The organism is Streptomyces sp. NPDC107517, from assembly GCF_055582645.1.
The window spans coordinates 226,952-338,111 of record NZ_JBVJPM010000006.1 but is presented as its reverse complement, the minus strand read 5'-3'; the positions used below and the strand labels follow the sequence as shown (position 1 = coordinate 338,111).

Genomic DNA, 111,160 nt, shown 5'->3' with positions numbered 1-111,160 from the left:
GGCGGCACGGCCGGGCGAATAGCCGAGGCCCGAGAGCGTCACCCTCAGGACGCGGTCGGGGTCGGCGAGGCGCCTGTCCCGGACTTCGAGCGGGCGCCGTCGCACACGAGGTTGACGATGACCGTGACCGGCGTCGTGGCGGACGCCGCCGTCGCGGGCAGGAGGGTGGCCGCCGCCGTCCAGTTGCCCTTGCGCAGGGTGAGGGTGGCGCCGCCGATGTCAGGGCCGGTCCTCCAGCCGTGGTCGGAACGGGCACGGGCGAAACCGGACTTCAGGGCCGTGCCGGCCTTGGCCTGTTCACTACGGCCCGTCAGCCGCTCGGTGCACTCGATCACGATCTGATCCTGGGGTGCCCGATCGAGCCTGACGCCCTCCGCCGCAAGCGCGGACGTCAGCTCGCGCACCGCCGTGTCCGCCGACAGCCGCGGTTCCGCGGACCGTGACGGCAGCGGGCCCTTGTCGTCGAGAAGGCGGGTGCAGCCCGTCGCGGCCGCTGTCGCGGTCACCGCCATGACCAGTGTCACGATGTGCGTCGTCACCTGACGGCGTCGCATGATCCCGTCCATCCCCTCGAAACCACATGGCAGACCAGTCTCCCATCCGTGAGCCGCGGGACTGCGGGACCCCGGCCCTGCGATGCGATGAGCGTGTGTCCAGGGGGAATAGCGGCGTCAGATCGGGACTTGACCCGTATATGACCGACACGTCGTTCAGCCCGCGCACGCTGCTCGCCCAGAGCCGACTCGGTGTCCTCGCCACGATCAAGTCGGACGGCCTGCCTCAGCTCTCCCCTGTCATGCCCTTCTACGACGAAGAGGCCGGCCTCCTCTACGTCTCTATGACCGAGGGACGCGCCAAGACGGCGAATCTGCGCCGTGACCCGCGCGCCGCCCTGGAAGTCACCAGCGCCGACGGCTGGTCGTGGGCCACGGCCGAGGGCCCGGTGACGCTCGTCGGACCGGGAACGGACCCGCACGGCCCCGAGGTGGAGGCCCTCGTGAGCTATTACCGCTCGGCATCCGGCGAGCACCCCGACTGGGACGAGTACCGGTCGGTGATGGTGAGGGACCGCAGGGTGCTCATGACGATGACAGTCGAGCGCGTCTACGGGTCACAGGCAGGCTGACGCGTTCGCCGGGTCACTCCTCGTGAGGGAACTCGCCGCCGGCGCTGCCCGCGGCGGTCCTCCGGCCGGCGCTTCGCCCCTGATTACGCACAGTGTTACAAAGGGGATATGACGCAGTCCCTCGGGCGGCCTGCCGCCCGCCAGGAGGGAACCGTCTTCGGGGAGCCGCGGCCCTCCTGGGGACAGGGCCTCCGCTCCCTTGTCAGCGTGCACAGCGTCGCAGGCCAGGTGTTTCTGCTGCAGCTGATACTGACCGTGCTGCTCGTTGTCGCGGCCGGGACGGCGCTCGTGCTCCAGGCCAGGGACTCGTCCATGCGGGAGGCCGCGCAGCGCTCGGTCGCGACCGCCGAGGCGTTCGCCCGCGCCCCGGGGACGCTGAGCGCCATGAAGTCCGCCGACCCGAGCGCCGCACTCCAGCCCAGCGCGGAAGCGGTCCGCAAGACGACCGGTGTCGACTACGTCGTGACGTTCAGCCCGACGGGCATCCGCTGGTCCCACCCCGACCCGAGCCTGATCGGCAAGCACGTGATCGGCTCGTTCGCGCCCGCGCTCGCCGGCCGTACGACCACCAGCACCTTCAACACATCCGTCGGCCGCGCCGTGAACACGACCGCCCCGGTCACCGACACCGACGGCTCCGTCGTCGGCCTCGTCAGCGTCGGGATCACCGTGGAGAACGTGAACGCCGGGGTGTCGGGCAGACTGCCCCTGCTGCTGGGGTCCGCCGCGGGCGCGCTACTCGTCGTGACGGCCGGGTCGGTTCTCGTGAGCAAGAGGGTGCGGCGCCAGACCCACGGCCTGGACCCCGCCGAGCTGTCGCGGATGTACGAGCACCACGACGCGGTTCTGCACGCGGTGAAGGAAGGCGTGCTCATCACCAGCGGGGACGGCTGCCTGCTGCTCGCCAACGACGAGGCGAAACGGCTCCTCGGGCTGCCTCCGGGTGCGGAAGGACGCAACGTCGCGGACCTCGGCCTCGCCCCGCACATGGCCGAACTCCTCGTCGCCGAAAAGGTCGTGACCGACGAGGTGCACCGCGCGGGCGACCGCCTGCTCGCGGTGAACGTACGGCCGACGGCCCTGTACGGCGGTCCCGCCGGCAACGCGGTGACGCTGCGGGACTCCACCGAACTGCGGGCACTCGCGGGCAAGGCGCAGTCGGCCAGGGAACGCCTGCAACTCCTCTACGACGCGGGCATACGCATCGGCACGACGCTGGACGTCATTCGCACCGCGGAGGAACTGGCCGATGTCGCCGTCCCCCGCTTCGCGGACGTCGTCACCGTAGAGCTCCTGGACGGCGTCATAGGGGGCGGCGAGCCCAGCGGCGACACCACCGAAATGCGGCGCGCGGCCGTCACGGGCATCTCGCGCAAGGACGTGTTCTATCCCGTGGGCGAGCTGATCCGGTACGCACCCGCGACGCCGATGGCCGTGTCCATGAGCCATGGCTGTGCGGTACTCGAGAGTGATCTGAGCGCGGTCGGCGACTGGCGGACTCAGGACCCCGAGCGCGCCAGGCGGATTCTGGAACACGGCGTCCGCTCCCTGATCAGCGTGCCCCTGCGCGCACGCGGCGTCGTGCTCGGCCTGGCGGACTTCTGGCGCATGGAGAGCACCGGGCCCTTCGAGCCCGACGACCTGTCGACCGCCGAGGAGCTGGCGGCCCGCGCCGCCGTGGCGATCGACAACGCCCGCCGCTTCACCCGCGAACACGCCATGGCCGTCACCCTGCAACGCAGCCTCCTGCCGGGCGCGCTCCCCGAGCAGTCCGCGCTCCAGGTCGCCTATCGGTACCTGCCTGCCGAAGCGGGGGTCGGCGGCGACTGGTTCGACCTCATCCCGCTGCCCGGCGCCCGGGTCGCCCTCGTCGTCGGCGACGTCGTCGGGCACGGCGTGCGCGCGGCGGCCACCATGGGGCAACTGCGCACCGCAGTCCACAACTTCTCCTCCCTCGACCTGGCCCCCGACGAACTCCTGAGCCACCTCGACGAACAGGTCGCCCGCATCGACGCCGACGTGGCGCGTGAGGGCGACAGCGTGGGCATCGTCGGGGCGACCTGCCTGTACGCGATCTACGACGCGGTCACCGGACATGTGACGGTGGCCTCGTCCGGCCACCCCGGGCCGGCGGTGGTCCGTCCCGACGGCACCGTCACCTTCCTCGACGTACCCGTGTCCCCGCCCCTCGGACTCGGTGACGGCATGCCGATGGAGACTCTCGAACTGCTCCTGCCCGAAGGCTCCCAACTCGTGCTGTACACCGACGGCCTGATCGAGGGCCGGCACCGCGACTTCGACACCGGCATCGAGCTGTTGCGCGCCGCGCTGGCCGACGGAGCGAACCGCACACCGCAGGAGACCTGCACGGACGTCCTCGACGCCGTGATGCCGGAACGGCCCGACGACGACGTCGCCCTGATGGTGGCCAGCACCCGGCTGCTCGACCCCAGCCGGGTCGCCGAATGGGACGTGCCCTCCGATCCGGCGGCCGTCGCCCCCGTACGCTCCGCGTGTCTGCGCCGGCTCGACGACTGGGGTCTCGACGGGATCGCGTTCACAGCCGAGCTCATCCTCAGCGAACTGATCACCAACGCCGTCCGCTACGGCACGCAGCCCATCAAGGTCCGCATGCTGTACGACCGCACCCTGATCTGCGAGATCTCCGACGGCAGCAGCACGGCACCCCATCTGCGCCGGGCCGCCACCACCGACGAGGGCGGACGAGGGCTGTTCCTCGTCGCCCACTACGCCGAACGCTGGGGCACGCGCTATCCGCCGCGCGGCAAGGTGATCTGGGCCGAGCTGTCTCCGCACGCCGGAGAGCCGGAACCCGCACCGGACCTCGGCGACGACTTCTTGGATCAGTGGGTCGAACCGGAGATCTGACGGGGCGCCGCGTCCGGCGTCATGCCCTGGTGGTGCTCGATCGGTCGGTGCCCGTGGGGGCGAGAACGCCGAGCCGGCGACGGCAGCGAGAGCGCGGCCGCGCCAAACAGGCCGTTCACCGACTACACAGGATCGGCCGACAGGAACACGGGGGTCACGGACACGGGAAAGCGGACGAGCGGCCCGTCACGCGTCACCGGTACGGCGAACCCGAACGCGTCCACGGCGTGAACCTCCGCATGAGGCCACGGACGTTCGATCGGCGTGGGCGGTTCGTCCTCGCCGGTGAGCACGTCCCCCGCTGTCCACACGACCTCCAGGGGGCCGCGCCCGGGCCGCGACACCTCGAAGACGTACAGGTCCGGACTTGCCCCGACCGCGAGGCGGCGCACGCCGTCGGCGCCGTCCAGATGACCGGCCAGGCGGCCGAACGCGTCGGCCGAAGGGTGACGTGAGGTCAGCTCCGGTCCGTCGTAGTCGAGCAGTGCGAGCTTGCCGAACAGGAACCCCATCATGTTCAGCCGGTCGTGGTAGCCGGGGATCTCGGGCGCGAGGTTCCAGCAGACGGTGCGGGACACGTCGGCGGCCAGGGCGAGAATGTTGCGTGTCACGACCTGGCGGCAGTTGATCCGGTCCCTGCGCGCGGCGAGTTCCGCAGGGCAGTCCTCCAGGAACATCCGCAGCGAGTCGGGGAGTTCGGCCTCCCGGGCGTACAGCGCCCGCATGGTGCCGCGGTCCGGCGGCTCCGCCTCCGCGCCGGTGACGGGGGACGCGAACGCCGCCATCATCTCCTGCTGGAACGCGGCCTGGGCCTCGGGGAACTCGAACAGGGTCGGTCCGTTGTACTCACCGGCCACCACAGGCCGTTCGTAGCCGTGCCGGCGCATCATCGCGCGCACGGACTCCACATGATCCGGGATGTCGTGCGGGTCGCCGTAGAGGTGCACGGAGAAGAGGTCGAACGCGTCGCGGCCGTGCTCCACCACATGGTCGAAGAAGGCGCGCTCCGCGCTGCCGGGCGGGCTCGACAGGACGTCGTAGCCGCAGCCGCCGAGGACGATCCGCGCGCAGGGGTCGGCATCACGCACCGCACGGGTGAAGGCCGTCAGCTGCTCGACGTACTCGGGCGCGGTGCCGTCCCAGAGGAGACCCGTGTTGCTCGGTTCGTTGTTGCACTGCCAGTAGTCGATACGGCCCCTGCAGCGGGTCACCAGGTGGCTCACGAAGCGCGCGTACCGCGCGTTGTCATGTGCCGGGGACGACGGCAGGAAGACCGAAGGGTTCCGCGTGGCCCAGGGCGAGCTCGAACACACCGTGATCCATGCCTCGTCGGCCGGGTCCAGCTGGTCGAGGATCGCGTCCACCACGGTCCAGTCGTAGCTGCCGGGTTCCGGCTCGACCTGTCCCCAGTAGACGTAGACACGCACCAGCGAACCGCCCAGTGCCCGGATCTGCGGGACGAAGGGATCCGGCTTGCCGAACATGCCGTAGCTGATCCCCCGGACGATGCCGAGCCGGATCCCGGCGGGCGCGGTGGTCGGGTCCATGGTGTACTCCTCACGCTTACGTTTACGTCATAAACTCTAGCTGATGTCATAAACTACAACCATGGAGGACGAGCAGACGGCGGCCGGAGGCTTCGGCGCGCCCTTGATCTGGACCCGTGCGGAGCCGCCGAAGCGCAGGCAGAGTCCGCTGGAGCGGGACGACATCGTGCGGGCCGCGACGGCGGTCGCCGACGAAGGCGGAGCGGAGGCCCTGACCATGGCCGCGGTTGCCCGACGCCTCGGGCCGTACACGCCGATGGCGCTGTACCGCCACGTGATGAGCAAGGACGGACTCGTCGACCTGATGCTCGACGCCGCCACCGCGGAGATCCCCGTGCCGGCGGATCCGGGCCCCGACTGGCGCGCGGACCTGCGAGGGATCGCGACGGAGAGCTGGGCCATGGCGAAGAGGCACCTGTGGTTCGCACAGCTCGTTCCGACCCGCCCGCCGCTGGGTCCCCATATGCTGCGCCGCACCGAGTTCCAGCTGCGTGTGCTTGTGGGGCGCGGCGCAGCATTGGGGGAGGCCGTCGCGTACGCCGCCCTGCTCGACCGCCATGTCTTCGGCGGAGCACAGCAGGAGGCCGAGGAGCACGCCATGCGCCGCCGCATGGGAATCGACACCCCCGAACAGCTGGCCGCGGCGGTCAACGGGGTCAGGGGAGTGGCGCAGCAGGGCGGGCACGAACTGCTGGCGCGCTGGATGAAGGAACCGTCCGGGCCCGATATGGACGAGCAGTTCGCACTCAGCCTGACGTTCCTGCTCGACGGTATCGAGGCGCGTCTGCCGGACCCGCAGGAGTGAGAGGTCCGGTGAGGTCGGGTGCTCCGGTGGACGGGTGCGGCGGCGCACGACGTGATGGCCAAGGATGTCTGCCGCAGAGGCGGGCCGGGAAGAGGAGTTGTGCTTGTCGCCGCCCTCGTGGGCTCACGCGTCGACGGACGCCCGCAGTCGCGCCCTCGCCCGCGACAGGCGCGAGCGGACCGTGCCCGGTGCTACGCCCAGAATCTCGGCGGCGGCCTCGGAGTTGAGCTCCGACCAGCCGCACAGGAGGACGACATCGCGCTCGGCGCGGTTCAGCGCGTCCAGTGCCGTGCGGGCGGCGGCGACCTGCTCGGCGTCCGCGATGCGGTCGACCACCTCGTCCGCGAAGTCCGGCAGGTGCTCGCAGGCGGGCAGCCGGGCCAGGGCCGCGCGGTGACGGCGGGCCGAGCGGGACTGGTTGCGCAGGACGTTCTGGCCGACGCCCAGGACGAACGGCCGGAGCGGGGCGTCCTCGCGGCGCACCGTCCGCCGGAGCCGCCATATCTCCAGAAAGGTGAGCGAGACGACGTCCTCGGCCTGCGCCCAGTCGCCCGTCGCGCGCAACGCCATGCGGTGCACCTCGGGAGAGGTGTCGTCGAAGAGCTCCGCGAAGGCATCGGCGTCACCCGCCCTGATCCGGGCGCGCAGTGAGTCCTCCATGACCGCATGCCTCCGTTTCGCGGCAGCCGTTGCGTGAGCCACGCCATGGTGCCGGGCGCCGGCGCAACACCGGACGACTCGCAGGCGCCCTATCGGTGAACACCTGGTTGAGTGCTCAAAAAGAAGGGTGCGGGGCCGCAACACACGGGTCTGACCGGACAGTCCCAGACGTGACCAGGACTCCATACGCCGCAATTCGCGCAAGAACGCACGCCGGACGGACAGCAACCGAACGCGCCCCACAGTCGACGGGGACCGTGGAAGAGAAGCCGGCGTCCGACGCCGGGCGCACCTCACCGCCGCCGGGCACGGCACACACAGCGCCTGGGCAGCGCCCTGACATCCAGGGGCTCCGGGCCCTCGCTGTCACTCTCGTCGTCCTGGGCCACGCCGGGGTCACACGGTTCGGCGGCGGCTACGTCGGGGTCGACGTCTTCTTCGTGATCTCGGGTTTCCTCATCACGTCCTCGCTCCTGCGCGAGCTGTCCGCCTCCGACCGCATATCGATCCGTGCGTTCTACGCCCGCAGGGCGCTGCGCCTGCTCCCCGCCTCGGCCCTCGTCGTCCTGGTGACCCTCGCCGGATCATGGCTGTTCCTGTCGAAGATCCGCTTCGCCGAGTACATGAGCGACGCGTTCGCGAGCGCCCTGTACGCGGTGAACTTCCGGCTCGCGGCCACCGGCACCGACTACCTCGCGGAGGGCAGCCCTCCGTCCCCGTTCCAGCACTTCTGGTCGCTGGCCGTCGAGGAGCAGTTCTATCTGGTGTGGCCGCTGCTCCTGCTGCTCGGCCGGCGGCTGTCGAGGCGTCGCCGCGCGCTCCTGGCGATACCCCTGGCGGCGCTGTGCGCGGTGTCGTTCGGGCTGAGCGTCCACGTGACCGGGCAGTCGGCGCCCTGGGCCTACTTCGGTTCGCACACGCGCGCCTGGGAGCTGGGCGCCGGAGCGCTGGTCGCGCTCGCCCTGCTCCGGCCTCCGCGTCTGCCGGCCGGCGTCGCCGTGGCGATGACGTGGGCCGGTCTCGCCTGCATCATCGCCGCCGCGCTGCGCTTCGACGCCGACACTCCCTTCCCGGGAACGGCCGCGGCGGCCCCCGTCATCGGTGCCGCCCTCGTCATCGTCGGCGGCACCTCGCCCGCGTGGCCGCGAGCGCGCCGGATGCTCACCGCACGGCCGGTGACCTGGCTCGGCGGCCTGTCGTACAGCTGGTACCTGTGGCACTGGCCGTTCCTGGTCATCGGGCCGAAGGCGCTCGACAGGCCTGCCGGCACCCACCTGGCGCTGGCCCTCGGTGCGGCCGCTCTGCTCCCGGCCTGGCTGACCCTGCGCCTGGTCGAGAACCCGGTGCGCTTCCACCGGGCGCTGCGCGGCCGTCCGGGCCGTGGCCTGCGGCTCGGCCTCGCCCTGACCGCCGTCACCGCGTCCACCGCGCTGATCGCGGCGGCGTTCCCGCCGTCGATCAGCTCCGGCGAGCCCGCTCCCGTACTCAAGGACGCCCTCGCCGCCGCCCCGGACCCCGGCGCGCGCCTCACGCAGGCCCTCGGCACGACCGGCACCCGCCTGCCGGACAACCTCACTCCGCCGCTCACCGGGATCACGGACGTACGGTCCGCCGTGTACCGGGACGGGTGCCACCAGAACTACGCCAGCACGAGCGCACCCATGTGCGTGTACGGAGACCGGTCCTCGAAGGACGTCGTCGTACTCTTCGGCGACTCCCACGCGGCCCAGTGGTTCCCCGCGCTCAACGTCCTTGCCCTGCAGCACCATTGGAAGCTGATCTCGATGACCAAGGCCTCCTGCAAGGCGGCTGCGGTCACCACCGTCAACGCACACCGTCCCTATACGACATGTGACCGCTGGCGCGCCGACGCGCTCTCGCGGATCGAGAAGCTCCGCCCGTCACTCGTCCTCGTGTCCTCCTCCGACGCGGGCACCCCGGCGCGGACGATGCGCGACCCGCTCGCGGGATGGACAGACGGCTACCTCCGGACGTTCCGGAAGCTCGCGCGATCAGGCGCCCGGGTCGTCGCGCTCCTCGACACCCCCTGGCCTCGCGAGGACGTGCTCGACTGCGCGGCCACCCACCCCCTGCACCTGCGGGACTGCTCGATCCGTGTCCCCAAGGCCCTGCACGACGTGACCCGCAGGAACGCCACGAAGGCAGCGGCACGCTCGACCGGCGTCCTGGTGATCGACCCGCAGCCCTGGCTGTGCACGACGCACGGAGACTGTCCCGTCGCGGTGTACGACACCTTCGTCTACCGAGACGAAAGCCACATGGCAGAGGGCTACGCCGAGGCCCTGGCACCCGTCCTGGGAAGGGCGTTGGAGGCCAGGAGCGGAAGCTGAGCACCTGTCCGCCCAGGACGGTCACGTCCAGGGTCTCTCGCCCGGATCACCCCGGGCTCGCGGGGCCCGGCACCGCTCCCTGGTCCGGCCCGATCCAGACGACGGCCCTTAGTGCGGCGACGTGACCGGGAACTCCGTACCGCAGGGGCCGCCCCCCTCCGACTCGGCCAGGAAGACCTCCTGACCCTCCAGCGTGAACGTGCGGTAGTGGCGGGCGATGCGGCGGGCCGAACGCGGGGCGTAGTGGCACACGAAGCTGCGGCGGAACCGGTCCGTGGTCGTGTTCGGCTCGGAGCCGTGGACCAGGCTGCCGTTGAAGAAGAGGACGTCGCCCGGCTCCATGTCGACCGGCACGCGCGCGAGGCCCGCCGGCGGTGGCACGTACTCCCTCGTGAAGTACGTGTCGGGGTCGGCCTCCTCGGGGCAGAAGAGGTCCATGAGGTGCGTGCCGGGGACGACTTCGAGCCCTCCGTTGTCGCGGTCCACGTGGTCGAGCGCCACCCACGCCGCGACACAGGTGCCCGGCTCTACCCTCAGATAGAAGTTGTCCTGGTGCAGCGCCTGCCCGCGTGCGCCGGGAGGCTTGAAGTACAGCATGCTCTGCGCTGCTATCGGCTCCTCGTCGATGAGCTCGGCGACGATCGCGGTGATCCTCGGGTCGAGCAGGTAGCGCATGGCGCTGTCGTCGATCAGGTGGGGGTGCATGATGCGTGGGTACTCGCGCAGCGGATCGTGCGGGCCGTCAGGATTCTGTGCCGACGGCTGAAAGTGGCCTGGTACGGCGCCTCGTTGGGGATATTCCATGAAACCGTCAGTGAGCGCGGCCACCTCTTCCCGTGACAGGAGCCGGCGGGCGATCGTGTAGCCCGAGGTCGCGAAGGTCGAGATATCGACTGTGTTCATACAACGACCGTAGAACCGCGCCGGTGTGCCAGGCTATGCGTGTGTCCGCCACAGACCTTCGTGAAACTGCTGCACCGCCCCCCGGCGTCCTGATCGTCGGCCGCCACGACGGGCAGCCCGACTACGCGGTCCGCAGGACGGCCGGCGCCCCGAGCTGGCTCCTGTTGTGGACGGAGTCCGGCGTCGGTCACGTCCGCCAGGGCGGCGCCGGGACGGTCGCGGGACCCGGGAGTCTGGTGCTGCTCGCTCCGGGTGTGCATCACACCTACCGGACCGCGCCGGACGCCGAGCACTGGGGGCTGTGGTGGGCCCACTTCCTGCTGCGCCCCGGCTGGGAGCAGCGCCTGCGCCCGTACGACCTCGGCAGCGGCTGTCACGTGATGCCCCGTGTCCACCCCGAAACGCGTACCGGCGTCGCCGCGGCGCTGCGGCAGGCGCACGCCGACAGCCGTTGGACCGGCGCCGGCGCTCCACCCCGACCGATGAGCGCCACGCGACGCACCGTCCCGGCCTCGGTGGCGACGGGCCCGGACGCCGCCGCGCTGGCCCTGGGCTCCGTGGAGCGCGCCCTGGTGCTGGCCACCTCCCCGTCCGGCGTCACCGGCCCCGGCGACGCGCGCGTGCGCCGCGCCCAGGCCCTGATCGACGCCGACCCGGCAGCCGCGCACACCGTCGACTCCCTTGCCACGGCGGTGGCCCTGTCACCCTCACGGTTCGCCCACCTGTTCGCCGAGGAGACCGGCTCCACGCCGATGCGGGCCCTGCGGGAGGCGCGGCTGCAGCATGCGGCGTGCCTGCTGACGGGTACCGAACTCACCGTGGCCCAGGTGGCCGCGGCCTCGGGCTTCGCGGGGCCGTTCCACTTCAGCCACGCTTTCCGTGCCAGGTACGGATCGCCTCCGAAGGAATACCGGTCCGCCGCCGGACGAGGACCGGCCCACGGGACGGACGCGGTGTCACGCAGGCGCGGACAACATGGCCCGGCGGCCCCCACAGCCGGCCCGGCGATGGCAGAGTCTCGCCCATGCTGACCTCGACGACGCCGCGGCGCGGACGGTGCGCCGCGCTCGCACTCCTGCTGGGCGCTGCTGCCGTGACGCTGACCGGCTGCGGCGAGGAGCACGTCGCGGACACGGCGGCCGGGCTGCCGACCTCATCCCCGAGTTCCAGCCCGCCTCCCGCGCCTTCGTCCGCCACGACGCCTCCTTCCGCTTCCCCTTACGTGGAGCCCGGAGTGGTCGATGGCGCGCCGCACATCGGCGACAACAACGCCTACCGCCGCGCGGGCGACATGTCGCCCGCCAGTGAAAGGGACGCGCGGCGGGAAGCCGCTCGCATCGAGCCCGTGCTCAAACGCCTCTGGGGGCAGAAGGAGTGGGACCCCGAGAGCGTCCGCGTGGCACTCCTCAAGCTCGGTTACGCGCAGGAGCGGAGCGGCGACGGAGGCGAGCGGGCCGGCGGGACGCTGAGCGTACGGGGGATGGACGCGCGCTACGAGACCGACCATTACGTCACGCCCGAAGGCGCACAGGTCGGCCTGCGCGTGCATGCCGACGCATGTGTGACGGCGTTCGTGCAGGAGACGAACTACGGGGTCAAGGTCAATGGCCCGTACATGGAGACCGGCTGCTTCGAGCCGCCCTACGGCCACTGAGCGCGGGACTGCTGGCCGGCGAGTGTCTGGGTGCCGATGACGCCGAGGAGCGCGAGGCGCTCGGCGTCCTGGGTGCCGGGCTCGGCGGTGTAGATGATGATGCGCAGGCCGGTGCCCGCGACGCTGAGGATGTCGCAGTCCAGCGTCAGGGCTCCCACCTCGGGATGATCGATGGTCTTGCGCGACGCCGCTGCCTGCCCGACGGCGCCGGAATCCCACAGCTCGGCGAACCGGTCACTGCGCGCACGCAGTTCCGCGATCAGCCGCCTCAGTCGCTGGTCCTGCGGATAGCGGCTCGCCGCCGCACGCAAGTCGGAGACCTGCGCCGTCTCGAGCGCGCGCAGGGACTCCGGAGTGTGACGGACGCGGCCGGGCGCGCCGAGGAAGTTGCGCCACACCGCGTTGCGCTCGTCCCCGTGCCGCTCTCCCATCAACGCCGTGTACAGAGGGTTGGCCAGCAGCAGCGTCCAGGTGGCGTCGGAGACCGCGACAGGCGTCCCGGTCAGCCGGTCCAGCATCCGCTGGACGCTCGGCGTGATGAAGGCGGGCACCGTGCCCTGCCCCGGCGGTACGAGCCCGGCCAGGTGGAACAGGTGCTCGCGCTCGCTCGCGGACACGCGCAGCGCCCGGCCCAGCGCCTCCACGACCTGTTCCGAGGGATTGGTCGCGCGGCCCTGTTCGAGGCGGGTGACGTAGTCGACCGAGATACCGGCCAGCATGGCGAGCTCCTCGCGGCGCAGCCCGGGCGCGCGCCGGCCCCCTCCGACGGGCAGCCCGGCCGCCGCCGGCGAGACGCGGTCGCGCCAGCGCCGCACCGTGTGCCCGAACTCCGTGGTCGCCATGACTCCACTGTGCACCGCCCGGCGCGGATCTACCTGGTACTGGGAGTCCCACCCGGTGAGCGCGAACCCGTGCCGATCAGGCGATGACCACAACCTGTTGATGCCTTCGAAGGTCTACCCCCGGGCAAGGCGGCGAGCCGCGCTCCATGAACTCGCCCGCGTCGAACGCCTGTGAAGGGTGCCTGGCCCGTGTTCGTCTTTCTGGCGCTGCCCGCTCTGCTCGCGATCCCCGTCTGGGTCATCGCGGTGGTCGTCAAGTTCATCTCCGTCGCCCTTCCCGGCCGCCGGGCGGACTGGTCCCTGGATCTGCTGCGATGGTGTGCCGCGATGGCGGCGGCAGCGGCAGTCGGTCTGTACGTGCTGGGGCTCGGCGCGGTGCAGCTGTCCGAACACGAGTCGCAGAGCGGCGCCTCGTCGTCACCGGCGCCCTCGTGCCGCGACGCCGTCGACGACAGAACCCTCCAGCACCTGGTCGGGCACCGGGCTTCCTATGTGCCGCTGCGCTTCGACTGCGTGCTGGACGACGGAACCACGTACCCCAGCAGCAGTGGCTACGCGTGGCTGAACGGCCTCACGGCCGCGTTCGGTGTCTCCGCCGGCCTACTGGTGGTGACGGCCGGGTCGGTCACGGAGGCCAGGGCCCGGGCACACACGAACGGAGCTAGCGTATGAGCGTGGGGGGAGAGACGTACGGGGCGTGGAGACGCGGCGATCGACGCCCGCGCCGCGCGTCGAGAGGACGGTGAGCCGGCCATGACGGACGACGAGCGGGAGATTCGGACCCTGGTCGAGCGATGGGCGGCGGCGGTGCACGCGGGCGACATGAAGGGCGTTCTGGCCGACCACGCCGACGACATCGTGATGTTCGACGTACCGCCGCCCCACGACGGCGTCCGCGGCCTCGACGCCTACCGCGAGACATGGCCGCCGTTCTTCGAGTGGCAGGCACAAGGGGCCGTGTTCGACCTCGTGTCGCTCGACGTCACCGCCGGCGACGAGGTCGCCTACGCCCTTGCCCTGCTGCACTGCGGAACGCCGGACGACCTGGCCGCGCAGCCGGAGAACCGCCTGCGCCTGACGCTCGGGCTGCGCAAGGAAGAGGGACGCTGGACCGTGGCGCACGAGCACCACTCGTTCCCCGACACCTCGGGCAGCGACGCGTAGGTCATGAGCCATGGAGCGGGAGTTGGTTCATACGGACTCCTGCCCCTGATCAGGGAGGCGGGAAGTTTGCTCAGGGCGGCCGTCCCCCGTGCCGCCCCGTCGCTCGGCCGAGGTGCCGGTTGCACGTAGGCGCTGCTACCACCTGCTGTCGCAGTTCACGAACCCCGCATTCCCGTCCGAGCCCGCACGCTCAACCGGCAGCGGTCCCGAACCACTTGGACAGGTGGCTGAGCAGATCCGGCTGATCCTCGCCGACCCACGCCACGTGACCGTCCGGCCGCAGCAGTACCGCGGGCACGTCCAGTTCCTCGCTGACGTCGACGACGTGGTCGACCCGGTCCGCCCAGCCCGCCACCGAGAGGTTGCCTGTCCGGTCGAGAAGCAGCCCGCGGCCGCCGTGCATCAGCTCGTACAGGCGGCCCCGCTTCAGCTCCACGTCCCGCATCCGACGGCCGAGCAGGTCGTGTCCCTCGCCGAAGTCGTAGCTGACCCCGACCGCGGTGATGATGCCGGTCACGTACCGGTTCACCTCCTCGAAGTCCATCAGCTTCGAGAACAGCTCCCGCAGTGCGGTCGCACCTGGATCGGTCCCCAGCAGGGTGATCTGCGCACGGGTGTTGTCCAGCACGCGGGCGCCCACCGGGTGCCGTTCGGTGTGGTAACTGTCCAACAGCCCGTCCGGCGCCCAGCCGTTGACAGCGGCCGCCAGCTTCCAGCCGAGGTTGAAGGCGTCCTGGACGCCGAGGTTGAGCCCCTGCCCGCCGGTCGGGGGGTGGATGTGTGCCGCGTCACCGGCCAGGAACACCCGTCCGACACGGTAGCGCTCGGCCTGGCGGGTGGCGTCGCCGAACCGGGACAGCCAGCGCGGCGAGTGTGCGCCGAAGTCGGTGCCGGCGATCGCTCGCAGTCGCTCCTTGAAATCATCGAGGGTCGGCGCTGTCGCACGGTCCTCGGCCACGTCCGCGGCGGGCACGACGATGCGGTACATTCCGTCGCCCTGGGGGATGACGCCGAACCGCAGTTGGGTCTTGCGGACTTCCTCGACGACGGCGCCGATCGTCTCCGGATCCTCGGTCGCGCCCATCTCGCCCAGCAGCGTCTCGATCGTGGCGGGCTCGCCGGGGAAGCCGATGCCGAGCTGCTTGCGCACCACGCTGCGGCCGCCGTCGCACCCGACGAGGTAGCGCGAGCGCAGCTGCGTGCCGTCGGTCAGCTCGACGGTCACTCCGTCTTCGTCCTGGCTCACCCCGGCCACCTCGCACCCGCGCCGGATGTCGGCCCCGAGTTCGAGCGCTCGCTCGTTGAGCAGCCGCTCGGTGACGGGCTGCGAGGCGGTGACGCCGAACGGGTGGGCGGTGTCCAACTGGTCCGGCCACGGCTTGACGATGCCGCCGTAGAGACCGCCGGCGCTGAACTTCTCGCTGACCGCGAGGAAGCGCTCCAGCAGGCCGCGCTGATCCATCACCTCCACGCTGCGCGCGTGCAGGCCCTGTCCACGGGACTCCCTGGTCGGCTCGGTCAGCTTCTCCAGCACGACCACGTTCACGCCGTGCAGCCGCAGCTCACAGGCCAGCATCAAGCCGGTCGGTCCGCTGCCCACAACGATGACGTCGATCATGAAATCCCCTACGTGACGAGTTGAATATCGGCCGGGCGGCCCGCGAAGTCCGGCCGGGTCCTGGCTCAGGCCGGCCATTCTGCGGCAAGACCGGGGCCTTGCCGCAAGGCCCCCTGTGCGCTATACGTTGAAGAGGGCAAGGGAGTGGACACTCTCCTTGCCCTTTGTCGTCTGCTGGGAAGTCGGGGTCGGTCAGGCTTCCGTGACGACCACGGCAGCCGTCCCGGCGTCCACGACGTCAGTGCAGCGCAAGACGGTTGACTTCGCCGAAGCGCCCCGGACCGCCCACCTGCGGCCGAGCCGTCATGAATTCCTTGCATCTGCTGAGCCGTCAGAGCGGACTGCATTTCGATGCCACGAATGCTGTCGACGCTGAATAGCACGTACTGCAAGGCCACGTACTGCAAGGCGGATAATTCTGCGACAAAGCGCGGCCCGCGAGACGGTGATCGACGGCCGTGCTTTTGAATCCCCCAGTGAAAGGGAGACGCGTGTGGCCCGTACCGGACGTCTCCGGTACGGGCCACCGCCAGGCGCGTGCGGGCTAGTTGACGGCCGCCAGGTCGGTGATCTTGCGGGTCTGGAGGTCCGACTGGACCTTGATCTTGGTGACCTCGGGGTTGGCGCCGTCGCTCCAGGTGAGCGTGACGAGCGAGGTCGCGTGGCCCGCGCCGGAGCCCGTGTAGTCGACCTTCCACTTCACGGGCACGTTCTGCGCGAACAGGATCCCGTCGGCGTGCTCCTTCGCCTCGAACGCGGCGACCTTCTTCTGTGCCGCTGCCGACAGGTAGAAGGAGCGCAGCGCCTTGGCGTTGGCGCCGGCGGCCGGGTCCTCGTTGTCCCAGATCGAGTCGATGTACGCACCGTAGAAATCGGCGACGCGGTTGATGGTGCTCCGCGGGTCGCCCTGGGACGCTGCGGGGGCGGCGGCCGTGGTGTGGGCGGACGACGTACCGGCCAGGGCCGGGGTGATCGCGGTGAGGGAGAGCGTGGCCGCGATGGCGGCGGAGGCGAAGAGAGCGGTGCGGGCGCGAGCGTGCATGGTCGGTGAAACCTTCCCCGTCATTCGGTGCCGCAGTGAATACTGCGGGCTTGTGGTCACGGGATAAGACTGCAGCCACGGCCCGTCAGTTCCGCCTTTCTTCGCATTCTTTTCGCGCGTGGCCGCGCTCGGGGCATTCATGAAATGGTTGTGCGGTCTGATGCAAAAATGACGGCAAAATCGCGCCTGCGTTCAGGGGCATGAGTATCCGTACTCAGGCCAGGATCCGGTCGGCGCGGAAGCATGGGCACATGTGGGGTCGGGTGGTCGATCTTGTCCTGGCGGTGTCGGTCACCGGCCTCGGATCGGTGGCTGTGGCGTTGTTCTGGTTCTGGGAGAGCCTGAAAGCCTGGGCGGCGCAGGGGAGTTCCGTTCCCGGCGCGACACGCCGGATCGTCGTGGCGCTGGGCGTCGGCTCGGTGCTGCCGGGTCTGGCCGCCGGCTTCTTCGCGGTGGGCTTGCCGGCGGCCGCCGTCTCGCACGCTCTGGTGGCATCGGTGCTGGGCTCGATCCTCGTGCTGGGCCTCGCGACGGAGGCCGGCCGGTGGATCTCCGGGGCCGGCGACAACGAAGCGAGGAACGCTGGTCGGTCTGCGCGAGGGGCGGGCGCAGGCCGACGGCGCGCTTGTCCGTACAGCCGGTGTCTCCGTAGGTTGACCCGATGGGTCTCTTCGACAAACTGACCGGCACCAGGCATCCCGACGCCGGTGTCACCCCGCGCCCGGCCGGAGAAGTCCGGGCCGCGCTGCTCGCGATCAACGGGCCCGACGTGCCGTACGTCGTGCGCAACGGCACCCCGGCCGAGGGTGCCGACCTCGTCGCCGAGTGGCGGGTCATGGAACCGGCCTGGCGCACCTTCTTCTCGCGGAGTCAGCTGAGCCGGACGCTGAAGACGAGGATGCGCCTGGTCCCGGAGAGCAATGAGGTTCGCGCGCTCGACGAGCAGTGGGAGGTCACGTGGGTCGGGGACACGCCCAGGTTCGCCCGGTCACGTGAGTACTCCCGAGGGCAGGTGACCGCGGTGAGCCGGCGCTGGGAGGTCAAGCGGGGGTCCGACGGCCGCCTGCACAAGACGGAGGTGTTCCGCTTCGACCCCGTCGAGATGAAGGCCCCGTTGCAGAAAGCGATCCTCGGCGCGGGGTGGACGTGGCGCGGAGTGGTGTTCAAGCTGTGACCGGCCGCCCGCCACATCGGTGGCGGGCATTCCGGCGGAGCGTCAGGCCGTGGGCAGGCCGTTGATCAGCGCGGTGAGCTCGGCCAGTTCGTCCGGGGTCAGGTCGGTCAGTGGCGGTCGGACCGGGCCCGCGCTGTGGCCTACCGCGTTCATGCCCGCCTTCACGATGCTCACCGCGTAGCCGGGCCGCCGGTTGCGGATCTCGGTGTACGGCAGCACGAAGTCGCCCAGGAGCTTGGTGACGGTGTCGTGCTTGCGCTCGCGGACGGCGCCGTAGAACTCGAGGGCGAACTCGGGCAGGAAGTTGAAGATGGCCGACGAGTAGGTGGTGACGCCGAGTTCGAGGTAGGGGAGAGCGAACGTCTCCGCCGTGGGCAGGCCGCCGATGTAGGTGAGGCGCTCGCCGAGACGGGCGTGGATCCGCGTCATGGCGTCGATGTCACCGACGCCGTCCTTGTAGCCGATGAGGTTGGGGCAGCGGTCGGCGATGCGGGCGAGGGTGGGTGCGGTGTAGACGGCGTTGGCGCGGCTGTAGACGATGACGCCGAGCGAGGTGGAGCGGCACACGGCCTCGACGTGGCCGGCCAGGCCCTCCTGCCCGGCCTCGGTGAGGTACGGCGGGAAGAGCAGGACGCCGTCGGAGCCCGCGCGTTCCGCGGCCTGCGCGTACTCGACGGCCGTACGTGTGCCGTATCCGGCCGGGGCCAGGACGGGCGTCGACTCGGGGGCGCTCCGCACGGCTGCGGCGACGACGCGTTCGACCTCGGCGCCCGTCAGAGAGAAGAACTCGCCGGTGCCGCCGGCGGCGAACAGGCCGCCCACCTCGTACCCGGCCAGGCGCGTGATGCTGTCACGGTAGGCGCTCTCGTCGAAGGAGTGGTCGTCAGCCTTGAAGTGGGTGACGGGGAAGGACAGCAGGCCGGATCCGATGCGCCTGCCGAGCTCTGACGGGGTGTAGGACGACGTCATCTGCGTTCTGCTCCTGGAGTCGGGTAGGGCGTGATGGGTGCCCTCGGTGACGACGCTACGAGCAACGACTCATGCCGGTCCAACACTGATTTCGCATCCGGTGATACAGGATCGGTATGACGTGAGCGGGGGAACGTGCGGATACGCGTCCGGCGCCCCTTTGAGGAGGCGCCGGACGTGTGAGCGTTGTGCCACGAGGTGTCAGTGGCGCTTGCCGGCCTCATGGGTGGCCTGGGTCCAGGCGCGGGCCTGGTCGGTGAGGGTGATGCCGAGGCCGGGGCGGGACGGGACGTGCATGCGGCCGTCGCTGATGGTGAGGCGCTCGTTGAACAGCGGCTCCAGCCAGTCGAAGTGCTCCACCCACGGCTCGATCGGATAGGCGGCCGCGAGGTGGAGGTGGATCTCCATCGCGAAGTGCGGTGCCAGCTGGAGGTTGTGGTGCTCCGCGAGCGCCGCGAGCTTGAGGAACTGCGTGATGCCGCCGATTCGCGGGGCGTCGGGCTGGATGATGTCCGCCGCGTTGTTGCGGATCAGCTCCCAGTGCTCGGCCACGCTGGCGAGCATCTCGCCGGTGGCGATGGGGGTGTCGAGCGAAGCGGCGAGCGCGGCGTGGCCCTGGGCGTCGTAGGCGTCGAGCGGCTCCTCGATCCAGACGAGGTCGAACTCCTCCATGGCCCGGCCCATCCGCTGGGCGGTCGGACGGTCCCACTGCTGGTTCGCGTCGACCATCAGCGGGGCGTCGTCGCCGATGTGTTCGCGGACGGCGGTCAGGCGGCGCAGGTCCTGCTTGCGGTCGGGGTTGCCGACCTTGATCTTGATGCCGCCGATGCCACTCGCCAGGGAGGCGGACGCGTTGTCGAGCACCTGCTCGGTCGGGGTGTGCAGGAAGCCGCCGGAGGTGTTGTAGCAGCGTACGGAGTCGCGGTGGGCGCCCAGGAGTTTGGCCAGCGGCAGGCCCGCACGCTTGGCCTTGAGGTCCCACAGGGCCACGTCGTACGCGGCGATGGCCTGCGTGGCCAGACCGCTGCGCCCCACCGAGGCGCCGGACCACGCCAGCTTCGTCCAGATCTTGCCGATGTCGCTGGGGTCCTCGCCGAGCAGATTGTCGGCGATCTCCCTGGCGTGGGCGAACTGGCCGGGGCCGCCGGCCCGCTTGGAGTAGCTGAAGCCGATGCCCTCGTGCCCCTGCTCGGTCTCCAGCTCCACGAAGAGGAACGCCACTTCGGTCATGGGCTTCTGACGCCCGGTGAGGACCTTGGCGTCGCTGATCGGCGTGGCCAGCGGCAGCGTGACGGAGGAGAGCCTGATCCAGGAGATCCTGTCGAGCGTCGCCTCGCCTGCGACGTGCGCGGCGTTGGTGGTCGTGTGGGTCTTGGTCACCACTGCGTGTCCCTGGGGTGTGAGGCGGATGCGGCCGTCCGGCGGGCCGCGCCCGGCCGTGTCGGCGGGCCCTGTCGGTCTGCGGCCGACGGAGGCGTTGACTCCCCTTGAAGCTAGAGTCGGCGATTGATCCACGTCCAAGACCAATTTTGCATGCGCTGATACCCGGAGAGAATCATTGTTCACGCTGGCACAGCTCGTGAGCTTCGTGGCGGTGGCCGAGGAACTGCACTTCACCCGCGCCGCGGAGCGCCTCCGGATGACGCAGCCCCCGCTGAGCCGGCAGATCCAACTCCTCGAACACGACCTCGGAGTGCAGCTCCTCGACCGCACCAACCGGTCCGTGCGGCTCACCCCGGCAGGCCGCACCTTCCTCAACGAGGCGCGCCACATCCTGCGCCAGTCCGAGCACGCGGCCCTCGCCGTACGGCAGGTGTCGGCCGGTGAGGCCGGAGCCATCGCCATCGGATTCACGGCGGCCAGCGCGAACTCGGCCCTGGGCACCCTGCTCGAAGTGGCCCGCTCTGCCATGCCCCGAGTGGAGGTGGTGCTGCGCGAGCTGGTCACCCGCGACCAGCTGGAGGCCATCACCGAAGGCTCACTCGACCTGGGCATGATCCGCCCCGCGAACACCGGCCCCGACCTGGAGACCCGGCCCGCTGTCAGGGAGGGTCTGCTCGCCGCCCTGCCCACCGGCCATCCGCTGGCCGCGCGCGAGGGCGACCTGCGCGTGGAGGACTTCGACGGGGAGCAGGTGCTGATGTACTCGCCGGTGGAGGCCCGCTACTTCCACGAGCTGCTCGTCAGCATCTTCCGCGCGGCCCGGGTCGCACCCGTCTTCACCCAGTACCTCAGTCAGGTGCACAGCATTCTGGCGATGGTGAACGCCGGCTGGGGCATCGCCCTGGTCCCGGAGGCCGCGGCTCAGATGAGGTTCAATGGGATCACGTACAAGCCGCTGTACCTGAGGGAGCCCAAGCCGGTCGAGCTGAATCTGGTGTGGCGCAGGAGCAACGACAATCCGGCGTTGGAGGCCCTGCTCCGGCACCTGTGACGAAGCCCGGGGCTCACCCCCGCCGCACCGGCTCACCGCCAGTCGGGCGCCCCCGAGCGAGGCGACAACACCGCCTCGATCTGCGTCCGTACGTCCCGCATCACGGCGACCACGCGTTCCTGACGCTCCCCGGTGAGGCGGGCGACCGGGACCGAGCAGCTGATGGCGTCGACCGCCGGTGTGTCGTACCGCAGGGCGAAGCCGAAGCCCGCGATACCGGTCACCGTCTCCTCGTGGTCGAGGGAGTAGCCCCGCTCGCGGACGCCCGCGAGGTCGGCGAGAAGCGCGGCTCGGCCGGTGTGCGTGTTCACCGTGAGGGCGGCCAACGGGCCGTCGCCGAGCGGTAGTTCACCGTCCGCACGCTCGGCGAGCAGCGCCTTTCCGAGAGCGCCGGCGTGCGCGGGGACCCGGCGGCCGACGCGGCTGATCGTGCGCGGGTACTCGTGGGACTCGCGGGTCGCGAGATAGACCACGTGCGGACCGTCGAGCCGCGCCAGGTGGATCGTCTCGCCGAGCGCGTCCGACGCCTCGTCGAGGTACGGGCGCGCGGCGCGCACGCGTGGGTCGCTGTCCAGGTAGCTCGTACCGGTGAGGAGGGTGCGGATCCCGATCCCGTACAGCGAGCCGGTGCTGTCCGTGCGCACCCAGCCGCAGTCGACGAGGGTCCGCAGGAGTTGGTACATGCTGCTGCGCGGCACGTCCAGTTCCTCGGCGAGTTCGTCCAGGCGCGCGGGCCGGTCGTCCCTCGCCGCGAGCAGCTCCAGCAGCGCGACCGTGCGCAGTGCCGACTTCACCCCGCGAACCCCTGATGTCACGTGTGTCCCCCTGCTTCCCGGTGCCGGTCATCGTAAATCGGCGGGGCTTCACCCATTGACCCGACCAGTTCACGGACTTAGCCTCCATTCTCATACATGGACGCCATCTGCATATGGGGATCAGATCTATGAATGAGGTCGGCACGCAACCCGAGGACGTCACGCAGAAGCTGCGTGAGGGGATGGCGAAGGGGGTGCTGTCCTTCCCGCTCACGAGCCTTCGCGACGACGGCAGTCTCGACGTGGACGCCTACCGGACGTATCTGACCGCCCAGTTGGCCAGCGCTCCCGGCGTGGTCTTCCCCGCCTGCGGAACGGGGGAGTTCTTCTCGCTGGACGAGGAGGAGTACCGGGCCGTCGTCAGGGTCACGGTCGAGGTCGCCGACGGGCGGATGCCGGTCGTCGCGGGTATTGGCTATGGCTGGTCGCAGGCGCTGCGGTTCGCCCGGATCGCGCAGGACGAAGGCGCGGACGCCCTCCTCGTGCTGCCGCACTACCTGGTCGGCGCCCCGCAGGACGGGCTGGTGGAGCAGTTGCGCCGGATCGCCGCGGGCACCTGGCTGCCGCTGATCGCGTACCAGCGCGACCAGGTCACTTTCAGCGCCGATGCCCTGCGCCGGATCGCCGAGATCCCTACCGTCATCGGTCTGAAGGACGGGCACTCCGATCTCGACCGGCTCCAGCGCCTGACACTCGCCGCACCCGACGGCTTTCTCTTCTTCAACGGCGCCGCCACGGCCGAGATGCAGGCCCGCGCCTACGCAACCGTCGGTGTGCCCGCCTACTCCTCCGCGGTCCACGCCTTCGCGCCCGAGATCGCGAACGCCTTCTTCGCCGCTCTGCGTGGGGGCGACGACGAGGCGGTGAACAAGCTGCTGCGCGACTTCTACGTTCCCCTGGTGGACCTGCGCGACCGCGTCCCGGGCTACGCCGTCTCCCTGGTCAAGGCCGCGGCACGGCTGCGGGGCCTCCCGGTCGGCCCCGTACGTGCCCCGCTCACCGACCCGTCCCCGGCCGACCTCGCGGATCTCGAGAAGGTACTGGACGCCGGGCTGCACCTCGTCGGAGCGGTACGGCGCGTCGACTGACCTTCAGGCACAGGCAGTTGAAGCCATGCCGCTTCGACGCGCACACCCCCGTAACCGCCCGACCCGCGCTCCACAGTTCAAAGGGGAACTGACTTGCCTCTCGTTGTAGTGGGAATCAGCGTTCTGATTCTGCTCTTCCTCATGACCAGGCTCAGAATGAACGGGTTCGCCGCCCTCCTCCTCGTGGCCATCGGCGTCGCGCTGGTGCAGGGGATTCCGGCGGCGACGATCCCGGACGTCCTCTCGGAGGGCATCGGCGGCCAGATCGGCGACACGATGCTGACCATCGGCCTCGGCGCCATGGTCGGCCGTGTCATGGGGGACTCCGGAGCGGCGCAGCGCATAGCCAACCGGCTCCTCGACGCCTTCGGACCGCGCTGGGTCCAGGTGGCCATGGTGGTCACGTCCATGCTCATCGGCGTCACCATGTTCTACGAGGTCGCCTTCATCATCATCGTGCCCATCGCGTTCACCCTCGTGCGGGTCACCGGCGCGAAGCTGCTGTGGGTCGGGCTGCCGATGTCGATCGCCCTGTCCACCATGCACAGCTTCCTCCCGCCGCACCCCGGCCCCACCGCCGTCGCCGCGACCTTCCACGCCTCCGTCGGACACACCCTGTTCTACGGCCTCTTCATCGCCGTACCTGCCGGAGCGCTCATCGCCCTCGCGTGGCCGCGTCTGCCGTTCGTCAAGGCGATGAACCCGTCCATCCCCAAGGGTCTGGTCAGTGACCGCGAGTTCACCGACGAAGAGATGCCCGGCATGGGCTGGTCGCTGCTCGTGGCCCTCTTCCCCGTGGTCCTGATCGCGGGCGCCGCGGTGATCGACATGGTCACGTCCGGCGAGAGCCCGCTCCTGAACGCGGTCGCGTTCATCGGCTCGGCACCGATCGCGCTCATGCTGACGCTGCTCCTGGCGATATGGGCCTTCGGACCGCGCATCGGCCGCAGTCTTGCGGAGGTCAGCGCCTCCTGCGCCTCGGCGGCCCAGGCGATGGCGATGATCCTCCTGGTCATCGGCGCCGGCGGCGCCTTCAAGAACGTCCTCGTGGAGGGCGGAATCTCCGACTACATCAAGGACGTCACGGACAGCTGGGCCATCTCGCCCCTCATCCTGGCGTGGCTCATCGCGGTCATCCTCCGCGTGGCCCTCGGCTCGGCGACGGTCGCCGTCGTCACGGCGTCCGGCGTGGTGCTTCCGCTGCTCGCGGGCAGCGGGATCCACCCCGAAATCATGGTGCTCGCCGTCTCCTGCGGTTCGATCGCGTTCTCCCATGTGAACGACCCCGGATTCTGGCTCTTCAAGGAGTACTTCAACCTCTCGGTCATCGACGCGATCAAGGTCAGGACCACGTACACGACAGTGCTCGCGGTGCTGGGCCTGGGCGGCGTACTTGCCATGGAATGGGCCTTGGACCTCCTGAGCCTGTGACACACATCAACCCACACACCTTCTGACCACAGGAACCGCAATGACCTTGAGCAAGCAGCCGACCGTCACCGCGTTCGCCGTGTATCCGGTCGCCGGCCGGGACTGCATGGAACTCAATCTCTCCGGCGCGCACAGCCCCTACTTCACCCGCAACATCGTCGTCCTGCGTGACTCGGAAGGCCGCACCGGCCTGGGCGAGGTGCCGGGCGGCGAGAAGATCACCCAGACCCTGCGCGACGCCGAGTCCCTCGTGGTCGGCGCGAAGGTGGGCGACTACAAGCGTGTCCTGCGCGAGATCGGAGCCAGGTTCGCCGACCGCGACGCGGGCGGACGAGGCGCCCAGACCTTCGACCTGCGCACCACCGTCCACGCCGTCACCGCCGTCGAGTCGGCGATGCTCGACCTCCTGGGACAGCACCTCGACGTCCCCGTCGCGGCACTCCTCGGCGACGGCCAACAGCGCGAATCCGTAAGGGTGTTGGGATACCTCTTCTACGTCGGTGACCCCGGCCGCACCGACCTGGAATACGTCCGCGAACCCGACGCGGCCGTCGACTGGCACCGCATCCGGCACGAAGAGGCCCTGACACCCGAAGCGATCGTCCGCCAGGCCGAAGCCGCTTACGACCGGTACGGATTCCGTGACTTCAAGCTCAAGGGCGGCGTTCTCGAAGGGGCCGAGGAGGTCAAGGCCGTACAGGCGCTGAAGAACCGCTTCCCCGAGGCCAGGATCACCCTCGACCCCAACGGCGCGTGGTCGCTGCGCGAGGCGATCGAGCTGTGCACGCCCCTGTCCGGCACCCTCGCCTACGCCGAGGACCCCTGCGGAGCCGAAGGCGGCTACTCCGGCCGGGAGATCCTCGCCGAGTTCCGCCGTGCCACGGGCCTGCCCACCGCGACCAACATGATCGCCACGGACTGGCGCCAGCTCACCCACGCCCTGGCCCTCCAGTCGGTCTCCATCCCGCTGGCCGACCCGCACTTCTGGACCATGCAGGGCTCGGTCCGCGTGGCCCAGCTCTGCAACGCGATGGGCCTGACCTGGGGCTGCCACTCCAACAACCACTTCGACATCTCCCTCGCCATGGTGACCCACTGCGGAGCCGCCGCTCCCGGCGAGTACAACGCCCTGGACACCCACTGGATCTGGCAGGAAGGCCTGGAGCGCCTCACCACCGCTCCGCCTCGGATCGTCGACGGTGAGATCGCCGTGCCTGACGCCCCGGGCCTGGGCGTCCAGCTCGACATGGACCGGCTCCTCGCGGCCCACGACCTCTACAGGACGAAGGCCCTCGGCGCGCGCGACGACGCCATCGGCATGCGGTATCTCGTCCCGGACTGGCAGTTCGACAGCAAGCGCCCGTGCCTCGTCCGCTAGCGCTCGGCGGGCACATGGTCATGGGGACCGGCTGCGATGGCGTACGGTGGTGTCTGCCGACGCGGGGTGGAGCAGCTCGGTAGCTCGCTGGGCTCATAACCCAGAGGTCGCAGGTTCAAATCCTGTCCCCGCTACTGACGGTCAAGGCCCGGATCCTTCTGGATCCGGGCCTTGCTGTAATCGGAGCCGATACGGGATGCGGGCCCGGTCGCGCGCCGGAGTGGCCACACGGGCCGGACTGCCGGTTCAGGCGCCTGGAACACCCTCGGTCGTACGTGCTCGGCCGGGTCGGTCGTCGCGGACGGCAGGCCCGGCACTTACGCGGCCTTCACAACCTCGCCACGTATCGCCGCGGACCACTCGACGACGAGGACTTCGTACTCCCGGCGCTGCTCCGCGCTCAACCGGCCACCGCTGCACAGCATCAGACAGCGAATCTCTTCGTTCAGATCGTCGGCGGACCGCACGGAACCAGGGATCGGAGTGGTGGACATGTGAAGAAGCCTAGAGGGTCGGTGTGACAATCGGCGTCCCCGCACCGCGGGGCGGAGGTCGGGAGTTGCCGTGCGGTCGGCCCTGACCTGGGAATTTGGGCGTGGAGTCGGCCGCTCCGCGCGAAACTGTGACCTTGGCCTCACGTAGTGTCGCGGCACTCTGAGACGCTCAGGAGGGCGAGTTGGTGTCCGCGTCGGTGTCGTCGTTGCCGGGCTCACGGTCGGGTGCCCGGGGCGTACGGCGGGCCACGAGCACCGCCAGGGTGATGACGGCCGTCACGGACACGGCGAGCCCGCCCAGGCTCGTGATCGCGCCGGAAATCCACCGCCACGCCTGTTTCATCCATGCGAAGCGGTCGCCGGGCCGGGCTGCCACCTCGACGTGGGCCGTCGCGGGCGACTTTTCAACGAGCACGGTGTCGGTGTCCTTGTAGTAGGCCGTCACCGTCATGGACAGGGTGACGGTCCCCGCATTCTCGGCGCTCACGTCCCACAGCCATGTCGCCGCGTCCTTCCCGGAGATGACGTTCTGACGCTCCGACGACAGTGGCGTGCACCGCACTTGGGCACCCGAACAGTGCAACTTCACGCCGATCTGAGCACCCGCCTCGGTCTCGGAGTGCGTCTCACCGGCTCCGTCCGAGCGCCAACTGCCCAGGACCTGGGCCCGGTAGAGGAGCGGATCGCCGCCTGCCACAAGATGCAGCGACTCCGTACTGGTGCGAATGAGTTCACCTTTGAAGAGCTGATGCCGCGCCTTGTCGATCTCGTCGATATAGGCCTGCTGTTCACCCCCGCCGGGGTGGCCGTTCCCGGGTCCGGGGCGGTTGGGCAACAGGAACAGCCCGGAGGCCAGGGCGATCAGAACCGCGAGCACCATCCACGGGAAGCAGCCCGAGCCCAGGGCGGATGCGGTCGCCCCCGTACGGTGCGACGGCCGCGGCCCCTCTCGTTCGGCCATGCTGCCCCCGCCCCCCGTACGTGTCGATCGCTCCCCGGCCCGCCTTTGAAGGTGCCTCCATGGTCACTCAACTCCCTTGTATGACGCATGCGTTCAGCCGGATCCTTGGCCGTATCGTCATGGTCGGCCGACGTCGCCGAAGACGTGGACCTGCGGAGCGAAGGCCCGTACAGCCCGTTCGAGGCGTCCGGCGTCCACCTCGCACAGCGCCATGGAACGGGTGGACCCCTTGGTTCCGCGGAAGGCCTCGACGAAGGCGGGATCCACCTGCGTCGACAGATACGCGTCCAGATCGCGCAGTGCGGGGGACGTGGCCGGTTGCGGTGGCGGGGCGGGGCCCCTGCGGTGACGCACTTCGAGTTCCGAGTGCCGAAACCGTCCCGGCCCCCGCACGGCGTCCGAGAAGGTGACGGACACGATCTCCGGCCAGGGAAGGAACTCCGGTCTGCGGAAGATCAGCAGGCTGCCCAGAGTGATGCCTCGGGGGCCGATGTGTACAGCGGTCCGACGGAGGGCGGCGGCCGACAGGACCAGGACCACGTAGGGCGTGAAGATCAGCTCGATGTGGTCGTTCCCCGGAGGTTCGGCGCCGGGGACGAATCCCACACCGATGAGCACGGCGAACGCCAGAGCCAGCCAGGCCGGAGCGGTCCACTTGTAGCGGATCTCGTAGCAAGCGCCGGGTTCGTCCATGGGTCGAATGCTCCCGCGCGCCCTGAGACCGTTCAACAAGCTTTCGGTCAGGGTCTGTTCAGGGTGGGGCAGGGCTGCCGTGGCTCGCGTGCGGTGTGCTCTGCGCGCGGTGGCGCCGACGCTTCGGCCGGACGTGCCGGGTGATCGGCCGCCCCCACACCCGGCGCCCCCGGCTAAGCAGGTAAAATCGCTTCCGGACTGCGCCCGCCCCACCCGGACAGGCGCAAGGTCAGAACCACTGTTGATCACAGAGGTGTGCTCCGCGCAGCTACGACCGTTCCTTCTCCCGTCGTCCTGCCGGCCGCGAGCCGCCTGCCCCAGAAAACGTCACCGTGAGCACCGATTCCGTGCTGCGCCAGCAGCCCACTCCCGCCCCCGATTCGCCCCGCACGCCGCGCCGAGTCGGCCGGGCACCGGCCCGGCCCACCGCGGCGGCGGCCCTCCACAGCATCAGCGCGGTCACCGCTGTCCTGCTCGGGCTGGTGGCGATCGGCGCGATGATTCACGAGCCGGTCCTGATACCGCCGCTGGCCGCGAGCGCAGCCCTCGTGCACAGCGCTCCCACTCTGCCCCTGGCCCAACCCCGGAGCATCGTGCTCGGCCACCTGCTCGGCGCCGGGGCCGGTTACGCGGTCCTCGCGCTCACGAGCAGCAGCCCGTGGGCGGCGGCACTGGCGGGAGGCATCACACTCGCCGCGACGATGCTCGCCCGTACCCCGCACTCGGCGGCCTGCGCCACCGCCGTCATCGTCGTACTCCAGACGCCGGCCCCCGGCCCCTTCGTGCCGCTGCTGTTCGGCTCCACCGTGCTGCTCGTGCTGACCGGCTTCGCGGCCTCTCGGGTGCGGCGCGGCGCGCCGAAGTACCCGGCGTACTGGTGGTGACCTCCGGGACGGCGCGTCGCGCGCCGGCGCAGCCGGAGTCATGATGCGCAAACGCCGAAGTCCGGGCCGGCCCACTGCAGGCCGGCCCGGACTTCGTGTGATCAGGAGAGGTCGAACCGGTCCAGGTTCATGACCTTGTCCCACGCGGCGACGAAGTCCGTCACGAACTTCTCCTTCGCGTCATCACTCGCGTAGACCTCCGAGACCGCGCGCAGCTCGGAGTTCGACCCGAAGACGAGGTCGGCACGCGTGCCCGTCCAGATGACCTTGCCCGAGGCGTCGCGGCCCTCGAAGGTGCTGGCGTCGCCGCCCGTCGAGCTCCACGTCGTGTCCAGGTCGAGCAGGTTGACGAAGAAGTCGTTGGTCAGCGACCCGGGGGTCTTGGTGAGGACGCCGTGCGCCGACTGCCCGTAGTTCGCGCCGAGGACGCGCAGGCCGCCGACGAGGACCGTCAGCTCGGGGGCGCTCAGGTCGAGCAGGTTCGCCTTGTCGATGAGCAGGTACTCGGCCGGCAGGCGGTTGCCCTTGCCGAGGTAGTTGCGGAACCCGTCGGCGGACGGCTCGAGCGCGGAGAACGACTCCACGTCGGTCTGCTCCTGAGTGGCGTCCGCACGCCCCGGCGTGAAGGGCACCTGGATGTCGGAGCCCGCGTCCTTGGCGGCCTTCTCGACGCCCGCCGCGCCGGCGAGCACGATCAGGTCGGCGAGAGAGATCTGCTTGCCACCGGACTGGGCGCTGTTGAAGGTCTGCCGGACCCCCTCCAGCGTGCGCAGCACGGCCGCCAGCTCGTCGGGCTGGTTGACCTCCCAGCCGCTCTGCGGCTGGAGGCGGATGCGCGCACCGTTCGCGCCGCCGCGCTTGTCGCTGGCGCGGAAGGACGAGGCCGACGCCCAGGCCGTGGAGACGAGCTGAGGGACCGTCAGGCCCGAGGCCAGGACCTGGTCCTTGAGGGCGGCGACGTCAGAGGCGTCGACGAGCGGGTGCGTCACCGCAGGGAGCGGGTCCTGCCACAGCAGCTCCTCGCTCGGGACCTCCGGGCCGAGGTAGCGCACGATCGGGCCCATGTCGCGGTGGGTCAGCTTGAACCACGCACGGGCGAAGGCGTCCGCGAACTCGGCCGGGTTCTCGTGGAAGCGGCGCGAGATCGGCTCGTAGGTCGGGTCGAACCGGAGCGAGAGGTCCGTCGTGAGCATCGTGGGAGCGTGGCTCTTCGACGCGTCGTGGGCGTCGGGTACGGAGCCCGCACCCGCGCCCTCCTTCGGCCGCCACTGGTTCGCGCCTGCGGGGCTCTGGAAGAGCTCCCACTCGTAGCCGAAGAGGATGTCGAAGAAGGTGTTGTCCCAGGTGGTCGGGGTGTTCGTCCAGATCCCCTCCAGACCACTGGTGATCGCGTCGTCGCCCTTGCCGGTACCGAACGCGTTCTTCCAGCCGAGGCCCATCTCCTCGATCGGGGCGGCCTCGGGGGCCTCACCGACCTCCTCCGCGGGGCCCGCACCATGGGTCTTGCCGAAGGTGTGGCCGCCGGCGATCAGGGCGACCGTCTCCTCGTCGTTCATCGCCATCCGGCGGAACGTCTCGCGGATGTCGCGGGCCGCGGCGAGCGGGTCCGGGTTGCCGTTGGGGCCCTCCGGGTTGACGTAGATGAGACCCATCTGGACCGCGGCGAGCGGGTTCTCCAGCTCACGGTCGCCCGTGTAGCGCTCGTCGCCGAGCCAGGTCTTCTCGGGACCCCAGTAGACGTCGTCGTCGGGCTCCCAGGCGTCGACACGTCCGCCGCCGAAGCCGAAGGTGTCGAAGCCCATCGTCTCCAGGGCGACATTGCCCGTGAGGATCATGAGGTCGGCCCACGACAGGTTCTTGCCGTACTTCTTCTTGACGGGCCACAGCAGACGGCGGGCCTTGTCCAGGTTCCCGTTGTCCGGCCAGCTGTTGAGCGGGGCGAAGCGCTGCTGCCCGGTGTCGGCGCCACCACGGCCGTCGCTGATCCGGTAGGTGCCGGCGCTGTGCCACGCCATGCGGATCATGAACGGTCCGTAGTGGCCGAAGTCGGCGGGCCACCAGTCCTTCGAGGTGGTCAGCACCTCCGCGATGTCCTGCTTGACCTCGGCGAGGTCGAGGGTCTTGAACGCCGCGGCGTAGTCGAACTCCTCGCCGAGCGGGTTGGCCACGGCGGGGTTCTTGGCAAGGATCTTCAGGTTGAGCCTCTGCGGCCACCACTGGCTGTTCGCGCCGTTGCCCTGCGTCGGGTACGGGGCGCTCCCGTGCACGACCGGGCAGCCTCCTCCGTCCTGTGTTTTCGCGTCTGTGACGATCGCATCTTGGTTCTCAGACATTGGGAATCCTTCCGGACGGGGCGGATCACACTGCTCAGGAACTACGGCGGTGGAACGGGTGGGGCGCGGGCCCCGTGGACGGCCTCAGCCTCGTCGATCCAGACGATCGAGACACGAGCGCTGGTCGAGCGGATCGTGTCGATCGCGAGGCCGCGGTCTTCCGGGACAGTTCGACACTACGGCTCAAAGTGAGGCGAAGCGGTACGAATTCGGCCGCGTCGAGTGCGCGTGGGGCCTCAGGCGGCGTGGGGAGAGCGACGACCGACGCACGGTCGCGCGCCCCTCGGAGCTGATCAACTTCTGTCTCCCGCCGCACTGGAGTCTTCCTGTCCCTTGGCTATCGCCATAACCGATCCTACGATGGACAGAATCCAAGTCAAGAAGTGCACCAACCACATTTCCGATGGGACCGGGAGTGCGCCGGTCAACCTCGGGTATCCCACCCAACCTGAAAAGGTGAACCGATATGAGTGGCCTGCTTGAGCGACTGCGGGGGCGTGGCTGGCGGATGACCTCTCAGCGGCGCGTCGTGGCGGAGGTTCTCGACGGTGATCATGTGCATCTCACGGCCGACGAGGTGCACGCCCGCGCGGTGCAGCGGCTGCCCGAGATCTCCAGGGCCACCGTGTACAACGCGCTGGGCGAGCTGGTCGCGCTGGGCGAGGTCATAGAGGTCTCCACCGACGGCCGGGCGAAGCGCTACGACCCGAACGCGCACCGGCCGCACCAGCACTTGGTGTGCTCCGGCTGCGGAATCATCCGCGACGTCCATCCGACCGGCGACCCGCTCTCCGGCCTCCCGGACCAGGAGCGGTTCGGCTTCAGAGTGTCCAAGGTCGAGGTGACCTACCGGGGGCTGTGCCCGTCCTGCGCCTGAAGCCGGCTGAGCAGCGCGGCGGCACTTTCGGAACCGGATCCGGTGCCGACGGCCCGGGGGTCGGCCGGCGCCGGGCCCACCTCGAAGGGGGCGCTGTAGCCGCGTACCCCCGTGTCCCGGGTCGTGACCTCGACGGTGTAGTCGGCGCCGTCCGGCACCGGGGGCACCGCCGCGACCAGCTCGGTCTCCGGTTTGCTGCTCGCTTTCGAGGCCAGCTTGAACACGCGCTGCGCCCCGCCCTCACCGTCGCCCTGCGTCAGCCAGACGTCGACCTCCTGTCCCGTGTCGTTGCGCCACCGCACGAAGAGACTGCTGTCCACGGGGTGCACGGAGTCGGCGGCCGGCGACGTGACGGTGATCGTGGCATCGGGCGGTTCGCAGACCGCCGGCGCCGCCGGGCCGAGCCAGACGAACAGCGATGCGGCGGCGACGGACAGGAACCTGGTGCGGAGCATGTGACGACCTCGTTCCGGTGGCGGGAGGTACGGCCATACCCCTCCCACATGTCCTCGGCGGGGAACGGGTGGCCCGCAAGCTTCACCCCATGGGGTGCCGCTCCTGTGAACGATCTGCCGGTGCGGCGATGAGTTTCGGCGGACGATGAGTCCTATGAAGCAGTGGACGCACGCGGCGTCCGGCCGAGAAGAGGAGGGCCCCATGCTCACGGACGCGCTGAAGGGCAAGGTCGCGGTCATCTACGGCGGAGCCGGCTCGCTGGGAGCGGGTGTGGCGCGGGCGTACACGGACGCGGGCGCACGGGTCTTCCTTGCGGGACGCACGGAGGACACCCTGCGGAAGGCTTCGGCCGAGGTGGGAGCGGAGTACGACGTCGTCGACGCCCTGGACGAAGAGGCCGTGGAGGCTCAGGCGGACGCGGTGGTCGAGCGGGCCGGCCGGATCGACATCTCCTTCAACCTCGTGCCACGAGGCGACCTCCAGGGCATCCCGCTCACGGACATGTCCGTCGACGACTACACACGGCCGGTCGTGCAGGGCATCTCCTGCCAGTTCATCACCGCGCGAGCCGCCGCCCGGCGCATGGTCGACCAGGGCGGGGGAGTGATCCTCTCCCTCGACAGCGGCTCCAGGAACGGCACCCCGATGCTGGGCGGCACCGGCGCCGCCGACGGCGCGACGGACGCGCTGATCCGCCAGCTCGCGCAGGAACTGGGCCCGTCCGGCGTGCGTGCCCTGGGCATCTGGACCGCAGGTGTCGCGGACACGCTGACGCCGGAGAAGCTGGCGGGGGCCGGCGCCCCGGACATGGACGAAGCGGCCCTCCAGGGGGTGCTCGCCCACCTGGACAGCCTGCGCATGACCAGGCGTTCACCGAGGATCGCGGACATCGCCGCACTCGCGACCTTCCTCGCGTCGGACGCGGCCTCCTCGATCACGGGTACGTGGATCAACGCGACGGCGGGGATGTTCCCGAGCTGATCGTCTGGCTGCGCCCTGTCACCCGCCACGCCCCTGATGGGTGCAATGAATCGCGTGTGGCGGGTGACAGGGGTGTTATTGGTCCGGAAGTACCGTCGTCTCACTTGAGGAGAAGAATGCGTATCCGGACCTTTATCGTCACTGCCGCCCTCGGCGCCGTCACGGTCCTCGCGGGGGCCGGTGTGGCCAGCGCCGACACCGACGCGGACGGCTTCGCCGCCAACTCGCCCGGTTTCCTCTCCGGCAACGTCGTCCAGGTACCGATCGACGTGCCGATCAACGTCTGCGGCAACACCGTCAGCATCATCGGTCTGCTCAACCCCGCGATCGGCAACCACTGCTCCAACCGCTGATCTGGCGCCGGAGCACCATGGCTGGGCCCGCCCGGGAGACTCCGGGCGGGCCCCACCTGTTCCGGGGCGGCGGTACCAGCGTGACCCGGCTGCCTCCGCGTAAAATGGACCAGCAGGTCCACAGCGGGAGCGAGGGAATCCATGGTCGCCAGCGGGACGACAGCGGCACGCCTGACCCCGAAAGGCGCCGCGACACGGCTGCGCATCGTCGAAGGTGCGGCCACCGAGATCAAAGCGCGTGGCGCTGCCACGACCACGCTCGACGACATCCGCGCCCGCACCGCGACGAGCAAGAGCCAGATCTTCCACTACTTCCCCGGCGGCAAGGAGGAGCTGCTCCTCGCCGTCGCCGCCCTGGAGGCGGAACGGATCCTGGAGGACCAGCAGCCCCACCTGGACGACCTCGGCCGGCTGGACACCTGGCAGGCGTGGCGCGACTGGCGCGACGCGGTCGTCCGGCGTTACGAACGGCAGGGCGTCAACTGCCCGTTGGGTGTTCTCATGACCGAGCTGGGCCGCAGAACGCCCGCCGCCCAGCAGCTGACGGGGCAACTGCTCGCCCAGTGGCAGTCCGCGCTGAGGGACGGCGTGCGGTGCATGCAGGCAAGCGGGCGGATGGACCCCGCGCTGGACGCCGACCGTACGGCCGCCGCTCTGGTCGCCTCCGTGCAGGGCGGAGTGGCCGTCCTCATGGCCACCGGCAGCATCGCCCATCTGGAGGCGGCGCTGGACACGACGCTGGGGCTGCTCGGCAGATTCAGCGCGGAATGACGTGATCCGGCTGACGTGGTCCGGCCCTCCTACGACTGCGACTTCGGGCGCACGGCGTCGACGACCAGGTCGAGCAGCCGGCCCGTCTGCTCCGGAGTGTCACTGTTGGCGGCCGTCGACAAAAACGCGCCGAAGACGATCGCGGTGACGTCATCCGGGTCGACGTCTCCACGCAGCGAGCCCGCTCGCGCTCCCGCCGTCAGGATCGTGCCGATCGCAGCCGTGATCCGTTCGCGCGTGGTCGGCGTCGTGATCCGCCCCGAGGCCCATCCGGCCCGCAGCGTGTCGAGCATCCCCCGCTTCGTCGCCGTGAACTTCGCGTAGTTGTCCAGCCAGGCGCGGAGTGCGACATCGGGCGGGAACTCCTCGAGCAGGGCGGGAGCGCTCGTGGTGACGGCGTCGAGCTCGGCGGCGTAGACGGCCTCGACGAGCGCCTCGCGCGTGGGGAAGTGGCGATAGAGCGTGCCGATCCCGACGCCTGCCTCGCGGGCGATGCCCTCCAAGGCGACGGCGCCCTCGGCGGCGGCGAAGACTGCCCGTGCGACCGCGACGAGGTTCTCGCGGTTGCGCTGGGCATCGGCGCGCAGGGGGCGTTCGGCGCGCCCTGCGTGGTCGGCGGCCGGGGACGTGTCTGGGGGCATGCCGACGGGCTTCGGTTCCGGCGGAGTCAAAGCGGAGGTCCCTCCGTTAGTGGTACGGTCGATAGAGCGGAGGTTCCTCCGCTTAAGCCAATCGTTGCACAGGAGCGACTTCCTATGACGACCACCGGCACTCCCTCTTCCGACACCACGGCCACGGGCGCGGCACGCCCCGGCGGCCCCGGACGGCTCGCGGGCCGCACGGTCTCGCGCGTCGGCTTCGGAGCGATGCAGCTCGAGCGCCTGCGCGACGACCGCCGCGCCGGACTCGCCCTCCTGCGCCGAGCCGTCGAGCTCGGCATCGACCACGTCGACACCGCCCACTTCTACGGCAATGCCTTCGTCAACGGGCTGCTGCGCGAAGCGCTCCGCCCCGAGGACGGCGTACTCGTCGTGAGCAAGGTCGGCGCCGACCCCGATCCGGGCGCTCGCATCCCCCTGCGCCCCGCGCAGCGGCCCGAGGAGCTCCGGGCGAGCGTCGAGGACAACCTCAAGTCCCTGGGTGTCGACCAGGTCCCTGTGGTCAATCTGCGGCGGCTCGACTCCGGACCCGGGCTCCGCGCCGAGGGCGACCAGGTGGTCGACATCGACGACCAGCTCGCGGCCATGACCACGATGCGCGACGAGGGCATGATCGGCGCGATCGGACTGAGCAGCGTGACGGCCGAGGGCCTGCGCCGGGCGATCCCGGCGGGCATCGTGTGCGTGCAGAACGCGTACAGCCTCGTGGCGCGCGACGACGAGACCATGGTGGAGATCTGCGCCGCAGAGGGAATCGCCTGGGTGCCGTACTTCCCGCTCGGCAGCGCGTTCCCCGGCATTCCGAAGGTGACGGAGGAGCCTGCGGTCCTGGCCGCCGCGCGGTCCCTCGGCAGTACACCGTCGCAGGTCGGTCTGGCCTGGCTGCTCCAGCACTCCCCGAACACGCTGCTCATCCCGGGGACCGCGGACCCCGATCATCTCGAGGCCAACATCGCGGCGGGCGCAATCGCACTCGACGAGGCGATGGTCGCCTCCCTCGACGCCGTTCCGTCGCGCTCGGCGGACGTGCCCCTCGGCTGATCGACCGCGGCAGGGACTGCGTTGTCAGACACCTCCGCCATGGTGTTCGTACGGGGGCGGTGCGACCAACCGCCCGTGCAAGCCACTGGAGGGGGCCGGCGATGGCAGAGGTCGACAGCGGCCCGACACGTGGGTCGAACTGCCGCAGCGCGACTACTGGAAGACATGACGGAGGGACCGCTCCTCGCCCATCTCCCACCTGTGACCGACCGGGTCTCGGCCGGCGTCGGCGGATCTGCTCCGTCGTCACCGTCAGCCACTGCCTGTCCGCCGTGAGCTTCTGGCCAAGCTCCTGCTGCCGATACCCGTTGTCACTGGACGCCGTCGGGGTCTGCGGCGGTGGGACCGTCCAGGTGGTGTCCGTCGTCCAGCGCTCGCCCGCGGCCATCAGGATCTCGGTGGCGGTCGCTTTGATCTGCCCGTAGTCGAACAGGTCGGGCACACTCGCCGCCAGCCTCTGCTTGAACGCTCCCCAGGCTCGCCGTGCCGGCTCGCAGATAGTCGCGGAACAGGAGCGCGTAGCGGGCGTCGGGCCCGGTGCTCTCCCGGAGATGGACGTGGCAGGGCCTGGCGCCGACGGGCGGTGCGAAGACGAGCTTGCGGCACGGGATCCCGCCGGAGAATTCTGTACGGTTCCATGGCTCCGGCCGACACCGGAACCCGATGGCCGAGGGCAGGGCGACATCGCGCGTCTCGTCGAGCGAAGGCTCCCGAATCTGGACGTCGATACAGTGCTTGGCTGCCAGCCCCGGCACGGAGGTGGACCCCACGTGATCGATGTCCACCGGCACCCCGCCCATGGCCGTGCGTAACTGCCGGGCCAACTGTTCGAAGTCCAGCGGCTACTGCGGCCGGTGGTCGACGACTGCCAAAGGGCTGACGAGCTCATCAGGAAACGGCATGCGACGAGACGCTGCCGTCCGGCTCTGGAAGCATCGGCCCGCCGGACATGTGCGTGAACTCTATGACGGGCGGTGGGCTGGAATGGGTGGTCGATGGGAGTGGGACGACACCCTGTTCGCGGGCACCGCTCGCCACTACCGGGTCGGGCGACTGCCGTACGCCCCCGGACTGGCGGACACGCTCACCGAGGTTCTGAGGCCTGACGGGCGCGGGAGGCTCGTTGATGTCGGATGCGGACCGGGCGTCATCGCCCTGAGCCTGGCGCATCTGTTCAGCGAGATCGTCGGCGTGGACCCGGACCGCGGGATGATCGCCGAAGCCATGCGAGAAGCCGACGAACAGGGCGTGGCCGGGAAGACGCGATGGGTCCAGGCCAGGGCCGAGGATCTGCCGGCAGGCCTCGGCACGTTCGACGTGGCGACCTTCGCCCAGTCCTTCCACTGGATGGAGCGCGATCGGGTCGCGGTCACCATCAGGGGCATGCTCCGGCCCGACGGGGTCCTCGCGCACATCTCCGACCTGAAGACGGAGAAGGGGACGGAGACACACGCAGGCGAGCGGCTTCCGTACCCGGCGGTTCCCGGTTCGGCCATCGACGAACTGGTGAAGCGGTATCTCGGACCGGTCCGCCGGGCCGGTCGGGGCGTGCTGCCGCACGGGACGCCGGGCGACGAGGCCGCAGTGCTCAGCCGGGCTGGATTCTCCGGACCGCAGCGCCACGTCGTGCCCGGCGGACAGCCATTGGAACGCACCGCTGACAACGTGGTCGCAGGCGTGTTCTCGATGTCGTTCTCGACGCCGCACCTGTTCGGTGCGCGTCTCGACGCCTTCGAGACGGACCTGCGCCGACTGCTGCGGGATGTCTCCCCGTCGGGCCGGTTCTCGGCGCGTCAGCCGAGCACAGAGATCTTCGTCTGGCGCATTCGCCCCCTCTCGGCCACGGTCGGCAGGTGATCGGCCTCACGCCGGATTCAGTGCGGTGCCCAGGCTCCGCCTGACCTGTCGGGTGACTTCGTCGGCGAGGATCTCGGGGAGGCCGTCCTCCACGCCGTCGAGGGCCTGAGCCGCCACATCCGCGGGGTCGACCTTCTGGCCGGTGGGGACGCGGGCGGCCATGTCGGTGTCCATGTACGCCACGTGCAGAGCAGTGACCGCGATGCCGCGGGGAGCCAGTTCCTCGCGTACCGCGTTCGTCTGTGCCCATGTGGCGGCCTTGGTCGCCGCGTAGGAACCGAGACCGGCGGGGTGCAGCCAGGACAGCGCGGAGAGCACGTTCAGCACCGCGCCTCCGCCGTTGCCCTCCATGACCGGGGTGAACGCCCGCGTCAGGGCGAGGGGCCCGAAGAAGTTCGTCTCCAACTCAAGCCGTACGGCGTCCAGTTCGCCGGTGATGAGGGTGGTCCCGGTGGAGATCCCGGCGTTGTTCACCAGCAGAGTCGTGTCGGTTGCGATGCGAGCCGCCTCCCGGATCGAATCCGCGTCGGTCACGTCCAGGCGGAGCGGGGTGACGCCCGCCAGGTCCACGTTCTCGGGGTGCCGCGCAGCGGCGTACACCTTCGCTCCGCGCTGGACGAGCTGGTCGGCCAGATGGCGGCCCAGCCCTCGGTTGGCTCCGGTGACGACTGCGACCGCGCCCTTGAGTTCCATGTCCGCTCCCGGTGATTCGGGGGCCCGGGGTCCGGGCCCCAAGTAGATTATGTACATAATCTAAACTGGGTCTACGATAGATGGCAAACGACATCCAATGGGGAGAACGGGGAGGTGGCTCATGGGTCGCGTTTCGCAGGCGCAGGCTCTGGAGAACCGCAGGCGCGTAGTGGAGAACGCCTCCCGGCTGTTCCGGGAGCAAGGGGCGCACGTCAGTGTTGCCGAGCTCATGAAGGCGTCCGGCCTGACCCATGGCGGTTTCTACAAGCAGTTCGCCTCCAAGGAGGCGCTCGTGGACGAAGCCACCGCTCACGCGTTCGACGAACTCGCTCGGCGTCGCGCGGACGGCCTCGAGCAGAGTGACGGGCAGCGCGATGCCGCGCAGCAGAGGTTGATCGACGCCTACCTCTCCGTCGCGCACCGCGACAACTCGGCGGATGGCTGTCCCGCCGCCGCACTCGCCACGGACATGGCGCGCGGGTCGGGTGACCGTGAGGCCCGCCGCGTGTACAGCGAGGGAGTCGGCGACTTCGCCGACTGGCTGGCCACCGAGGACCAGGACGGCATGGCCCGGCTCTGCACGATGGTCGGCGCGCTCGTCCTGGCCCGCGCCACCAGGGAGTTCCCGATCTCGGAGGAGATCCTCACCGCCGCGCGCGAAGCGCTGACGGCAACCGATTGACGGGAGCGCCGGGGGCGATCAGCCCACGTGGACATGGGGCCGGCGGGCGGGGTCGGGTTCGGCTTCGCGCAGGACCTCGCGGGTGACGGGGGCCACCTCGCCCTGGCCGAAGAGGAAGAAGCGCAGGAAGTTGGCGAGCGGATTGCCCTCGGTCCACTCGAAGTAGATGTGGGGAACCCGGCCGGTGGTGTCGCGGATGTGCAGGAGCAGGGCGGCCAGGGCGTTGGGGATCGAGGAGCCCTCCAGGGCCAGCACCCGGTAGCGGCCGTGCAGCACCTCGCCGCGCACGTTCAGGTCCCCCTCGAACTCCGACGGGTCGAGGACCGTGACCTCGACGAAGACGAAGTCCTCGTGGGCCGGGACGTCGTTGTCGTGACGGATCTGGTCGATCTTCGCGCGGTACTCGCCGATGTCGCGGTTGTCGGGCTCGTTCGCGATGAACCTGACCTTGCGGCTGGCGATGTCCCGTACGAAACGCTCGGCCATGGAGTCGAGCGTGACGTGGGTGACGCGCAGTTCGAAGGCGCGGGCCAGCCGGGAGAGGAGCGACACGAGGATGATGCCGGCGATGAAACAGGCACCGATCTTCACGCCGTCCGGGCGCTCGATGACGTTGACGACCGTCGTGTAGAGGAACACCGCCGAGATGACGGCGAAGCCGATGGTCCAGGTGCGCTGGCGGGCCTTGCGCGCGGCGATGGTGACGGCGATCGCGGCGGAGCAGATCAGGACGAGGACACCGGTGGCGTAGGCGCCGCCCTGGGCGTCGACGTCGGCGTCGAAGATCCACGTCACCAGGAACGCGACCAGGGTGAAGACGATCACCATCGGACGTACGGCGCGGGCCCAGTGCGGCGCCATGCCGTAGCGCGGCAGGTAGCGGGGCATCAGGTTGAGGAGCCCGGCCATCGCGGAGGCGCCCGCGAACCACAGGATCGCGATGGTGGAGATGTCGTAGACCGTGCCGAAGGCACTGCCCAGGTACTCGTGAGCGAGATACGCGAGCGCCCGGCCGTTGGCCTGGCCACCGGACTCGAACTCCTTCTCCGGGATGAGCAGTGTGGTGATGAAGCTCGTGCAGACGAGGAACACACTCATGATCGCGGCGGCCGTGGTCAGCAGCTTCTTGGCGCCCCGGATACGGCCCGTCGGCCGCTCCTCGGTGTCGGTGGGGTCGCCCTTCACGTGGGGCATCACCGCCACGCCGGTCTCGAAGCCGGAGAGGCCGAGCGCGAGCTTGGGGAAGACCAGCAGGGCTACCCCGATCATGGCGAACGCGTTGCCGTGTTCGGCGGTGAGTGCCGTGGTCCAGTCGACGATCACATGTTCCTTCGTGATCACGTGCCAGAGGCCGGTCACCACCACCACGACATTGAGCGAGAGATAGATGCCGACCAGGACGACGGCGACGCCGATCGCCTCCAGGAACCCTTTGAGGAACACCGCGCCGAGCAGGGCCACCAGGACGAGCGTGATGACCATCTGTTTGTTGTGCAGGGTGCCGGTCAGGTGGGGGTTCTCGACGAGGTGGGTGGCGGCGTCCGCCGCCGACAGGGTGATGGTGATGAGGAAGTCGGTCGCGGCGAAGCCGAGCAGGGTGAGGACGAACAGCTTGCCCTTCCAGAAGGACAGCAGCCGCTCCAGCATCGCGATCGAGCCCTCGCCGTGCGGGCTCTCCTCCGCGACCCGGCGGTACACCGGCAGCGCACCCACAAGCGTGACGATCACCAGCACGATGGTCGCCACCGGCGACAGCAGACCGGCCGCGAGAGCCGCGATGCCGGGCTGGTAGCCGAGGGTGGAGAAGTAGTCGACGCCGGTCAGACACATCACGCGCCACCAGGGCTGCCCCTTGTGGGACGGCTCCGTGGCGGCGTCCGCCCCGTGCGGAGCGGTCTTCGCCATGTCGGACAGGCCCTCGAGCATCCACGCGCGCAGGCGACTCGTACGGGGCCCGTGGGTGGTGGCCATCGGTGTACTCCTGACGTGCTGCCCAGCCCGGGGTCCCGGCCATCGCACGGACACCCGGGCCGACGTCCACTGCTCGCGATACCCGGGCCCACGCCCGGCTCAGCGCTGAGAGGAACGGTGCCACTCGTCCGTGCCGCCCATTGTCACCAGCGGCCGGAGGATCGGCACGGCGACGAAGCGCATTCGGCGGGGGCCACGACCGGGGCGATGGACGGTGCCCACGCCGCGCAGCACACTTGTGAGGAAGGCAGGTCACGCAGCTGCCCCCGGGCTTCGCGGGGCGGGCGGAGCACCCCCGTGATACGTAGATCTGGGGGCGGTGCCCGAGAGCTGGAGGCGACACGTATGACCGGCAATCCGCTGACCGGCTACCCCGTGCGGGACCGGATCGCACTGGCCGCCGGCCTGCTCTGCCCCTTCCTCGTCGCGCTCGTGCTGGTGCCCTTCCGTACGGACCTCTCGTCCACCAACGCGGCCCTGATCCTGGTCGTGGTGGTCGTCGCCGTGGCGGCCGTCGGCAGCCGACTGGCGGGCGCCGTCGCGGCGCTCTCGGCGGCGGCCTGGTTCGACTTCTTCCTCACCCGCCCGTACCAACGGTTCGGCATCACCGACTCCGGCGACGTCGAGACGGCGGTGCTGCTCCTGGTCGTCGGGCTGATCGTGTCGCAGCTCGCGGCCCGCGCGCGCCGGCTGAAGGTGGTCACGGTCACCGACTCGGAGTACCTCGCGCGGATCCACGGGACCGCCGACCTCGCCCAGTCCTCCACCTCCGCGGACGCGGTCGTCGGCCATGTGCGCGAACAGCTGACCGAGCTGCTCGGACTGCGCGGCTGCCGATTCGAGTACGGCACGCTCCTGGGCCGGCCGCCGCGTCTGGAACAGGACGGCACCGTGGTGGTCGGCCGCAGGCGCTGGGACGTCGACAGCGGGGGCTGGCCGGACGGCGAGATCGAACTGCGTGCGTACGGCAACGGCCGCTACCTCGGCCGCTACATGCTCACGCCTGGGCCCGGCCCCGTCCCGCCGCTCCAGGCGCGCCTCGTCGCTGTGACGCTCGCCGATCAGACGGGTGCGGCGCTGGACATCACGCGCCCGGCGAAGGGCGCCTGAACGGCGGGGGAGAGGCTCGCCCGGTGCCGTGGAGCCCCGGCGGTCGGGGTGAGCGTCGTAGCGGCGGCCGGTGAGCATGGCCACGTGCCGCGACGTATGCAGCGCGTGAAGAGTGCTCCGGTGCGCGTATGGATCACGGCAAGACGGCTGGGCCCCTTCCCGAACGGCACTCACGCTGGTCCTCGAACTGCTCTATCGGAGGACCGGCAACATGGCCATACCCGCAGGCAACGCGAACACGGCGACGGACGGCGACGGCGTCCAGGAGCCTCCTGACACCCGGCCCGATGCCAGGAACGCCGGAGCCGCCCGGGCCGGTGACCGGCACAAGCTCACCGCGGTCCAGGGGCTCGCCGCACTGTCCCTGGACGCGATGGCCTCGGTGGCGTACGGACCGGAGTCGATCGTTCTGGTGTTGGCCGTGGCCGGTGCCTACGGGATGGGGTTCACGCTTCCCGTCACGCTGGCGATCGCCGCGCTTCTGGCGGTGCTGGTGGCCTCCTACCGTCAGGTCATCGCCGCGTTCCCGGACGGCGGCGGCTCGTACGCCGTGGCGAAGCGGCACTTGGGGCGGCGTACCAGCCTGGTGGCCGCCGGTTCCCTGATCCTCGACTACGTGCTGAACGTCGCGGTCTCCGTCACTGCGGGGGTCGCCGCGCTCACCTCCGCCTTCCCGCAGCTCTACGACGAACGGACCTGGATCTGCCTGGGAGTTCTCGTCCTGGTCACGGCGATCAACCTGCGGGGCGTGGTCGACTCGGCCAAGGCGTTCCTGCTGCCGACCGCCCTGTTCGTCGGTTCGATCCTCGCGATGATCGTGGTCGGGCTCTTCCGCGACGGCCCGGTCAGCACAGCGTCGGCCGACGGCCACACCTCCGCGCTGGGCACTAGCGCCACCACCGTAGGGGCCCTGCTCCTGCTCAAGGCGTTCGCGGCCGGCTGCTCCGCCCTCACCGGTGTCGAGGCCGTGGCCAACGCGGTTCCGTCCTTCCGCGCCCCGGCCGCCCGTCGCGCGCAGCGCACCGAGGTGGCGCTCGGCGCCCTGCTCGGCGTGATGCTGATCGGCCTGTCCGTCCTCATCGGCCGCTTTCATCTCCAGCCGGTCGAGGGCGTAACGGTCCTCGCGCAGCTCGCGGATGCCTCCTTCGGGCACAACGTGGCCTTCTACGTGGTGCAGTTCGCGACGATGGTGCTCCTCGCCCTCGCCGCCAACACGTCCTTCGGGGGGCTGCCCGTACTGATGAGCCTGCTGGCCCGCGACAACCACCTCCCGCATGTGTTCGCCCTCAAGGCCGACCGGCAGGTCCACCGGCACGGAGTGCTCGCGCTGGCCCTGGTCTCCGCGCTGCTGCTGATCGTCTCCGGCGGCGACACCAACACCCTCGTACCGCTCTTCGCGATCGGCGTGTTCATCGGCTTCACCATCTGCCAGATCGGCATGGTCCGGCACTGGTCCGGCGACCGGGTCAAGGGCTGGCGTGCGAAGGCTCTGCTGAACGGCTTCGGCGCCCTGCTCACCGGCGTGGCGGGAGTGGTCGTCACCGCCACCAAGTTCACCGAGGGCGCGTGGCTGATCGTTCTCGCCGTGCCCCTGCTGGTCATCGGCTTCGAGAGGGTGCATCGTGCGTACGGCCGCATCGGCGAGCGCCTCGAACTCGGCCGCATTCCCGAACCGCCGAAGCGCGCCCACTCGCTGGTCGTCGTACCCGTCTCCGGTCTGTCCAAGCTGACGTGCAAGGCGCTCACCGCGGCCCGTTCGCTGGGCGACGAAGTGCTGGCGATCACCGTCACCCACACCGCTCCCGAGGACCGTCGTGAGGCCGAAGCCCTGCACCGCGACTGGGAGTTGTGGAACCCGGGCATCGATCTCGTCGAGCTCAGTTCGCCCACCCGCTCCCTCGGCCGTCCCGTTTCGGCCTATGTACGCGAGCTGTCCGCCACCCACGCCGGCTCCCAGATCACCGTGCTGATCCCGGAAACGGAGTCCGCCCACATCTGGCAGCGACTGCTCCAGAACCAGCGCGGCTCCGTCGTCGCGCACGCGGTACGCCGCGACACCGACGCGGTGATCTGCAGGCTCCGCTTCCGCATCGACGACACCGACGGTCGCTGAAAGGCCCCGTCGGTCCGTCATTCGTAGGGCATTCAACCGTGCGCCGGATCCGTCACACCGCCTGACGGGGAGCAAGCGGTTCTCCAGGCGGGAGGGCTCCGGGCCGACGGGCCTGGGCCCTCCCGCCGACGGCGTCAGGCCAGTGTCTGTGTGAGTTCGCTTCGGGTCGGTGTGTGGACGATGCGGCCGAGCGCGCCGTTGACGATGGGCATGTAGGGCGGGACGTGGCCGCATTCCAGGTCGGCGACGATCGGCACGCCGAGGGAGCCGAGCGCGTCGAGCACGGCCTCGTGCTGGGTGAGGGTGCGGCGGTCCGGCGCGTTGGTCCGGCCGACGAGGATCGCGTTCGCGTGGTCGAAGAGACCGGCGAGCTTCATGCCGTGCAGGTTGCGGCAGATGGTGAAGGCGTTGTCCTCGCCCGCCTCGACGTAGACGAGGAGTCCGTCGGGAGCCTCGTCCCGGGCGAAGGCCGAGGTGTCGAGGTAGGGGGTTCCCGCGAGATCGGACAGCGTCTCGATGCAGCCCCCGATCAGCCGTCCCTCGGCCTCCACGTCACCGCTGCCGTCGAGCCGGGTCCAGGTGCCCGGGACATCGAGCGTGTACTCGCGAACGTCCGGGAAGACGGCGAAGTCGTCGAAGCCGCCGGAACGGTGGCGGCCGGGCGGAGTCTGTGTGAAGCGGTGGCCCGGGGGAGCGGCGGCGATGTCGAGCCAGCTCAGCAGCCCCTCGGGTGCACGATAAGGCGTGTACATGAGGTTGTTGCCATGGACGGTCGCGGTGCCGGTGAGCAGCGTCAGCGGCGTGATGAGGGTCGAGGTGTCGGAGAACCCGACGAACCAGGTGGGCTCGGCCTCGCGCAGCCGGTCCCAGTCGAGCAGCGGGATCAGATCGATCGCGGTCTCCCCGCCCCACGGCGGGACGACCGCCCTGATGGTGGGATCGGTCAGCATCGACATCAACTCACCCGCGCGATCGGCGGCCGAGGCACTGACGTGCCGGGACCCGTCCATGCACCGCCCGACCACCACCTCGTACCCACGGTCCTGCACTTCACGGACAGCGACCCGCAGGCGCTCACTCATCTCCTTCGAGACACCACTCGACGGAGAGGTGACACCGATACGGTCACCGGGACGCAGGGGGCGCGGGTATCGAACCGACATGCGCGGATTCTGGCACGAAGCGCTGCGCGGCCGACAGAGGTTTGTGAGGCGCCGAAGTCGCTTGTCAGGGAAGGGAATTGGCGCATCCGCTGCGAGCGTTTCGCGTGGGACCCCCTGCTTGGGGCCGGCCGTCTGGGCCCTGCGCACCACGACCACCTGCGGGGAGGGCGTCGCGCGCGGCCGTCGGCATCGGCGGTGACACCGACACGGCGGCCGCGGTCACCGGTGGCGAGGGTGTTGTGGCTGCGCGAGCTGACCGATCTCGCGCAGCGTCTCTGCGGCGGCTGACAGCCAGGGAGAACGGGTCAGGCGAGCGTGACCTCCACGGGCAGCTTCTTGATTCCGTTGACGAAGTTGGAGCGGACGCGCGGGACGTCGCCGGTGAGGCGGATGCCGGCCAGGCGCGGGATCAGCTCCTCGAACATGATGCGGATCTCGGTGCGGGCAAGGAGGTTGCCCAGGCACAGGTGCGGGCTCCCCTTGCCGAAGGTGACGTGGTCATTGTCCGCGCGGGCGACGTCGAAGTCGTACGGGTTGCCGAAGACCTTCTCGTCGCGGTTGCCGGACGCGTACCACATGACGACCTTGTCGCCCTCCTTGACCTGCTTGCCGCCGAGTTCGACGTCGCGGGTCGCGGTGCGGCGGAAGTGGTAGACGGGGGACGCCCAGCGCAGGAACTCCTCGACCGCCGTCGGGATGAGGGAGGGGTCCTCCTGGAGGCGGGCCAGCTGCTCGGGGTGCTGGAGCAGCGCCAGCATCGAGTGCGTGATGGTGTGACGGGTGGTCTCGTTGCCGGCGACCACGAGGAGCAGGAAGTAGTTGTCGAAATCCTGTCCGGACAGCGGCAGTCCGTCGCGGGGGGTCTCGTTGACGAGCTTGGAGACCAGGTCGGTGCCGTGACCGCCGCGTCGCTGACGGGCCAGCTCGCGTCCGTACTCGAAGACTTCGAGGGAGGCGGGCGAGCGGAACGGCAGGTCGCGGTACTTCTCGCTCTCCTCGCTGCCGAGGAGCACGTCCGCGTAGTCGGGGTCGGTGTTGCCGATGATTCGGTTGCCCCAGTCGATGAGCTGCTGGTTGTCCTCCGACGGCACGTCCAGGAGGCGGGCCAGGACGTTGATGGGGAAGTCGGCGGAGACCTCCTTGACGAAGTCGAAGCTGCCCTTGGCGAGTGCCGCGTCCAGGGTCTGGGCGGTCAGCCCGCGCAGGAAGTCGGTGTAGCTGTTGATGACGCTCGCGCCGAACTGGCGCTGGAGCAGGCTGCGCATCGCGCGGTGTCGCACGCCGTCGAGTTCCAGGATCGAGGCGCGCTTCTTGATCTGGTCGTCGTCGACCTCTTCGAGGTTGACGAATTTGGTGGACGTGAACGTCTCGGCGTCGCGGTCGACGCGTGCGATGTCCTCGTGCCGGGTGACGGCCCAGAAGCCCGAGTTGGGGGCCTCTTCCGGCTGCCAGTGGACCGGGTCCTCGTGGCGCAGGGTGTGGAACATGCGCCAGGGGGTGACGCCGTCGGTGAAGTTGTCGAGGTCGGCGAGGTCGACGTCGGCGAGCGCCATGGGTTCGGTCGGGTCGATGGCGTCGGTCGGGTTCGTCATGAGGGTGCTCCTGAAGGTGGTGCGGCAGGTCAGAGGTGGTAGGAGTACTCGGTGAACTCCCAGTCCGTGACGTGGTGGTTGAAGCGGTCGACCTCGTCGCGCTTGTAGGTGAGGAAGGACTCGGTGAAGTCCTTGCCGAGGACCTCGGTCAGCGCGTCGTCCGCTTCGAGGGCGTCGAGTGCGGCGGGCAGGGTCGTCGGCAGCATCTGGGACTTCTCGGGGTCGTAGCCGTAGCCCTGCAGGGGCGCCGGGGGCTCCTTGCCGTCCTGGATGCCGAGGAGCGCGGCGGCGCAGAGCGCCGCGGTCGCGAGATAGGGGTTGGCGCTGGCGTCGCCCAGCCGGAGCTCCAGGCGGGCGCCGGAGCCGCGCTCGGGCGGGATGCGGACCATGGCACTGCGGTTGTCGAGGCCCCAGTCGATCAGCCACGGCGCGAGGGTGTCGGGTCCGAAGCGCTTGTACGAGTTCACGGTCGGGTTGAGCAGGGCCGCGAGCGCGGGTGCGTGGGCGAGGATGCCGGCGATGGCGTGGCGGGCGGTGTCCGACAGACCGTAGGCGCCCGAGGGGTCGTCGAAGACGTTGCGGCCCTCCTCGGCGACGGAGCCGTCGGCGGCCTCACCGGAGAAGTGGAGGTGGAAGCCGGAGCCTCCCGCGTCGTTGAAGGGCTTGGCCATGAAGGTGGCCAACTTCCCTTCCTTGCGGGCGAGTTCCTTGACGGCCGACTTGAAGAGGAAGGCGCGGTCGGCGGCGTCCATCGCAGCTGAGTGGGTCAGGTTGATCTCGAACTGGCCCGCGTCGAACTCGTGGTTCGCGCTGATGACGCCGATGTCGAGATCGCGCAGCGTGCGCAGGGTGGGCAGCAGGTGGTTGTCGGCGTCGGCGCGCAGTCCGGCCGTGTAGACGACTCCGGCGACGCCCCGTCCGTAGCGGCGCCACCCGGTCGGCGCGGCCGTGTCCTGTTCGAGCAGGAAGTACTCGAGCTCGGGGCCGACGACAGGTCGCAGCCCCGCTTGTTCCCAGCGGGAGAGCACCGAGCGCAGCAGGTCGCGCGGGGACTCCGGGCTGGGGGAGTCGGTGGCGGGGTCGGTCGTCTCGCCGAGGCACCAGGCGACGCCCGGCTCCCAGGGCAGGCCGCGGGCGGTGGAGAGGTCGGGTCGTACGGTCACGTCGGGCAGGCCCGCGTCGAGGCCGCCCCGGACCGGGACCACGCCGCCCTGCGGGGTGGTGTGGTAGACGGCGCGGCAGAAGGCGAGGCCGTGGTCGCAGGCCGAGGGCAGGTGGTCGAGCAGTACGTCACGGGCGCGGTCGGTGCCGATCAGGTCGGGATACGTCACCCGGACCACGTCGATGCCGTCGGCGGCGAGCCGGTCCATGGCGGTGCGGACTTCTGGGGTGTCTTGAGCGCTCACCGATGTCTCCTCGGCGGATGTGAACGGGGGCGTGGTGGCCGGCGGCCGGACGGGGTGGCCCGCCCGGCGAGGGTCCGGCGTCGGGGTGGACGCCAGACCGGCGTCCACCCCGTTGTTTGGTGCCAAACGGTATGGACGGCGGCCCCTCTCCGCAAGGGGTGCAGGAAAAGAATTTATCCATCTGGATAGCTCTTGACCAGGGTCCGTTCGCTTCTTATGTTGTTTGAAGCCAAACGAGTTGGGGAGTGCGGCCATCCGTACCCCTTTGGCAGGGGCCCGGCCACGGAGCCGGGCCCCACTTCCCTCAGTGCGCCCCGACGCCCTCACCTCCAGGAGGACCGGCCATGAAGGTCGTCGTCGACATGAACAAGTGCCAGGACCACGGACAGTGCGTCTTCTCGGCCCCCGACGTCTTCCAGCTGGACGACAACGGACGCCTCGCCTACGTCAGCGACCCCGACGACGCGCTGCGCGACGAGGTCGAGGAAGCCGCCGACGTCTGTCCGCTGCAGGCCATCCGGATCGAGGCCTGAGATGGCCGAGACGGCACACGCCCCCCGGACTCCGGGGCGCGTCGTCGTAGCCGGTGCCTCGATGGGCGGCCTGCGCGCCGCCGAACAGCTGCGCGCCGCCGGCTGGACGGGCGCGATCACGGTCATCGGCGACGAGCCCCATATGCCGTACAACCGGCCGCCGTTGAGCAAGGACGTGCTCGCCGGGACCGCATCCTTCGAGTCCCTCGCGTTCACGCCCCGGGCAAGTGCGGCGGACGTCGAGTGGCGGCTGGGCACGACCGTCACTTCCGCCCGCCTCGACGAACGTGTCGTCGGACTCGACGACGGTACGGAACTCGCCTTCGACGGCCTGGTCGTCGCCACCGGCATGCGGCCGCGCAGGCTGCGCTGCGACGGTCCCTCGGGTCCCGGCAGCGGCCGGCACACCGTGCGCACCCTCGCCGACGCCCGGAGCCTGCGTGACGAACTGATCCGGCCGGGCGTTCGCGTGGTCGTCATCGGCGCGGGCTTCATCGGCTGCGAGGTCGCCGCCACGGCCAAGGGCCTCGGCGTCGGCGACGTGACGGTCGTCGACCCCGAGCCGCTGCCGATGCTGCGCCCCCTCGGCGAACTCCTGGCCCGCTCCCTGCACCGGCGCCACGAGGAACGCGGCGTGCGCTTCGCCCTCGGGGCGGGTGTCGCGGGCTTCGAGGGCGAGGACCGGGTGACCGGCGTCGTTCTGACCGACGGGACGGTACTGCCGGCCGATGTGGTCGTGGAGTCCGTCGGCTCGGTCGCCAACACCGAGTGGCTGGACGGCAACGGCCTGGATCTGTCCGACGGGGTGCTGACCGACGAGCAGCTGCGCGTCGGCGGCCACCCGAACGTCGTCGCCGTCGGCGATGTCGCCCGCTTCCCCAACGCCCGCTACGACGGCGTGCCCCGCCGCGTCGAGCACTGGTCGATCCCCACCGACACCGCCAAGCACGCCGCGAAGAGCCTCGTGGCCCATCTCGTCGGCAGCGTGGCACAACCCGCGCCGTTCGCTCCGCTGCCCACCTTCTGGAGCGACCAGCACGAGTTCCGGCTGCAGTCCTTCGGCGCACCCGCGCTCGGCATCGCCGACGTGCGCGTCCTGGACGGCGACCCGGAAGGTGACGTCCTCGTCGGCTACCACCACGACGACCGGCTCGTCGGGGTGGTAGCGCTCGGCGGCCCCGCCGCCACCACAGGCGCCGCCCGCTACCGCGCCCAGCTCCTCGCGCAGCCCGCCCTCACCTCGTAAGGAACCCCCAGTCATGGCCAGCGTCCGTGGATACTTCCACCCCAAGACGGCGACCGGCGACGCCTCGCTGATCCCTTCCCCGCCGTGGCACTACTCCGGCGACCTGCTCACCGTCGAGTACCGCACCGACCCCGCCCGGGTGCGTGAACTCCTGCCTGAACCGCTGGAGTTGGCGGACAAGGACCCCGGCGCCGTCGCGCTGATCTGGGCCGACTGGCAGTCCTGCGCCGCAGACGGGAGCCAGCTGCTCGACCCCGTGCTCGCCCAGTACAAGGAGGCCTTCGCGGTCGTGCGCTGCCAGTACAAGGGGCGCACCTACTCGCGGTGCGTGTACATCTGGGTCGACAAGGACTTCGCCATCGCCCGCGGACTGCACCAGGGCTACCCGAAGAAACTCGGCTCCATCCACCAGACCCGCCCGCACCCCTACGGGCCCGCCCCGCGGATCGAGGCCGGCGCCCGCTTCGGCGCGACCCTCGCCGCCGCCGACCGCCGCCTGGCCCAGGCCGTGGTCACCCTGCGCGAGCCGTCGCAGACCAACGGCTTCGTCAACAGCCACCCGATGGCCCACCACCGCTGGCTGCCCTCGATCGAGAAGGGCAAGGGACTGGCTCTCGACGAGCTGATCGAGACCGGCGCCGCGTCCTTCGAGGCCGGTCAGGCGTGGGCCGGTGACGCGGAGCTGGAGCTGTTCGAAGCGCCCACCGAGGAGCTGGCCCGACTGGAGATCAGGGAGCCCATCGCCGCCTACTACCGACAGGTCGGCGTCGTGTGGGACGGCGGCACGCTGCTCGAGTCCGGCACCTCCGGAGCCGAGTGACTCCCGCCCACCACAAGCCACTTGGAGACTGGACATGAGCGAACACACCCTCACCGTGGCCGGTGTCACCGTCGACACCCGGCACTGGATCGGCGGCGAACGCGTCGCCTCAGCCGACACCTTCGTGGACGTCTCGCCGATCGACGGCAGCGTCCTCGGCGAGATCGCCCGCGGTACGGAGACGGAAGCCTCGGCCGCCGTCGCCGCGGCCCGCGCGGCCTTCCCCGGCTGGGCGGCCACCCCGCCCGCCGAACGGGCCCGGATCCTGCACGCCGTCGCCGACGCCGTCGAGAAGCGCATCGAGGACCTCTCGATCGTCGAGACCCACGACAACGGCGCCCTGCTGCGCTCGCACCGACGCGGCGTGATGCCCCGCGTGGCGCACAACTTCCGCTTCTTCGCCGACTGGCTCCTGGGCCTCGGCCACGACGACTTCGACACCCGCGGCCACACCAACCACGTCAGCTGGGACCCGGCGGGCCCCTGCGTGCTGATCACCCCGTGGAACGCACCGCTGATGCTCGCCACCTGGAAGATCGCCCCGGCGCTCGCCGCGGGCAACACCGTGATCCTCAAGCCCGCCGAGTGGTCGCCGCTCACCGCCTCCCTGTTCGCCGACATCGCCGCCGAGGCCGGACTGCCCGCCGGGGTCCTGAACGTCGTGCAGGGCTACGGCGGCGAGGCCGGCAGCGCCCTCGTCTCCCACCCCGACGTGCGCCGCATCAGCTTCACCGGATCGGTGCCCACCGCGAAGACCATCGCCGCCGCGGCAGCCGCCAACCTGGTGCCCGCCAGCTTCGAACTCGGCGGGAAGTCACCGCTGCTGGTCTTCGCGGACGCCGACCTCGACCTCGCCGTCGACCTGGCCGTGGAGCAGTACGACAACGCCGGACAGGTGTGCCTGGCCGCGACCCGCATCCTCGTCGAGGAGACGATCGCGGAGGAGTTCACCCGGCGCTTCACCGAGAAGGCCTCGGCCCTGCGGCAGGGAGACCCGCGCGACGAGAGCACCGACATCGGCCCCAACATCCACCCCCGCCAGCTGGAGAAGATCGACGGCTTCGTGCAGCGGGCCCTCGCAGCCGGGGCCCGCGCCGTCATCGGTGGCCGACGGGGCGAAGGCCAGTACTACGCGCCGACCCTGCTCGCCGATGTCGCCCAGGACGCCGAGATCGTGCAGGAGGAGGTCTTCGGCCCCGTCCTGACCCTGCAGACCTTCGCCGACGAGGACGAGGCGGTCCGCCTGGCCAACGACACCCGCTTCGGGCTCGCCGCCACCGTCGCCACCGGCGACCGCGAGCGCGCCGAGCGCGTCACCGGCCAACTCGTGGCGGGCACGGTCTGGGTCAACTGCTTCTTCGTACGCGACCTCCAGGCACCCTTCGGCGGCTCCCGGCACTCCGGGGTGGGCCGCGAGGGCGGCACGTGGAGCTTCGACTTCTACTGCGACCTCAAGAACACCGTGACGGCACCGAAGGGCTGGCGGGACCATGGGTGAGATCGTCGGGGCGGGGCTGCTCGCCCACGTACCCACCATCGTGCTCCCGCGCGAGACGCGCCTGGAACTGAACGAGGGCAAGGAGATCACCCTCGTCACCGGACTCGACGAACTGCGGCGCGAGGTCTTCGAGCGGGACGCCCCCCATGACTACGACACCGTCGTCGTCCTGGACTCGCACTGGGCCACCACCGTCGAATTCGTCGTCACCGCACAGCAGCGCCGGGCCGGCCTCTTCACCTCCGAAGAACTGCCGCGCGGTATGTGCCGGATGCCCTACGACTTCCCCGGTGACCCCGAACTCGCCCAGAACATCGCGAGGTTCGCGGACGAGCACGGCACCTGGATCACCGCGATCGACGATCCGTACCTGCCGGTCTACTACGCCACGACCAACCTGTGGAAGTTCCTCGGCGAGGGCCTGCCCGACAAGAAGTGGGTCACCATCGGCGTCTGCCAGACCGGTGACATGGAGGACCATCTGCGCCTCGGACGAGCGCTCGCCGACGGCATCGCCGCCACCCCGGGCCGCCGCGTCCTGCTCATCGCCTCGGGCGCCCTGTCACACACCTTCTGGCCGCTGCGGCAACTGCGTGACCACGAGTCGAGCGACCCCGCGCACATCTTCACCGCCGAGGCGCGCGAGGCGGACCTCGAACGCATCGCGTGGTTCAAGGAGGGCCGTCACGACAAGGTCCTCGACACGATGGACGAGTTCTGGAAGTTCAAGCCCGAGGCCAAGTTCTTCCACTACCTGATGATGGCGGGCGCCCTTGGCGAGCGCGCCTGCGTCGCCAGGGCCCGCCAGTACGGCGAGTACGAGAACTCGATCGGCACCGGCCAGGTCCACCTGTGGTTCGACCGCCCCGCCGATGGCTGGACCGGTAGCGGTCTGCCCGCACGACCCGCCCCGCACAACCCCCACAGCCGCGCCTAGGAGCCCCTCATGCCCGAGTACCGCCGCATCCTCCTGGACGGCGCGGCCGTCCAGGTCCTCCGTGAGGACGACGAACTGGTCGCCGGCGACGGCCGCCGCGTCAAGGTCGAGGACGCCCAGCACCTTCCCCCGGTCGTCCCCTCGAAAGTCGTCGCCGTCCATCTCAACCACCGCAGCCGCGTCGACGAGTTCCAGATCGAGCTCACGCCCACCCCGACGTACTTCCACAAGCCCACCTCGGCCCTCAACTCCCACAAGGGCGCGATCGTGCGCCCCGAGGGCTGCAAGTGGCTCAACTACGAGGGAGAGGTCGCCATCGTGATCGGCAGGACGGCGCGCAACATCTCGCCGGCCGACGCGGCGGAGTACATCGCGGGCTACACGGTCGCCAACGACTACGGCCTGCACGACTTCCGCGACACCGACGCCGGCTCCATGCTGCGGGTGAAGGGCTCCGACACCCTGTGCCCGCTCGGCCCGGGCCTGGTCACCGACTGGGACTTCCACGACAAGTACCTGCGCACCTACGTCAACGGAGAGGTGGTGCAGGACGGTTCCACGGCGGAGATGGAGTGGGACATGCACTACCTCGTGGCCGACATCGCCCGCACCATCACGCTGTACCCCGGAGACGTGCTGCTGTCCGGCACCCCGGCCAACTCCCGTCCGGTACAGCCCGGTGACGTCGTCGAGGTGGAGGTGGAGGGACTGGGGCGGCTGACCAATCACATCGTCACCGGCCCCGCCGCGATCCGCTCCGACGTGGGGGCCCAGCCCACCGAGTCCGAGGAAGTCCTGTCCACCGCGCTGGGCGGCGACTGGGAGTTCCGCGGCATCCGCCCGCCCCGCCGGGGCTGACGGATCACGAACCGCGCCGTGCCGGGCCGGCCTCCGAAGCCGCCCGGCGCGGTGCCCCGAGCGCGGTGCCGCGCAGTAGACCGGCGGCCACCGCGAGCTAGGTAGGGTCCCTGACGTGACCGAATCCGCCGAAGCGCCAGACGAGAAGAAGAGCCGGACCCCTCGTGGCGGGGCGCGCAGACGGCTGGACTACGGAGCGGGCCGTGACGCGCTCCTGAGCGCGGCCGTGCGGGTCGTGGCCCGTGGTGGCCTGCGCAGACTGACCTACCGCGCCGTCGCGGAGGAGGCCGGTGTCACCCACGGTCTGGTCGTGCACCACTTCGGTTCCCGCGACGCCCTCATCGAGGCGGCGCTGGCCCACACGGTGTACACCAGCCTGCACACCAGCGCCATGGAGTCCGGCACCGGCAGGACCGCGGACTTCTCCGCGGGGCTGTCGGAGATGGTCGCCGCCAACCCGGACCTGCAGGCGTTCCAGTACGAGCTGATGCTGGAGTCCCGGCGCAGGCCGGAGCTGCTGCCGCCGCTGCGCACCCTGTACGACGAGTACTTCGACGCGGCCCAGCGCGAGTTGAACCGCATGCTTCCGAAGGACGCGAGCCCGGCGCTCATGCGGCTCGTCTTCGCCGCGCTGGACGGCCTCGTCCTGCACCAGCTCGTACTGGGCGAGCCGGAGATGACCGAGGCCGCCCTGGAGGAGCTGAGGTCCCTCCTGCGCAGGCTCGGGGCCGACTCCGAAGAAGACGCCTGACCTTCGCCACCCACGGTGCGAGGGACAGGCGGAGCCCCGCCGGAACCCTCCCGCAGGGCCTTGCCAAACGCCGAGTCCCAGCCGACTATGGGGCAACTCGTTTGGCCTGAAACGAATCGCCCCTCCCCTCATCCCCGGCAGGTGATCCGCGTGGACAGTCAGACGGTCGCAAGGCAACAGACCGTGCAGGACCCGCCCACAGCAGGCAAGCTCAAGTCCAACGCCCTCGGCGTCGTGGGCATCCTCTTCTTCGTCCTCTCCGCGCAGGCGCCGCTGACCGGCATCGCCGGCGCCCTCCCCATCTCCGTCGGCCTCGGCAACGGCGCGGGCGCCCCGGCCGGATACGCCGTGGCCGGGGCGGTGATCTTCCTCTTCTCGGTCGGCTTCGTCGCCATGGGTCGCCATGTCGTGGACGCCGGCGCCTTCTACACGTACATAGGCAGGGGCCTCGGCCGGACCACGGGCACCGGCAGCGCCGGTGTCGCGCTCTTCGCCTACTGCACGATCCAGGCCGCCATGTACGGGCTCTACGGGTCCATCGTGAGCGGGCTCGCGGCGCAGTACACGGGCCTCGACGCGCCCTGGTGGGTCTGGGCAGTGGTCACGATGGTGATCGTCCAGGTGCTCGGCGCCGCGGGCATCGAGATGGGCGCCAAGGTGCTCGCGGTCTTCGTCCTCGCCGAGTTCAGCATCCTGCTCGTCTTCGCGCTGGTCACCCTGGTCAAGGGCGGCGGCCCCGAAGGACTCGGCTTCGCCGAGAGCTTCTCGCCGAAGGCCGCGCTGCAAGGGGCGCCGGGGGTGGCGCTGATGTTCGCGGTGGCGTCGATGTTCGGCTTCGAGGCCACCGCGATCTACGGAGAGGAGGCACGCGAGCCCAAGAAGACCGTTCCGCGCGCCACCTACCTGTCCGTCGCCGTCGTCACCGGCTTCTTCGCCTTCACCTCCTGGATGCTCGTCTCCGCCTACGGCGCCTCGCACGCCACCGCGGCCGCGGGCAAGGCGCTGGCGGGCGGCGACGGCGTGGTGTTCGTCCTCTCGCCCGTCACGGACCTGTTCGGCGGCTGGGCGGGCGACGTCCTGCCGGTCCTGCTCGCCACCTCGCTCTTCGCCGGCATCCTCGCCTTCCACAACTCTGCCAACCGCTACCTGTTCTCGCTCGGCCGTGAAGGGGTGCTCCCGCGCAGGCTCTGTACGCTCAACCGGCGCCACTCGCCCTGGGCGGCCGGCACCGTGCAGACCACGCTCGCGCTGCTCCTCGTCGTGCCGTTCGCGCTGCTCGGCAAGGACCCGGTGCTGAGCCTCTTCTCCTGGTTCAGCGGCGTGGCCGTCCTCGCGATGATGCTGCTGTACTTCCTGACGTCGGTCTCCGTGATCGTCTTCTTCCGCAGGGAACGCCTCGACACCCGCCCCTGGAACACCCTGATCGCACCGGCCCTGGGCGCGCTCGGAATCGGGGGCGCGATCTGGGTGATCCTGGCCAACTTCACGACGCTCATCGGCGGTTCGGCCGAGACGGCGACCTGGCTCGTGCTGAGCGTGCCGGCCGTCCTCGTGCTGAGCGCGGTCGCGGCCCGCGTGGTTCGTGCGCGGGCCGCGACGGCCTGACTCCGCCCGCTCCCTCTCGGGGTGCGCCCGGCGCACATGTCACCGGCGCACCCCGACCAGCGGGCACGATTTTCTTTGACCTCAAACAGATTCAGTGAGCCGGAGGCCACACCATGCTGGAACTCACCCACGACGAGTGGCTGAGCCGCGCCAAGGAGCTGGACCTGTCCGGCTTCCACCACATCGACGGCGCCGACGAACCGGGCGGCGGCGCAACCTACACGGCCGTGTCACCCCGTGACGGACAGGTCCTCGCGCGGGTCGCGGACGGTGGCGCGGCCGAGGTCGACGCCGCGGTGGCCGCCGCACGCCGCGCCTTCGACGCCGGCCCGTGGCCCCGCCTCGCCCCCGCCGACCGGGGCCGCGCCCTGCTCCGCCTCGCCGACCTCCTGGAGGAGCGGCGCGACCGCCTCGCCCTCACCGTGAGCCTGGAGATGGGCAAACCCATCACGGACGCTTACGACATCGAGCTGCGTGCCGCCGTCAACACCTTCCGCTTCTACGGGCAGTTGGCCGACAAGCTCACCGACGAGTCCCCGCACACCGCACCCGACGCACTCGCCCTCGTCACCCGCGAGCCGGCCGGAGTCGTCGGCGCGGTCGTCCCGTGGAACTTCCCCCTGACCATCGCCTCCTGGAAGGTCGCCCCGGCGCTCGCGGCCGGCTGCACGGTCGTCCTCAAGCCCTCCGAGAACTCACCCCTGTCGGCGCTGCAACTGGGGCGGCTGGCCACCGAGGCGGGCCTGCCCCCCGGCGTCCTGAACGTCGTCACCGGCGACGGCCCCACCGCCGGGCGCGCCATCGGACTGCACCCGGACGTCGACGTCCTCGCCTTCACGGGGTCGACGGCCGTCGGACGGCACTTCCTGCACTACGCCGCGGACTCCAACCTCAAGCGGGTCTGGCTCGAACTGGGCGGCAAGTCGCCCAACATCATCCTGCCCGACGCCCCCGACCTGGAGAAGGCGGCCGCGACCGCCGCCTGGGGCATCTTCTTCAACCAGGGCGAGATGTGCACCGCCCCCTCCCGCCTCCTCGTCCACACCTCCGTCGCCGAACGTGTCACCGAGGCGATCGTGCGACGGGCCGGAGAACTGCGGGTCGGTGACCCCCTCGACCCCGCCACCGAGATGGGCGCCCTGGTCGGCGAGGCCCACCTCGGCCGCGTGCTCGACCACATCGACACGGGCATGAGCGAGGGAGCGCGACTGCGCACCGGCGGCACCCGCACCCTGGCCGACACCGGCGGCACCTTCCTGCAGCCCACCGTCTTCGACGAGGTGAACCCAGGGATGCGGCTCGCCCGGGAAGAGATCTTCGGCCCCGTCCTGTCGGTCCTCACCTTCGACGACCTCGACGAGGCCGTCGCCCTGGCCAACGCCACCGAGTACGGACTCGCCGCCGGACTGTGGACCTCCGACCTGTCCACCGCTCACCGGGTCTCCCGCGCCCTCAAGGCCGGAACGGTGTGGGTCAACTGCTACGAGGAGGGCGACCTCACCGTGCCCTTCGGCGGCATGAAGCAGTCCGGCAACGGCCGGGACAAGTCCGCCCACGCGCTGGAGAAGTACACCGAACTCAAGACCACCTGGATCCAGCTGTGACGGCCCGGCCCCTCATCGCCGTACCGGCCCGCTTCGCCGCCTCCACCTCGGCACTGCGATACGCCGCGGAGGTCAACGCCCGCGCCCTGATCGAGGGGGTCTGGAACGCCGGCGGGGAACCGGTCGCCCTCCACCCGCACGCACCCGGCGGAACCGCCGACCCCGGCGAGGTGGCCGCCCGGCTGGCCCGCTTCGACGGCCTGCTCCTGCCCGGAGGCGGCGACATCGCACCACACCGCTACGGAGTCGCCGCGGCACACGCCAGCGTCTACGACGTCGACGACACCCAGGACGCCTTCGACCTCGAACTCGCCCGCCAGGCACTGGATGCCGCGAAACCGCTGCTCGCGATCTGCCGGGGACTCCAGGTGGTCAACACCGTGCTCGGCGGCACGCTGCACCAGGACATGGGAGGCCCCGAACGCGAGCACCGGCACATCGTGCACCCGGTGGCGATCGAGCGCCTCTCGCTGCTCGAACAGGCCACCGGGACCGAGAAACTCGACGCGTCCTGCTACCACCACCAGCGGGTGGACCGGCTCGGCTCCGGACTACGGGTCACCGCCCGCGCCGCCGACGGAACGGTGGAAGCGCTCGAACTCCCTCAAGCGCGCGCCTGGTTCACCGCCGTGCAGTGGCATCCGGAGGACACGGCGCACGAGGACGGCGCACAGCAAGGCATCTTCGACGCCCTGGTCCGGGCGGCGCGCGCTCACGGCTGACACCTCCCGTGGTGCAGGTCAGGACTTGGGGCGGCGCCCGCTGCGGCGGGGGGCGGGCTCGGCGCCGTCCAGGAGGGCGAGCCGGCGCTCCTCGCCGTGCTCCTCGACCTGGAGCACCACCCTGCGCAGGCCGTCCGCGACACCGCGGCACTCCTCGTCGCTGAGCTGCCCGGCGACGAAGGCCTCTTCCTCGTTGAACTTCGGGAACACCCGCCGCATCAGCTCCTCACCCTCGTCCGTGAGGCTGAGCAGCACGAGCCTGCCGTCGCTCGGGTGCCCGGCACGCCGCACCAGGTGCCGCGCCTCCAGCGTGCGGGAGACCCCGGTGAGCGTGCCCTTGGAGATGCCGGCCTCCTCGGCCACATGACGGGTCTCCGACTCACCCCAGACCCAGATCACCCAGAGCACGACGAAAGAGGTCCAGGTGAGGTCGGCCTCGCGCAGGACCGAGTTCTCCAAGTGCTGACGGACGGCCGAGGCGGCCCGGTAGATGTTGGCGACCACCGCCATCTGTTCATGGCGGACCGGCATTCCACCGAGCTTCGCCTCTGCCAGCTTCTCGGCTTCGGTGATGGATCGTTGGCCTGGCACGAGCACACTCCTTCGGCGCCACCACGGCGCGTTCCGGGCAGGGTATCGTTCGGGGCCAAATTGTACGAAGTGCCGCGCATTCCGTCGCGCGGAGAGGTGCCGTCGGCCCGGTCCTGGGGTTCCGGTCAGGAGGTCGAGTCGGCGGGGCCGTACGTGGTGACCCAGCCGCGGCGTATCTCCCATGTGCCCCCGTCGGCGGTCGCTCCGCGCAGGCCGTGCAGGGTGTCCGGGCCGGTGAGGGCCGGCAGGCGAGAGTCGTTGAGCGAGGCGAAGGCGTAGGTGCGGGACGGGTCCCAGTCGGTGGAGTGGCGCAGGCGGCGGGCCAGTTGGGCGAAGCCGAGCGGGGCCGCGGCCACCACCCACGCGTCGGGGAGTCCGGCGGTGAGCCGGGTGGCCGGCCGCAGCCAGGAGGCAGCGTTCTCGGGCCAGTTGACCCTCGTGAGCACCTTGCCGCCCCGCGCTGTCCATGCGGTGGCGAACGCGTCGGCGGCCGCACGGGACGCCGCGTCACGGCTGTGCCCCACGGCGACGGTCTCGATCCGCGACTTCGACGGCGTCAACAAGTTTATGAGCGCGGCGAGTTCGGCCTCCGTGTGCGGCGAGGGGCGAGGCAGGTCGCCGTGCGCGGCCAGGTACGCAGGACTGATCAGGGGCGAGCGGGACGATTCCCGGTCGGAGAGGTTGTTCATGGCGTGGTGCGTGCTCTCTCGGTCGGCTCTCCAACGGGCGTACTCCTCGGGCAGGCAGACCGCGCACGGCCGGAATCCGGCCGCGACGGCGGTGGCCTCGTCCGGGAAGAACACCCGGTGCTTCACGTAGTGGCCCCGGGAGAGGGCCCGCAGCGCGGACGGGCAGTCCAGGCGCCCGTACAGGCGCCCGCGACGGTGCCCGCCGAGCGTTCCCGGGGTCGTGCTCAGATAGGGCGTGCCGTCCCGGCCGATCAGCGCGTAGGTGCGCCGAGACTCGTACGGGGTGGACGGGCCGTCGGGGGTCATGCCGCGTCGTGGAAGACGAGTCCGAGGGTGCGCCGTCGCCCGGAACGCACGGTACTCACGCCATGCCGCATGGGGGCGTTGGACCAGCCGCGCTTCGAGGCGACGGGCCGGTCGCGTGTGGTGAAGACCAGCCCGTGGCCCTGGGGCAGGGTGGTCGAGGATCCCCTCGACTGTGCGCGGGCCCGCTGCTCGGTCATCAGGAACTCGCCACCGGTGAAGTCGGTTCCCGGCGCGTCGAGGCCGATGACGACCTGGAGCGGGAAGAGCATGTCGCCGAACACGTCGCGGTGCAGCGCGTTCCAGTCCCCGGGCCCGTACCGCAGCAGAATCTGCGCCGAGCGGTCCTGTCCGGCCGTGTGGCACATCTCGATCCACTCGTCGAGCGAGTCGGGCCAGGGCGCGGGTCTGCCGAGTTTGCCGGCCCAGTCCCGGGCGATGGGGAGCAGCCTCGGATAGAACGCCTCCCGCAACTCACGGACCAGGTCGGGCAGTTCGTGGGTGAAATAGCGGTACTGCCCGGAGCCGAAGCGGTGGCGGGCCATGTCTACCGTGGTGCGGAAGCGTGCGGTGTCGTCGTAGAGGTCCGCGATCCTTCGGCACTCCTCGGGCGTGAGGAGGCGGCCGGTAGGGGCGTTTCCGTAGGTGTTGAGCTCGTCGGCCAGGGCGCCCCACTCCTCGTGAGCGACGCGGTCCGCGACCGGGCCCGTCAGGCGGGTGGTGTCCAGCATGGTGTGGATCCTCGGGTCGAAGGTGTCACCCCGGCTCCGTCGGCGTGCGTTGTCGGAGCCGGGGGAGCTGTAGGGGCGGCGTTCAGGGGCCCTGCGTTCATGCGGTCTGACGCAGGCCCTCCAGGTCCAGAAGCTGCCGCTTGCGCTCAAGGCCACCCGCGTAACCCGTGAGGGCGCCGTTCGCGCCGATCACGCGGTGGCAGGGGCGCACGACGAGCAGCGGGTTCGCGCCGATCGCCGTACCGACGGCGCGGACGGCGGCCTTCGGGGCACCGATGCGCGCGGCGATGTCGCCGTAGGTCAGGGTGCTGCCGTAGGGGATGGCTTCCAGCGCCTTCCAGACCCGCCGCTGGAACTCCGAGCCGCTGCCGGTGTACTCGATGTCGAAGTGTGTGAGCCTTCCGTCGAAGTACGAGCGCAACTGCGCGGTGATCTCGGCGAACGCGTCCGCGTCCGCAGCCCAGTCGTCCTGGACGACGGCGCCGTTCTTCTGGCCCGGGACGGTCAGCGCGGCAAGTGCCGTGCCGCCCTTCGCGGTGGCCGACTCCTCGCCCACGAGCAGCAGTTCACCCAAGGGGCTGTCGAGCGTCGTGTAGACGGTCATGGTCCGTTCCTTCCGGATCTCCTCGTACGTTGATGTCCTACTGCCGACTCTGCGCCTTATGTGCCGCTATGTCTGGCGGGATTCGGACATCGCTCTGACGGAGTCGATGCCTGGTCGTGAGCGGCTGACGTGGGCCGTCAGCGGGCGTTGTGGAAGATGAGGCCGAGGGTGTTGCGGTGTCCGGACTCGACGGCGTTCGTGCCGTGCCGCACGGGGTGCCGGCGGAAGCCGTTCTTGCCGCGGATCGGGCGGTGCCGGACCGGGAAGATCATTCCCTGGCCGAGCTGCGGTTTGACCACCATGGCGCGGGACTGGAAGCGGGGGCGCTGCTCCACGAACACGTTCTCGCCGCCGGTGAAGTCCTCGCCGGGCTGGTTGAGCATGACGGCGATCTGCAACGGGAAGACGATGTCGCCGTAGATGTCCTGGTGAAGGCAGGCGTAGTCGCCCTGGCCGTACTGGAGGAGCAGCGGGGTCGGCCGCTTCTGCCCGTTGTCCGCGCACTCGTCGATCAGCTCGTCCAGCGTGCCGGGGAAGGTGCGCTCGCCGAGCTGAGGCGCCCACTGGTTCGCCATCCACGCCATCGGTGGGTAGAGCCGCTCGCGGAGGGTCTGGACGAGCGGTACGGCGGTGGGGTCGGCGTAGTACTTGTAGGTGCCCCGGCCGAACTGGTACCGCTGCATGACCACGGTGGACCGGAACAGGGCGGGTTCCCCGAACGTGTCGATGATCTCCTGGCACTGTGTGCGGGACAGGAGGGGCGGGGTGACGGCGACACCTTCTTCGTTCAACTGGGCATATAGATCAGCCCAGTTGAGTGCGCTGAGTGCCGGGAGGCTTGGGTCGTACGGGATGCGGGGTGGCGGGTCGGCGGCCGGTGCGTGGTCGCAGAAGAGTGTGTCCGGGGCGGGGGTGTGCTGGTGCGGGTGGTTCAAGTCAGGGGTCTCTCGCGGGGCGGGGCGGGGCGGGGCGGGCCCGAGGTCCTGCCCCTAGGGGTGCGGCCGGTAAGGCCGGCACCTCCGGCCTTACCGATATTCGCTCCCCGCTCGAGCCGACGCTGGCGGGATTCGGACGTCGCGCTGCCGCGAGGTCATGCCGCTCGTCCCCGCCTCGTGGACAGCGCCGCTCAGCCGATGGCGAGCGGGAGCCTCGCGGCGAAGTCGCCGAGCGAGGCCTTCTCCTCGTCGGTCGGTGTGCGCCGTCCGGTGCCGACCAGGAGCGCGTCCTTGTCGGAGAACGAGGCGGGGAACGGGGCCCCGGCGATCTTCTCCAGCGTCGCGCGAACCGCCGCGAGAGCCTCGGCGGGCGGCTCGGCGGGAGGCTGGGCGGCCGGCCGCAGTCGGGCGATCAGGTCGAGGTGATGCAAGGTCCATTCGAGGACGTACGCGGACAGGAAGTCGCCGACGGTCAGCACCTCGTCGCGGGTGCTGACGCGGGCGGCTGGATCGGCGAGCCGGGCGGCGCGGCCCGCCGCGGCACCGACGTCGTCGAGGTGGAACTTGAGCCACCGCGGCTCGCCGTAGGCGGCGGCCAGCCGGGGGATCAGCGCGTCGAGCGGGTCCTCGCCGGTCGGGGGTTCGACGATGCCCCAGTACGTGACGGCGTCCACGGTCGGTTCGGTTTCCGCCGGCGTGACCAGGGTGATCAGGACGTCCTGGGCGCCGATGACCAGGTGGCACACGAGATCCCGCACGAGCCAGCCCGTACAGCCGGAGGGCCGCTCGAAATCCTCGTCGGGGAGTTCGGCGACGGCTGTGCGCAACGCCGTCCAGGAGCGTGAGAAGAGATCCACCGCTGCACGGTATTGCGGGCCGGGAAGGGCGGACAAGCGTTTCCGGGCGGGTGGTTCGGTGCGTGTCGTCTTCGTGCGGGCGGTGCGTGTGGGGCCCGTTCAACCACCTGTGCGGGTACGTCCCGTTCGGCCACCCGCAGGACGCTCTCGGTTCGGCTCCCCTGCACTCCGCCGTTGCCGGCTGCCGCCCTGGTGGTCAATTCATCCATGAATAACATCACACACTGCTAAAACGCCCATAGCGGGCATATCGCCCAAGCTTTCGCCCGGCCGCCGCCTCCGCCCCTGTAGCGTCGCCGTCATTCGGGATCCGGGCCGTTCATCCGACGGCCGGCTGGTGGGCGCGCGACGAAGCGCTGCTCACCGAGTGCGACGGACGGACTGTCCGCACCGGCCGGCGCGAAGCCCTGGTGTGGGGCATCGGCCGCAGCCCCGACCTCGTCGCAGGACGTGGACCCCGCCGCTGACGGTCAGTACCGCTGCCGACGCGACCGCCGACACAGAGCAGGACGGAACTTCCATGCCGGGAACGCACATGCCGCTGCCGCGGCGCGCAAAGCAAGGACTCGCCGCGGCCCTGGCCGCCGGTTCGGCGCTCACCGCCTTCATGGCCTCCACCCCTGCACCGGCGAGCACCGCGGGTACGAGTGCCGCCGCCACGAGTGTCGAAGGCTCCCCGGTGACGTGCACCTCGCACCGGCCCGGACTGGCGGACCGCCTGGAGCGCGACATAGCCGCCTCGCTCCACGGGCACGGCAAGGCCTCGGCGCTCGCGCTCTACGACCGGACCACGGGCACCTCGTGTGCGTTCCGGGCCGACACGGCCTTCGACTCGGCGAGCGTGGTCAAGGTCACGATTCTCGGAGCCCTGCTGCGCCAGGTCGCCGACGAGAACCGTCACCTGACCTCACACGAGGTCGACCTGACCACCGCCATGATCACCAAGTCGGACAACGCCGCCACGAACGCTCTCTGGCGCCAGGTCGGCCATGACGGCATCCAGCACTTCCTGAACCTGGCCGGAATGCGGGACACCGTGCCCGGCCCGAAGGGCACGTGGGGCCGCACCCAGATCACGGCGGGCGACCAGGTGAAGCTGCTCAGCTTGCTGACCTCGGACAACAGCGTTCTCGGCACACGCTCCCGGAGCTACGCCCTGCGGCTCATGAACCGTGTCGTCCCCGATCAGCGCTGGGGAACGCCGGCCGGCGCGCCCGGGACGGCGACCGTTCACGTCAAGAACGGCTGGCTGCAGCGTTCGACCAACGGCTGGCGCGTGCACAGCGTCGGCGTGTTCACCGGCGGCGGGCACGACTACGGGATGGCCGTGCTCTCCCACGACAACCGCACCATGGAGAACGGCGTCGCGACCGTCGAGCGCGCGGCCCGCGCCATCAACCGCGATCTGAACCTGCCCAAGGCCTCCTAGCCGCTTCCGGCACCCGCCCGCCCGTCAGTCCCGTCACTCCGGTCCCGCCCGTCACTCCCGGGCCGGGCGGGCTCACAGGCGGCGCTGTGCCGCCTCGACGCTGTCGCCGCCGGTCGTGTTGAACGCGATCGCGGCTTGGGGCGCATGGATGCGGATCAGGTTCATGACCTCTTCGAGGAGCGGAAGCAGCTGCTCGGTCTTGCGGATCCCACCGCCGACGACCACCACGTCCCATGGCCGCTCCGTCAGCGCCGCCACGAGGACGGCCTCGGCCGAATCGTCGAACACGACCAGCGCCATGGCGGCATCGATGCCGTGCTCGCCGAACCGGTCCAACTCCTCGTCAAGACTCTTGCGAAGGGCTCCCGCGTCGACACCGGGAATCGCCTCCGGGTCGTAACCGACAACAAGTGCAGAGGGCATAGAGCCAAGCTACCGGGATCCGGCCGCGCGCGGTCTGCCGAACAGCCCTTGGTATCCGCTGGGGAACGGCGGCGTCCGGCATCGACCTCTCCTGTTTCCCCTCTCCTTCTCCTCCCGCCCCGTGATCAGCGCTCCCGTCATGCGACACCTGGGCCGGACGTGCAGACTGCCTGATGGGACCCCGAGGGGGCTCTCACCGCCGGTGCCCGGGCCCGGGAGTCCTATGTGGCGCGCGTCACATCTGGACTCGTCACATCGTGCCGAGCCGCTCCGTCAGAGGGATGTAACCACCGGCACGAACTAGGAGCTCGCCATGGAAGAAGCCCGCCTGAACCTCTTCGCCAACCAGGTCGGGGCCAAGGTCCTGAAGCACATCAACTCGGGCGGCAAGGTGGTGACGGACTCGACGCTTCCGGCTGCCACACAGGAGCTGGTGAAGATCCGCGCCAGCCAGATCAACGGCTGCAGTTTCTGCACCGACATGCACACCAAGGACGCCACGGCGGCCGGGGAGGACCAGACGCGCCTCAACATGGTCGCGGCCTGGCGCGAGGCGAAGGTGTTCACCGACGCCGAGCGCGCCGCCCTGGAGCTGACCGAGCAGGGCACCCGTATCGCTGACGCGAGCGGCGGTGTCCCGGACCAGGTCTGGGCGAACGCGGCCAAGTACTACGACGAGGACCAGCTCGCCGCGCTGGTGTCCCTCATCGCTCTGATCAACGCCTACAACCGCGTGAACGTCCTCATTCAGCTGCCCGCCGGCGACTACCAGCCCGGCCAGTTCGGGTAACCGGCACAGGCGCAGGCCGCAGGCACCGCCTGCGACCTGCGCGGGCCGCGCCTCGGGCGGCGATTGTCAGTGGGGGCTGCCATGCTGCGTTGCATCGGGATTCGTCAGTACACGAAAGGCCTGATCATGCTTTCGACGACGTACGTACCGGGCGCGCCGAACTGGCTCGACCTCGGTGTGCCGGATGTGGACGCGGCCGCGGCGTTCTACGGCGGAGTGTTCGGCTGGACGTTCCAGTCCGCCGGGCCGGAAGGCGGCGGCTACGGCTTCTTCCAGCTCGACGGCAAGAGCGTGGCCGCCGCCGGTCCTCTGACCGAGGAGGGTGCCTCCCCTTCTTGGACGGTCTACTTCAACACCCCCGACGCCGACGGTGTCGCCAAGGCCGTCGAGGCGGCCGGCGGCACGGTCCGCGTTCCGCCCGGCGATGTCTTCACGTCGGGACGGATGGCCGCCTTCACGGATCCGGCCGGCGCGCAGTTCGCGGTCTGGCAGCCCGGTGACGTCCAGGGTCTCGAGACGGTCATGCAGCCCAACGCCCTGTGCTGGACCGAGCTCTACGTGGCCGACGCCGACGCGGCCAAGGACTTCTACCGCCAGGTGTTCTCGTGGCAGTACCAGGACATGCCGACGGGCGACGGCGGTCCCCCGTACACCGTCGTCGCCCCGGCCGGTTCCGCGGACGTGGGCGAGGCGGGCCACGGCGGCATCATGCAGCTCCAGCCGGAGAACCTCGACGCGGGATCCGCTGCCGAGTGGCATCCGTACTTCGGCGTCGAGGACTGCGACGCGACCTACGCGGCCGCCACCGAGCGCGGTGCCACGACGCTCTTCCCGCCCATGGACGTGCCCGGGGTCGGCCGCTTGGCCATGGTGAAGGACCCGTTCGGCGCCACCTTCGCCCTCATCAAGGGCGACCCGTCCATGGGCTGACGGACGAGCGGACGTCTTTACCCCACGACGAGGACCAGCTTGCCGGTCGTCCGGCCGGTCTCGCCCAGCTCGTGCGCCTTGGCGGCCTCGGCGAGCGGGAAGGTGCCGGCGATCGTCGCGCGGAGCGTGCCCTCGGCGATGAGGTCGGCGATCGCGTTCATTCCGGCGTGGTCGGCCTCCACGAGCATCTCCACGCCCCGGACGCCGAGCCGCTCGGCCTGCTCGGCCAGCTCCGTGGTGCCGGTCGGCAGTATGGAGACCAGCAGGCCGCCCGGGCGCAGCGTGGGCAGGGACCGGGTGCGGTAGTCGCCGCCGATGGTGTCCAGGACGACGTCCACGTCCCGGACAGCCTCGGTGAAGTCGGTCGTCCGGTAGTCGATCAGCTCGTCGGCACCCAGACCGCGCACGAAGTCGTGCTTGGCCGCACTCGCGGTGCCGATCACGTACGCGCCGCGCGCCTTGGCGATCTGCACCGCGAGATGGCCGACGCCGCCGGCGGCCGCGTGGATCAGGACGCGCTGCCCCGGCTGCACCTGAGCGGTGTCGACCAGGGCCTGCCAGGCGGTCAGCGCGGCGAGCGGAATGGCGCCCGCCTGCACGTGGTCGACCTCGGACGGCTTGTGCGCGAAGGCGCGGGCGGGCGCGGTGACGTACTCGGCGTGCGAGCCCACGCCGTGCGGGTAGGGCAGCATGCCGAAGACCTCGTCGCCCGGCTTGAACAGGGTCACGCCGAGTCCCGTCTGCTCGACGACGCCGGACACGTCCCAGCCCAGGACGAACGGCGGCTCGCCGAGGAAGATGCCGAGCGCCCGGTGCTTCCAGTCGGTCGGGTTGACGCCCGCGGCATGGACCCTGATCAGGATCTCGCTCAGTCCCGGTGCCGGGCGCTCGCGCTCGACCTCTTTCAGTACCTCGGGGGCGCCGAGGGTGTCCTGGCTGACGGCCCGCATGGTGGGGGCGGCGGGCGTGGTGGATGTGGTGGGTGCGGTGGTCTCTGAAGTGCTCACGGCTCCAGCGTGCCGTGGCCGACCGCCCGAGAAAATGGCATGACTGTCACCATTCGATAGGATCGTGCCATGAGCGGTGGCAGCGGTGGCAGCGGTGGCAGCGGTGGCAGCGGTGGCAGCGGTGGCAGCGGTGGCAGCGGTGGCAGTCGGGTCGGTGACGCGAGGGGCGTCAGTGGCGTGCACAGGGTGGTGGTGCTGGCGCTCGACGGAGTCCATCCGTTCGAGCTGGGTATTCCGCGGCGGATCTTCGGTGCCGCGGAGGGCCGGTACGAGATCCGCACCTGCAGTGTCGACGGTGGCCCCGTGCGCACGGACGCCGATTTCCTGATCACCGTCGAGCACGGCCCCGAAGCGCTGGGCGAGGCGGACACCGTGGTGATCCCGCCGGTCGACGAGTACCCGCCCAACGGCACCACGCTCCCTGGTCCGGTGGCCGACGCGCTCGCGCACATCCCGCCCGGCACCCGCATCATGTCCATCTGCACCGGCGCCTTCGTCCTCGCGGCGGCCGGGCTGCTCGACGGCCGTCGGGCCACCACGCACTGGTACCTGGCCGACCGATTCCGGCGCCTCTTCCCACAGGTGAAGCTCGACCCGGATGTCCTCTTCGTCGAGGACGGCGACATCCTCACCTCGGCCGGTGCCGGAGCCGGTGTTGACGTCTGCCTCCACGTCGTACGCCAGGACCACGGCGCCGCCGTGGCCAACCATGTGGCGCGTAAGTGCGTGGTGCCGCCCTGGCGCGAAGGGGGACAGGCGCAGTACATCGAGCAGCCCGTACCCGAGGCGTCCGTCGCCGGTACGGCAGCCACCAGGGAGTGGGCGCTCGACCACCTCGACCTGCCGCTGACGCTGGCCGAGCTCGCGGACCATGCGCAGATGAGTCTGCGGACCTTCGCCCGCCGGTTCCGCGACGAGGCCGGGATGAGCCCCGGTCGGTGGCTCACCCAGCAGCGGGTTGCGAGGGCGCGTCATCTGCTGGAGTCCAGCGATCTGCCGGTGGACCGGATCGCCGGCGAAGTGGGCTTCGCGACGGCCGCGTCACTGCGGCAGCATCTGCACGCCGCGATCGGCGTCTCGCCGCTGGCGTACCGGCGCACGTTCCAGGCGGCGCGTTAGGTGCGGCGCCCCGGTGCGCTGATCTGGCCGGCCGGGTGAGGTCCCGCGCGGTCGCGGTCATGGAAGACGGCGCAGCGGGTGTGCGGGTGACCGTGCGTCAGGCGTGGCAGGCGCGTTGGGCGGCGGCGCGTGAGGCTCCGGGGTGCGCGGCCAGGAGGAGGCCAGGGCCAGGAGGAGGTCAGGGCCAGGAGGCGGTCAGGACCCTGACCGCGGTCACGGGAGCAACCGCCCTGTTCGTCACGCACTCCGCTGAGGGGCCGTCCTGCTCGGCTCCCGCGTCCTCGTCATGGCGGCGGCCCGGGCGGTGTGCTCGACGAGGTGACGATCCCGCTCCCGCGCGAGACGACCACGGAAGTGACCGCCCTGCGCGGAGACCCCGCTTCGCGGCGCTGCGCGCCGAGTTCGCCGGGGTCACGCGCAGGACGGTCGCGGCCTGAAGGTGCGAGCTGCTGACGCAGAGTCAGAGGTTGCGGCCCAGCAGGTCGAGCAGCGCGCCCCAGTGCCGTTCCGCGGCCTCCGCGTCGAAGCGGTTGGTGTCCGCCATGGTGAAGCCGTGGTGGGCGCCCGTATACACATCGGAGTGGTGGCGGACGCCCGCCGCGGCGAGCGCCTTGTCGAGGCGTTCGATCTGCTCGGGTGGCATGGACGGGTCCTGGTCGGCGTGACCGAAGTAGAGCTCCGCGGTGATCCGGCCGGCGAGGAGGTGAGGGCTCGTGGGGTCGTCGGTGGTCAGCCCCGCGCCGTGGAACCCGGCCGCCGCGGCGACCCTGTCGGGGTGGCTGCCCGCGGTGACCAGGGCCAGGCGGGCGCCCAGGCAGTAACCGGTGACGCCGACGGGCCCGGCGGCGGCCGTGGGGCAGTCGGCCAGCCAGGACAGGTAGGCGTCGGAGTCGCGTGCCACAGCGTCCGCGGTCAGATCGCCCATGAGGGGCACGATCTGCTCGAACAGTGCCGGTCGCTCGGCGTCGCTGATGAAGTCGGGCAGCGCCACGACCGGCGCCCGGCCGTGACGGTAGAACACGTTGGGGACGAGCACGGTGTAGCCGGCCGCCGCGAGCCGGTCGGCCATCGCCCGGAGATGAGGGCGCAGCCCGAAGGCATCCATGTAGAGCAGGACGGCCGGGTGGGCGGCCTCGTCGTCGGGGTGAGCGAGATAGGCGTCGGCGGTGCCGTCCCCGGTGGGGATCTCGACGGTGGTGCTGCGTGTGGCGGTGGTCATGACGTGCAGTCTCTCAGGGAGTGGCCTGAGGGATGTCCCTGAGGCCGAGCCGGTACCAGTCGTTGCCCGAAAGGACGGCGTGGTGCCGGAGCTTCAGCGTGGGCAGCGTCAGCACGGCCGCCCGGCTCTCCTAGTCGTCGTTCATCCCCACACCCCACCAGGGGGCGGAGTGTCGCGCCAGCGATTATCGAGGGGGCAAGTGCCCTACCCCCGTGGAAACACCGGCGGGAAGAGCTCGTCCACCGGGCGACGCCGATGGTCCCGCTCCGGATACGCGGCCCGCATCAGGTCGAACAGCTCCTGCCCGGCGTGCCTCAGCGCGGAGAGGTCGACGCCGGGGATCGCGCCGTCACGCATCACCACCTTGCCCGCGACCATCGTCAGGACCGCGTCGCGGGCGGTGCCGTTGAGTACGAGGGTGCGCAGCGGATCCTCGGTGACGCCCGTGCGGAAGTCGTCGAGGGCGAAAGCCGTGAGGTCGGCAGTGGCCCCGGCGGCCAGGCGACCGAGGTCAGGCCGGTGCAGCGCCCTCGCGCCACCGGTCCAGAGCGCTTCGAAGTAGCCGGCGAGATGGCCCTGGCCCAAGTCACCGGCCTGGATCCTGGCGACCTGGGTGCCCACGTCGATCCCCCGGATCAGGTCCGGCGGGAAGGAGTCCGTGCCGAGGCACAGGTTCACCCCTTGCGCCCGGTAACCGGCGAACGTATGCAGGTGGTGGGCGTACCGGGCATTGGTCAGCGGGCAGTGCACGATCGACACACCCGCGTCGGCGAGCACCGCGACATCTCCGGTGTCGGCACCGAGCACTTCCGGGTGCACGTCCAGCACCACTCCGTGCGGAACGATCAGCCGGTCCGACAACAGCCCTGATTCGGCGATGAGTTGAAGCGGCGTGCGCCCGTAGGTGTGCTGGATGAAGTCGCGTTCGGACATGCCTTGCAGGGCGTGCAGGCGTACCAGGGCGCCGCGTTGGTGTGCGGCCCGGGCGACGTCGCGGAGGAGGTCCGGGGTGAGTGTCTCGATCCAGGGGAGCAGGACCCCGGTCACCAGCGGGTCGGCGAGCTGTGTGGTGTGGTCCAGGAAGCGCAGCGCGTCGGCCAGGCCGCGCCGGCCCGCCTTCTCGTCGAACTGCACGGTGCGCTTGCCGTCCGCGCCGATGACGTTGACCCCGGACCGGAAGGACGGCCCGAGGAAGGCACGCAGACCCAGCTTCGTGGACACCTCGGCCATCGCCACGAAGTCCTCGTACGTCTCGGCCCAGTCGCTGTGCACCTCGGAGGCGATCGGCATGTAGCTGGTGACGCCGTGCAGGGCGAGCTGGGTCAGTGCGTACTCGCGCACCGTGCGCCGTTGCGCCGAGTCGAACACCGCGCGGGGCGCGGCGAAGTAGTCCGTCGACCAGGTGAAGCCCGAGGACAGATCCGGGGACGCCCAGGAGTCCAGGATCAGGTGGTCGATGTCGGTGAGGGCGTCGAGGTCGATGAGGCCGGGGGTGATCACCGCGTCACCGAGGTCGATGTGTTCGTCGGCCTCGTGGCGCGCCAGTTCGGCGCGCGCACCCACGTCGAGGACGGTGTCGCCGTCGATCAGCACGGCACCGTCCGGGATCTCCACGTGTGAGCGTCCGTCGTGGGCGATCACCCATGAAGCGGTCACCAGGGTCGTCATCGGCATCCCTCTCAGATTTGGTACACCAAGTAGGCGATTAAGCCATCGAAGTCGGGGGATTCGGGTGGCTGCGGTGCCCCGGTGGACGGGTCCGGGCGCCAGGTCCGCGCAACGCTTCGCATGACCATAACCCCTCAATGACAGGGGAAGTAGGGGCGATTTGTAGTCTCTGCAATGCCGATGCGACGGATGTCGCACCACCCTGGTGGAAACCGTGATTCTTGGTATACCGTTCCGGCCACCCACACCCCCGAGCACCGAAGGATCGACGTGCCGGATCCGCATGAGTCGCCGAGTCCGACGCGCCACGCCGGCGCGCCGGAGCCCTCCGACGGTCAGGTCGCCACCCTGCCCTCACCGGAGTCCGAGGCCACGCCGGCCGAGCGTGAGCCGACCGCCGAGATCGCCACCGCGCGATCGCTCCTCGGCACGGCGTGGCTTCGGATTCGGCGCAGCCGGATCGCCGTCGCCGCGCTGATCGTGGTGGCCCTGATGGTGCTGTTCGCCGTCCTGGCCCCGGTGCTGACGGCCATCGAGGGCTCCGACCCGTTCACCGCCAGGACCGGGCCCGACTTCCTGGACGACTTCGACACCCCCGGCCTGCCGCTGTCGTACTACCGCTTCCCGTCCGGCGAACACTGGCTGGGTCTCGAACCAGGGCTCGGGCGCGACATCTTCGCCCGCATGGCCTACGGCGCGAGGATCTCCCTCACCATCGCGCTGCTGTCGACGGTGGTGTCGGTGGTCCTCGGCACCGTGCTCGGTGCGGCCGCCGGATACTTCGGCGGCAAGGTCGACATGGTGATCAGCCGGGTGATGGACCTGTTCCTGGCCTTCCCGCACCTGCTGCTCGTCCTGTCGCTGACACCCATCCTGCAGTCCCGGCTGCGGGGCACCTCCCTCGACTCGGGCAGCCTGGTGCCGATCGCCTCACTGGTGATCATCCTCGGCTTCTTCGGCTGGGCGTACCTGGCGAGAGTCGTGCGTGGCCAGGTGCTCTCGATCCGGCAGCAGGAGTTCGTCGAGGCAGCGCAGGCCTATGGCGCCTCCCACCGGAGCATCATCTTCCGGCAGATCATCCCCAACGTGATGGGGGTCGTGCTGGTCTACGCGACGATGATGATTCCCACCAACATCACCGCGGAAGCGGCCCTGTCGTTCCTCGGCGTCGGGGTCAAGGACCCCACGCCCTCCTGGGGCCAGATGCTCAACGCGGCCCAGTCGGGGAACTGGTACCTCTCCGACCCCTGGTTCCTGGCCGTCCCGGCCGGCGCACTGGTGATCACCGTGCTCGCCTTCAACCTTCTCGGCGACGCGGTCCGGGACGCCCTCGACCCCAAGTCGTCCCGAAGCTGAGCCAGTTCCACCCCTTTGCGAAACACCCACGATCCACCCCGGATCGGCCCCTGACGTGCGCCATCCCTTTCCCGTCCGCAAGGAGACGCAGTGAATCGAAGCACCAAGGCGGCGCTCGCCCTGACGGTGAGTGCCGGGCTGGCCCTCACCGCCTGCGGCGGCCCCAAGCCCACCCCCGGTGACAGAGCCGACGCCAAGGCGGACGCCTACGCGCCCGTGACGGTCGGCAAGGGCCACACCACCAAGGGCGGGAACATCAACGTCCTGATGTCCTCGGACTTCCAGACCCTGGACCCCGGCAACAGCAACTACGTACAGACCGCCAACGTCGGGCAGCTGTACTACCGCACCCTGACCATGGCCAAGGAGACGGCCGGCCGGCCGCCGACCATCGTGCCGGACCTGGCCACCGACCTGGGCAAGGCCTCCGCCGACGGCCTCACCTGGACCTACACCCTCAAGAAGGGGCTGAAGTTCGAGGACGGCACGCCGATCACCAGCAAGGCCATCAAGTACGGCGTCGAGCGCACCTACGCCCGCGACGTCTACACCCAGGCACCCCAGGAGCTGAACTCGGCACTGTCGGACGACGGTTACAAGGGCCCCTACTCCGGCGGCGACTTCAAGGCGATCGACACCCCCGACGACCACACCGTCGTCTTCCACCTCAAGCAGCCGTTCGCCGAGTTCCCCGCGCTCGTGTCACGGTCGAACACGGCGCCGGTGCCGAAGGCCAGGGACACCAAGCTCGACTACACCAACCACCCGGTCTCCTCGGGCCCGTACAAGATCAAGTCGTACGACCGCGGTCGCTCCATGAAGCTCGTCCGCAACGACCAGTGGGACCCGGCCACCGACCCCAACAGGCCCGCCTTGCCCGACACGTTCACTTTCTCGCTGTCCACGGCCCAGGCCACGATCAGCCAGCAGCTGCTCGCCGACTCGGACCCGACGGCGATCACGCTGGACAGCAATGGCGGACTGCAGGCGTCCGACGCGGCCAAGCTCAACGACCCGAAGGTCAAGACGCGCACCGCCGCCGGACTGCTGGGCTGCACCGACGTGCTCGACTTCAACACCGAGACCATCAAGGACCCCGACGTCCGCAAGGCGATGGCACTCTCCATCGACCGCGGCGCCATCCAGGTCCAGTACGGCGGCGCACGCTTCGGCAAGGTGGCCCAGTCGTACATCAACCCGGCCCAGCGCGGCTACGTCACGCAGCACACCGACCTGGACCCGGCGGGCAAGCCGAAGCTGGACGAGGCCAAGAAGCTCCTGAAGGGCAAGAAGGTCCCCAAGAAGCTGGTCTACGGCTACGCGGACACCAACGCCCGCTACAAGAACGTCGGCACGGTGCTCCAGCAGAACTTCAAGAAGCTCGGCATCGACCTGCAACTGCGCCCGATCCCGGCCGCCAACTACTACACCGTGCTGGCAGGCGACCAGATGCCGGACATCGCCCGCAGCGGCTGGTGCGGCGGCGCCGACAGCGGTTCGGTGCGCACCACCGTGGACCCGAACGTGGGGCCGAGCCTGGACGGCAAGACCTACGGCTTCTCCAACATCCCGCGCTTCCACGACCCGAAGATCGCCCGCGACATGTACAAACTGCGCGGCACCAACGGGACCAGCGAGGAACTGGGCAAGAAGTGGGCCACCCTCTTCGACCGGACCATGCAGGCCTACCCCCTGGTCCCGTTGGTGCGCAGCTACACCAGCGGCGTGGTCGGCTCCAAGGTCCGCGGCGCCCAGATGGGGTACTTCTTCGGCGCCATAGACCTGTCGATCGTCGGCGTCGAGCACTGACGCCCGCCGCACAAGAGAGGTAATCGAACGGTGAGTTCATCCCGAGCCGGCAGGTCGCACCCATGACCAGTTTCCTGATGCGGCGCTTCGTCGCGATGATCGTGCTCTTGTTTGTCATCAGCTTCGTGACGTTCAGCCTGTTCCAGCTCGGTCCGGCGGACCCGGCCGCGGCGGCCTGCGGTCAGGAGTGCACACCGCAGCGCATCGCCGAGGCCCGGGTCGCGCTCGGGATGGACAAGCCCTTCCTCACCCAGTACTTCACGTACATGTCGGGGCTGGTCGGCAGTCACACGGTCGGCGCGCCCGGCGCGGAGACCCTGTGCAACTGGCCGTGCCTGGGCAAGTCGTTCCAGACGAACGAGGACGTCACCACGATCATCGGCCGGGCCCTGCCGTACACACTGTCGGTGGCCAGCGGCGCGATCGTGCTGTGGACCGTCGCCGGTGTCGGCCTCGGCCTGCTCGCGGCGCTCCGCAAGGGCCGGTTCGCCGACAAGCTGATCGTCGGCGCCGCCTCCGTCGGCGTATCGCTGCCCATTCCGGTGACGGGCCTGTTGCTGCTGCTGCTGTTCGTCAGCACGCTGGGCCTGCTGCCGTTCACGACCAACGAGATCGCCACGCCGTTCGACGCCGCGGGGCCCGGCGGCTGGTTCCTGAACTACCTGTTGCCCTGGGTGGCGCTGGCCGTTCTGTTCAGCGCGCAGTACATCCGGGTCACCCGAAGCAACATGCTGGAGACTCTCGGCGAGGACTTCATGCGCACCGCCCGCGCGAAGGGGCTGTCCCGGCGCGACATCGTGTTCAAGCACGGCGCGCGGGCCGGCATCACTCCGGTCGTCACCATGCTCGGCCTCGACATCGGCGTCCTCCTGGGCGGTGCCGTGCTCACCGAGCAGATCTTCTCGGTGCCCGGCGTCGGATTCACCGCGGTGCACGCCGCGCAGGCCGGCGACCTGCCGGTCACCATGGCCATCACCATGATGGCCGCGTTCTTCATCATTGTCGCCAACGTCCTGGTCGACATCGCCTACGCGGTGATCGACCCGCGAGTGAGGGTCGCCTGATGACCACGCCCGAGGCCGTGCCCATGCTGGCCGTCCGCGATCTACGGGTGTCCTTCCCCACCGACGACGGCGTCGTGCACGCCGTCAACGGGATGGACCTGACCCTGGCGCGCGGGGAAACCGTAGGAATCGTCGGCGAATCCGGCTCCGGCAAGACCGTCACGTCCCAGGCGCTCATGGGCCTGCTCAAGGACACCACGGCCGCCGTCACCGGACAGATCCTCCTCGACGGACAGGACCTCAACGCCCTCACCGAGACGCAGATGCGCGCCTACCGCGGCAAGAAGATCGCGATGATCTTCCAGGACCCGCTGTCGGCCATGCACCCCTTCTACCCCGTAGGCGCCCAGATCGCCGAGGCCTACCGGGTGCACAACGACGTCTCCAAGAAGGCCGCGGCACAGGTCGCCGTCGACATGCTCGGCCGCGTCGGAATCCCCGACCCGAAACGCCGCTACTCGGCCTACCCGCACGAGTTCTCCGGCGGTATGCGGCAGCGCGCGATGATCGCCATGGCCCTTGTCTGCGAACCCGAGCTGCTGATCGCCGACGAACCCACCACGGCCCTCGACGTCACCGTGCAGGCCCAGATCCTCGACCTGCTCAACGAGTTGCAGGACGAGACCGGGACCTCCGTCATTCTGGTGACCCACGACCTCGGCGTGGTGGCCGAGGTGTGTCACCAGGTCGTGGTGATGTACGGCGGCCAGTGCGTGGAGCAGGCGACCGTCGCGAACCTCTTCAAGGACCCGCGACACCCGTACACCCAGGGACTGCTGGCCTCGATGCCGTCGCTGGCGCAGAGGTCCGAGCGGCTCCATCCCATCCCGGGCTTCCCGCCCTCACTGCTGGCGCTGCCCGACGGCTGCCTCTTCGCCGACCGCTGCCCGAAGACGCACCTGGTGCCCGACGACGCCTGCGGTACCACCCGTCCGACACTGACCGGCATCGACGGGCACCCCTCGCGGTGCCACCTCGAGACGCTGCAACCGACCGGAGAGGTGGCCCGATGACGCCGCTGCTGGAGGTCACCGACCTGACCAAGCACTTCCCGATCCGCTCCCGCGCCTTCCGGTCCGGAGGCGGCGCGATCAAGGCCGTGGACGGTGTCAGCTTCTCCGTCGACGCCGGACAGACCCTCGGCCTGGTGGGGGAGTCAGGCTGCGGCAAGTCGACCACCGGCCGCCTGCTCATGCGACTCCTCGAGCCGACGTCCGGGAGCATCCGGCTCGACGGCCGGGAGATCGCCGAGCTACGCCGGTCGGAACTGCAGGAGTACCGGCGCCGGGTGCAGATGGTGTTCCAGAACCCCTCGTCCTCGCTCAACCCACGCCAGTCCGTGGGCAGCGCGATCGCCGCACCGCTCCTCGCCCAGCGGATCACACCGGCCGGCGGGGTCAAGGCCAAGGTGCGGGACCTGATGGACCGGGTGGGGCTGCGCCCCGACCACTACAACCGCTTCCCGCACGAGTTCTCGGGCGGCCAGAAGCAGCGCGTGGGCATCGCGCGGGCGCTCGCCCTGGACCCGCACCTCATCATCTGCGACGAACCCGTGTCCGCGCTGGACGTCTCGGTACAGGCGCAGGTCATCAACCTCCTCGAGGACATCCAGCGGGACACCGGGGTGGCCTACCTCTTCATCGCCCACGACCTGTCCGTGGTCCAGCACTTCGCCGACCGCATCGCGGTGATGTACCTCGGCAAGATCATGGAACACGGAGACACCTCAAGGGTTTTCGGCGCTCCGGAACACCCGTATACACGGGCGCTGCTGTCCGCCGTACCGCAGCCCGACCCGGCGGCGGACCGGAGCGGGCGGATCCGGCTGAAGGGCGACCTGCCCAGCCCGGCCGACCCTCCGCGGGGCTGTGTGTTCCGGTCCCGGTGCCCCGTGCATACGCAACTGGACCCGGAGCGCCGCGAGTTGTGCACTCAGAGCGTGCCGAACGGAGACATCGCCTGCCACCACACCGACGTCACCGCCGAGACACTGGCCACGACGACATCCCGGTGACCCGGCCCCTGTCCACATGAACATCAGTACCGCCGAAAGCACACCACAAGGCACAGCAGAAAGGTGACAGCAGTGTTGATCCGTGACGTCCGTCCGTGGGGTGGCGAGCGCAGCGACGTCGTCCTGTCAGGCGACCGCATCGTGGCGGTCCGCCCGCACGACGCGGCCGCGCAGCCTGACGGTGAGGTCGTGGAGGGCCGCGGCCGGCTGCTGCTGCCGTCGTTCAGCGATGTGCACGTGCACCTGGACTCGACCCGGATCGGCCTGCCGTTCCGGCCGCACACCGGCGGTCCGGGAGTGTGGACGATGACCATGAACGACCGCGAGAACTGGCGCTCCGCGGAGGTCCCGCTCGTGGAGCGCGTCGCGGGCACGCTGGAGCGGATGATCGCCCGCGGTACCACCCGTGTGCGGTCGTACGCCCAGGTCGACGTGGACTGCAAGCTCGAGAAGTTCGAGGCGGTGGTGGCCGCGAAGGAGAAGTTCGCCGGTCAGGCCGAGGTCCAGATCATGACGTTCCCGCAGGCGGGCATCCTCCGGGAGAAGGGCACCGCCGCATACCTGGAGGCCTCGCTGAAGGGGGGCGCCGACGTGATGGGCGGCATCGATCCCTGCACCCTGGACCGGGACCCCAAGGGCCACCTGGACGTCGTGTTCGGGCTCGCGGAGAAGTATCAGGTCGAGGTGGACATCCACCTGCACGAGCCCGGGGAGCTGGGCGTGTTCTCCACCGATCTGATCCTTGAGCGGACCCGGGCGCTCGGCATGCAGGGCAAGGTCACGATGTCCCACGCCTATGAACTGGGCTCGGTCTCCGAGTCGGTGAGCCGCCGCATCATCGACGACTTCGCCGAGCTCGACATCGCGATGGCCACCGTGGCGCCTTCGGCCCGCGGGCAGCTGTCGCTGGTGGACCTGACGGAGGCGGGCGTCCGCGTGGGCCTGGGCGAGGACGGCCAGCGCGACTACTGGAGCCCGTACGGCAACTGCGACATGCTCGACCGCACCTGGCAGCTGGCCTTCACCAACAACTTCCGCCGTGACGAGCTGATCGAGATGTCCCTGGCGATCGCGACGATCGGCGGGGCGTCGATCATGAGCCACGACGTGGCCCGGCCCGCCGGGGTCGCCGACCGGCCCGGCCTGGCGGTCGGTGACCGCGCCGACCTGCTTCTTGTCGACGGCGAGACACCGTCCAGCGCGGTGATGGACCGTGGTACGGACCGCACGGTCCTGCACGACGGAGTGGTCGTCGCCGACCAACTGTTGTTGGTACGGGGCTGATCCGAGGCCGCTGGTGTGCGGTTCAGGGCGGGTGATCACCGACGTTGCGGGAGGGGGAATCGGCCGCTGAGCGGCGGCGGGGCCGGGGGTGGGGTCAGCGGTGGCCGTTGGCGATCGCGCGCCGGCTGCTCGCCAGGTGCTCGACGACGAGTTCCTCGACGAGGGCGACATCGCGGTCCTCGACGGCGCCGTAGAGGGCCTCGTGTTCCAACGCCATCGCCAGAAGGTCGTCGTGCTGGCCGAGGAGCCACCGCATCCGGCTGCGCAAGGTGACTTCGAGTTCGCTCAGCAACTCGTTGCCCGCCATCGACGTCACCGTCTCGTGGAAGTCGGCCGCCGCGCGCCGGGCGCGCACGGCGTCGCCTGCCCGGGCGGCGGTCAGCTCCTCGTCCAGTCTCGTCCGCAGCTGCTCGAGCCCGGCACGGTCACGTCGTTGAGCTGCGAGACGGAAGGTCATCACCTCGAGGGCCTCGCGGACCTCGTTCAGATCCGCGATGTCCGTGGGCGTGAACTCCCTTACGACCGCCCACGTCCGCGGTCGCGGCGTGACCAGACCCTCGGCCACGAGCACACGCAGGGCATCGCGCACGGGTACGCGGCTCACGCCTATCTGCGCGGCCAGCTCACGCTCGACGAGCTTGCTGCCGGGCTTGCGCACACCGTCGAGAATGTCGTCCCGGAGCTGCCGCGTGACCCGCTCCGACTCCGGCTCGAACTCCCCAGAACCTGCCATACCCCGAGTCTCGCACGGCGGCGGAACCGTTTGGTGTGCGCTAGGGGTGAAGCGGGCCGCGCGTCAACGTGTGCGGGTGAGCTCGATGAGGTGCTGTGCGGTGGCTTCCGGGGCGACGATCTGGTGGAGGTGTTCGCCCGGCAGGTGTGCCACGCGCCAGCCGCGTTCACGGGCTTCGGCGGCCGCATCCTCGTACTGCGGGGCGAACAGCAGGTAGGAACACGGGTGGTCGTCCCACCCGTCCGGGACCGGGATGCGCTGCTCGTAGTAGGACAGCGGCAGGGTGGGCTGTTCCTCGACGACGGTCCGACGCATCGTCGGATCCGAGAACATGGGTGCCACGTCGGCCTCGTCCCACCAGTCGGTCCAGCGCGGCAGTCTGCCGTTCACGGCCATGGGTGTGAGGAACTCCAGCAACTCCGGGGGTGCGAGGGGAGTTGGCCCGACGCGGGCCGGCAGCGCGGCATCGACGAAGATCGATCCGCTCACCGGACGGTCGAGCGCGGCGCGGATCACCGGGAGGAACAACCCCGCGTTGCTGTGTGCCACCAAGGTCACGGGACTGCCGGCCGCGAGCTCCCGGAGGCCGTCGCACACGGCGCTGACGACGTGGGGCCAGAAGGGCGGGGCACCTGAGCCGACGTGCAGAAGGGACGGCACCCGCACCTGGTGACCCGCCGCTTCGAGGAGTTCGGCGACGGGGCGCCAGGTCGAGGGCCCCACGGACGGACTGTGCACGAGAACGAAGGCCGGCTGCATGCGACGATTCTGCCGTCCGGGCCAGAGGGGCGTGAGGACTCGGCCGAGAGCAGAACACTTCGCGGTGGCCGGACGCACCCGGCTACCGCAGGAGCCAGCCCTTGTTCAGCCGCAGTCAGCCGCATGATGCGCCGTCAGGCATACGTCTGTCCGCAGGCGGATGCCGGCGAGCGCCTCGATGGCCATGCGGCCGGCGTGCCACGGCGCATGTGCCGACGCCGCCCGACCAGCGTTTGGAGGTCCCCCGATCACCCCGGTACCTTCGGCCGCATGGCAGATGAGGGTTTTGAGCATCCACGGCTCGCCGCGGTGTATGACGCACTCGATCCTGACCGTAGCGATCTCGACGCCTACGTGGATATGGCGGAGGAGTTCGGAGCACGTCACGTGCTGGACATCGGCTGTGGGACGGGAGTGTTCGCGCTGCTGCTGGCCGAGCGGGGGATCGACGTGGTGGGGGTCGACCCCGCGCGGGCGTCCGTCGATGTCGCCCGGGGCAAGCCCGGCAGCGAGCGGGTGCGCTGGATCTGCGGTGACGCGACAGCGCTCCCGCCCCTGCGGACGGATCTGGCGACCATGACGGCGAACGTCGCGCAGGCCATCGTCGATCCGACGGTCTGGCAGCGGACGCTGCAAGGGGCGTACGAGGCACTGCGGCCCGGTGGCCGCCTGGTGTTCGAGACCCGGGACCCGGCCAGGCGCGCCTGGGAGGAGTGGAACCACAAGGAGTCCTGCTCGCGTACGCGAATCCCGGGAGTCGGTGTGGTCGAGAGCTGGGTCGAGGTGACGGACGTGAGTGGGCCCTTGGTGACCTTTCGGTGGACGTACGTATTCGCTGAGGACGATGCCGTGCTGACGTCCGATTCCACGTTGCGGTTCCGTGAACGGCCGGAAATCGAGAGGCAGTTGGCCGCGCACGGTTTCGTGGTCGACGAGGTCCGTGACGCCGCTGACCGTCCCGGCAGGGAGTTCGTCTTCGTGGCACGGCGTCCGTAGGGGCCACCGCATGCCCCTACGGCTCACGGGTGCCTGAGCCGGCCCCGAACCGGCCTCGGCGCCGGATTCACACCGAATCGAGCCACTCCGCGGCGGCGTCGAGCAGGTGCGTGACCCCGTTGCGCAGCGCGGGATCCGCCACCGGTGCGAAGAACGGCGAGTGGTTGCCGTGCACGGTGGGCGGCTGCTCGCCCGCCGGGTCGGCGCCCTCCCAGCTGCTGGGCTCCGTACCGCCGAAGAACCAGAAGACGGACGGGCACTCGGCCGCAGCGGCGAGCAGGCCGAAGTCCTCGCTGCCCGACAGCGGGGAGCGCATGGTGTGCACCTCGGCGCCGCCCGCTGCGATCGCCTGGACGGTGCGTTCCGTCGCCCCGTCCGAATTGACCGTCAGGGGAAAGGAGTTGAGCTCGCTGAACTCCGGGGGGCGAGGCGCGCCGGAGGTCGCCGCCTCCCCTTCGACGGTACGGCGCACCGCGGCGAGCACCCGCTCCCGCACGGCGGGGTCGAACGTCCTGATGTTGATCTTGAGTTCGGCCTCCTCGGGGATGATGTTCTCCTTGGTGCCGGCCCGCAGGGAGCCCACCGTGACGACCGCAGACTCCGTCGGCGAGACCTCGCGGGCCACGATCCCCTGCAATCGCATGACCGTCGCCGCCGCCATGACCACCGGGTCGACCGTGGTGTGCGGAGCCGAACCGTGCCCGCCCCGCCCCAGCAGACGCGCCCTGAGGCTGTCCGCCGCGGCCATCAGCACACCGGCGCGGGTGGCCACCGACCCCAGGGGGAGTGGCCCCACATGCTGGCCGAGCACGACGTCGGGCCGCGGGAAGCGCTCCAGGAGACCGTCGGCCAGCATGGCCCGGGCTCCGGCGGCTGTCTCCTCCCCGGGCTGGAAGATGGCCAGCAGCGTGCCGCGCCACAGTTCGCGGTGCGCCGCGAGCTGGGCGGTGGCGCCGAGCAGAGCCGCCGTGTGCAGATCGTGGCCGCAGGCGTGCATGAGCGGAACCGGCTCGCCGTCCGGCGACAGCGTCGTGTCCGTGGACGCGTAGTCGAGTCCTGTCGCCTCTCGTACGGGGAGGCCGTCCATGTCGGCCCGGAGCGCGACCACCGGTCCTCCGCCGTTGCGCAGCACCCCGACCACCCCCGTGCCGCCGACGCCCTCGGTGACCTCCCAGCCCTGCCCACGCAGCTCCGCGGCGACGATCCCGGCCGTGCGGTGCTCCTGCATGGACAGCTCGGGATGAGCGTGCAGATCGCGGTAGAGCAGGCCGAGGCCGGGCAGTCGCGGGTCGAGGCCGTCCCGCAGGGCAACGCCCTCGCGCGGTGCGGCAACGGTCAGGGACCCGTCGGTCTCCATGTCAGTCCTCCCAGATCTCCGGCGGGGTCCGGGGGTCGGGGGTCGACACCGGCGCCGAAGTGAGTCCAGGATGGGGATCATCGATCACTCACTCGTGATAACGCAGGAATTCGACGGAGAACCGTGCACCATGCCTGACAGCGGCACAGAAGGGCCGGAAGAACGCCGGGATGCGACGGCGGGTTCGCTTCAGGAGTCGGACCTGGCGTTGATCGAGGCCCTGCAGCGCAGCCCGCGTGCGCCGTGGTCGCAGATCGGCCCGGCGCTCGGCGTGGACGCCACCTCCGCGGCCCGGCGCTGGCACCGGCTGGTCGCCCAGGGACTGGCCTGGCTGACGGCCTACCCGTCCGCGAGCACGACGAGCTTCGCCTACGTCGACGTGCGCTGCCGGCCGAACACCGTCGACGATGTGACGCGCCACCTGTGCGCGCTGCCCCAAGTCCTCAGTGTCGAGGAGGTCACGGGTGACTTCGATCTCTTCGTGACCGTGGCCGCCCCGACGCCGGCCGCCCTCGCAGCCCTCGTCCGCCGGGACCTGCCCACCGCGCCCGGCGTGGAGGCGACAGCCATCCACCTCGGCCTGCGCCTCTACCAAGAAGGGAGCGGCTGGCGCGTGCGTGCCCTGGACCGGCAGCAACGCTCACTCCTGGCTCCCCGGCAGCAACCTCCGCACCGTTTCCCGACAGCGGCCACCGACGACGCGGCACTCATCGCCGCGCTCGGCCGGGACGGGCGGCGAAGCCATCAGGAGCTGGCCCGGGATCTGGGCGTCAGCGAGGCGACGGTGCGCCGGAGAGTCCAGCGACTGATGGAGACGCGGTCCGTCCACTTCCGCTGCGACTTCGCCCAGAGCGCCGCCGGCTGGCCGCTCACCGCCACTTACCGCATCGGCCTCCCCGCCCACCAACTGACGGCGGCGGCGCGCACGCTCGGCCTCATGCCCGAGGTCCGGCTCTGCAGCGCCGTGAGCGGGGCAGCCAACTTCCTGGTCATCGCGTGGCTGCGCACGACGGAAGATGTCACGGGGTTCGAGGCCCACATGTGTGAGCACCTGCCGGATCTGCGCGTGCACGACCGCACCGTCACGCTCGTCACGGCCAAGCGCATGGGCCGACTCCTCGACCCTCACGGCCGGGCGGTCGGCCACGTCCCGTGGGGTGAACCGAGCGCCACTCCCTGAAGGTGTTCACCCCTCAGCGGTGATGTGCGAACCAGCCGAACGCTCCGGCCAGGGTCTGTTGACGGACCTGTGCCGCAGCTGGGCGGGAGACGTCCTGCCTCGCACCCAGGACCCGGGCGGAGGCGGAGTTGCGAACGCTGCGGGGCGCGATCGCCGAACGGTGGGCGGCGCTCGTGGCCGATTCCGCCACGGCTGTGCTGGCCGGACCAGCGCCTGGGTGACGACGACGTTCTCACGCTGAAGGTGACCCCCGTTCGGCGCCGCACGGCGTTGCCGCGCGGGCCGCCGGAGTCCGTATGGTGAAACGCCGTCCCGTTTGCGCGGTTCTAGCTCGCCGCCCGGCGCAGAAAGGCGTCCCATGGAATTGAAGCTGCAGGGCAGAGCCGCGGTGGTGACCGGTGCGAGCAAGGGCATCGGGCTGGCCATCACCAAGGCCCTCGTGGCCGAAGGGGTCCGCGTGACGGCCGGGGCGCGCCACGTGGGCGGCGAACTGGCGGAACTCACCCGGACAGGATCCGTACAGGCCGTCGAGGTGGATCTGGCGACTCCCGAAGGGCCCGCCACGCTCGTCTCGGCGGCGGGCTCGGCCTTCGGGCCGCCCGACATCCTCGTCAACAACGTCGGTGCGGTCCGGCCACGCACCGGTGGCTTCTCGTCCGTCACCGACCAGGACTGGACGACCACCCTGGACATCAACTTCCTCGCCTCCGTACGCGCCACCCGTGAGGTGCTGCCGCTGATGCTCCAGCGCACCGCCGGGTCGATCATCACGGTGGCGTCCATCAACGCACGCCTGCCCGACCCGCTCGTGATCGACTACTGCGCGGCGAAGGCGGCGCTGCTGAGCTTCAGCAAGTCGCTGTCCAAGGAGCTGGGGCCGAGCGGCATCCGCGTCAACACGGTCAGCCCGGGTCCGGTCGCCACGGACATGTGGCTGGGGAAGGACGGCGTGGCGGCAACTGTCGGCAAAGCCGGGGGACTTGAGGCGGACGCGGTCGTCGAACACGTCGCACGGGACGCCGCGACCGGCCGCTTCACCCACCCCGAGGAGGTCGCCGAGCTCGTACTGCTGCTGGCCTCCGACCGAACCGCCAACGTCACCGGCTCCGACTTCGTCATCGACGGAGGCCTGATCACGACGGTGTGATGCCACCGGGAGCAGGGTCGTCCTTCGATGGCATCGCGGTCACGTCGATGGTCTCAGGGTGCGATGCCCACGCCGTCGATCCGGCTCCAGGCCTTCTCCTGGCCCGCGGTCATGGCCGGCCAACGCAGGCCACCCGGACGCGGGTTGACCCGTGACGCGTAGGCGCTGGGGGAGAAGCCCGGGTCGTAGAAGCAGCCGGTGCCGTACCTGCCGTCGCATGCGGTGCACGAGGCAGCGATCGACCGCGGCGTCGGCTTCTTCCCGGACCGCACCCAGGCGTCCAGTGCGGCGATCGAGTTGGCGTACTCGGAGTCGCTCAGCTCACTGTGTTCGCTTTCCCGAGTGAACGTCTGCACCAAGTGCCGCTCGCGGTGGGCGCCTTGGAGACTGGACCGGTACGCCGCCTCGTGCTCGACGAACGCGGTGGGGTCGTCGATCGCGTGCATGGTGAGCACGGGGATGGTCACCTTCCCGGTGAGGTCGCTGTCGTACGAGAGGTCGCGTACGGCGGTCGGGTCGGCCGAGAAGCGCTCGACCCCGGCGTTGAGCGCCCGGTCGTCGTGGGAGCCGGAATACCGTACGCCCTGATTGCTGAAGGGATTCCGCCCGCCGAGCCGGCTGTGCACGATGTCGCGAAACGTGAACGTGGCGAACCGCAGGTGTGACTCGAGGGTGCGCTCGGGGATCTTCGTCACCGCGAGGATGTCGTCGAGGTTGCGCTGCTGAGTCGCCGTCCGCTCCTTGGGTTCGGAGGCATACCCGGTGCATTCCTGAAGGCGCGCCCGCAGACCGGCGGCCGTCATCGTCGAGTCGGCGCGCAGCCCTTCCCACAGCGGGTACTGGGGCTCGGTGGGCCGGGGATGGTTGCGGCAGTAGTACTGATACACCACGCGCAGATCGACCCGGTAGTCGTACCCGCGAGAACCGCCGCCGAGAACGCCGCTGGTGAGAAGGGCTCCGTCATACGGGCCGTGCTTCGCCGCGCCGTAGGTTTCGACCACCTTGGCGGCGACATTGCCGCCCCAGGACTGGCCGTGCACGTAGGTCCGCCTGGGGTTGCCGAATTCACTCACGAACAGGCGACGCAGATTCTCGGTGTCTGCGGCTGCCATCCGCGTCCCGTAGCCACCACGCCGATACGACGAACCGGCCCAGGCGTAGCCCTCGTCCACCATCACCGCCCAGCGGTTCAGGTCGTCGACGCTGCGCTCGGGGTCGGAGCCCGCGCCGAGGTCAGGGCCTCCGTGGGCGTGCACCACGAGCGAGCCGTTCCAGGTCTTGGGGACGGCGATCGCGTAGTAGGCGCCGTTCGAGTCCTGGCCCGTGTAGCAGGTCGCCTTCCCGGCCAGATTCGTGGGGCAGGCGGCGGAGGCTGGTCTGTTCGCGGGGGCGGCCGGCGAAGCGGAAGCCTGCATGGGGAGCGCCCAGGCGACCAGACCCGCGATGCCTGCGACCGTCGCCGCGCGTCGGTGGTGCCGACCGGACACGGACCTCGTGCGGAAACCCGATGCGATGCGTCTGGTCATCATGCCCATGGGCCTGCTCCTCGTCGTCCGGCGCGCACGGTTGCGCGGCGGGGGTGATGCTAGGGACGGCCGAGCCGAAATCCCATGACGCGATCAGTAGCGTTCATATTGTTCGCTGACGCGGGTGAACGACGCTGGCACGGGCGGCAGACTGGCCCCATGACCGCTTCGGAGCCCAAAGCTGACCTTCACTTCTATCTGCAGTCCGCCCGCGATGCCCTGCTGTGGAAGCTCGAAGGGCTGTCCGAGTACGACATCCGCCGCCCGCTGACACCGACCGGAACCAACCTGCTCGGCCTCGTGAAGCACGTGGCCAGCGTCGAACTCGGCTACCTCGGTGAGACCTTCCTGCGCCCGTCCGGCGAGCCCCTGCCCTGGCTCGACGAGAGCGCAGAGGTCAACGCGGACATGTGGGCCACCGCCGACGAGTCACGTGAGTTCATCGTGGAGCTCTACCGGCGCGCGTGGGCGCATGCCGACGCGACGATCGACGCGCTGCCGCTGGACACCGTCGGCAAGGTGCCGTGGTGGCCCAGCGGCAGGGACGACGTGACGCTGAACCATGCCGTCGTACGCGTCATCGCCGATACGCATCGCCACGCCGGCCACGCCGACATCATCCGCGAACTCATGGACGGCGCCGCGGGAATGAACAAGGGCAACGACAACATGGCCTCCGACGACCCGGCCTGGTGGCAGGACTATCGAGACCGGGTCGAGCGCGCGGCTCGGGAGGCCGACGACGGGGTGTAGTTTCAACTGATGTGACCTGTAGGGCAGTTGAGCCCACCCCGGTTGAGCCCGCCCTGGGCCGCTAGTGAACCGAGAATCCGCCGTCGACGAAGATTGCCTGGCCGGTGACGTAGGCGGACGCCGGGCCGGCCAGGAACACCGCGGCTCCGGCGAAGTCCTCGGCCAGGCCGTTGCGGCCGACCATCGTGCGGGCGGCCAGCGCGGCCACCTTTTCCGGGTCGGACGACAAGCGCGCGTTGAGAGGAGTCATGACGAAGCCCGGCACGAGCGTGTTGCAGGTGACGCCGTGGGGCGACCATGCCTCGGCCTGCGAGCGGGCCAGCGCCTCCAGGGCGCCCTTGGACACCCCGTACGCGCCGCTCTGGACGAACGCCCGGTGCGCCTGCTGGGAGGTGATGTGGATGATCCGCCCGAAGCCCCGCTCGGCCATGCCGGGTCCGAAGCGCAGGCCCAGGAGGTGGGGTGCCTCCAGGTTGACCGCCATCGTGGTGTCCCAGACCTCGTCGCCGAGCTCGCTCATCGGGGGCCGCAGGTTGATCCCGGCGCTGTTGACGAGGATGTCGGGCTCGCCGAACACCCCGGCAGCCTGCTCCGCAGCCGCGCGCACCCCCTCGCGGGTGCTCAGGTCCCCGCTCACCCAGGCCGCCCGGCAACCCTCCGCCGTCAACTCGTCCACGGTGGCGGTGAGTTCGGCCACCTTGCGGGCCACGATCACCACGCTCGCCCCGGCGCGGGCGAGCGCACCGGCGATGGCTTTGCCGATGCCGGAGCTGCCACCGGTCACCACAGCGGTCCGGCCGTCGAGCGAGAACAGTTCGGAGAGGTAGTTCTGCGAGGTCATGACCGCACCCTAAACGCCGCCGTCATGGTGACAGCAGCCGGGCCGACCTGCGGAAATTCACTTGACCTGGGCGGCGATGGTACGCGCGCACTCCAGGGACTCCGTGTGCGTGGTGTCCACCTCCAGGTCGTAGACGACGCCCTGGTGGACCACCTCCGCCTGCCGTGCGGCCATCCCCTGAGCGCGGTCCCCGCGGACGATCTCGCGGCCCGCGGCGACCTGGCTGTCGCACCTGACCCCGACCCACAGCACGTCGAGTCCGCCCAGAGCTTTCTGCCACCGCTGCTGTGACTCCGTCCCGCCGAGGAACACGTCGTCGATGACGATCCGGGCGCCCGCAGCGGCCGTCGCGGCGACCCCCTGCATCCACGCTGCTTGCAGCTCCTGGAACACCGCTCCGACGCTCACTGCGCCGGTTGAAGCGATCTCGATTCCTGAGCCCGATGCCTGCATGGACGCGGGCATCGCCTCGATCAGCCGGTCGATGCCGAAGGCGAGCCATGGATCCGGCAGTACCGCCTGCAGACACCGGACGATCCCGGACTTGCCCGAACTGGACCCACCGTTCAACACGATCACCTGAGTCGTCACCGGGTCAGGGTAGAGGCACCCCCACGGCACGAGAAGCGAATTTCGGCAACCGTATGAATGACTGAGGACGTGATCGGCCCGGGCGGCGGTGCAGGCGGATTCCTGTTCCTGCGCGACGGCGTCGGACCCCCCTGCCCTGGGCGGGCACACACCACGTATGTCGGATCCCGCCCGGCAGGGCGTCTGTAACAGCCATGTATTAGAGGACGGTTGAACGGAACGGCCCTCGCGCAGCCAGGGTCTCAGTGATCAGCAAGCGATCGACAGCCGATCAGCACGCGATCGGCAAGTGATCATTCAATGATCAGTACGGCTCGCTCAAGACGATCGAGCGGACACCCTGAAAGGGACCCCCATGCGCGTCCAGAAGCTCTCCCTTCTCGCCATCGCCGTCGCCGCGGGCCTCTCGCTCACCGCCTGCCAGAGCGGCGACGACTCCTCGGCCGGGTCGGACGACTCCTCCTCTTCCGCCCAGAGTTCTGGTTCCCAGAGTTCCGGTTCCGAGAGCTCCGGTTCTCAGGACTCGGACGGCAGCAGCGCATCGGCCGGCAACGGCACCAGCACGGCGGGATCCGACGCGAGCACCGGGGATTCCTCCAACGGCGGTTCCGGAACGGCTACGGGTGCCTGCCAGACCTCCCACCTCGCGTTCAGCAGCTCCGGCGGCATGGCCGAGGGCACGCTCATCGTGAACCTCAAGAACACCGGTTCCGCCACGTGCACCCTCAAGGGTTTCCCCGGAGCCGACCTGAAGGGCAAGGACGGCACCGTCAGCGCCGAGCGCAGCAAGCTCGCCCCGCCGAGCGTCAGCGTCAAGCCGGGCGAGGAAACCCGCTTCACGCTCCACTACCCGTCGAACGACTCCGGCGGCTCCGGCGTCACCTTCACCAGCCTCGTCGTCACCCCGCCCAACGAGACGCACTCCCACACCCTGCCCGTCAGCATCAACGTTCCCGCCACCGACGGCTCCGGCCCGGCCATCACGGTCGACCCCGTCGGCACCGGCAAGTGACCGGCGGGCGCGAGGGATCCGGCACCGGCTCGATCGGGTGCCCGACGGCCAGGAAGGCGCCGTCGCCGCCGAGGGGGACCTGATCCGCGGCTTCGCGATCGGCTGGAACTTCGGCGAGGGCCACCTCCACGACGGCCAGCTGCTGCCCGCCGTACAGGCCCGCCGCGGCCTCGCGCCCGGTCGGCCAGCAGTACCTGGCCGACCCCACCCGCTCCGTCGGCGACGTACACCCGGTCTGGGCCTACGCGCATGTCCCGTACGACTACGACGGAGATGCCACCGAAGCGATCCTCCGTCAGTTCGAGCTTCGCCGGAGGCGACATCGTCACGGGAGCCAAGACGGTCCCGCGCCTGCTCCTCGGCCCGCGCCCCGCGCTCGACCCCTACGGCACCGGCCTGCCCGGCGTGTTCATCTGCTCGGCCGCCACGCCGCCCGGCCCCGGCGCACACGGCATGTGCGGGGCAGGCGCGGCGAGGTCCGCTCTGCGGTACCTCGGCGTTCGGCAGCCCGTCTGACGCATGTCACGAATGAACGCGGCGGGGCCCCGACCGGTCGTCAGCCCGGCCGGGGCCTCTCCTTCGTACGACTTCCCGCTCAATCAGGTGGCCGCCTCGATGGTCACCTTGACGTGCTTCATGATGGGCTGGTCGCTCTGCGTGCTGTAGTCGACGAGCGCGCACAGCACGTTCATCTCGGGCATGTACCCGGCCGCGCAGCCGCGCGGGATGTCGTACGGGATGGCGAGGTAGCCGTTGAGGTAGCGGTGGCTGCCGTCCCTGGCCGTGCTGGTGATGTCGACGCGATCGAACTCGGAGATCCCGCGCTCGCGCATGTCGTCCTCGTTCATGAAGACGAGCTCGCGGAGGTTCTTGATGCCGCGGTAGCGGTCGTTGTCCGAGTAGATCGTGGTGTTCCACTGGTCGTGGGAGCGCATGGTGCCCAGGGCCAGGGTGCCGGGCGCCGGTACGACGTCGGGCAGGGGCGCGTCGGAGAACTCCGCGCCGCCGGACGGGGTCAGGAAGACCAGTTCACGGGCGGGCTGCTTCAGGCGGAAGCCCAGGGGCAGGCGCACGCGGCGGTTGAAGTCCTCGAAGCCGTCCAGGGCTTGCGACATGGTGTCGCGGATGCGGTCGTAGTCCTCGATGTACCACTCCCACGGGGTGGGGCTGGCGGGCAGCGCGGCACGGGCCATACCCGCGACGATCGCGGGCTCGGACAGCAGGTGCCGCGACGCGGGGCGCTTCATGCCGACGGACATGTGCACCATGCTCATCGAGTCCTCGACGGACGTGCTCTGGATGCCCTTGCGCTGATGGTCCTTCTCGGTGCGGCCGAGGCACGGCAGGATCAGCGCCTGGCGGCCGTGCACGAGGTGGCTGCGGTTGAGCTTGGTGCTCACCTGGACCGTGAGGTCGCAGTTGCGCAGGGCCTCGTACGTGATCGGCGAATCCGGTGCGGCGAGGGCGAAGTTGCCGCCCATGCCGACGAACACCTTCACATCACCCCGGCGCATGGCCTGGATGGTGCCGACGGTGTCCAGGCCGTGCTCACGCGGGGGGTCGATCTTGCAGTACTCGGCCAGGCGGTCGAGAAACTCGTCGTCGGGCCGGTGGTCGATGCCGCAGGTGCGGTTCCCCTGGACGTTGCTGTGACCGCGTACGGGGGACGGGCCGGCTCCTTCACGGCCCAGATTGCCGCGCAGCAGAAGGAGGTTGATGATCTCGCGGACGGTGTCGACGCCGTGCTCGTGCTGGGTCACGCCCAGGCACCAGCTGACGATGCTGCGGTCGGCATCGCAGTACACGCGCGCCGCTTTGAGGATGTCGTCGCGGCTGACCCCGGACTGCCTCTCCAGCTCCTCCCACGATGTGCTCTCGCACAGCTGCCGGTACGAGTCGAAGCCCGTCGTGTGCCGGTCGATGAACTCGTGGTCCAGCGCCTTGGGGTCCAGCTTGGATTCCTCGATGACCGCCTTGGCCATGCCGCGCAGGAGCGCCAGGTCGCCGCCGATCCGCGGCTGGAGGTTCAGGGTGCTGGTCCTGGTGGTCTTGAACAGCGCCATGTCCATGAAGTCGTGCGGGACGATGGTACGGGTCGCGGCCGCTTCGACGAGCGGGTTGATGTGCACGATCTGCGCGCCGCGGTGGTAGGCCTCGGCGAGCGCGGTGAGCATCCTGGGCGCGTTGGAGGCGGCGTTGACCCCCATGATGAACAGCGCGTCCGCGCTCTCCCAGTCCTTGAGGTCGACCGTTCCCTTGCCCGTTCCCAAAGACGCCTGCATGGCACGGCCGCTGGCCTCGTGGCACATGTTCGAGCAGTCGGGCAGGTTGTTCGTGCCCAGTTCACGGGCCATCAACTGGTAGAGGAACGTGGCCTCGTTGCCGAGCCGGCCGGATGTGTAGAACGACGCCTGATTCGGGTTCTCAAGGCCGCGCAGGGTGCTGCCGACCAGCTCGAACGCGTCCTTCCAGCTGATGGGGACGTAATGGTCCGTGTCAGGGTTGTAGACCATCGGCTCGGTCAGCCGGCCCTGGTCCTCCAGCTTGAAGTCGCTCCACTCGAAGAGCTCGGTCACCGTGTGGGCGGCGAAGAAGTCACGCTCGACGCGCTTGCGCGTCATCTCCCACGTGACGTGCTTGATGCCGTTCTCGCAGATGTCGAGCTTCAGGCCCTTGGTGTCGTCCGGCCACGCGCAACCCGGACAGTCGAAGCCCGTGTTCTCGTGGTTCATCTTCATGATCGCCCGCGGGCCGTCCACCAGTTCGCGCTCGCGCACGAGGAACTGGGTCACGCTCTTCGCCGCACCCCAGCCGGCCGCCGGGTGGTGGTAGGGGTGATACTCCGGATCCTCCTTGGGGACCGGCCCCACACTGGGTTCCAGTTCTTCCGGCGCTTCACTGTCGATGCTCAAGGCACTCAACCCTTCGACCATGCAATTACGGGCATAAGCCGACAAAATATTAGTTTCAGTCAGGCTATGCCGGTTGATCAATGGGCGCCACCTGCCCGGGGACACCGTCGCCCGCGGCAACCAGGGCGTCCGCCTGATCAGGGAGATCAGGCCCGCCGAGAGCGCGGCGGTGGCCGCCGAGCGGGCGGCGAGGCCGGTCAGGCGCAGGTCGGCGGCGCGGACCCTGGGCAGACGAGCCGGCAGGGCCCGGCGATGATCAGCTCGGTGATGCCGTGATGCCGTGATGCCGTGATGCCGTGATGCCGTGATGCCGGTGAACGTGTGGACGACGCGGGCCGTCAGCTCGCCGCGGACCGGAGAGGGCTGCCGTTTTGCCCGTCCGTCGGGGATCGACCGGTCGCGTGATCAGTGCGCCGGGATGTGCTGGACGCCGATCCGTCGGCGGAAGACCCAGTACGTCCAGCTCTGGTAGATCAGCACGATCGGCGTGAACACCGCCGCGACGATCGTCATCACCTTCAGCGTGTACGACGACGAAGAGGCGGTGGAGACCGTCAGTGACCAGTCGGGGTTGAGCGTCGACGGCATGACGTCCGGATACAGGGCCAGGAACAGCATCGCGAACGCCGCCACGACGGTCAGCCCCGACAGCATGAACGCCCAGCCGTCGCGGCCGAGCCGCGTCATGACCAGCGACCCGGTCAGTGCCAGGAACGCCACGAGCATCATGCCCAGACTCCGGCCGTTGCCCGACTCCACCTGCGTCCAGATCAGGAACGCCAGTAGCAACAGGCCCGCCAGCGCGCCGAGTTGAGTCGCTTGTTTCCTGGCCCGGTCACGGATGTCCCCGAGCGTCTTCAGGGCCGTGAAGACCGCGCCGTGGCAGACGAACAGCACGAGCGTCATGAAGCCGCCGAGGATCGTGTAACCGTTGAACAGGTCCCCGAGGCTGCCCACGTACGACTTGTCCGCGTCGATCGCCAGGCCGCGGACCATGTTCGCGAAGATCACGCCCCAGAGGAACGGGGGCAGCAGCGATGTCCAGAAGGTGGCCTCCTCCCAGTTGTGCTGCCAGCGCGCACCGGACTGCTTGGCCCGGTATTCGAAGGCCACGCCCCGCACGATCAGGCAGAACAGAATGATCAGCAGCGGAACGTAGAAACCGCTGAACAACGTGGCGTACCAGTCCGGGAAGGCCGCGAAGGTCGCACCGGCGGCCGTGATCAGCCAGACCTCGTTGCCGTCCCACACCGGGCCGATGGTGTTGATCAGGACACGGCGTTCGGTGCTGTTCCGGGCCAGCGACTTGGTGAGGACGCCGACGCCGAAATCGAAGCCCTCCAGGAAGAAGTAGCCGATCCACAGGACGGCGATCAGGATGAACCAGAGATCGTGGAGGTGCATGACGATCCGTCCTCAGTACGCGTGGGCGAGGGGCTGGTCGGAGTCCTTCGCGGAGGGCCCGCGCAGGGTCGGGTCCTTGGTCGGCGGCTGCTCACCGGAGTCCGGGCCGGCCATGGCGTACTTGGCCATGAGCTTCACCCAGATCACCGCGAGTACCGCGTAGAGCACGGTGAACGCGGTCATCGAGCCGATCACCGTGCCGGTGGCCACGTTGGGGGAGTCGGCCTCGGAAGTGCGCATCAGCCGGTAGACCACCCAGGGCTGACGGCCCATCTCGGTGAAGATCCAGCCGAAGCTGTTGGCGACCAGCGGGAAGGCCATGGTGAGGATGCCGACCCGCCAGCTCCACTTGGTGAAGAAGGCGTTCATCTCGACCTTGTTCGTGAGCATCAGCATCGGTGGCTCGTCGTCGTCGGTCTTGCGCGCCCGGGCCAGCCAGAACTTCCGCCGGGTGGTCCACAGCCCGATCAGGCCGACCACGAAGCTGGTCATCCCGAAGAAGATCATGAGGCGGAAGCCCCAGTACGTCACGAAGATGTTCGGGATGTAGTCCTCCGGATCACCGCCGAATTCGGCCGCCTCCTCCCGGGCCCTGTCGTTGATGCCCGGGACGGGCGAGTGGAAGTTGTCCTTGGCGAGGAAGGACAGCAGGCCCGGGATCTCCAGCGCGACGGTGTTGTGGCCCTCGGAGACGCTGCCGATCGCGAAGATCGAGAAGGGGGCGGGACCTTGTGTGTCCCAGAGTGCCTCGGCGGCAGCCATCTTCATCGGCTGCTGCTCGAACATGACCTTGCCCAGCCGGTCGCCGCTGAGCGCGGTGCCCAGCCCTGCCACCACGGCGATGACCAGGCCGACTCGCAGTGAGGTCCGCATCGGCGCGATGTTCCGGCGGTTCGTCTCCTTGCCGTGCTTGGCGCGCAGCAGGTGGTACGAGGAGATGCCGATGACCAGCGCGGAACCGGTGAGGAACGCGGCGGTAACGGTGTGGAACATCTGCACCTGCGTGGTGTTCTGGAACAACACGCGGCCGATGTCGATGAGTTGGGCCCGCCCGGATTCCTTGTCGATCCGGTAGCCGACCGGATGCTGCATAAAGGAGTTGGCCGCCAGAATGAAGTAAGCGGAGAGCAGGGTGCCGATGGCGACCAGCCAGATGCACGCGCAATGCAGCTTCTTGGGAAGCCTGTCCCAGCCGAAGATCCACAGACCGATGAACGTGGACTCGAAGAAGAACGCGATCAGCGCCTCCATCGCCAGCGGGGCGCCGAAAACATCGCCGACGAAGCGAGAATAGTCGGACCAGTTCATCCCGAACTGGAACTCCTGGACGATCCCGGTGACGACACCCATCGCGATGTTGATGAGAAAGAGCCTGCCCCAGAACTTCGTGGCGTGGAAATGCTTGGCCTTTCCTGTGCGCACCCAGGCCGTCTCCAAGCCCGCCACGATGGAGGCCAGACTGATCGTCAGCGGTACGAAGAGGAAGTGGTAGACGATGGTGATGCCGAACTGCCATCGCGCCATGGTCTCTTGAGCGACTGCTAGTACCACTGCATCTTCTCTCGGCCGGAGTTCCCCGCATTCGGGCAAAAGCTATCTTTAGCACAGAGCGGCATAGGGCCTGGTGGAGCTGGGGCCGGGTGAAGGCAGTCAATTTCCGCTCCGCTTGCGGATGGGCAACCACCGGGATTGAGTGGAAATGGTGCCCCCATCAGAGGCGTCGGAAGCTGTCAGCATTAGAGGCTGATCACATGGAAGCGAAGAAGGGCGATTATCTGACCCTGCACGGCCTCAGGGGTGACAGGACCGTCAGGGTCGAGGAGATCATCTCTGGTACGAATCGCGAGCTCTACCAAGTGGCCTTTTCGGACGGCCACACTGCTGTGGTCGCGCCGGGGCCGGACGTAGAAATGGCACACCGCAAGCGCCACACACACGTGATCGATGTATCCGGTTCGCCGTATCTCTAGATTGCGCATAAACAGACACGTGAGGCGGAAACAGACACGTGAGAGGGAGCCCTCACTGAGGGCTCCCTCTCACGTGCTCCCGTACGTGTCTCTCGTGCTCCCGTACGAGCGGATCAGTAGCGCAGCAGCGCCGCCACGCCGCCGGCCTCCTGGAGCGTCCCGTCGGGCACGAACAGAACCCGGGCGTCGGCCGCGATCGCGTTGTCCACGAGTCGCTCGACGATGTCGGTGGCCACACCAAGTGCGTGCGCCGACGGTTCCATGTCCTTCTTCGGGTCCGGCAACGTCACCGGCTTCGGTACGTCCACGAGCTCCAGAACGCGGTCGTCCTCGGTGATGCGGCCCGCCAGCATCAGTCCCTCTTCCAGCACCAGGCGGCGCACGCGCTTGTCGGCGACCGAGGTCCACACCTCCGGCGCGCCGCCGACATACTTGCCCTGTCCACGCGCTTCGCTCAGCTCGGAGACGGCCTCGGCGACCTGCTTGGCGTAGAAGTCGGCGAGGACCGGCTGAATCCGCTTCTCCAGGTCCTGGGCCGATTCCTTGTCCATGCCCGTGAGGGGCAGTGTCCCGGCGATCAGATTCCCGTATCGGGTGATGCTCTTGAACGTCGAGAGGATCTTGTCGCCGCCGATGACGAACAGCGGCAGGCCGTCGTGCTCCTCGAAGGACTGCCCCAGCCGTTTGTCCACGGTCCGCAGGTACTGCTCGACCCGCTCCTCATGCCCCTCGTACGGCGTGGAGTGGGGGATGGATCCGGGAATCGCATCCTCGGGGGACGGGATCTGCGGCTTGTCCGGCCAGCCGTTCCTCTCCACTTCCTGCAGCCGTCGTACAGACCCGTGGAACAGACGGCACATCTCCTGGTCGAGGACAAGAACCAGGTACGGGCGAGAGCGCTGCTCGGCAGCCACCAGGTACCGCGTCAGGAACGCAGTGCCGAATTCCACGCGGGGTTCCACCGGTGCGAGCGATGTCATCCGCCACACCTGGACCGGCTCGTTCACGGCCACGTAGACAACCATGGCGTCGTCCGGGTGGAAAGGATCCGTCGCGCGTTCGATCTCCGCGGGATCCAGCAGTTGATCCCGCAGCTCCAACCTCGTCTCCCGCTCCACGTCCGGGTCGTCCACCAGCCGCCGCTTGGCCTCGGTGACCAGGTCGCGGATGAGGATTCGGTCCTTGTCGCTGAAGGGGAAATCCGGATCGGTCGGAGTCACCAACGTGATCGCGGGATACGGCCGCTGCTTGCTCAGGGCGGCACGGATTTCAGGAGTCAGATCGGAGGTATGCACGATTTCAGCCTCGCATTGATCACCAGGAGACGCAGGGCGGAGGCGGCCGGCCGCCGGTGACGGTTCCCTGCCCTGCGGGCCGGACTCGCCTCGACCCGCCGTCACCGTCTCGACCCGGCGTCATCGGCAGGAGCGGCGTACCGTGAAATCTACGAATGCGCGACCGGGGAATTCCGGGCTCGCGAAGCCGACGTGAGACGGCGAGGTGCCGAGTCATGAGCAAGAACTCACCGGCGAAAGGGCACCACGGCATAGGCGCCCGAGGGCAGGGCAAGCTGCTGTACTTCCACTCGCAGATCCCGCAGGCAGCCGTCAAGCAGGCGAAGGACCAGCTGCCCGGTAAGTCCCAGCAGCCCCACGATCATCGCAAGGCCAATGGCCGCTGGGCCCCGTGACGAGGTCCGGCAGACCACTTGGAGGGCCTCACACGGGTGTGTGGCCCTCCAAGTAGGTGCGCACGGCTCCCGGGGGCGTGACGTCGACGGCCGCCGCGACCGGAATCCAATGGATCTGCTCCGGCGTGAGCCGCGCCCCGTCCGACGGGTCCTCGGTCAGCAGCTGACACAGGACGGCCGACCCGGGATCTTCCTGGGCCGCCTGCGGTTCGAGTGTCGACGAACCGTCGACGAGATAGCCGGTGAGCTCGTACACAAGGCGCGCCGCGGTGGCCTCCGCCGACTCGGCGGGCTCGGGAACGCCGGACGGCAGCTCACTGCCGTCCGGCTGTTCCACCAGGAGCAGGCGTCCGTTGTGGATGACGACCGCCTGCACCATGCCTTGGCCCGCCTGCTCCAGCGCCATGATCCGACCGCCCTCTCCCCGTTCCGCGTGATCCGTGCGCCCGGTGTGCGGGCCCTGCCTTCCTACCCCACGAAGGTCGGTTCACGCTGACGTCGCCGGATCAGGGATCAGGGCGGGGACGGAGTCAGACGCGGTCGGCGACGATCATCAGGTACTGGAAACTGCCGTTCTTGTACGCGGTGAGGAACGTGTCCTCGATGCCGGTGACCAGATGGTCGGCCTGCTTGCGCAGTTCCCAGTACGGCAGCGCGGCCTCGGTGAGGTCCTCCACGTGCACGGGGACCAGACGGTTGCGGGCCATGGCGCGGAAGTACTCCGACCGTGGGTGGATGTCGCAGATGTAGTGGGCGTTGATCAGGGACACCTCGCGCGACGCCCGGCCGTAACTGTCGTTGTAGCAGCCGGTGATGACCACGTACCGTCCGCCGCGGCGCAGCAGCCGGGCGTGTTCGGCGAAGAGCAGCTCCAGCTCGACGTACATGGTCGACTCGTTGTTCCACGACGCGCCGAACGCGCCGGTCGGCAGACCGGTGTCGAGCATGTTGCGGTGGTGGTAGCGGACCTGGCCGTCGATGCCGCGCTTGGCGGCCTGGGCGTTGGCGAAGTCCGCCTGTTTGGCCGAGATGGTGACGCCGTCCGTCTGGCAGCCGTACCGCAGATGCGCCACGACACTGCCGCCGCCGCGTCCGCAGCCGGCGTCGAAGGCCCGGTCGGTGGCGGTGAGCGGCCCGAGGTGGTCGGCCAGGCAGTTGGCCTGGGCGTGTTCGAGCCGGTGCAGCTCGGCGGTGATCCGGTCGTTGCGCCGCGTGGGGTCGGGCTCGTCGAGCACCGAGTTGTCCGCGGGTCCGATCCCGTAGTGGTGGTGGTACAGGTCGTCGATCTTGCCGAGTTCGAGGTTGACCGGGTTTTCCTCGGTGTTCCAGTATTCGGCGACACGGGACTGGTACGTGGACTGGGTCGGCAGCGCAGCGGCCGAGGTGAAGTGGGGAGCGGTGGTCAACAGGTACTCCTCGCAGTGCATCTGACGGTGGAACAGGTACAGGTGAAACGGACTTTCGGGTCCGGGTGACCGGACCGGAGCGCGGGCTACCAGTAGTTGGGCAGGTGGTAGCGGCGGCTGTTCGTGGCGTGCCACTCGTGGTTGCCGGCCACCCAGGCGCTGAGGCCCTGGACGTACCGCTCGACGAGAGGCGACATGGCGGACAGGAGCGCGGCCTCCTCTTCGAAGGCCGTCTGGATCTCGTTGTGGATGTCGACGGACTTGAGGTAGGCGGCCTTGAGGCCGCACCGTTCGTTGGCCGCGACGACCTGCGGCAGGTTGAGGTGGGTGGGGTCGTTGGCCAGTTCCTTGGTGAAGGAGTACAGGTCGTTGACGAGCGTCGTCGCGTTGCACGCGAGCGCCGTGACCCGCTGGATCTCGGGCCGGGCGTAGACGGCCTCGGGCAGTTCGTAGCCGTCGACCGCGTCCACGAGGGACAGGCAGGGGCGGAAGTTGTTGAACTGCCGCATGACCAGGTACTCCCACACGCGTGGCATGTGCCGGGTCTCCGCCCAGGCGGCCTCGGCGAGGTATCCGAGGTGCAGCCGCGCGATGTCGTGGACGAACCGGGAGGTCTGGCTGGGCGTGGCGAAGGCGGCGTAGTCCTGGAAGGCCACGTGGTACGAGCGCAGCGGGCCGTCGGCCTGCATGCCGTGGCGCCACTGCGCCTCCGCCTCGGGTGTTCCGTGGTACGGGTCGATCGCGGACTGCGCCATGATCAGCCGGCCGCCGAGGCCGCGCGGTGATCCGCCCCTGTCCTCGCAGTAGCAGTCGTCGACCATGTTCTCGGCGAGCAGCAGCTTGCCCGCGGCGGTGAGGCGGTCCAGGTCTGCCGCCCCCGGGTGCTGGAGCACCACGGCCCGCCCGACCTGGAAGCTCGCGAAGTCCTCGAACCACGCCTCGGGGAACAGATCGAGACCGCGGGCCCAGATCTCCAGCCTGCGGTCGACCTCCTCGACCTTCACGGGGTCGGCGGGGACCGCCGGCTGGTGACGCAACCCGGGGACCGCCCCGCCGCGCCGGGTCTGCAGGGCGTACGCCAGGTTGGGAGGCCCCGGCGGCGAGAACGGGGTGGTGGTGTCCGGCGGTGCGCTCATCGCGTACCCCGTCCGTCGGCGTGCGTCATTCGGCGGTCCGTCCGATCTGCACGTTCTCGAGGATCCCCGCCGCGTCGGGGACGAGAATCGCCAGCGAGTAGTAGGCCGTGACGAGGTAGTTGATGATCGCGGTGGTGTTGATCCCCATGAACCTGACGTTCAGGCCCGGCTGGTACTCCTCGGGGATGCCGGTCTGGTAGAGGCCGACGACCCCCTGGTCGGACTCACCCGTGCGCAGCGCGAGGATGCTGGTCGTGTGCTGCGGCGTGACCGGGATCTTGCCGCAGGGGAAGATCGGGACGCCGCGCCAGGCGGGCACCTCGTGACCGTCGACGTTCGCGGTGCCGGGCACCAGACCGCGCCGGTTGCACTGCCGGAAGAACGCGGCGATCGCCTTCGGATGGGCGAGGAAGAGCTTCGTCTTACGGCGCATGGAGAGCAGTTCGTCGAGATCGTCGGGGGTGGGCGGGCCGGCGAAGGTGCTGATGCGCTGGCCGTAGTCGACGTTGTGCAGCAGCCCGAACTCACGGTTGTTGAGGAGCTCCCACTCCTGGCGCTCGCGGATCTCCTCGATGGTGAGCCGAAGTTGCTCCTCGGTCTGGTCCATCGGGTCGTTGTAGAGGTCGGCGATGCGGGTGTGGACGCGCAGGACGGTCTGGGTGAGGGACAACTCGTATTCGCGCGGCGCGAGTTCATAGTCGACGAAGCCGCCGGACAGTGTCGGCTCACCCGTGTGCCCGGACTGCACGGGGACGTCTGCCTCGCCCTTGCGGTTCCTCGGCAGCCGCTGCCGTTCCGCGTACTCCCGCAGGTGTGCGGCGAGGGACGGTGTCCGCTCGGTGAGCTCCTCGACGATGTCCCAGGGCAGGACGAGTACCGTGCCCGCGGTCTCGGCCCGGACCGAGCTGAGCCACAGCGGGTCCGGCTGGCCGATGGCCTCGTCGCCCATCTGGTCGCCGTCCGTGACGACGCCGATGACCTCCTCCTCGCCGTACTTGCCTTCGGTGAAGCGGGTGAACCGACCGTGGGCCACCAGGTATGCCTCGGTCACCGGCTGCCCGGCCTCGAAGAGGACCTGCCCGGCCCGCACCTCCCGGGTCCGGAACCGGGTGGCGATCTCCTTGAGAACGTCGATGTCGTCGTACCCGCGCAGGACGGGGAGTTCGGTGAGCGTCTCGGGGATGACTTTGATGTCGTTCCCGCCGCTCTGGTCGAACTGCACCCTGCCGCGGCCGATGCTGAGCTGGAGACGCCGGTTGACCCGGTACGTACCGCCCTTGACATCCACCCAGGGCAGGGATTTGAGCAGCCACCGTGAGGTGATGGCCTGCATCTGCGGCGCGGACTTCGTGGTCGTGGCCAGCCGGCGTGCCGCATGGGTACCGAGACTGGTCAGCTGCTGGTCGGTCGGGACTTCAGGTGCGGTTTCTTCGTCGCTCGCGGGACCGGTGGCGCTGTCCGGCACGGACACATTCCCTCCCAGGAGGTGTAACGAGGGTGAGCGAAGCGATCGGTGGTACGAAAGCTCCTCGTTGCACCCACAAGGCAAGCAGCCGGGAGTGGTGGCCAGGTACGGCGCGAAGGGGGCGAGTTCGCGTCCTGGAAGTGCAAACCTGCCGAATGAGGCAGACGGCCGAGCGGAACGTGATCGCGCGCCGTCCCGCACCACGGGAACGTGTGCGCGGGACGCGTACGAGGAATGGGGCGTCGCGGTGGGGTGGCTACTGGGGTCGCCCATGCCGGGACCGCGGTGTCGTGGTTACCGGGCGCGCCACTCCGGAGCGAGGATCGCCCAGAGCTGCGTGCCGTGACGGGTGCCGTCGTACGGCCAGGACTCGCGCTGAACGCCTTCGAGTGTCATGCCGAGCCGTTTGGCCACCGCGGCGCTGCGTTCGTTGTCGGCGCGGCAGTGCCACTCGGCGCGGTGCAGGCCCCGTGTGGTGAACGCCCAGTCCAGCAAGGTGCCGCAGGCCGGTGTGATCAGGCCCTGGCCCTCGGCGTCCGGCTCCAGCCAGCAGCCGATCTCGCAGGAACCGGAAGCGGCGTCGAAGTCCACGAACATCACACCGCCGACGAGCGTGCCGTCGAGCCAGATGCCGTAGAGGCGGCCGCCGTCCGCGGCCTGGCGCTCGGCGTACCGGCGCAGTGTGGCGCGCGCCCCGTCGACGTCGACCGTGACGAACCCCGCACCGACCCACGGCCGGATGTGCTCGCGCGCCCGGTCCAGGTGGGCGGCGAACTCGTCGGCGTGCCATATCTCGAGCGGGGCGAGACGGGCGTCGTCCCGCAGGGGGAGAGAGAACATGAGGACCCCATTCACACAACAAGCGTTTTGGCTATGTACCGTAGCAGCATGCCACGTACCAAGGGGGACCATGAGGCCCGTCGCCGTGACGTCTCCGAGGCGGTCTGGCGGGTGCTGGTCGCGCACGGATTCGGCGGCCTGACCATGCGCGCCGTCGCCGCCGAACTCGACGCGTCCACCGGCCTGCTGACCCACTACTTCCCGGCCAAGCGCGACCTGGTCGCGTACGCCCTCGACCTGCTCGAGCAGCGGACCGTCTCGCGCCCCCGGCCTGCGGCGGGGGAGGGCCTGGCCGCGCTGAAGGCCGCCCTGATGAGCATCCTCCCGCTGACGGGCGAGGCAACCGACAGCAACCGGATCTGGGTGTCCTCCTGGGACACCGCGCTGGCCGACCCCGGGCTGAGTGCCGACTACGCCGGCAAGTACGGGCGAGGCCGCGACAAGCTGCGCGACCTCGTCGAGGCCGCTCAGGAGGCGGGCGAACTGCGCGCCGGGGATCCGGCGCGCATCGCGGCCGGCGCCCAGGCCTTCGTGCTCGGCCTGGTGGTGCAGGCGCTGTTCGACCCCGAGACGTTCCCGCCCCGTCGCCAGGCCGAGCTCCTCGACGACCATCTGGACGCGTTGACCCGCACTCCGTAGCGGGCCGTCGGGGGCTACCGGTTCGCGGGCGGAGCCGTCGACGCGCGCAGGACCGGCCGGGACGGCAGCCGGGAGGTGACCGTGACGTGGTGGCCGCCGAGCAGGTCGATGAGGCGCGTGACGGCGAGTGCGCCCACCTCCTCCACCGGGACGTCGAGCGCGGTCACGGGAGGTGTCGTCGACTTGAGGCTGCTCAGATCGTCGGCCGCGGCCAGACTGACGTCCTCGGGCACCCGGCGATGCGCCGCCGCGAGTCCGTGCAGCAGGCCGAGTGTCAGGTAGCTGTTGTACGCGAGCACGGCCGTGGCCTCGCGCGGGAGGGTGCGGGCGGCCTCGATCCCCGCGTCGAAGGTGGGCGGCAGGGGGCCGAGGACATGCAACTGGGCCTTCGCCTGCTTCGCGCGTTCCCGCAGGATCGCGGACCGCTGCCCGTCGGCCCAGGAGCCCGCGGGGCCCGAGACATACGCGATGTCCCGGTGACCCTGGTCGAGGAGGTGATCCATGAGCTGCGCCAGGCCTGTCGCCGTGTCGGCCACGACTGCGGGCAGCCGGCCCACCTGGCGGTCGACCAGCACGAGAGGCACACGCCGCGCGTGCCCGCAGCGCGGCATCGGTTCCTACCGGCGTGACCATGATCAGCCCGTCGGCCTGTTCCGCGAGGCGCCCGCCGCCACTCCCCTCACGAGCCTCAGGCGCGTTGCCTGCGACTCGGCTTCCAGCCGGGACGCGGGACCGCCGCGCGCAGTGCCTGGGTGTACTCCTCCTGGGGATCGCGCAGCAGATCGCGGGTGTCTCCGCGCTCGACGATCCGGCCGCCGGACATCACGACGGCGATGTCGCTGATCTGGTGGACCACGGCGAGGTCGTGCGAGATGAACACGTAGCTGATGCCGCTGCGTTCGCGGATGTCGGCGAGCAGATTGAGGATCTGCGCCTGGATGGACACATCGAGCGCCGCCACCGCCTCGTCCAGTACGAGGACCTCCGGCTCGACGGCGATGGCGCGGGCGATGGCGACGCGCTGCCGCTGCCCGCCGGAGAGCTGGCGGGGGAGCATGGCCGCGTGCCGCTCGGCCAGTCCGACCGCTTCGAGCAACTCCAGGGCCCGCCTGCGCCGTTCGGCGGGAGTCAGCGGGAAGTGGAGAGCGAGGCTGGTCTCCACGACGTCGCCGATCCGCTGGAGCTTGTCGAGCGACGAGTAGGGGTCCTGGAACACGATCTGGATCTCGCGGGCGCGCCTGCGGCGTTCCGCCGACGACACCCGCCCGTCCCGACGCGGCCGGCCACACACGCTGATCGACCCGCCGGTCGGCGTCTCCAGGCCGACCAGCATCCGTGCGACCGTCGTCTTGCCGGAGCCGGACTCGCCGACGACAGCCAGCGACTGGCCGCGCGAGAGCGTGAAGGACACATCGTCGACGGCGACCGCCTGCCCGAACTGCTTGCGCAGACCCGCCGCCTCGATCACGAAGTCGCTCATGACTCCCCCTGCAAGGTGAGTTCGCCGGCCCGCGTGCACGCCACGCGCGCCCCCTCCAGCTCCACCACGGCCGGCCGCCCCTCCTCGCAGAACGGTCGCGCATGCGCGCACCGCGGGGCGAACGCGCACCCGTCGTCCGCCTCGAAGGCGGCAAGCGGCCGCCCGGGGATGACCGGCAGCCGGTGGACGACCTGATCGATACTCGGCCGCGAGAGCATCAGACCGGAGGTGTACGGGTGACGGGGTGCGGCCGTCAGCGCGCCGGCGGCCTGGGTTTCCACGATCCGGCCCGCGTACATGACGGCGAGCCGGTCGCAGGTGGCCGCCGCCAGCTCCAGGTCATGGGTGATCAGCAGCATGGCCATGGCGCGCTCCCGGCGCAGCTCGTCGAGGATGGCCATGACCTCGGACTGCGTGGTGACGTCCAGGGCCGTGGTGGGCTCGTCGGCAAGGATGAGATCGGGCTCGACGGCAAGGACCGACGCGATCATGACGCGTTGCAGCAGCCCGCCGGACAGCTCGTGCGGGTACTGGCGCATCCGCCGCTCGCCGTCCGCGATGCCGACGTCCGACAGCAGCCGCACCGCCCGCGCCTTCGCCTCGGGGGCGGGCACGTCCAGGTTGGCGATCATGGCTTCGGTGAGGAAGTCGCCGATGCTGCGCACGGGATTGATGTGGGCCCGCGGATCCTGGAAGACCATCGCGATACGCCGGGTCCGCAGGCCGCGCAGCGCCCGCCGGTCCATGCCGGTCACCCGGATCCCGTCGAAGACGATGTCACCGCTGACGCGCGCCCCCGGCGGCGTGAGCCCGAGGATCGTCCGCGCCGTCATGGACTTGCCCGAGCCGGACTCGCCGACCAGTCCGACGGCTTCGCCCCGGCCGATCGACAAGTCGACCTCCTCGACGAGGGGCCGCCACTCCCGGCCGGCCGGTACCGCGAGCCCGAGCCCACGCAGATCGAGCAGACTGCCCCCGGGCAGTCCCGTCTCCGCCGGACTCTTCTCAGGCTGATCCCTCTCACGCTTCAGGAGATTCATCGTCGGTCACCCTCCTCCTTGCCCAGGCGGTCGCCGAGCACGATCACCGCGGCGACCACGAGCACGATCAACAGGCCCGCACCCAGTGCCTCCAGCGGCTGTCCGCGCGTCGCGCTGTCCAGTCCGCTCTTGACCATCAGCCCCCAGTCGGCCGTGGGCGGCTGCACGCCGAGCCCCAGGAAGGAGATCGCCGCGAGGTCGATGACCGCGAAGCCCAGGGCGGACACCGACTGGGCGACGATGATCGGGCGCAGATTGGGCAGCAGGTGCCGTACGCAGATGGCGAACGCGGACCGGCCCTGAACCCAGGCCGCCGCCACATAGGGCATGTTGCGTTCCCGCAGCGCCGCACCGCGCACCACCCGCGCCACGTACGGGGTGTAGGCGACGGCAAGTCCCAGGACGACGCCGGTGACGCCGGGGCCGAGCACGGCCACGGTGATCAGGGCGAAGACGATCCCCGGGACCGCGAACAGCACGTCCAGGAGGCGCGAGACGACCGCGTCCACCTTGCCGCCCGCCCATGCCGCGGTGATCGCCAGCGCGGTGCCCACGACGGTGGACAGACAGATGATGAGGACGGGACCGCTCAACGTCGTACGTGCGCCCCACATCAGCCGTGACAGCACGTCCCGGCCGAGGGCGTCGCCGCCCAGGGGGTGCGCGGCCGAGGACCCGGCCAGCGAGTTGAACAGGTCCGGCTGGTCGGGGTCGTAGGGAGCAATGACGGGCGCGAGCAGCGTGACCGTCAGCACCACGGCGAGCACCGCCGCCGCGGCGACGCCGGGCACGCCGAGCGCTCGCACCGCTCGGGACGGGCTGAACCTGCCGAGGGTCCCGCGGACGCGGGTGGCCACGGCGGTCATCGGGACATCCGCGGGTCGAGGGCTTTGTAGCACAGGTCCACCACGAGGTTGATGAGGACGAAGGCGGCGACGAGAACGAGCACGACGGCCTGCACGACCGCGAAGTCGCGCTGCAGGATCGCCCGTACGAAGAGGGAGCCGAGGCCGTCGAGGGCGAACACGTTCTCCACCACGACCGAGCCGGCGATGAGGCTGGCCACGGTCAGGCCGGTGACGGTGATCACCGGGATCGACGCGTTGCGCAGCACATGCCGCCGGATGACCAGCGCCTCGGCGATTCCCCGGCTGCGGGCGGTCTCCACATGCTCGCGCCCCAGCTCCTCGCGGACCGAGGCGCGGGTGATGCGCGCGAGGAAGGCGGCGCTGCCGAGGCTGAGGGTGATCGCCGGGAGAGTCAGGTGGTACAGCCGGCCGAACAGGCCTTCCCCAGGCCCGAACACCGGGAACCAGCCCAGGCCCAGGGCGAACACGATCACGAGGAGCACGCCGATCACGAAGGTCGGCGTGGCGAGGAACGCCGAGGAGACCGCGCTGATGACGGCGTCCACGCGGCCCCGGCGCAGTCCGGCCAGCACGCCGCCCGCCACACCGACCACGACGATCAGGACGGTGGAGTAGCCGACCAGGAACGCGGTGGTCGCCGCCCGGGCGCCCATCAGGCCCGAGACATGCTGCCGGTACACCAGGGAGCTGCCGAAGTCGCCGCGCACGGCGTCACCGAGCCACGCCGCGTAGCGGACCAGAAAAGGGTCGTCGAGCCGGTACTGGGCCCGGATGGCGGCGATCTGCTCCGGCGTGCCGCTCCGGTTGCCGAGCAGGAACGCCATCGGCCCGCCCGGTACGAGGTAGAGCAGTCCGTAGACGAGGAACGAGGCGACGACCAGGACGACCGCCAGTGCGATCAACTTCCGTACCAGATAGGTGATCACCGGGCCCCCAGCCCTGCGGCCCACGGGTAGTACAGGTAGGGGAAGGACGGCACGGCGCCCGTCACCCGCTTGTTCATGTAGAGGATCACCGGAAGGTTGTTGAGGGGCATCCACACGACGTCGCGGGTCACCTTCTCCTGGATCCCGGTGACGAGCGACGCCCGAGCCGCCGGGTCACCCTCGGCCCGCGCCTTGGTGATCGCGCCGTCAACTGCCTTGTAGCCGTTGAAGTTGGTCCGGCCGCCGTCCCGGAACACGGTGTAGATGTCCAGCGGATCCGGCACGTTGCCGTACCAGGTGCTGAGAAAGGCGTCGATGCCCTTGCGCGCCTTGGGGTCGCTGTAGAGGTTGCCGTACTGCTCGACCGGGACGACCCGGATCTCGATGCTGAGGCCGAGCGCTTCGCCGGTGGCCTTCAGCAGGTTGGCGGTCTGCTCGTGCACGGCCGAACTGCCCTGGACGCCGATGACGATGGGCTTCGTGGGCGAGCCCGCCTGGACGAGAAGCTCCTTGGCCTTCGCGAGATCGGTGGTCTCCGGCGGCAGGGCTTCGTAGGCCTTCTGATACGTCTTGCGCTCGTAGCCCCAGTAGTCGCTGCCCGTCAGCGCCCGTTGCGGGGAAGCCGTTCCCTGGAAGACGACCTTGGAGATCGCCGCGCGGTCCAGCGCGAGCGACAGGGCCTGACGCACTCTCGGGTCGGCGTAGGGCCCGGACTTCGCCGAGCCGAGCAGCGCCCAGAAGGTGAGGGAACGGCCCAGGGTCACCGAGCCGGTGGTGGATTTCTGGAGCTGACCGAGACCCGCGGGCGGCAGATAGAAGTACTGGCCGTCGACCTCGCCGGAGCGCAGGGCGTTGACGGCGGTCGTCTCGTCCGCGATGAACCGCAGGACCAGGGACTCGGACTTGGCCTTGAGGGGCTTGTCCCAGTAGTGGTCGTAGCGCCTGAGCGTCATCGAGTCGCCCGACTTCCAGTCATGGAACCGGAACGGTCCGGTGCACATCACGCCGCTCGACGGCGATCCGAGCGACTTGCCGGCCCTGTCGAGGAACTTCTTCTGTACGACGGCGCCGGCGCCGGTGGCCATCGCCTGGTTGAACAGGGCGTCGGGCTGCTTGAGGGTGACGGTGACCTGCATGGAGCCGGTGGCCCGGACCGACTTGACGGTGTTGAAGTAGTCACCCCACCAGGTGCCGAGCTTCGGGTCGAGGTGCCGTCGCAGGCTCGCCGCGACGTCGTCGGCGGTCAGCGGATCGCCGTTCCAGAACGTCACGCCCTTGCGGATCGTGTACACCCAGGTGGTGGGCGTCGGGTTGGCGGCCTTGACGGCGAGGCCCGGCTCGATCTTGAAGTCCGGGGTCAGCCGCAGCAGGCTCTCGCACATGTTGGCGAGGGCGGTGTTCTCCGCGTAGTTGAAGGAACGGATCGGGTCCAGGGTCTGCGGCTCGTACGGGAGGTTCCACGTCACCTTGCCCAGGCCTTTGGCGGCGGCGGGGGTGGTGGTCTTCAGGTCGAGCTTCACCGGCGAGTCCTGCTGCGCCTGCCGGGTTCCGGCGGTGCAGGCGGCGAGGGTGAGGACGAGCCCGATCACGGGGAGGGTGCGGCGCATCATCGCGAGGCTCCTTCGACGAGACGGTCTCGCTGTCGCCGGCCGTCGACCAGCTGTCCCTTGCGTGCGATCACGCGTCCGCCCCGCACGACCAGGCTCGGCACGGGCCGGTCCACGACGACCTGCGCCACCGAGTCGCCGGGAAGCAGCACGAAGTCGGCGGGGTCGCCGACGCGCAGCTCCGTCCGCTCAAGGCCCAGGAGCGCGGCGCCGCCGTGAGCCACGACCGCGTAGCACGCGGCGAGTTCGGTGTCGGTACGGGCATCGGTGCGGTACGCGAGAAGGTGGGCCCGAGTGATCATGTCGCCGTCGCCGAACGGGGTCCATGGGTCGCGTACGCCGTCGGAGCCCGCCGCGACCAGCACCCCATGCCCGCCCAGGGGACCGAAGGGAACGACGGGGTCGGCTCCCAGGGCACAGGTAGTGAGGGACACCCCCGCCCCGGCGAGGATCTCGCCCATGCGCGCGAGTTCGCCGCCTTCGAGGCCGGCGAGGCAGAAGGCGT

The 111,160-nt window shown here is 69.9% G+C and carries 108 protein-coding genes, 1 tRNA gene and 2 pseudogenes (2 of these 111 cut by a window edge); 57 read left to right on the top strand and 54 right to left on the bottom strand.

Translation table 11 applies throughout. The annotated features are described in order from the left end of the window. A protein-coding gene (locus tag ACZ67T_RS17485; protein WP_469984877.1) for a DUF1330 domain-containing protein crosses the window boundary here: on the top strand, positions 1–22 show its end. It extends 332 nt beyond the left edge of the window; the window shows 22 of its 354 coding nt (coding positions 333–354); its start codon lies off the left edge, out of view; the stop codon is at positions 20–22. Positions 23–44: 22 nt separating this feature from the next. Here the strand turns inward: ACZ67T_RS17485 and ACZ67T_RS17480 are convergent, their stop codons facing one another. Then, positions 45–554 carry a hypothetical protein gene (locus ACZ67T_RS17480; protein WP_469984876.1) on the bottom strand — a complete coding sequence of 170 codons (510 nt, stop codon included), beginning with the start codon at positions 552–554 and terminating at the stop codon, positions 45–47. Positions 555–694: 140 nt separating this feature from the next. On the opposite strand from ACZ67T_RS17480, the gene ACZ67T_RS17475 reads away from it, so the two are divergent. Both ACZ67T_RS17475 and ACZ67T_RS17470 read left to right on the top strand, forming a co-directional pair. Further along, positions 695–1,126 (top strand): PPOX class F420-dependent oxidoreductase, encoded by a 432-nt coding sequence (locus ACZ67T_RS17475; protein WP_469984874.1) that lies wholly within the window; start codon positions 695–697, stop codon positions 1,124–1,126. A gap of 108 nt (positions 1,127–1,234) precedes the next feature. After that, positions 1,235–4,015: a SpoIIE family protein phosphatase gene (locus ACZ67T_RS17470; RefSeq protein ID WP_469984873.1), complete on the top strand. Its 2,781-nt coding sequence runs from the start codon at positions 1,235–1,237 to the stop codon at positions 4,013–4,015. Between the two features lie 122 nt (positions 4,016–4,137). On the opposite strand, the gene ACZ67T_RS17465 is transcribed toward ACZ67T_RS17470, so the two are convergent. Next, the gene (locus ACZ67T_RS17465) at positions 4,138–5,562 is read right to left on the bottom strand and encodes a hypothetical protein (protein WP_469984871.1); all 1,425 of its coding nucleotides are present in this window, start codon (positions 5,560–5,562) and stop codon (positions 4,138–4,140) included. A gap of 61 nt (positions 5,563–5,623) precedes the next feature. Between ACZ67T_RS17465 and ACZ67T_RS17460 the strand changes: the two genes are divergently transcribed. Further along, positions 5,624–6,367 carry a TetR/AcrR family transcriptional regulator gene (locus ACZ67T_RS17460; RefSeq protein ID WP_469984869.1) on the top strand — a complete coding sequence of 248 codons (744 nt, stop codon included), beginning with the start codon at positions 5,624–5,626 and terminating at the stop codon, positions 6,365–6,367. Positions 6,368–6,490: 123 nt separating this feature from the next. Here the strand turns inward: ACZ67T_RS17460 and ACZ67T_RS17455 are convergent, their stop codons facing one another. Next, a complete protein-coding gene (locus tag ACZ67T_RS17455; protein WP_469984867.1) occupies positions 6,491–7,027 on the bottom strand; it encodes an RNA polymerase sigma factor in 537 nt (178 codons plus the stop codon). Positions 7,028–7,284: 257 nt separating this feature from the next. Between ACZ67T_RS17455 and ACZ67T_RS17450 the strand changes: the two genes are divergently transcribed. Continuing rightward, entirely contained in the window at positions 7,285–9,378 is a 2,094-nt protein-coding gene (locus ACZ67T_RS17450; protein WP_469984865.1) for an acyltransferase family protein, read from the top strand. Between the two features lie 108 nt (positions 9,379–9,486). Here the strand turns inward: ACZ67T_RS17450 and ACZ67T_RS17445 are convergent, their stop codons facing one another. Then, positions 9,487–10,281, bottom strand: a complete 795-nt coding sequence (locus ACZ67T_RS17445; RefSeq protein WP_469984863.1) for a phytanoyl-CoA dioxygenase family protein — start codon at positions 10,279–10,281, stop codon at positions 9,487–9,489. A gap of 35 nt (positions 10,282–10,316) precedes the next feature. Between ACZ67T_RS17445 and ACZ67T_RS17440 the strand changes: the two genes are divergently transcribed. Together ACZ67T_RS17440 and ACZ67T_RS17435 are read left to right on the top strand one after the other, a co-directional pair. Next, a complete protein-coding gene (locus tag ACZ67T_RS17440) occupies positions 10,317–11,312 on the top strand; it encodes a helix-turn-helix domain-containing protein (RefSeq protein WP_469984862.1) in 996 nt (331 codons plus the stop codon). Next, complete coding sequence (locus ACZ67T_RS17435) at positions 11,306–11,935, top strand: hypothetical protein (protein WP_469984860.1); 630 nt, start codon at positions 11,306–11,308, stop codon at positions 11,933–11,935. Before ACZ67T_RS17440 ends, ACZ67T_RS17435 begins: the two co-directional genes overlap by 7 nt. Here ACZ67T_RS17435 and ACZ67T_RS17430 read toward each other — a convergent pair. Further along, complete coding sequence (locus ACZ67T_RS17430) at positions 11,923–12,777, bottom strand: helix-turn-helix transcriptional regulator (protein ID WP_469984859.1); 855 nt, start codon at positions 12,775–12,777, stop codon at positions 11,923–11,925. The genes ACZ67T_RS17435 and ACZ67T_RS17430 overlap by 13 nt on opposite strands. A 189-nt stretch (positions 12,778–12,966) precedes the next feature. Between ACZ67T_RS17430 and ACZ67T_RS17425 the strand changes: the two genes are divergently transcribed. Both ACZ67T_RS17425 and ACZ67T_RS17420 read left to right on the top strand, forming a co-directional pair. After that, positions 12,967–13,449: a hypothetical protein gene (locus ACZ67T_RS17425; RefSeq protein WP_469984857.1), complete on the top strand. Its 483-nt coding sequence runs from the start codon at positions 12,967–12,969 to the stop codon at positions 13,447–13,449. A gap of 81 nt (positions 13,450–13,530) precedes the next feature. After that, the gene (locus ACZ67T_RS17420; protein WP_469984856.1) at positions 13,531–13,941 is read left to right on the top strand and encodes a nuclear transport factor 2 family protein; all 411 of its coding nucleotides are present in this window, start codon (positions 13,531–13,533) and stop codon (positions 13,939–13,941) included. A 190-nt stretch (positions 13,942–14,131) separates the two neighbouring features. On the opposite strand, the gene rox is transcribed toward ACZ67T_RS17420, so the two are convergent. Continuing rightward, on the bottom strand, positions 14,132–15,559 hold the full coding sequence (gene rox, locus ACZ67T_RS17415; RefSeq protein ID WP_469984854.1) for a rifampin monooxygenase: 1,428 nt from the start codon (positions 15,557–15,559) through the stop codon (positions 14,132–14,134). A 544-nt stretch (positions 15,560–16,103) separates the two neighbouring features. Continuing rightward, the gene (locus ACZ67T_RS17410; RefSeq protein ID WP_469984853.1) at positions 16,104–16,601 is read right to left on the bottom strand and encodes a hypothetical protein; all 498 of its coding nucleotides are present in this window, start codon (positions 16,599–16,601) and stop codon (positions 16,104–16,106) included. Positions 16,602–16,801: 200 nt separating this feature from the next. Between ACZ67T_RS17410 and ACZ67T_RS17405 the strand changes: the two genes are divergently transcribed. After that, complete coding sequence (locus ACZ67T_RS17405; RefSeq protein WP_469984851.1) at positions 16,802–17,284, top strand: hypothetical protein; 483 nt, start codon at positions 16,802–16,804, stop codon at positions 17,282–17,284. After that, positions 17,263–17,775, top strand: coding sequence for a hypothetical protein (locus tag ACZ67T_RS17400; RefSeq protein WP_469984849.1), 513 nt, complete (start codon positions 17,263–17,265; stop codon positions 17,773–17,775). Before ACZ67T_RS17405 ends, ACZ67T_RS17400 begins: the two co-directional genes overlap by 22 nt. A gap of 42 nt (positions 17,776–17,817) precedes the next feature. Here ACZ67T_RS17400 and kdgD read toward each other — a convergent pair whose 3' ends face one another. Next, positions 17,818–18,744, bottom strand: a complete 927-nt coding sequence (kdgD, locus tag ACZ67T_RS17395; RefSeq protein WP_469984848.1) for a 5-dehydro-4-deoxyglucarate dehydratase — start codon at positions 18,742–18,744, stop codon at positions 17,818–17,820. A gap of 201 nt (positions 18,745–18,945) precedes the next feature. Further along, positions 18,946–20,127: an L-talarate/galactarate dehydratase gene (locus ACZ67T_RS17390; protein ID WP_454400842.1), complete on the bottom strand. Its 1,182-nt coding sequence runs from the start codon at positions 20,125–20,127 to the stop codon at positions 18,946–18,948. Positions 20,128–20,302: 175 nt separating this feature from the next. Here ACZ67T_RS17390 and ACZ67T_RS17385 point away from each other — a divergent pair, with 175 nt between their 5' ends. Continuing rightward, entirely contained in the window at positions 20,303–21,178 is an 876-nt protein-coding gene (locus tag ACZ67T_RS17385; RefSeq protein ID WP_469984846.1) for a LysR substrate-binding domain-containing protein, read from the top strand. Between the two features lie 32 nt (positions 21,179–21,210). Here the strand turns inward: ACZ67T_RS17385 and ACZ67T_RS17380 are convergent, their stop codons facing one another. Beyond that, complete coding sequence (locus tag ACZ67T_RS17380) at positions 21,211–21,972, bottom strand: IclR family transcriptional regulator (RefSeq protein ID WP_469984844.1); 762 nt, start codon at positions 21,970–21,972, stop codon at positions 21,211–21,213. Positions 21,973–22,121: 149 nt separating this feature from the next. On the opposite strand from ACZ67T_RS17380, the gene ACZ67T_RS17375 reads away from it, so the two are divergent. The 4 genes from ACZ67T_RS17375 to ACZ67T_RS17360 all read left to right on the top strand — a co-directional run bounded on the left by ACZ67T_RS17375 (position 22,122) and on the right by ACZ67T_RS17360 (position 26,024). Then, a complete protein-coding gene (locus ACZ67T_RS17375; RefSeq protein WP_469984843.1) occupies positions 22,122–23,081 on the top strand; it encodes a 5-dehydro-4-deoxyglucarate dehydratase in 960 nt (319 codons plus the stop codon). Positions 23,082–23,174: 93 nt separating this feature from the next. Further along, complete coding sequence (locus tag ACZ67T_RS17370; RefSeq protein WP_469984841.1) at positions 23,175–24,512, top strand: gluconate:H+ symporter; 1,338 nt, start codon at positions 23,175–23,177, stop codon at positions 24,510–24,512. A 40-nt stretch (positions 24,513–24,552) separates the two neighbouring features. After that, a complete protein-coding gene (locus ACZ67T_RS17365) occupies positions 24,553–25,890 on the top strand; it encodes an enolase C-terminal domain-like protein (RefSeq protein WP_469984839.1) in 1,338 nt (445 codons plus the stop codon). Positions 25,891–25,950: 60 nt separating this feature from the next. Beyond that, a tRNA-Met gene (locus ACZ67T_RS17360) sits at positions 25,951–26,024 on the top strand. Between the two features lie 183 nt (positions 26,025–26,207). Here ACZ67T_RS17360 and ACZ67T_RS17355 read toward each other — a convergent pair. The 3 genes from ACZ67T_RS17355 to ACZ67T_RS17345 all read right to left on the bottom strand — a co-directional run bounded on the left by ACZ67T_RS17355 (position 26,208) and on the right by ACZ67T_RS17345 (position 28,038). Then, positions 26,208–26,384 carry a hypothetical protein gene (locus ACZ67T_RS17355; protein WP_469984837.1) on the bottom strand — a complete coding sequence of 59 codons (177 nt, stop codon included), beginning with the start codon at positions 26,382–26,384 and terminating at the stop codon, positions 26,208–26,210. 169 nt (positions 26,385–26,553) lie between these two features. After that, positions 26,554–27,345, bottom strand: coding sequence for a hypothetical protein (locus ACZ67T_RS17350; protein WP_469984835.1), 792 nt, complete (start codon positions 27,343–27,345; stop codon positions 26,554–26,556). 117 nt (positions 27,346–27,462) lie between these two features. Continuing rightward, positions 27,463–28,038: a hypothetical protein gene (locus tag ACZ67T_RS17345; RefSeq protein ID WP_469984833.1), complete on the bottom strand. Its 576-nt coding sequence runs from the start codon at positions 28,036–28,038 to the stop codon at positions 27,463–27,465. 332 nt (positions 28,039–28,370) lie between these two features. Between ACZ67T_RS17345 and ACZ67T_RS17340 the strand changes: the two genes are divergently transcribed. Continuing rightward, the gene (locus ACZ67T_RS17340; protein WP_469984832.1) at positions 28,371–28,922 is read left to right on the top strand and encodes an HPP family protein; all 552 of its coding nucleotides are present in this window, start codon (positions 28,371–28,373) and stop codon (positions 28,920–28,922) included. 101 nt (positions 28,923–29,023) lie between these two features. Here the strand turns inward: ACZ67T_RS17340 and katG are convergent, their stop codons facing one another. Beyond that, positions 29,024–31,255: a catalase/peroxidase HPI gene (gene katG, locus ACZ67T_RS17335; protein ID WP_469984830.1), complete on the bottom strand. Its 2,232-nt coding sequence runs from the start codon at positions 31,253–31,255 to the stop codon at positions 29,024–29,026. Positions 31,256–31,721: 466 nt separating this feature from the next. On the opposite strand from katG, the gene ACZ67T_RS17330 reads away from it, so the two are divergent. Then, positions 31,722–32,132, top strand: coding sequence for a Fur family transcriptional regulator (locus ACZ67T_RS17330; protein ID WP_469984829.1), 411 nt, complete (start codon positions 31,722–31,724; stop codon positions 32,130–32,132). Here ACZ67T_RS17330 and ACZ67T_RS17325 read toward each other — a convergent pair. After that, the gene (locus tag ACZ67T_RS17325; protein WP_469984827.1) at positions 32,102–32,587 is read right to left on the bottom strand and encodes a Ser-Thr-rich GPI-anchored membrane family protein; all 486 of its coding nucleotides are present in this window, start codon (positions 32,585–32,587) and stop codon (positions 32,102–32,104) included. The two genes, ACZ67T_RS17330 and ACZ67T_RS17325, sit on opposite strands and share 31 nt — an antisense overlap. Positions 32,588–32,741: 154 nt before the next feature. On the opposite strand from ACZ67T_RS17325, the gene ACZ67T_RS17320 reads away from it, so the two are divergent. From ACZ67T_RS17320 to ACZ67T_RS17310, 3 genes are all read left to right on the top strand, one after another. Continuing rightward, positions 32,742–33,569: an SDR family NAD(P)-dependent oxidoreductase gene (locus ACZ67T_RS17320; RefSeq protein ID WP_469984825.1), complete on the top strand. Its 828-nt coding sequence runs from the start codon at positions 32,742–32,744 to the stop codon at positions 33,567–33,569. Positions 33,570–33,685: 116 nt separating this feature from the next. Further along, positions 33,686–33,922: a chaplin gene (locus tag ACZ67T_RS17315; protein ID WP_469984824.1), complete on the top strand. Its 237-nt coding sequence runs from the start codon at positions 33,686–33,688 to the stop codon at positions 33,920–33,922. 141 nt (positions 33,923–34,063) lie between these two features. Beyond that, positions 34,064–34,693 carry a TetR/AcrR family transcriptional regulator gene (locus ACZ67T_RS17310; protein WP_469984822.1) on the top strand — a complete coding sequence of 210 codons (630 nt, stop codon included), beginning with the start codon at positions 34,064–34,066 and terminating at the stop codon, positions 34,691–34,693. Between the two features lie 29 nt (positions 34,694–34,722). On the opposite strand, the gene ACZ67T_RS17305 is transcribed toward ACZ67T_RS17310, so the two are convergent. After that, positions 34,723–35,334: a TetR/AcrR family transcriptional regulator gene (locus ACZ67T_RS17305; RefSeq protein WP_469984820.1), complete on the bottom strand. Its 612-nt coding sequence runs from the start codon at positions 35,332–35,334 to the stop codon at positions 34,723–34,725. 114 nt (positions 35,335–35,448) lie between these two features. Here ACZ67T_RS17305 and ACZ67T_RS17300 point away from each other — a divergent pair, with 114 nt between their 5' ends. Continuing rightward, positions 35,449–36,393 carry an aldo/keto reductase gene (locus ACZ67T_RS17300; RefSeq protein WP_469984819.1) on the top strand — a complete coding sequence of 315 codons (945 nt, stop codon included), beginning with the start codon at positions 35,449–35,451 and terminating at the stop codon, positions 36,391–36,393. Between the two features lie 311 nt (positions 36,394–36,704). On the opposite strand, the gene ACZ67T_RS17295 is transcribed toward ACZ67T_RS17300, so the two are convergent. Beyond that, positions 36,705–37,193, bottom strand: a complete 489-nt coding sequence (locus tag ACZ67T_RS17295) for a GrpB family protein (RefSeq protein ID WP_469984818.1) — start codon at positions 37,191–37,193, stop codon at positions 36,705–36,707. 184 nt (positions 37,194–37,377) lie between these two features. On the opposite strand from ACZ67T_RS17295, the gene ACZ67T_RS17290 reads away from it, so the two are divergent. Next, positions 37,378–38,250 carry a class I SAM-dependent methyltransferase gene (locus ACZ67T_RS17290; protein ID WP_469984817.1) on the top strand — a complete coding sequence of 291 codons (873 nt, stop codon included), beginning with the start codon at positions 37,378–37,380 and terminating at the stop codon, positions 38,248–38,250. Between the two features lie 6 nt (positions 38,251–38,256). Here the strand turns inward: ACZ67T_RS17290 and ACZ67T_RS17285 are convergent, their stop codons facing one another. Beyond that, positions 38,257–38,943, bottom strand: a complete 687-nt coding sequence (locus ACZ67T_RS17285) for an SDR family oxidoreductase (RefSeq protein ID WP_469984816.1) — start codon at positions 38,941–38,943, stop codon at positions 38,257–38,259. A gap of 121 nt (positions 38,944–39,064) precedes the next feature. Here ACZ67T_RS17285 and ACZ67T_RS17280 point away from each other — a divergent pair, with 121 nt between their 5' ends. Beyond that, a complete protein-coding gene (locus tag ACZ67T_RS17280) occupies positions 39,065–39,625 on the top strand; it encodes a TetR/AcrR family transcriptional regulator (protein WP_469984815.1) in 561 nt (186 codons plus the stop codon). An 18-nt stretch (positions 39,626–39,643) separates the two neighbouring features. Here the strand turns inward: ACZ67T_RS17280 and ACZ67T_RS17275 are convergent, their stop codons facing one another. Continuing rightward, positions 39,644–41,596, bottom strand: a complete 1,953-nt coding sequence (locus tag ACZ67T_RS17275) for an APC family permease (RefSeq protein WP_469984814.1) — start codon at positions 41,594–41,596, stop codon at positions 39,644–39,646. Between the two features lie 345 nt (positions 41,597–41,941). Between ACZ67T_RS17275 and ACZ67T_RS17270 the strand changes: the two genes are divergently transcribed. Next, on the top strand, positions 41,942–42,706 hold the full coding sequence (locus ACZ67T_RS17270) for a DUF4118 domain-containing protein (protein ID WP_469984813.1): 765 nt from the start codon (positions 41,942–41,944) through the stop codon (positions 42,704–42,706). Between the two features lie 211 nt (positions 42,707–42,917). Further along, on the top strand, positions 42,918–44,819 hold the full coding sequence (locus tag ACZ67T_RS17265) for an APC family permease (RefSeq protein ID WP_469984812.1): 1,902 nt from the start codon (positions 42,918–42,920) through the stop codon (positions 44,817–44,819). Positions 44,820–44,953: 134 nt separating this feature from the next. Here ACZ67T_RS17265 and ACZ67T_RS17260 read toward each other — a convergent pair whose 3' ends face one another. The 3 genes from ACZ67T_RS17260 to ACZ67T_RS17250 form a co-directional block, all read right to left on the bottom strand. Continuing rightward, entirely contained in the window at positions 44,954–45,982 is a 1,029-nt protein-coding gene (locus ACZ67T_RS17260) for a S66 family peptidase (RefSeq protein WP_469984811.1), read from the bottom strand. A 305-nt stretch (positions 45,983–46,287) separates the two neighbouring features. Continuing rightward, entirely contained in the window at positions 46,288–47,574 is a 1,287-nt protein-coding gene (locus tag ACZ67T_RS17255) for a cytochrome P450 (RefSeq protein ID WP_469984810.1), read from the bottom strand. Positions 47,575–47,603: 29 nt separating this feature from the next. Continuing rightward, the gene (locus ACZ67T_RS17250) at positions 47,604–48,980 is read right to left on the bottom strand and encodes a glutamine synthetase family protein (protein WP_469984809.1); all 1,377 of its coding nucleotides are present in this window, start codon (positions 48,978–48,980) and stop codon (positions 47,604–47,606) included. Between the two features lie 344 nt (positions 48,981–49,324). Here ACZ67T_RS17250 and ACZ67T_RS17245 point away from each other — a divergent pair, with 344 nt between their 5' ends. The 10 genes from ACZ67T_RS17245 (at position 49,325) to ACZ67T_RS17200 (ending at position 59,554) form a co-directional block, all read left to right on the top strand. Further along, positions 49,325–49,513 carry a ferredoxin gene (locus ACZ67T_RS17245; RefSeq protein WP_361406740.1) on the top strand — a complete coding sequence of 63 codons (189 nt, stop codon included), beginning with the start codon at positions 49,325–49,327 and terminating at the stop codon, positions 49,511–49,513. 1 nt (position 49,514) lies between these two features. Next, positions 49,515–50,759 (top strand): NAD(P)/FAD-dependent oxidoreductase, encoded by a 1,245-nt coding sequence (locus ACZ67T_RS17240; protein WP_469984807.1) that lies wholly within the window; start codon positions 49,515–49,517, stop codon positions 50,757–50,759. Between the two features lie 13 nt (positions 50,760–50,772). After that, positions 50,773–51,579, top strand: a complete 807-nt coding sequence (locus ACZ67T_RS17235) for an acetoacetate decarboxylase family protein (protein ID WP_469984806.1) — start codon at positions 50,773–50,775, stop codon at positions 51,577–51,579. Between the two features lie 34 nt (positions 51,580–51,613). Continuing rightward, positions 51,614–53,077, top strand: a complete 1,464-nt coding sequence (locus ACZ67T_RS17230; protein ID WP_469984805.1) for an aldehyde dehydrogenase — start codon at positions 51,614–51,616, stop codon at positions 53,075–53,077. Further along, the gene (locus tag ACZ67T_RS17225; RefSeq protein WP_469984803.1) at positions 53,070–54,014 is read left to right on the top strand and encodes a 3,4-dihydroxyphenylacetate 2,3-dioxygenase; all 945 of its coding nucleotides are present in this window, start codon (positions 53,070–53,072) and stop codon (positions 54,012–54,014) included. Before ACZ67T_RS17230 ends, ACZ67T_RS17225 begins: the two co-directional genes overlap by 8 nt. A 9-nt stretch (positions 54,015–54,023) precedes the next feature. Next, positions 54,024–54,872: a fumarylacetoacetate hydrolase family protein gene (locus ACZ67T_RS17220; protein ID WP_469984802.1), complete on the top strand. Its 849-nt coding sequence runs from the start codon at positions 54,024–54,026 to the stop codon at positions 54,870–54,872. A gap of 115 nt (positions 54,873–54,987) precedes the next feature. Then, complete coding sequence (locus ACZ67T_RS17215) at positions 54,988–55,623, top strand: TetR/AcrR family transcriptional regulator (protein ID WP_469984800.1); 636 nt, start codon at positions 54,988–54,990, stop codon at positions 55,621–55,623. 150 nt (positions 55,624–55,773) lie between these two features. Beyond that, a complete protein-coding gene (locus tag ACZ67T_RS17210; protein ID WP_469984799.1) occupies positions 55,774–57,228 on the top strand; it encodes an APC family permease in 1,455 nt (484 codons plus the stop codon). A 113-nt stretch (positions 57,229–57,341) separates the two neighbouring features. Beyond that, positions 57,342–58,832 carry an aldehyde dehydrogenase gene (locus ACZ67T_RS17205; RefSeq protein WP_469984798.1) on the top strand — a complete coding sequence of 497 codons (1,491 nt, stop codon included), beginning with the start codon at positions 57,342–57,344 and terminating at the stop codon, positions 58,830–58,832. Continuing rightward, on the top strand, positions 58,829–59,554 hold the full coding sequence (locus tag ACZ67T_RS17200; RefSeq protein WP_469984796.1) for a gamma-glutamyl-gamma-aminobutyrate hydrolase family protein: 726 nt from the start codon (positions 58,829–58,831) through the stop codon (positions 59,552–59,554). Before ACZ67T_RS17205 ends, ACZ67T_RS17200 begins: the two co-directional genes overlap by 4 nt. 18 nt (positions 59,555–59,572) lie before the next feature. Here ACZ67T_RS17200 and ACZ67T_RS17195 read toward each other — a convergent pair whose 3' ends face one another. The 6 genes from ACZ67T_RS17195 to ACZ67T_RS17170 form a co-directional block, all read right to left on the bottom strand. Continuing rightward, positions 59,573–60,145 carry a MarR family winged helix-turn-helix transcriptional regulator gene (locus tag ACZ67T_RS17195; protein ID WP_469984795.1) on the bottom strand — a complete coding sequence of 191 codons (573 nt, stop codon included), beginning with the start codon at positions 60,143–60,145 and terminating at the stop codon, positions 59,573–59,575. Between the two features lie 125 nt (positions 60,146–60,270). Then, positions 60,271–61,140, bottom strand: a complete 870-nt coding sequence (locus ACZ67T_RS17190) for an Ada metal-binding domain-containing protein (RefSeq protein ID WP_469984793.1) — start codon at positions 61,138–61,140, stop codon at positions 60,271–60,273. Beyond that, a complete protein-coding gene (locus ACZ67T_RS17185; protein ID WP_469984791.1) occupies positions 61,137–61,868 on the bottom strand; it encodes a 2OG-Fe(II) oxygenase in 732 nt (243 codons plus the stop codon). Before ACZ67T_RS17185 ends, ACZ67T_RS17190 begins: the two co-directional genes overlap by 4 nt. Positions 61,869–61,965: 97 nt before the next feature. Beyond that, on the bottom strand, positions 61,966–62,472 hold the full coding sequence (locus tag ACZ67T_RS17180; protein ID WP_469984789.1) for a methylated-DNA--[protein]-cysteine S-methyltransferase: 507 nt from the start codon (positions 62,470–62,472) through the stop codon (positions 61,966–61,968). Between the two features lie 137 nt (positions 62,473–62,609). Beyond that, positions 62,610–63,407, bottom strand: coding sequence for a 2OG-Fe(II) oxygenase (locus tag ACZ67T_RS17175; RefSeq protein WP_469984787.1), 798 nt, complete (start codon positions 63,405–63,407; stop codon positions 62,610–62,612). Between the two features lie 191 nt (positions 63,408–63,598). Next, on the bottom strand, positions 63,599–64,264 hold the full coding sequence (locus ACZ67T_RS17170; RefSeq protein ID WP_469984785.1) for a maleylpyruvate isomerase N-terminal domain-containing protein: 666 nt from the start codon (positions 64,262–64,264) through the stop codon (positions 63,599–63,601). 520 nt (positions 64,265–64,784) lie between these two features. On the opposite strand from ACZ67T_RS17170, the gene ACZ67T_RS17165 reads away from it, so the two are divergent. Then, positions 64,785–65,693, top strand: a complete 909-nt coding sequence (locus ACZ67T_RS17165; RefSeq protein WP_469984783.1) for a serine hydrolase — start codon at positions 64,785–64,787, stop codon at positions 65,691–65,693. Between the two features lie 72 nt (positions 65,694–65,765). Here ACZ67T_RS17165 and ACZ67T_RS17160 read toward each other — a convergent pair whose 3' ends face one another. Beyond that, entirely contained in the window at positions 65,766–66,116 is a 351-nt protein-coding gene (locus ACZ67T_RS17160) for a hypothetical protein (protein ID WP_469984781.1), read from the bottom strand. 313 nt (positions 66,117–66,429) lie between these two features. On the opposite strand from ACZ67T_RS17160, the gene ACZ67T_RS17155 reads away from it, so the two are divergent. Continuing rightward, on the top strand, positions 66,430–66,906 hold the full coding sequence (locus ACZ67T_RS17155; RefSeq protein WP_469984780.1) for a carboxymuconolactone decarboxylase family protein: 477 nt from the start codon (positions 66,430–66,432) through the stop codon (positions 66,904–66,906). A 126-nt stretch (positions 66,907–67,032) separates the two neighbouring features. Beyond that, positions 67,033–67,836: a VOC family protein gene (locus ACZ67T_RS17150; protein WP_469984778.1), complete on the top strand. Its 804-nt coding sequence runs from the start codon at positions 67,033–67,035 to the stop codon at positions 67,834–67,836. A gap of 17 nt (positions 67,837–67,853) precedes the next feature. Here ACZ67T_RS17150 and ACZ67T_RS17145 read toward each other — a convergent pair whose 3' ends face one another. Further along, entirely contained in the window at positions 67,854–68,786 is a 933-nt protein-coding gene (locus ACZ67T_RS17145; protein ID WP_469985016.1) for an NADP-dependent oxidoreductase, read from the bottom strand. Between the two features lie 243 nt (positions 68,787–69,029). On the opposite strand from ACZ67T_RS17145, the gene ACZ67T_RS17140 reads away from it, so the two are divergent. After that, positions 69,030–69,962, top strand: a complete 933-nt coding sequence (locus ACZ67T_RS17140; protein ID WP_469985015.1) for a GlxA family transcriptional regulator — start codon at positions 69,030–69,032, stop codon at positions 69,960–69,962. 460 nt (positions 69,963–70,422) lie between these two features. Here ACZ67T_RS17140 and ACZ67T_RS17135 read toward each other — a convergent pair whose 3' ends face one another. Next, a complete protein-coding gene (locus tag ACZ67T_RS17135; RefSeq protein ID WP_469984776.1) occupies positions 70,423–71,181 on the bottom strand; it encodes a dienelactone hydrolase family protein in 759 nt (252 codons plus the stop codon). Positions 71,182–71,385: 204 nt separating this feature from the next. Next, positions 71,386–72,855 carry a chlorohydrolase family protein gene (locus ACZ67T_RS17130; RefSeq protein ID WP_469984774.1) on the bottom strand — a complete coding sequence of 490 codons (1,470 nt, stop codon included), beginning with the start codon at positions 72,853–72,855 and terminating at the stop codon, positions 71,386–71,388. A 342-nt stretch (positions 72,856–73,197) separates the two neighbouring features. On the opposite strand from ACZ67T_RS17130, the gene ACZ67T_RS17125 reads away from it, so the two are divergent. The 6 genes from ACZ67T_RS17125 (at position 73,198) to ACZ67T_RS17100 (ending at position 80,376) form a co-directional block, all read left to right on the top strand. Continuing rightward, on the top strand, positions 73,198–74,205 hold the full coding sequence (locus tag ACZ67T_RS17125; protein ID WP_469985013.1) for an ABC transporter permease: 1,008 nt from the start codon (positions 73,198–73,200) through the stop codon (positions 74,203–74,205). A 90-nt stretch (positions 74,206–74,295) separates the two neighbouring features. After that, positions 74,296–76,014, top strand: a complete 1,719-nt coding sequence (locus tag ACZ67T_RS17120; RefSeq protein ID WP_469984773.1) for an ABC transporter substrate-binding protein — start codon at positions 74,296–74,298, stop codon at positions 76,012–76,014. 62 nt (positions 76,015–76,076) lie between these two features. After that, the gene (locus ACZ67T_RS17115) at positions 76,077–77,078 is read left to right on the top strand and encodes an ABC transporter permease (RefSeq protein ID WP_469984771.1); all 1,002 of its coding nucleotides are present in this window, start codon (positions 76,077–76,079) and stop codon (positions 77,076–77,078) included. Further along, complete coding sequence (locus ACZ67T_RS17110) at positions 77,078–78,091, top strand: ABC transporter ATP-binding protein (RefSeq protein WP_469984769.1); 1,014 nt, start codon at positions 77,078–77,080, stop codon at positions 78,089–78,091. Before ACZ67T_RS17115 ends, ACZ67T_RS17110 begins: the two co-directional genes overlap by 1 nt. Next, complete coding sequence (locus ACZ67T_RS17105; RefSeq protein WP_469984768.1) at positions 78,088–79,092, top strand: ABC transporter ATP-binding protein; 1,005 nt, start codon at positions 78,088–78,090, stop codon at positions 79,090–79,092. Before ACZ67T_RS17110 ends, ACZ67T_RS17105 begins: the two co-directional genes overlap by 4 nt. 72 nt (positions 79,093–79,164) lie before the next feature. Next, positions 79,165–80,376 (top strand): amidohydrolase family protein, encoded by a 1,212-nt coding sequence (locus tag ACZ67T_RS17100; RefSeq protein WP_469985012.1) that lies wholly within the window; start codon positions 79,165–79,167, stop codon positions 80,374–80,376. A gap of 94 nt (positions 80,377–80,470) precedes the next feature. On the opposite strand, the gene ACZ67T_RS17095 is transcribed toward ACZ67T_RS17100, so the two are convergent. Together ACZ67T_RS17095 and ACZ67T_RS17090 are read right to left on the bottom strand one after the other, a co-directional pair. Continuing rightward, positions 80,471–81,109: a GntR family transcriptional regulator gene (locus ACZ67T_RS17095; protein ID WP_469984766.1), complete on the bottom strand. Its 639-nt coding sequence runs from the start codon at positions 81,107–81,109 to the stop codon at positions 80,471–80,473. A gap of 63 nt (positions 81,110–81,172) precedes the next feature. Continuing rightward, complete coding sequence (locus ACZ67T_RS17090; protein ID WP_469984765.1) at positions 81,173–81,868, bottom strand: alpha/beta fold hydrolase; 696 nt, start codon at positions 81,866–81,868, stop codon at positions 81,173–81,175. A gap of 270 nt (positions 81,869–82,138) precedes the next feature. Here ACZ67T_RS17090 and ACZ67T_RS17085 point away from each other — a divergent pair, with 270 nt between their 5' ends. Continuing rightward, positions 82,139–82,864: a class I SAM-dependent methyltransferase gene (locus tag ACZ67T_RS17085; RefSeq protein WP_469985010.1), complete on the top strand. Its 726-nt coding sequence runs from the start codon at positions 82,139–82,141 to the stop codon at positions 82,862–82,864. 67 nt (positions 82,865–82,931) lie between these two features. On the opposite strand, the gene ACZ67T_RS17080 is transcribed toward ACZ67T_RS17085, so the two are convergent. Further along, entirely contained in the window at positions 82,932–84,221 is a 1,290-nt protein-coding gene (locus ACZ67T_RS17080) for an amidohydrolase (RefSeq protein ID WP_469984763.1), read from the bottom strand. Positions 84,222–84,351: 130 nt separating this feature from the next. Between ACZ67T_RS17080 and ACZ67T_RS17075 the strand changes: the two genes are divergently transcribed. Then, positions 84,352–85,401: an Lrp/AsnC family transcriptional regulator gene (locus tag ACZ67T_RS17075; RefSeq protein ID WP_469984761.1), complete on the top strand. Its 1,050-nt coding sequence runs from the start codon at positions 84,352–84,354 to the stop codon at positions 85,399–85,401. 358 nt (positions 85,402–85,759) lie between these two features. Beyond that, the gene (locus ACZ67T_RS17070; RefSeq protein WP_469984760.1) at positions 85,760–86,548 is read left to right on the top strand and encodes an oxidoreductase; all 789 of its coding nucleotides are present in this window, start codon (positions 85,760–85,762) and stop codon (positions 86,546–86,548) included. A 53-nt stretch (positions 86,549–86,601) separates the two neighbouring features. On the opposite strand, the gene ACZ67T_RS17065 is transcribed toward ACZ67T_RS17070, so the two are convergent. Next, positions 86,602–87,963, bottom strand: a complete 1,362-nt coding sequence (locus tag ACZ67T_RS17065; RefSeq protein WP_469985009.1) for a hypothetical protein — start codon at positions 87,961–87,963, stop codon at positions 86,602–86,604. A 270-nt stretch (positions 87,964–88,233) separates the two neighbouring features. On the opposite strand from ACZ67T_RS17065, the gene ACZ67T_RS17060 reads away from it, so the two are divergent. After that, a complete protein-coding gene (locus ACZ67T_RS17060) occupies positions 88,234–88,827 on the top strand; it encodes a DinB family protein (protein WP_469984758.1) in 594 nt (197 codons plus the stop codon). A gap of 61 nt (positions 88,828–88,888) precedes the next feature. On the opposite strand, the gene ACZ67T_RS17055 is transcribed toward ACZ67T_RS17060, so the two are convergent. Next, the gene (locus ACZ67T_RS17055; RefSeq protein WP_469984756.1) at positions 88,889–89,668 is read right to left on the bottom strand and encodes an SDR family NAD(P)-dependent oxidoreductase; all 780 of its coding nucleotides are present in this window, start codon (positions 89,666–89,668) and stop codon (positions 88,889–88,891) included. Positions 89,669–89,725: 57 nt separating this feature from the next. After that, positions 89,726–90,259 carry a chloramphenicol phosphotransferase CPT gene (cpt, locus tag ACZ67T_RS17050; protein WP_469984754.1) on the bottom strand — a complete coding sequence of 178 codons (534 nt, stop codon included), beginning with the start codon at positions 90,257–90,259 and terminating at the stop codon, positions 89,726–89,728. 355 nt (positions 90,260–90,614) lie between these two features. Between cpt and ACZ67T_RS17045 the strand changes: the two genes are divergently transcribed. The 3 genes and pseudogenes from ACZ67T_RS17045 to ACZ67T_RS17035 all read left to right on the top strand — a co-directional run. Then, positions 90,615–91,271, top strand: a complete 657-nt coding sequence (locus ACZ67T_RS17045) for a DUF4232 domain-containing protein (protein WP_469984752.1) — start codon at positions 90,615–90,617, stop codon at positions 91,269–91,271. Between the two features lie 37 nt (positions 91,272–91,308). Next, a pseudogene (locus tag ACZ67T_RS17040) lies at positions 91,309–91,395 on the top strand (hypothetical protein); the annotation flags it as partial. 55 nt (positions 91,396–91,450) lie between these two features. Beyond that, positions 91,451–91,787: pseudogene (locus tag ACZ67T_RS17035) on the top strand (FAD-dependent oxidoreductase); the annotation flags it as partial. Between the two features lie 83 nt (positions 91,788–91,870). Here the strand turns inward: ACZ67T_RS17035 and ACZ67T_RS17030 are convergent. Further along, positions 91,871–94,183, bottom strand: a complete 2,313-nt coding sequence (locus ACZ67T_RS17030; RefSeq protein ID WP_469984751.1) for an FdhF/YdeP family oxidoreductase — start codon at positions 94,181–94,183, stop codon at positions 91,871–91,873. Between the two features lie 73 nt (positions 94,184–94,256). Between ACZ67T_RS17030 and ACZ67T_RS17025 the strand changes: the two genes are divergently transcribed. Further along, complete coding sequence (locus tag ACZ67T_RS17025) at positions 94,257–94,439, top strand: hypothetical protein (RefSeq protein WP_469984749.1); 183 nt, start codon at positions 94,257–94,259, stop codon at positions 94,437–94,439. A gap of 149 nt (positions 94,440–94,588) precedes the next feature. On the opposite strand, the gene cydB is transcribed toward ACZ67T_RS17025, so the two are convergent. Both cydB and ACZ67T_RS17015 read right to left on the bottom strand, forming a co-directional pair. Further along, a complete protein-coding gene (cydB, locus tag ACZ67T_RS17020; RefSeq protein ID WP_469984748.1) occupies positions 94,589–95,587 on the bottom strand; it encodes a cytochrome d ubiquinol oxidase subunit II in 999 nt (332 codons plus the stop codon). A gap of 12 nt (positions 95,588–95,599) precedes the next feature. Beyond that, positions 95,600–97,138, bottom strand: a complete 1,539-nt coding sequence (locus ACZ67T_RS17015) for a cytochrome ubiquinol oxidase subunit I (RefSeq protein WP_469984746.1) — start codon at positions 97,136–97,138, stop codon at positions 95,600–95,602. 200 nt (positions 97,139–97,338) lie between these two features. On the opposite strand from ACZ67T_RS17015, the gene ACZ67T_RS17010 reads away from it, so the two are divergent. Beyond that, entirely contained in the window at positions 97,339–97,557 is a 219-nt protein-coding gene (locus ACZ67T_RS17010; RefSeq protein ID WP_469984745.1) for a DUF1918 domain-containing protein, read from the top strand. 113 nt (positions 97,558–97,670) lie between these two features. On the opposite strand, the gene ACZ67T_RS17005 is transcribed toward ACZ67T_RS17010, so the two are convergent. After that, a complete protein-coding gene (locus ACZ67T_RS17005) occupies positions 97,671–98,852 on the bottom strand; it encodes a baeRF3 domain-containing protein (RefSeq protein WP_469984743.1) in 1,182 nt (393 codons plus the stop codon). Positions 98,853–99,067: 215 nt separating this feature from the next. Here ACZ67T_RS17005 and ACZ67T_RS17000 point away from each other — a divergent pair, with 215 nt between their 5' ends. Beyond that, positions 99,068–99,247, top strand: coding sequence for a hypothetical protein (locus tag ACZ67T_RS17000; protein WP_100593497.1), 180 nt, complete (start codon positions 99,068–99,070; stop codon positions 99,245–99,247). Between the two features lie 28 nt (positions 99,248–99,275). On the opposite strand, the gene ACZ67T_RS16995 is transcribed toward ACZ67T_RS17000, so the two are convergent. From ACZ67T_RS16995 to ACZ67T_RS16975, 5 genes are all read right to left on the bottom strand, one after another. Beyond that, positions 99,276–99,653 carry an NUDIX hydrolase gene (locus ACZ67T_RS16995; protein ID WP_469984741.1) on the bottom strand — a complete coding sequence of 126 codons (378 nt, stop codon included), beginning with the start codon at positions 99,651–99,653 and terminating at the stop codon, positions 99,276–99,278. A 124-nt stretch (positions 99,654–99,777) separates the two neighbouring features. Then, positions 99,778–100,653: a geranyl diphosphate 2-C-methyltransferase gene (locus ACZ67T_RS16990; protein ID WP_469984739.1), complete on the bottom strand. Its 876-nt coding sequence runs from the start codon at positions 100,651–100,653 to the stop codon at positions 99,778–99,780. A gap of 86 nt (positions 100,654–100,739) precedes the next feature. Continuing rightward, a complete protein-coding gene (locus tag ACZ67T_RS16985) occupies positions 100,740–101,789 on the bottom strand; it encodes a family 2 encapsulin nanocompartment cargo protein terpene cyclase (protein ID WP_469984738.1) in 1,050 nt (349 codons plus the stop codon). A gap of 25 nt (positions 101,790–101,814) precedes the next feature. Next, positions 101,815–103,260 (bottom strand): family 2B encapsulin nanocompartment shell protein, encoded by a 1,446-nt coding sequence (locus ACZ67T_RS16980; RefSeq protein ID WP_469984737.1) that lies wholly within the window; start codon positions 103,258–103,260, stop codon positions 101,815–101,817. 288 nt (positions 103,261–103,548) lie between these two features. Then, positions 103,549–104,094 carry a GNAT family N-acetyltransferase gene (locus tag ACZ67T_RS16975; RefSeq protein ID WP_469984736.1) on the bottom strand — a complete coding sequence of 182 codons (546 nt, stop codon included), beginning with the start codon at positions 104,092–104,094 and terminating at the stop codon, positions 103,549–103,551. A gap of 48 nt (positions 104,095–104,142) precedes the next feature. Here ACZ67T_RS16975 and ACZ67T_RS16970 point away from each other — a divergent pair, with 48 nt between their 5' ends. After that, positions 104,143–104,733, top strand: a complete 591-nt coding sequence (locus ACZ67T_RS16970) for a TetR/AcrR family transcriptional regulator (RefSeq protein WP_469984734.1) — start codon at positions 104,143–104,145, stop codon at positions 104,731–104,733. A gap of 14 nt (positions 104,734–104,747) precedes the next feature. Here the strand turns inward: ACZ67T_RS16970 and ACZ67T_RS16965 are convergent, their stop codons facing one another. From ACZ67T_RS16965 to ACZ67T_RS16935, 7 genes are all read right to left on the bottom strand, one after another. After that, entirely contained in the window at positions 104,748–105,317 is a 570-nt protein-coding gene (locus ACZ67T_RS16965) for a LacI family DNA-binding transcriptional regulator (protein WP_469984732.1), read from the bottom strand. Positions 105,318–105,421: 104 nt separating this feature from the next. Continuing rightward, the gene (locus tag ACZ67T_RS16960) at positions 105,422–106,213 is read right to left on the bottom strand and encodes an ABC transporter ATP-binding protein (RefSeq protein ID WP_469984730.1); all 792 of its coding nucleotides are present in this window, start codon (positions 106,211–106,213) and stop codon (positions 105,422–105,424) included. Further along, positions 106,210–107,253, bottom strand: a complete 1,044-nt coding sequence (locus ACZ67T_RS16955; RefSeq protein WP_469984729.1) for an ABC transporter ATP-binding protein — start codon at positions 107,251–107,253, stop codon at positions 106,210–106,212. The genes ACZ67T_RS16960 and ACZ67T_RS16955 overlap by 4 nt, the downstream gene beginning before the upstream one ends. Next, positions 107,250–108,119: an ABC transporter permease gene (locus tag ACZ67T_RS16950; RefSeq protein WP_469984728.1), complete on the bottom strand. Its 870-nt coding sequence runs from the start codon at positions 108,117–108,119 to the stop codon at positions 107,250–107,252. The genes ACZ67T_RS16955 and ACZ67T_RS16950 overlap by 4 nt, the downstream gene beginning before the upstream one ends. Continuing rightward, complete coding sequence (locus ACZ67T_RS16945) at positions 108,116–109,048, bottom strand: ABC transporter permease (RefSeq protein ID WP_469984727.1); 933 nt, start codon at positions 109,046–109,048, stop codon at positions 108,116–108,118. The genes ACZ67T_RS16950 and ACZ67T_RS16945 overlap by 4 nt, the downstream gene beginning before the upstream one ends. After that, the gene (locus ACZ67T_RS16940; RefSeq protein ID WP_469984726.1) at positions 109,045–110,658 is read right to left on the bottom strand and encodes an ABC transporter substrate-binding protein; all 1,614 of its coding nucleotides are present in this window, start codon (positions 110,656–110,658) and stop codon (positions 109,045–109,047) included. Before ACZ67T_RS16940 ends, ACZ67T_RS16945 begins: the two co-directional genes overlap by 4 nt. Continuing rightward, positions 110,655–111,160 carry the end of an amidohydrolase family protein gene (locus ACZ67T_RS16935; protein WP_469984725.1) on the bottom strand. 721 nt of this gene lie beyond the right edge of the window, so only the last 506 of its 1,227 coding nucleotides appear in the window; its start codon lies off the right edge, out of view; its stop codon occupies positions 110,655–110,657. The genes ACZ67T_RS16940 and ACZ67T_RS16935 overlap by 4 nt, the downstream gene beginning before the upstream one ends.

Bases quoted from the DNA above. Each gene is read 5' to 3' on its own strand.
- ACZ67T_RS17105 (WP_469984768.1), top strand. From the start codon at position 78,088: ATGACGCCGCTGCTGGAGGTCACCGACCTGACCAAGCACTTCCCGATC.
- ACZ67T_RS17475 (WP_469984874.1), top strand. From the start codon at position 695: ATGACCGACACGTCGTTCAGCCCGCGCACGCTGCTCGCCCAGAGCCGA.
- katG (WP_469984830.1), bottom strand. From the start codon at position 31,255: ATGTCTGAGAACCAAGATGCGATCGTCACAGACGCGAAAACACAGGAC.
- ACZ67T_RS17085 (WP_469985010.1), top strand. From the start codon at position 82,139: ATGGCAGATGAGGGTTTTGAGCATCCACGGCTCGCCGCGGTGTATGAC.
- ACZ67T_RS17205 (WP_469984798.1), top strand. From the start codon at position 57,342: ATGCTGGAACTCACCCACGACGAGTGGCTGAGCCGCGCCAAGGAGCTG.
- ACZ67T_RS17235 (WP_469984806.1), top strand. From the start codon at position 50,773: ATGGCCAGCGTCCGTGGATACTTCCACCCCAAGACGGCGACCGGCGAC.
- ACZ67T_RS17465 (WP_469984871.1), bottom strand. From the start codon at position 5,562: ATGGACCCGACCACCGCGCCCGCCGGGATCCGGCTCGGCATCGTCCGG.
- ACZ67T_RS16960 (WP_469984730.1), bottom strand. From the start codon at position 106,213: ATGAGCGACTTCGTGATCGAGGCGGCGGGTCTGCGCAAGCAGTTCGGG.
- ACZ67T_RS17220 (WP_469984802.1), top strand. From the start codon at position 54,024: ATGCCCGAGTACCGCCGCATCCTCCTGGACGGCGCGGCCGTCCAGGTC.
- ACZ67T_RS17480 (WP_469984876.1), bottom strand. From the start codon at position 554: ATGCGACGCCGTCAGGTGACGACGCACATCGTGACACTGGTCATGGCG.
- ACZ67T_RS17310 (WP_469984822.1), top strand. From the start codon at position 34,064: ATGGTCGCCAGCGGGACGACAGCGGCACGCCTGACCCCGAAAGGCGCC.
- ACZ67T_RS17245 (WP_361406740.1), top strand. From the start codon at position 49,325: ATGAAGGTCGTCGTCGACATGAACAAGTGCCAGGACCACGGACAGTGC.
- ACZ67T_RS17350 (WP_469984835.1), bottom strand. From the start codon at position 27,345: ATGGCCGAACGAGAGGGGCCGCGGCCGTCGCACCGTACGGGGGCGACC.
- ACZ67T_RS17455 (WP_469984867.1), bottom strand. From the start codon at position 7,027: ATGGAGGACTCACTGCGCGCCCGGATCAGGGCGGGTGACGCCGATGCC.
- ACZ67T_RS17410 (WP_469984853.1), bottom strand. From the start codon at position 16,601: ATGCACGCTCGCGCCCGCACCGCTCTCTTCGCCTCCGCCGCCATCGCG.
- ACZ67T_RS17135 (WP_469984776.1), bottom strand. From the start codon at position 71,181: ATGACCACCGCCACACGCAGCACCACCGTCGAGATCCCCACCGGGGAC.
- ACZ67T_RS17470 (WP_469984873.1), top strand. From the start codon at position 1,235: ATGACGCAGTCCCTCGGGCGGCCTGCCGCCCGCCAGGAGGGAACCGTC.
- ACZ67T_RS16955 (WP_469984729.1), bottom strand. From the start codon at position 107,253: ATGAATCTCCTGAAGCGTGAGAGGGATCAGCCTGAGAAGAGTCCGGCG.
- ACZ67T_RS17070 (WP_469984760.1), top strand. From the start codon at position 85,760: ATGGAATTGAAGCTGCAGGGCAGAGCCGCGGTGGTGACCGGTGCGAGC.
- ACZ67T_RS17320 (WP_469984825.1), top strand. From the start codon at position 32,742: ATGAAGCAGTGGACGCACGCGGCGTCCGGCCGAGAAGAGGAGGGCCCC.
- ACZ67T_RS17400 (WP_469984849.1), top strand. From the start codon at position 17,263: ATGGGTCTCTTCGACAAACTGACCGGCACCAGGCATCCCGACGCCGGT.
- ACZ67T_RS17155 (WP_469984780.1), top strand. From the start codon at position 66,430: ATGGAAGAAGCCCGCCTGAACCTCTTCGCCAACCAGGTCGGGGCCAAG.
- ACZ67T_RS17000 (WP_100593497.1), top strand. From the start codon at position 99,068: ATGAGCAAGAACTCACCGGCGAAAGGGCACCACGGCATAGGCGCCCGA.
- ACZ67T_RS16985 (WP_469984738.1), bottom strand. From the start codon at position 101,789: ATGAGCGCACCGCCGGACACCACCACCCCGTTCTCGCCGCCGGGGCCT.
- ACZ67T_RS17275 (WP_469984814.1), bottom strand. From the start codon at position 41,596: ATGGCCACCACCCACGGGCCCCGTACGAGTCGCCTGCGCGCGTGGATG.
- ACZ67T_RS17130 (WP_469984774.1), bottom strand. From the start codon at position 72,855: ATGCCGATGACGACCCTGGTGACCGCTTCATGGGTGATCGCCCACGAC.
- ACZ67T_RS17435 (WP_469984860.1), top strand. From the start codon at position 11,306: ATGCTGACCTCGACGACGCCGCGGCGCGGACGGTGCGCCGCGCTCGCA.
- ACZ67T_RS17240 (WP_469984807.1), top strand. From the start codon at position 49,515: ATGGCCGAGACGGCACACGCCCCCCGGACTCCGGGGCGCGTCGTCGTA.
- kdgD (WP_469984848.1), bottom strand. From the start codon at position 18,744: ATGACGTCGTCCTACACCCCGTCAGAGCTCGGCAGGCGCATCGGATCC.
- ACZ67T_RS17290 (WP_469984817.1), top strand. From the start codon at position 37,378: ATGGGTGGTCGATGGGAGTGGGACGACACCCTGTTCGCGGGCACCGCT.
- ACZ67T_RS17190 (WP_469984793.1), bottom strand. From the start codon at position 61,140: ATGACCCCCGACGGCCCGTCCACCCCGTACGAGTCTCGGCGCACCTAC.
- ACZ67T_RS17280 (WP_469984815.1), top strand. From the start codon at position 39,065: ATGGGTCGCGTTTCGCAGGCGCAGGCTCTGGAGAACCGCAGGCGCGTA.
- ACZ67T_RS17305 (WP_469984820.1), bottom strand. From the start codon at position 35,334: ATGCCCCCAGACACGTCCCCGGCCGCCGACCACGCAGGGCGCGCCGAA.
- ACZ67T_RS17095 (WP_469984766.1), bottom strand. From the start codon at position 81,109: ATGGCAGGTTCTGGGGAGTTCGAGCCGGAGTCGGAGCGGGTCACGCGG.
- ACZ67T_RS17300 (WP_469984819.1), top strand. From the start codon at position 35,449: ATGACGACCACCGGCACTCCCTCTTCCGACACCACGGCCACGGGCGCG.
- ACZ67T_RS16975 (WP_469984736.1), bottom strand. From the start codon at position 104,094: ATGTTCTCTCTCCCCCTGCGGGACGACGCCCGTCTCGCCCCGCTCGAG.
- ACZ67T_RS17160 (WP_469984781.1), bottom strand. From the start codon at position 66,116: ATGCCCTCTGCACTTGTTGTCGGTTACGACCCGGAGGCGATTCCCGGT.
- ACZ67T_RS17185 (WP_469984791.1), bottom strand. From the start codon at position 61,868: ATGCTGGACACCACCCGCCTGACGGGCCCGGTCGCGGACCGCGTCGCT.
- ACZ67T_RS17225 (WP_469984803.1), top strand. From the start codon at position 53,070: ATGGGTGAGATCGTCGGGGCGGGGCTGCTCGCCCACGTACCCACCATC.
- ACZ67T_RS17165 (WP_469984783.1), top strand. From the start codon at position 64,785: ATGCCGGGAACGCACATGCCGCTGCCGCGGCGCGCAAAGCAAGGACTC.
- ACZ67T_RS17090 (WP_469984765.1), bottom strand. From the start codon at position 81,868: ATGCAGCCGGCCTTCGTTCTCGTGCACAGTCCGTCCGTGGGGCCCTCG.
- rox (WP_469984854.1), bottom strand. From the start codon at position 15,559: ATGATCGACGTCATCGTTGTGGGCAGCGGACCGACCGGCTTGATGCTG.
- ACZ67T_RS17355 (WP_469984837.1), bottom strand. From the start codon at position 26,384: ATGTCCACCACTCCGATCCCTGGTTCCGTGCGGTCCGCCGACGATCTG.
- ACZ67T_RS17060 (WP_469984758.1), top strand. From the start codon at position 88,234: ATGACCGCTTCGGAGCCCAAAGCTGACCTTCACTTCTATCTGCAGTCC.
- ACZ67T_RS17150 (WP_469984778.1), top strand. From the start codon at position 67,033: ATGCTTTCGACGACGTACGTACCGGGCGCGCCGAACTGGCTCGACCTC.
- ACZ67T_RS17445 (WP_469984863.1), bottom strand. From the start codon at position 10,281: ATGAACACAGTCGATATCTCGACCTTCGCGACCTCGGGCTACACGATC.
- ACZ67T_RS17145 (WP_469985016.1), bottom strand. From the start codon at position 68,786: ATGCGGGCCGTCAGCCAGGACACCCTCGGCGCCCCCGAGGTACTGAAA.
- ACZ67T_RS17285 (WP_469984816.1), bottom strand. From the start codon at position 38,943: ATGGAACTCAAGGGCGCGGTCGCAGTCGTCACCGGAGCCAACCGAGGG.
- ACZ67T_RS17330 (WP_469984829.1), top strand. From the start codon at position 31,722: ATGAGTGGCCTGCTTGAGCGACTGCGGGGGCGTGGCTGGCGGATGACC.
- ACZ67T_RS17080 (WP_469984763.1), bottom strand. From the start codon at position 84,221: ATGGAGACCGACGGGTCCCTGACCGTTGCCGCACCGCGCGAGGGCGTT.
- cydB (WP_469984748.1), bottom strand. From the start codon at position 95,587: ATGCACCTCCACGATCTCTGGTTCATCCTGATCGCCGTCCTGTGGATC.
- ACZ67T_RS17255 (WP_469984810.1), bottom strand. From the start codon at position 47,574: ATGACGAACCCGACCGACGCCATCGACCCGACCGAACCCATGGCGCTC.
- ACZ67T_RS17045 (WP_469984752.1), top strand. From the start codon at position 90,615: ATGCGCGTCCAGAAGCTCTCCCTTCTCGCCATCGCCGTCGCCGCGGGC.
- ACZ67T_RS17460 (WP_469984869.1), top strand. From the start codon at position 5,624: ATGGAGGACGAGCAGACGGCGGCCGGAGGCTTCGGCGCGCCCTTGATC.
- ACZ67T_RS17075 (WP_469984761.1), top strand. From the start codon at position 84,352: ATGCCTGACAGCGGCACAGAAGGGCCGGAAGAACGCCGGGATGCGACG.
- ACZ67T_RS16940 (WP_469984726.1), bottom strand. From the start codon at position 110,658: ATGATGCGCCGCACCCTCCCCGTGATCGGGCTCGTCCTCACCCTCGCC.
- ACZ67T_RS17270 (WP_469984813.1), top strand. From the start codon at position 41,942: ATGACCGGCAATCCGCTGACCGGCTACCCCGTGCGGGACCGGATCGCA.
- ACZ67T_RS17345 (WP_469984833.1), bottom strand. From the start codon at position 28,038: ATGGACGAACCCGGCGCTTGCTACGAGATCCGCTACAAGTGGACCGCT.
- ACZ67T_RS17265 (WP_469984812.1), top strand. From the start codon at position 42,918: ATGGCCATACCCGCAGGCAACGCGAACACGGCGACGGACGGCGACGGC.
- ACZ67T_RS17260 (WP_469984811.1), bottom strand. From the start codon at position 45,982: ATGTCGGTTCGATACCCGCGCCCCCTGCGTCCCGGTGACCGTATCGGT.
- ACZ67T_RS17180 (WP_469984789.1), bottom strand. From the start codon at position 62,472: ATGACCGTCTACACGACGCTCGACAGCCCCTTGGGTGAACTGCTGCTC.
- ACZ67T_RS17315 (WP_469984824.1), top strand. From the start codon at position 33,686: ATGCGTATCCGGACCTTTATCGTCACTGCCGCCCTCGGCGCCGTCACG.
- ACZ67T_RS17430 (WP_469984859.1), bottom strand. From the start codon at position 12,777: ATGGCGACCACGGAGTTCGGGCACACGGTGCGGCGCTGGCGCGACCGC.
- ACZ67T_RS17230 (WP_469984805.1), top strand. From the start codon at position 51,614: ATGAGCGAACACACCCTCACCGTGGCCGGTGTCACCGTCGACACCCGG.
- ACZ67T_RS17010 (WP_469984745.1), top strand. From the start codon at position 97,339: ATGGAAGCGAAGAAGGGCGATTATCTGACCCTGCACGGCCTCAGGGGT.
- ACZ67T_RS17405 (WP_469984851.1), top strand. From the start codon at position 16,802: ATGAGTATCCGTACTCAGGCCAGGATCCGGTCGGCGCGGAAGCATGGG.
- ACZ67T_RS17055 (WP_469984756.1), bottom strand. From the start codon at position 89,668: ATGACCTCGCAGAACTACCTCTCCGAACTGTTCTCGCTCGACGGCCGG.
- ACZ67T_RS16995 (WP_469984741.1), bottom strand. From the start codon at position 99,653: ATGGCGCTGGAGCAGGCGGGCCAAGGCATGGTGCAGGCGGTCGTCATC.
- ACZ67T_RS16970 (WP_469984734.1), top strand. From the start codon at position 104,143: ATGCCACGTACCAAGGGGGACCATGAGGCCCGTCGCCGTGACGTCTCC.
- ACZ67T_RS17440 (WP_469984862.1), top strand. From the start codon at position 10,317: ATGCGTGTGTCCGCCACAGACCTTCGTGAAACTGCTGCACCGCCCCCC.
- ACZ67T_RS17375 (WP_469984843.1), top strand. From the start codon at position 22,122: ATGAATGAGGTCGGCACGCAACCCGAGGACGTCACGCAGAAGCTGCGT.
- ACZ67T_RS16950 (WP_469984728.1), bottom strand. From the start codon at position 108,119: ATGACCGCCGTGGCCACCCGCGTCCGCGGGACCCTCGGCAGGTTCAGC.
- ACZ67T_RS17115 (WP_469984771.1), top strand. From the start codon at position 76,077: ATGACCAGTTTCCTGATGCGGCGCTTCGTCGCGATGATCGTGCTCTTG.
- ACZ67T_RS17065 (WP_469985009.1), bottom strand. From the start codon at position 87,963: ATGCAGGCTTCCGCTTCGCCGGCCGCCCCCGCGAACAGACCAGCCTCC.
- ACZ67T_RS17420 (WP_469984856.1), top strand. From the start codon at position 13,531: ATGACGGACGACGAGCGGGAGATTCGGACCCTGGTCGAGCGATGGGCG.
- ACZ67T_RS17365 (WP_469984839.1), top strand. From the start codon at position 24,553: ATGACCTTGAGCAAGCAGCCGACCGTCACCGCGTTCGCCGTGTATCCG.
- ACZ67T_RS17295 (WP_469984818.1), bottom strand. From the start codon at position 37,193: ATGGGCGGGGTGCCGGTGGACATCGATCACGTGGGGTCCACCTCCGTG.
- ACZ67T_RS17325 (WP_469984827.1), bottom strand. From the start codon at position 32,587: ATGCTCCGCACCAGGTTCCTGTCCGTCGCCGCCGCATCGCTGTTCGTC.
- ACZ67T_RS17110 (WP_469984769.1), top strand. From the start codon at position 77,078: ATGACCACGCCCGAGGCCGTGCCCATGCTGGCCGTCCGCGATCTACGG.